Annotated in this window: 99 protein-coding genes and 1 pseudogene (1 of these 100 cut by a window edge); 47 read left to right on the plus strand and 53 right to left on the minus strand. The window is 71.8% G+C overall.

Translation table 11 applies throughout. The features are described 5' to 3' along the window. Positions 1 to 175: 175 nt before the first annotated feature. Complete coding sequence (locus ACGFY5_RS10905; RefSeq protein WP_392719397.1) at positions 176 to 667, minus strand: winged helix-turn-helix domain-containing protein; 492 nt, start codon at positions 665 to 667, stop codon at positions 176 to 178. An 87-nt stretch (positions 668 to 754) separates the two neighbouring features. On the opposite strand from ACGFY5_RS10905, the gene ACGFY5_RS10910 reads away from it, so the two are divergent. From ACGFY5_RS10910 to ACGFY5_RS10920, 3 genes are all read left to right on the plus strand, one after another. Further along, the gene (locus ACGFY5_RS10910; protein ID WP_392719398.1) at positions 755 to 1,315 is read left to right on the plus strand and encodes a carboxymuconolactone decarboxylase family protein; all 561 of its coding nucleotides are present in this window, start codon (positions 755 to 757) and stop codon (positions 1,313 to 1,315) included. Between the two features lie 75 nt (positions 1,316 to 1,390). Continuing rightward, positions 1,391 to 3,337: a glycoside hydrolase family 3 protein gene (locus tag ACGFY5_RS10915; RefSeq protein ID WP_392719399.1), complete on the plus strand. Its 1,947-nt coding sequence runs from the start codon at positions 1,391 to 1,393 to the stop codon at positions 3,335 to 3,337. 157 nt (positions 3,338 to 3,494) lie between these two features. Further along, positions 3,495 to 4,511, plus strand: coding sequence for a hypothetical protein (locus tag ACGFY5_RS10920; protein ID WP_392719400.1), 1,017 nt, complete (start codon positions 3,495 to 3,497; stop codon positions 4,509 to 4,511). Positions 4,512 to 4,670: 159 nt separating this feature from the next. On the opposite strand, the gene ACGFY5_RS10925 is transcribed toward ACGFY5_RS10920, so the two are convergent. The 7 genes from ACGFY5_RS10925 to ACGFY5_RS10955 form a co-directional block, all read right to left on the minus strand. Continuing rightward, complete coding sequence (locus tag ACGFY5_RS10925) at positions 4,671 to 5,807, minus strand: ROK family protein (protein WP_392719401.1); 1,137 nt, start codon at positions 5,805 to 5,807, stop codon at positions 4,671 to 4,673. Continuing rightward, entirely contained in the window at positions 5,804 to 6,649 is an 846-nt protein-coding gene (locus ACGFY5_RS10930; protein WP_392719402.1) for a copper homeostasis protein CutC, read from the minus strand. Before ACGFY5_RS10930 ends, ACGFY5_RS10925 begins: the two co-directional genes overlap by 4 nt. Beyond that, positions 6,646 to 7,602: an asparaginase gene (locus tag ACGFY5_RS10935; RefSeq protein WP_392719403.1), complete on the minus strand. Its 957-nt coding sequence runs from the start codon at positions 7,600 to 7,602 to the stop codon at positions 6,646 to 6,648. The genes ACGFY5_RS10930 and ACGFY5_RS10935 overlap by 4 nt, the downstream gene beginning before the upstream one ends. After that, positions 7,599 to 8,426, minus strand: coding sequence for an amino acid ABC transporter permease (locus ACGFY5_RS10940; RefSeq protein WP_392719404.1), 828 nt, complete (start codon positions 8,424 to 8,426; stop codon positions 7,599 to 7,601). Before ACGFY5_RS10940 ends, ACGFY5_RS10935 begins: the two co-directional genes overlap by 4 nt. Before the next feature lie 60 nt (positions 8,427 to 8,486). Continuing rightward, complete coding sequence (locus ACGFY5_RS10945; RefSeq protein ID WP_392719405.1) at positions 8,487 to 9,131, minus strand: amino acid ABC transporter permease; 645 nt, start codon at positions 9,129 to 9,131, stop codon at positions 8,487 to 8,489. A 69-nt stretch (positions 9,132 to 9,200) separates the two neighbouring features. Further along, on the minus strand, positions 9,201 to 10,133 hold the full coding sequence (locus ACGFY5_RS10950; protein ID WP_392719406.1) for a glutamate ABC transporter substrate-binding protein: 933 nt from the start codon (positions 10,131 to 10,133) through the stop codon (positions 9,201 to 9,203). A 65-nt stretch (positions 10,134 to 10,198) separates the two neighbouring features. Beyond that, positions 10,199 to 10,927 carry an amino acid ABC transporter ATP-binding protein gene (locus ACGFY5_RS10955; RefSeq protein ID WP_392719407.1) on the minus strand — a complete coding sequence of 243 codons (729 nt, stop codon included), beginning with the start codon at positions 10,925 to 10,927 and terminating at the stop codon, positions 10,199 to 10,201. Positions 10,928 to 11,006: 79 nt separating this feature from the next. On the opposite strand from ACGFY5_RS10955, the gene ACGFY5_RS10960 reads away from it, so the two are divergent. Further along, positions 11,007 to 12,221: an ROK family protein gene (locus ACGFY5_RS10960; protein WP_392719408.1), complete on the plus strand. Its 1,215-nt coding sequence runs from the start codon at positions 11,007 to 11,009 to the stop codon at positions 12,219 to 12,221. On the opposite strand, the gene ACGFY5_RS10965 is transcribed toward ACGFY5_RS10960, so the two are convergent. Continuing rightward, entirely contained in the window at positions 12,218 to 12,868 is a 651-nt protein-coding gene (locus tag ACGFY5_RS10965; RefSeq protein ID WP_392719409.1) for a response regulator, read from the minus strand. The genes ACGFY5_RS10960 and ACGFY5_RS10965 overlap by 4 nt on opposite strands. Before the next feature lie 86 nt (positions 12,869 to 12,954). Between ACGFY5_RS10965 and ACGFY5_RS10970 the strand changes: the two genes are divergently transcribed. Together ACGFY5_RS10970 and ACGFY5_RS10975 are read left to right on the plus strand one after the other, a co-directional pair. Further along, the gene (locus ACGFY5_RS10970) at positions 12,955 to 13,497 is read left to right on the plus strand and encodes a GNAT family N-acetyltransferase (RefSeq protein ID WP_392719410.1); all 543 of its coding nucleotides are present in this window, start codon (positions 12,955 to 12,957) and stop codon (positions 13,495 to 13,497) included. A 40-nt stretch (positions 13,498 to 13,537) separates the two neighbouring features. Then, a complete protein-coding gene (locus ACGFY5_RS10975; protein ID WP_392719411.1) occupies positions 13,538 to 14,134 on the plus strand; it encodes a TetR/AcrR family transcriptional regulator in 597 nt (198 codons plus the stop codon). Here ACGFY5_RS10975 and ACGFY5_RS10980 read toward each other — a convergent pair. After that, a complete protein-coding gene (locus ACGFY5_RS10980; RefSeq protein WP_392719412.1) occupies positions 14,087 to 14,701 on the minus strand; it encodes a TetR family transcriptional regulator in 615 nt (204 codons plus the stop codon). The genes ACGFY5_RS10975 and ACGFY5_RS10980 overlap by 48 nt on opposite strands. A gap of 109 nt (positions 14,702 to 14,810) precedes the next feature. On the opposite strand from ACGFY5_RS10980, the gene ACGFY5_RS10985 reads away from it, so the two are divergent. After that, complete coding sequence (locus ACGFY5_RS10985; RefSeq protein WP_392719413.1) at positions 14,811 to 16,250, plus strand: aldehyde dehydrogenase family protein; 1,440 nt, start codon at positions 14,811 to 14,813, stop codon at positions 16,248 to 16,250. Positions 16,251 to 16,259: 9 nt separating this feature from the next. Beyond that, on the plus strand, positions 16,260 to 16,847 hold the full coding sequence (locus ACGFY5_RS10990; protein ID WP_392719414.1) for a TetR/AcrR family transcriptional regulator: 588 nt from the start codon (positions 16,260 to 16,262) through the stop codon (positions 16,845 to 16,847). Between the two features lie 3 nt (positions 16,848 to 16,850). On the opposite strand, the gene ACGFY5_RS10995 is transcribed toward ACGFY5_RS10990, so the two are convergent. Beyond that, positions 16,851 to 19,058 carry a WD40 repeat domain-containing serine/threonine protein kinase gene (locus ACGFY5_RS10995; protein ID WP_392719415.1) on the minus strand — a complete coding sequence of 736 codons (2,208 nt, stop codon included), beginning with the start codon at positions 19,056 to 19,058 and terminating at the stop codon, positions 16,851 to 16,853. 209 nt (positions 19,059 to 19,267) lie between these two features. Here ACGFY5_RS10995 and ACGFY5_RS11000 point away from each other — a divergent pair, with 209 nt between their 5' ends. Further along, entirely contained in the window at positions 19,268 to 19,819 is a 552-nt protein-coding gene (locus ACGFY5_RS11000) for a dihydrofolate reductase family protein (RefSeq protein ID WP_392719416.1), read from the plus strand. A 28-nt stretch (positions 19,820 to 19,847) separates the two neighbouring features. On the opposite strand, the gene ACGFY5_RS11005 is transcribed toward ACGFY5_RS11000, so the two are convergent. Further along, a complete protein-coding gene (locus ACGFY5_RS11005; protein ID WP_392719417.1) occupies positions 19,848 to 22,862 on the minus strand; it encodes a BTAD domain-containing putative transcriptional regulator in 3,015 nt (1,004 codons plus the stop codon). Between the two features lie 39 nt (positions 22,863 to 22,901). On the opposite strand from ACGFY5_RS11005, the gene ACGFY5_RS11010 reads away from it, so the two are divergent. Further along, positions 22,902 to 23,804 carry a hypothetical protein gene (locus tag ACGFY5_RS11010; protein ID WP_392719418.1) on the plus strand — a complete coding sequence of 301 codons (903 nt, stop codon included), beginning with the start codon at positions 22,902 to 22,904 and terminating at the stop codon, positions 23,802 to 23,804. On the opposite strand, the pseudogene ACGFY5_RS11015 reads toward ACGFY5_RS11010, so the two are convergent. Further along, positions 23,798 to 24,367, minus strand: a pseudogene (locus ACGFY5_RS11015) (DedA family protein); the annotation flags it as partial. The gene ACGFY5_RS11010 and the pseudogene ACGFY5_RS11015 sit on opposite strands and share 7 nt — an antisense overlap. Before the next feature lie 92 nt (positions 24,368 to 24,459). Continuing rightward, positions 24,460 to 25,395 (minus strand): SMI1/KNR4 family protein, encoded by a 936-nt coding sequence (locus ACGFY5_RS11020; protein ID WP_392719419.1) that lies wholly within the window; start codon positions 25,393 to 25,395, stop codon positions 24,460 to 24,462. Positions 25,396 to 25,446: 51 nt separating this feature from the next. Here ACGFY5_RS11020 and ACGFY5_RS11025 point away from each other — a divergent pair, with 51 nt between their 5' ends. The 3 genes from ACGFY5_RS11025 to ACGFY5_RS11035 all read left to right on the plus strand — a co-directional run bounded on the left by ACGFY5_RS11025 (position 25,447) and on the right by ACGFY5_RS11035 (position 28,838). Then, on the plus strand, positions 25,447 to 25,929 hold the full coding sequence (locus tag ACGFY5_RS11025) for an SUKH-3 domain-containing protein (RefSeq protein WP_392719420.1): 483 nt from the start codon (positions 25,447 to 25,449) through the stop codon (positions 25,927 to 25,929). A 45-nt stretch (positions 25,930 to 25,974) separates the two neighbouring features. Further along, positions 25,975 to 27,237 (plus strand): type VII secretion protein EccE, encoded by a 1,263-nt coding sequence (locus ACGFY5_RS11030; protein ID WP_392719421.1) that lies wholly within the window; start codon positions 25,975 to 25,977, stop codon positions 27,235 to 27,237. Between the two features lie 206 nt (positions 27,238 to 27,443). Further along, positions 27,444 to 28,838, plus strand: coding sequence for a hypothetical protein (locus ACGFY5_RS11035; RefSeq protein ID WP_392719422.1), 1,395 nt, complete (start codon positions 27,444 to 27,446; stop codon positions 28,836 to 28,838). Between the two features lie 112 nt (positions 28,839 to 28,950). Here the strand turns inward: ACGFY5_RS11035 and ACGFY5_RS11040 are convergent, their stop codons facing one another. Then, complete coding sequence (locus ACGFY5_RS11040) at positions 28,951 to 30,075, minus strand: FAD-dependent oxidoreductase (RefSeq protein ID WP_392719423.1); 1,125 nt, start codon at positions 30,073 to 30,075, stop codon at positions 28,951 to 28,953. 78 nt (positions 30,076 to 30,153) lie between these two features. Between ACGFY5_RS11040 and ACGFY5_RS11045 the strand changes: the two genes are divergently transcribed. Continuing rightward, positions 30,154 to 30,825: a TetR/AcrR family transcriptional regulator gene (locus tag ACGFY5_RS11045; RefSeq protein WP_392719424.1), complete on the plus strand. Its 672-nt coding sequence runs from the start codon at positions 30,154 to 30,156 to the stop codon at positions 30,823 to 30,825. 45 nt (positions 30,826 to 30,870) lie between these two features. Here ACGFY5_RS11045 and ACGFY5_RS11050 read toward each other — a convergent pair whose 3' ends face one another. The 3 genes from ACGFY5_RS11050 to eccCa all read right to left on the minus strand — a co-directional run bounded on the left by ACGFY5_RS11050 (position 30,871) and on the right by eccCa (position 38,228). Then, positions 30,871 to 33,231, minus strand: a complete 2,361-nt coding sequence (locus ACGFY5_RS11050; RefSeq protein WP_392719425.1) for a hypothetical protein — start codon at positions 33,229 to 33,231, stop codon at positions 30,871 to 30,873. Positions 33,232 to 33,234: 3 nt separating this feature from the next. Further along, on the minus strand, positions 33,235 to 34,206 hold the full coding sequence (locus tag ACGFY5_RS11055; protein ID WP_392719426.1) for a hypothetical protein: 972 nt from the start codon (positions 34,204 to 34,206) through the stop codon (positions 33,235 to 33,237). Between the two features lie 62 nt (positions 34,207 to 34,268). Continuing rightward, on the minus strand, positions 34,269 to 38,228 hold the full coding sequence (eccCa, locus tag ACGFY5_RS11060; RefSeq protein WP_392719427.1) for a type VII secretion protein EccCa: 3,960 nt from the start codon (positions 38,226 to 38,228) through the stop codon (positions 34,269 to 34,271). Positions 38,229 to 38,335: 107 nt separating this feature from the next. Here eccCa and eccD point away from each other — a divergent pair, with 107 nt between their 5' ends. The 4 genes from eccD (at position 38,336) to ACGFY5_RS11080 (ending at position 41,839) form a co-directional block, all read left to right on the plus strand. Continuing rightward, positions 38,336 to 39,730: a type VII secretion integral membrane protein EccD gene (gene eccD / locus ACGFY5_RS11065; RefSeq protein ID WP_392719428.1), complete on the plus strand. Its 1,395-nt coding sequence runs from the start codon at positions 38,336 to 38,338 to the stop codon at positions 39,728 to 39,730. 3 nt (positions 39,731 to 39,733) lie between these two features. Further along, complete coding sequence (gene eccB / locus ACGFY5_RS11070; protein ID WP_392719429.1) at positions 39,734 to 41,095, plus strand: type VII secretion protein EccB; 1,362 nt, start codon at positions 39,734 to 39,736, stop codon at positions 41,093 to 41,095. 70 nt (positions 41,096 to 41,165) lie between these two features. Beyond that, complete coding sequence (locus tag ACGFY5_RS11075) at positions 41,166 to 41,513, plus strand: WXG100 family type VII secretion target (protein ID WP_392719430.1); 348 nt, start codon at positions 41,166 to 41,168, stop codon at positions 41,511 to 41,513. Positions 41,514 to 41,524: 11 nt separating this feature from the next. Continuing rightward, entirely contained in the window at positions 41,525 to 41,839 is a 315-nt protein-coding gene (locus tag ACGFY5_RS11080) for a WXG100 family type VII secretion target (RefSeq protein ID WP_392719431.1), read from the plus strand. A gap of 185 nt (positions 41,840 to 42,024) precedes the next feature. On the opposite strand, the gene ACGFY5_RS11085 is transcribed toward ACGFY5_RS11080, so the two are convergent. Together ACGFY5_RS11085 and ACGFY5_RS11090 are read right to left on the minus strand one after the other, a co-directional pair. Then, positions 42,025 to 43,302 (minus strand): S8 family serine peptidase, encoded by a 1,278-nt coding sequence (locus ACGFY5_RS11085; protein ID WP_392719432.1) that lies wholly within the window; start codon positions 43,300 to 43,302, stop codon positions 42,025 to 42,027. Then, positions 43,303 to 44,940 (minus strand): right-handed parallel beta-helix repeat-containing protein, encoded by a 1,638-nt coding sequence (locus ACGFY5_RS11090; RefSeq protein WP_392719433.1) that lies wholly within the window; start codon positions 44,938 to 44,940, stop codon positions 43,303 to 43,305. It lies immediately after the preceding gene. Positions 44,941 to 44,960: 20 nt separating this feature from the next. On the opposite strand from ACGFY5_RS11090, the gene ACGFY5_RS11095 reads away from it, so the two are divergent. Together ACGFY5_RS11095 and ACGFY5_RS11100 are read left to right on the plus strand one after the other, a co-directional pair. After that, positions 44,961 to 45,797: an SseB family protein gene (locus ACGFY5_RS11095; protein WP_392719434.1), complete on the plus strand. Its 837-nt coding sequence runs from the start codon at positions 44,961 to 44,963 to the stop codon at positions 45,795 to 45,797. Positions 45,798 to 45,985: 188 nt separating this feature from the next. Continuing rightward, entirely contained in the window at positions 45,986 to 46,540 is a 555-nt protein-coding gene (locus tag ACGFY5_RS11100) for a hypothetical protein (protein ID WP_392719435.1), read from the plus strand. Between the two features lie 432 nt (positions 46,541 to 46,972). Here ACGFY5_RS11100 and ACGFY5_RS11105 read toward each other — a convergent pair whose 3' ends face one another. Then, positions 46,973 to 47,101 (minus strand): hypothetical protein, encoded by a 129-nt coding sequence (locus tag ACGFY5_RS11105; RefSeq protein ID WP_281174598.1) that lies wholly within the window; start codon positions 47,099 to 47,101, stop codon positions 46,973 to 46,975. Positions 47,102 to 47,548: 447 nt separating this feature from the next. On the opposite strand from ACGFY5_RS11105, the gene ACGFY5_RS11110 reads away from it, so the two are divergent. The 3 genes from ACGFY5_RS11110 to ACGFY5_RS11120 all read left to right on the plus strand — a co-directional run bounded on the left by ACGFY5_RS11110 (position 47,549) and on the right by ACGFY5_RS11120 (position 67,255). Continuing rightward, positions 47,549 to 47,989 (plus strand): YbaB/EbfC family nucleoid-associated protein, encoded by a 441-nt coding sequence (locus ACGFY5_RS11110; RefSeq protein ID WP_392719436.1) that lies wholly within the window; start codon positions 47,549 to 47,551, stop codon positions 47,987 to 47,989. Then, positions 47,976 to 48,317 carry a hypothetical protein gene (locus ACGFY5_RS11115; RefSeq protein WP_392719437.1) on the plus strand — a complete coding sequence of 114 codons (342 nt, stop codon included), beginning with the start codon at positions 47,976 to 47,978 and terminating at the stop codon, positions 48,315 to 48,317. Before ACGFY5_RS11110 ends, ACGFY5_RS11115 begins: the two co-directional genes overlap by 14 nt. Before the next feature lie 68 nt (positions 48,318 to 48,385). Continuing rightward, positions 48,386 to 67,255, plus strand: coding sequence for a toxin glutamine deamidase domain-containing protein (locus ACGFY5_RS11120; protein WP_392719438.1), 18,870 nt, complete (start codon positions 48,386 to 48,388; stop codon positions 67,253 to 67,255). Here the strand turns inward: ACGFY5_RS11120 and ACGFY5_RS11125 are convergent. Further along, positions 67,252 to 68,490 (minus strand): hypothetical protein, encoded by a 1,239-nt coding sequence (locus ACGFY5_RS11125; protein WP_392719439.1) that lies wholly within the window; start codon positions 68,488 to 68,490, stop codon positions 67,252 to 67,254. The two genes, ACGFY5_RS11120 and ACGFY5_RS11125, sit on opposite strands and share 4 nt — an antisense overlap. Beyond that, complete coding sequence (locus ACGFY5_RS11130; RefSeq protein WP_392719440.1) at positions 68,487 to 69,104, minus strand: hypothetical protein; 618 nt, start codon at positions 69,102 to 69,104, stop codon at positions 68,487 to 68,489. The genes ACGFY5_RS11125 and ACGFY5_RS11130 overlap by 4 nt, the downstream gene beginning before the upstream one ends. 47 nt (positions 69,105 to 69,151) lie before the next feature. On the opposite strand from ACGFY5_RS11130, the gene ACGFY5_RS11135 reads away from it, so the two are divergent. After that, the gene (locus ACGFY5_RS11135) at positions 69,152 to 69,823 is read left to right on the plus strand and encodes a YwqJ-related putative deaminase (RefSeq protein ID WP_392719441.1); all 672 of its coding nucleotides are present in this window, start codon (positions 69,152 to 69,154) and stop codon (positions 69,821 to 69,823) included. On the opposite strand, the gene ACGFY5_RS11140 is transcribed toward ACGFY5_RS11135, so the two are convergent. The 3 genes from ACGFY5_RS11140 to ACGFY5_RS11150 are packed head-to-tail and all read right to left on the minus strand — an operon-like array spanning position 69,820 to position 73,878. Then, positions 69,820 to 70,371, minus strand: a complete 552-nt coding sequence (locus ACGFY5_RS11140) for a hypothetical protein (protein ID WP_392719442.1) — start codon at positions 70,369 to 70,371, stop codon at positions 69,820 to 69,822. The genes ACGFY5_RS11135 and ACGFY5_RS11140 overlap by 4 nt on opposite strands. Before the next feature lie 10 nt (positions 70,372 to 70,381). After that, positions 70,382 to 70,804 (minus strand): hypothetical protein, encoded by a 423-nt coding sequence (locus ACGFY5_RS11145; protein WP_392719443.1) that lies wholly within the window; start codon positions 70,802 to 70,804, stop codon positions 70,382 to 70,384. Further along, a complete protein-coding gene (locus tag ACGFY5_RS11150) occupies positions 70,801 to 73,878 on the minus strand; it encodes a dynamin family protein (RefSeq protein ID WP_392719444.1) in 3,078 nt (1,025 codons plus the stop codon). Before ACGFY5_RS11150 ends, ACGFY5_RS11145 begins: the two co-directional genes overlap by 4 nt. A gap of 75 nt (positions 73,879 to 73,953) precedes the next feature. On the opposite strand from ACGFY5_RS11150, the gene ACGFY5_RS11155 reads away from it, so the two are divergent. Continuing rightward, entirely contained in the window at positions 73,954 to 74,697 is a 744-nt protein-coding gene (locus tag ACGFY5_RS11155) for a phosphatase PAP2 family protein (RefSeq protein ID WP_392719445.1), read from the plus strand. A gap of 112 nt (positions 74,698 to 74,809) precedes the next feature. On the opposite strand, the gene ACGFY5_RS11160 is transcribed toward ACGFY5_RS11155, so the two are convergent. Then, complete coding sequence (locus ACGFY5_RS11160; RefSeq protein WP_392719446.1) at positions 74,810 to 75,745, minus strand: aldo/keto reductase; 936 nt, start codon at positions 75,743 to 75,745, stop codon at positions 74,810 to 74,812. Positions 75,746 to 75,821: 76 nt separating this feature from the next. Between ACGFY5_RS11160 and ACGFY5_RS11165 the strand changes: the two genes are divergently transcribed. From ACGFY5_RS11165 to ACGFY5_RS11185, 5 genes are all read left to right on the plus strand, one after another. Next, positions 75,822 to 76,859, plus strand: coding sequence for a TetR/AcrR family transcriptional regulator (locus ACGFY5_RS11165; protein ID WP_392719447.1), 1,038 nt, complete (start codon positions 75,822 to 75,824; stop codon positions 76,857 to 76,859). After that, complete coding sequence (locus ACGFY5_RS11170) at positions 76,856 to 77,092, plus strand: hypothetical protein (RefSeq protein WP_392719448.1); 237 nt, start codon at positions 76,856 to 76,858, stop codon at positions 77,090 to 77,092. The genes ACGFY5_RS11165 and ACGFY5_RS11170 overlap by 4 nt, the downstream gene beginning before the upstream one ends. Further along, on the plus strand, positions 77,089 to 77,646 hold the full coding sequence (locus ACGFY5_RS11175; protein WP_392719449.1) for a transcriptional regulator: 558 nt from the start codon (positions 77,089 to 77,091) through the stop codon (positions 77,644 to 77,646). Before ACGFY5_RS11170 ends, ACGFY5_RS11175 begins: the two co-directional genes overlap by 4 nt. Next, positions 77,646 to 78,872 carry a PEP/pyruvate-binding domain-containing protein gene (locus ACGFY5_RS11180; protein ID WP_392719450.1) on the plus strand — a complete coding sequence of 409 codons (1,227 nt, stop codon included), beginning with the start codon at positions 77,646 to 77,648 and terminating at the stop codon, positions 78,870 to 78,872. The genes ACGFY5_RS11175 and ACGFY5_RS11180 overlap by 1 nt, the downstream gene beginning before the upstream one ends. Before the next feature lie 80 nt (positions 78,873 to 78,952). Then, positions 78,953 to 80,338 (plus strand): DUF1996 domain-containing protein, encoded by a 1,386-nt coding sequence (locus ACGFY5_RS11185; RefSeq protein ID WP_392719451.1) that lies wholly within the window; start codon positions 78,953 to 78,955, stop codon positions 80,336 to 80,338. Positions 80,339 to 80,404: 66 nt separating this feature from the next. Here ACGFY5_RS11185 and ACGFY5_RS11190 read toward each other — a convergent pair whose 3' ends face one another. The 4 genes from ACGFY5_RS11190 to ACGFY5_RS11205 are packed head-to-tail and all read right to left on the minus strand — an operon-like array spanning position 80,405 to position 83,078. Continuing rightward, on the minus strand, positions 80,405 to 80,797 hold the full coding sequence (locus tag ACGFY5_RS11190) for a hypothetical protein (protein WP_392719452.1): 393 nt from the start codon (positions 80,795 to 80,797) through the stop codon (positions 80,405 to 80,407). Between the two features lie 55 nt (positions 80,798 to 80,852). Then, a complete protein-coding gene (locus tag ACGFY5_RS11195; protein ID WP_392719453.1) occupies positions 80,853 to 81,392 on the minus strand; it encodes a GNAT family N-acetyltransferase in 540 nt (179 codons plus the stop codon). 45 nt (positions 81,393 to 81,437) lie between these two features. Further along, positions 81,438 to 82,640 carry a serine/threonine-protein kinase gene (locus tag ACGFY5_RS11200; RefSeq protein WP_392719454.1) on the minus strand — a complete coding sequence of 401 codons (1,203 nt, stop codon included), beginning with the start codon at positions 82,638 to 82,640 and terminating at the stop codon, positions 81,438 to 81,440. A 33-nt stretch (positions 82,641 to 82,673) separates the two neighbouring features. Further along, positions 82,674 to 83,078 (minus strand): winged helix-turn-helix transcriptional regulator, encoded by a 405-nt coding sequence (locus tag ACGFY5_RS11205; RefSeq protein WP_392719455.1) that lies wholly within the window; start codon positions 83,076 to 83,078, stop codon positions 82,674 to 82,676. Between the two features lie 75 nt (positions 83,079 to 83,153). Between ACGFY5_RS11205 and ACGFY5_RS11210 the strand changes: the two genes are divergently transcribed. Together ACGFY5_RS11210 and ACGFY5_RS11215 are read left to right on the plus strand one after the other, a co-directional pair. Then, the gene (locus tag ACGFY5_RS11210; RefSeq protein ID WP_392719456.1) at positions 83,154 to 84,065 is read left to right on the plus strand and encodes an NADP-dependent oxidoreductase; all 912 of its coding nucleotides are present in this window, start codon (positions 83,154 to 83,156) and stop codon (positions 84,063 to 84,065) included. 168 nt (positions 84,066 to 84,233) lie between these two features. After that, the gene (locus ACGFY5_RS11215; protein WP_392720470.1) at positions 84,234 to 84,980 is read left to right on the plus strand and encodes a GNAT family N-acetyltransferase; all 747 of its coding nucleotides are present in this window, start codon (positions 84,234 to 84,236) and stop codon (positions 84,978 to 84,980) included. Positions 84,981 to 84,999: 19 nt separating this feature from the next. Here the strand turns inward: ACGFY5_RS11215 and ACGFY5_RS11220 are convergent, their stop codons facing one another. The 6 genes from ACGFY5_RS11220 to ACGFY5_RS11245 form a co-directional block, all read right to left on the minus strand. After that, a complete protein-coding gene (locus ACGFY5_RS11220) occupies positions 85,000 to 86,088 on the minus strand; it encodes a VWA domain-containing protein (protein WP_392719457.1) in 1,089 nt (362 codons plus the stop codon). After that, complete coding sequence (locus ACGFY5_RS11225) at positions 86,088 to 87,053, minus strand: VWA domain-containing protein (RefSeq protein WP_392719458.1); 966 nt, start codon at positions 87,051 to 87,053, stop codon at positions 86,088 to 86,090. The genes ACGFY5_RS11220 and ACGFY5_RS11225 overlap by 1 nt, the downstream gene beginning before the upstream one ends. Beyond that, positions 87,050 to 87,934 carry a DUF58 domain-containing protein gene (locus ACGFY5_RS11230; protein ID WP_392719459.1) on the minus strand — a complete coding sequence of 295 codons (885 nt, stop codon included), beginning with the start codon at positions 87,932 to 87,934 and terminating at the stop codon, positions 87,050 to 87,052. The genes ACGFY5_RS11225 and ACGFY5_RS11230 overlap by 4 nt, the downstream gene beginning before the upstream one ends. Then, entirely contained in the window at positions 87,934 to 88,935 is a 1,002-nt protein-coding gene (locus ACGFY5_RS11235) for an AAA family ATPase (protein ID WP_392719460.1), read from the minus strand. Before ACGFY5_RS11235 ends, ACGFY5_RS11230 begins: the two co-directional genes overlap by 1 nt. Positions 88,936 to 88,946: 11 nt before the next feature. Then, positions 88,947 to 89,741: a S1C family serine protease gene (locus ACGFY5_RS11240; RefSeq protein ID WP_392719461.1), complete on the minus strand. Its 795-nt coding sequence runs from the start codon at positions 89,739 to 89,741 to the stop codon at positions 88,947 to 88,949. 95 nt (positions 89,742 to 89,836) lie between these two features. Next, the gene (locus ACGFY5_RS11245) at positions 89,837 to 90,181 is read right to left on the minus strand and encodes a winged helix-turn-helix transcriptional regulator (RefSeq protein WP_392719462.1); all 345 of its coding nucleotides are present in this window, start codon (positions 90,179 to 90,181) and stop codon (positions 89,837 to 89,839) included. A gap of 85 nt (positions 90,182 to 90,266) precedes the next feature. Between ACGFY5_RS11245 and ACGFY5_RS11250 the strand changes: the two genes are divergently transcribed. From ACGFY5_RS11250 to ACGFY5_RS11265, 4 genes are all read left to right on the plus strand, one after another. Continuing rightward, positions 90,267 to 90,710 (plus strand): NAD(P)-binding domain-containing protein, encoded by a 444-nt coding sequence (locus tag ACGFY5_RS11250; protein WP_392719463.1) that lies wholly within the window; start codon positions 90,267 to 90,269, stop codon positions 90,708 to 90,710. Next, the gene (locus ACGFY5_RS11255) at positions 90,707 to 91,549 is read left to right on the plus strand and encodes an NAD(P)-dependent oxidoreductase (RefSeq protein WP_392719464.1); all 843 of its coding nucleotides are present in this window, start codon (positions 90,707 to 90,709) and stop codon (positions 91,547 to 91,549) included. Before ACGFY5_RS11250 ends, ACGFY5_RS11255 begins: the two co-directional genes overlap by 4 nt. 61 nt (positions 91,550 to 91,610) lie before the next feature. After that, positions 91,611 to 92,117 (plus strand): SigE family RNA polymerase sigma factor, encoded by a 507-nt coding sequence (locus ACGFY5_RS11260; protein ID WP_392719465.1) that lies wholly within the window; start codon positions 91,611 to 91,613, stop codon positions 92,115 to 92,117. Continuing rightward, positions 92,114 to 92,812, plus strand: a complete 699-nt coding sequence (locus ACGFY5_RS11265) for a hypothetical protein (protein ID WP_392719466.1) — start codon at positions 92,114 to 92,116, stop codon at positions 92,810 to 92,812. Before ACGFY5_RS11260 ends, ACGFY5_RS11265 begins: the two co-directional genes overlap by 4 nt. Here ACGFY5_RS11265 and ACGFY5_RS11270 read toward each other — a convergent pair. From ACGFY5_RS11270 to ACGFY5_RS11285, 4 genes are all read right to left on the minus strand, one after another. Further along, the gene (locus ACGFY5_RS11270) at positions 92,801 to 94,021 is read right to left on the minus strand and encodes a hypothetical protein (RefSeq protein ID WP_392719467.1); all 1,221 of its coding nucleotides are present in this window, start codon (positions 94,019 to 94,021) and stop codon (positions 92,801 to 92,803) included. The genes ACGFY5_RS11265 and ACGFY5_RS11270 overlap by 12 nt on opposite strands. A gap of 100 nt (positions 94,022 to 94,121) precedes the next feature. Beyond that, positions 94,122 to 95,801: an FAD-binding protein gene (locus ACGFY5_RS11275; RefSeq protein ID WP_392719468.1), complete on the minus strand. Its 1,680-nt coding sequence runs from the start codon at positions 95,799 to 95,801 to the stop codon at positions 94,122 to 94,124. A 71-nt stretch (positions 95,802 to 95,872) separates the two neighbouring features. Next, complete coding sequence (locus ACGFY5_RS11280) at positions 95,873 to 96,238, minus strand: hypothetical protein (protein WP_392719469.1); 366 nt, start codon at positions 96,236 to 96,238, stop codon at positions 95,873 to 95,875. After that, positions 96,235 to 96,846, minus strand: a complete 612-nt coding sequence (locus ACGFY5_RS11285) for a PadR family transcriptional regulator (protein WP_392719470.1) — start codon at positions 96,844 to 96,846, stop codon at positions 96,235 to 96,237. The genes ACGFY5_RS11280 and ACGFY5_RS11285 overlap by 4 nt, the downstream gene beginning before the upstream one ends. Before the next feature lie 78 nt (positions 96,847 to 96,924). Here ACGFY5_RS11285 and ACGFY5_RS11290 point away from each other — a divergent pair, with 78 nt between their 5' ends. Beyond that, complete coding sequence (locus tag ACGFY5_RS11290; RefSeq protein WP_392719471.1) at positions 96,925 to 98,124, plus strand: AI-2E family transporter; 1,200 nt, start codon at positions 96,925 to 96,927, stop codon at positions 98,122 to 98,124. Between the two features lie 263 nt (positions 98,125 to 98,387). Further along, positions 98,388 to 98,651, plus strand: coding sequence for a hypothetical protein (locus tag ACGFY5_RS11295; RefSeq protein WP_392719472.1), 264 nt, complete (start codon positions 98,388 to 98,390; stop codon positions 98,649 to 98,651). Between the two features lie 114 nt (positions 98,652 to 98,765). Here the strand turns inward: ACGFY5_RS11295 and ACGFY5_RS11300 are convergent, their stop codons facing one another. From ACGFY5_RS11300 to ald, 8 genes are all read right to left on the minus strand, one after another. Beyond that, positions 98,766 to 99,404: an SRPBCC family protein gene (locus ACGFY5_RS11300; RefSeq protein ID WP_392719473.1), complete on the minus strand. Its 639-nt coding sequence runs from the start codon at positions 99,402 to 99,404 to the stop codon at positions 98,766 to 98,768. A gap of 6 nt (positions 99,405 to 99,410) precedes the next feature. Further along, positions 99,411 to 99,746, minus strand: a complete 336-nt coding sequence (locus tag ACGFY5_RS11305) for an ArsR/SmtB family transcription factor (RefSeq protein ID WP_392719474.1) — start codon at positions 99,744 to 99,746, stop codon at positions 99,411 to 99,413. A 23-nt stretch (positions 99,747 to 99,769) separates the two neighbouring features. Beyond that, positions 99,770 to 100,675 carry an ABC transporter substrate-binding protein gene (locus ACGFY5_RS11310; protein WP_392720471.1) on the minus strand — a complete coding sequence of 302 codons (906 nt, stop codon included), beginning with the start codon at positions 100,673 to 100,675 and terminating at the stop codon, positions 99,770 to 99,772. Between the two features lie 2 nt (positions 100,676 to 100,677). Then, entirely contained in the window at positions 100,678 to 101,265 is a 588-nt protein-coding gene (locus ACGFY5_RS11315; protein WP_392719475.1) for an ATP/GTP-binding protein, read from the minus strand. Beyond that, complete coding sequence (locus ACGFY5_RS11320; RefSeq protein ID WP_392719476.1) at positions 101,249 to 101,581, minus strand: DUF742 domain-containing protein; 333 nt, start codon at positions 101,579 to 101,581, stop codon at positions 101,249 to 101,251. Before ACGFY5_RS11320 ends, ACGFY5_RS11315 begins: the two co-directional genes overlap by 17 nt. Then, a complete protein-coding gene (locus tag ACGFY5_RS11325) occupies positions 101,578 to 102,003 on the minus strand; it encodes a roadblock/LC7 domain-containing protein (RefSeq protein ID WP_392719477.1) in 426 nt (141 codons plus the stop codon). The genes ACGFY5_RS11320 and ACGFY5_RS11325 overlap by 4 nt, the downstream gene beginning before the upstream one ends. Further along, positions 101,993 to 104,323, minus strand: a complete 2,331-nt coding sequence (locus ACGFY5_RS11330; RefSeq protein ID WP_392719478.1) for a nitrate- and nitrite sensing domain-containing protein — start codon at positions 104,321 to 104,323, stop codon at positions 101,993 to 101,995. The genes ACGFY5_RS11325 and ACGFY5_RS11330 overlap by 11 nt, the downstream gene beginning before the upstream one ends. 149 nt (positions 104,324 to 104,472) lie before the next feature. Beyond that, complete coding sequence (gene ald / locus ACGFY5_RS11335) at positions 104,473 to 105,588, minus strand: alanine dehydrogenase (RefSeq protein ID WP_392719479.1); 1,116 nt, start codon at positions 105,586 to 105,588, stop codon at positions 104,473 to 104,475. 138 nt (positions 105,589 to 105,726) lie between these two features. Between ald and ACGFY5_RS11340 the strand changes: the two genes are divergently transcribed. The 3 genes from ACGFY5_RS11340 to ACGFY5_RS11350 are packed head-to-tail and all read left to right on the plus strand — an operon-like array spanning position 105,727 to position 108,025. Beyond that, the gene (locus ACGFY5_RS11340; RefSeq protein ID WP_392720472.1) at positions 105,727 to 106,200 is read left to right on the plus strand and encodes an Lrp/AsnC family transcriptional regulator; all 474 of its coding nucleotides are present in this window, start codon (positions 105,727 to 105,729) and stop codon (positions 106,198 to 106,200) included. A gap of 37 nt (positions 106,201 to 106,237) precedes the next feature. Next, entirely contained in the window at positions 106,238 to 107,416 is a 1,179-nt protein-coding gene (locus ACGFY5_RS11345; protein ID WP_392719480.1) for a cytochrome P450, read from the plus strand. A gap of 18 nt (positions 107,417 to 107,434) precedes the next feature. Continuing rightward, positions 107,435 to 108,025, plus strand: a complete 591-nt coding sequence (locus tag ACGFY5_RS11350; protein WP_392719481.1) for a TetR/AcrR family transcriptional regulator — start codon at positions 107,435 to 107,437, stop codon at positions 108,023 to 108,025. A 41-nt stretch (positions 108,026 to 108,066) separates the two neighbouring features. Here ACGFY5_RS11350 and ACGFY5_RS11355 read toward each other — a convergent pair whose 3' ends face one another. After that, positions 108,067 to 108,408, minus strand: a complete 342-nt coding sequence (locus tag ACGFY5_RS11355; RefSeq protein ID WP_392719482.1) for a hypothetical protein — start codon at positions 108,406 to 108,408, stop codon at positions 108,067 to 108,069. A 265-nt stretch (positions 108,409 to 108,673) separates the two neighbouring features. Here ACGFY5_RS11355 and ACGFY5_RS11360 point away from each other — a divergent pair, with 265 nt between their 5' ends. The 4 genes from ACGFY5_RS11360 (at position 108,674) to ACGFY5_RS11375 (ending at position 111,797) form a co-directional block, all read left to right on the plus strand. Next, complete coding sequence (locus tag ACGFY5_RS11360) at positions 108,674 to 109,840, plus strand: CE1758 family FMN-dependent luciferase-like monooxygenase (RefSeq protein WP_392719483.1); 1,167 nt, start codon at positions 108,674 to 108,676, stop codon at positions 109,838 to 109,840. A gap of 76 nt (positions 109,841 to 109,916) precedes the next feature. After that, entirely contained in the window at positions 109,917 to 110,327 is a 411-nt protein-coding gene (locus ACGFY5_RS11365; RefSeq protein ID WP_392719484.1) for a MarR family winged helix-turn-helix transcriptional regulator, read from the plus strand. Then, the gene (locus ACGFY5_RS11370) at positions 110,324 to 110,989 is read left to right on the plus strand and encodes a CE1759 family FMN reductase (RefSeq protein WP_392719485.1); all 666 of its coding nucleotides are present in this window, start codon (positions 110,324 to 110,326) and stop codon (positions 110,987 to 110,989) included. Before ACGFY5_RS11365 ends, ACGFY5_RS11370 begins: the two co-directional genes overlap by 4 nt. A gap of 136 nt (positions 110,990 to 111,125) precedes the next feature. After that, the gene (locus tag ACGFY5_RS11375; RefSeq protein WP_392719486.1) at positions 111,126 to 111,797 is read left to right on the plus strand and encodes an NINE protein; all 672 of its coding nucleotides are present in this window, start codon (positions 111,126 to 111,128) and stop codon (positions 111,795 to 111,797) included. Here the strand turns inward: ACGFY5_RS11375 and ACGFY5_RS11380 are convergent. Next, positions 111,786 to 112,274, minus strand: coding sequence for a polyketide cyclase (locus tag ACGFY5_RS11380; RefSeq protein ID WP_392719487.1), 489 nt, complete (start codon positions 112,272 to 112,274; stop codon positions 111,786 to 111,788). The two genes, ACGFY5_RS11375 and ACGFY5_RS11380, sit on opposite strands and share 12 nt — an antisense overlap. A 63-nt stretch (positions 112,275 to 112,337) precedes the next feature. Here ACGFY5_RS11380 and ACGFY5_RS11385 point away from each other — a divergent pair, with 63 nt between their 5' ends. Next, positions 112,338 to 113,270, plus strand: a complete 933-nt coding sequence (locus ACGFY5_RS11385) for an aldo/keto reductase (protein ID WP_392719488.1) — start codon at positions 112,338 to 112,340, stop codon at positions 113,268 to 113,270. Here the strand turns inward: ACGFY5_RS11385 and ACGFY5_RS11390 are convergent. After that, positions 113,267 to 114,226 (minus strand): DUF1996 domain-containing protein, encoded by a 960-nt coding sequence (locus ACGFY5_RS11390; RefSeq protein ID WP_392719489.1) that lies wholly within the window; start codon positions 114,224 to 114,226, stop codon positions 113,267 to 113,269. The two genes, ACGFY5_RS11385 and ACGFY5_RS11390, sit on opposite strands and share 4 nt — an antisense overlap. Positions 114,227 to 114,417: 191 nt before the next feature. On the opposite strand from ACGFY5_RS11390, the gene ACGFY5_RS11395 reads away from it, so the two are divergent. Beyond that, complete coding sequence (locus ACGFY5_RS11395) at positions 114,418 to 115,179, plus strand: SDR family NAD(P)-dependent oxidoreductase (protein WP_392719490.1); 762 nt, start codon at positions 114,418 to 114,420, stop codon at positions 115,177 to 115,179. 104 nt (positions 115,180 to 115,283) lie between these two features. On the opposite strand, the gene ACGFY5_RS11400 is transcribed toward ACGFY5_RS11395, so the two are convergent. Continuing rightward, positions 115,284 to 115,343, minus strand: the 3' end of a protein-coding gene (locus ACGFY5_RS11400) for a DinB family protein (RefSeq protein ID WP_392719491.1). It continues 384 nt past the right edge of the window; the window shows 60 of its 444 coding nt (coding positions 385-444); the start codon falls outside the window, past its right edge; its stop codon occupies positions 115,284 to 115,286.

The following is a 115,343-nucleotide window of genomic DNA, read 5'->3' on the forward strand; positions in this document are numbered from 1 at the left end:
AGGCGCGGGAGCGCGGAGGCGCGGGAGCGCGGAGGCGCGGGAGCGCGGTCGGCGCGGAGGCGCGGCGGGCGCGGTCGGCGCGGAGGCGCGGGAGGCGCGGGAGGCGCGGGAGGCGCGGCGGGCGCGGGAGGCGCGGCGGGCGCGGTGGGCGCGGTGGGCGCGGTGAGCGCGGGTGTTAGGAGTTCGCGAGGGCGGCTCGTTCGGTGGTGGCGGCCTCGCGGAGGGCCTCGAGGCGGGCCGACTCGGCGGCGGCGAAGCCGTCGGCGAACTCGTCGAAGGCGCGCCCGCGCCACCAGGCGAGCACCCGGTCGTAGGCGGCGAGCGCCGCTTGCCCGGTCGCCGCCCGCGCGGCACGCAGCCCGTCCTCGAACTCCCACGCGTCGACGGCACTACCCGGCAACCGCAGCGCGTACCCGTGCGACTCGGTGATCAGCCCCTGCCCCAGCGCCCCACGCAGCCGCGACGCGAGCGTGTACAACGCGGGCCGCACGTCAGCCGGCCCCTCCTCGTCCCCCCAGACGCTCGACGCGAGCTCGTCGTACTCCACCACCCGCCCACGAGCGAGAATCAGACACACGAGCAGCGCACGCTGCCGTCGCGGCAACGCGCGCGGCGGGGACCCCGCCCGCACGACCTCGATCGGTCCCAGCACCCGGCAGCGCGACACGCCCCATCGTAAACACGGTGAGCAGCTATAACGGAGGGAACAGGTTCTGATTGTGGATAATCCACTGTGTCTGGTCACGGTGCACCGGTGACCCGCCTCCCCCGCTTCCGCCCCGCGGATCTCGACGACGACCAGCGCGCCGTCTACCGCGCGGTCACCGGAGGCCGCCGCGCCGAGGGGCCACAGGCGTTCGAACTCGTCGACGCCGAAGGCCGCCTGAACGGCCCGTTCAACGCGATGCTGCTCAGCCCACCCGTCGGCGCCGCCCTGCAGTCGGTCGGCGAGGCCGTACGGTACGAAACCGTCCTCAGCGACCGCGCCCGCGAACTAGCGATCCTCGCCGCGGCCGCCCACTGGAACAGCGCCTTCGAGCGCTCGTCGCACGAGGCCGTAGGCCGTCGCGCCGGCCTCACCGACGACGAACTCGCCGCGGTGCGCTCGAACGCGGAGCCCACGACCCTCGATTTCCACGAACTCACCGTGCTGCGAACCACCCGCGCCCTACTCACCGACCAACGCCTGACCGACACCCAGTACGCAGCCGCCGTCACGACCGTCGGCGAACGCGGTCTGTTCGAACTGACGACGCTCGTCGGCTACTACGGCAGCCTCGCGCTACAGCTGCGCATCTTCGCCGGAGAAGGCTGATGCGCTAGCGTGGCACCAGCCACGTGACAGCCGTCACAGTGGACGGACGCTCAGCCCTCAACGAGGAGGCGCGCCGTGTCCCGTTCTCGCCTGCTGTGCGGATTGGTCGCCGGAGCACTCCTCGGGCCACTCGCCGCCCCCGCCGCGGCACCGGCCAAGGGCCCCACCGGCCAGCCGGAACTGAGCACCCGCAGCGCCCCGATCCTGACGATCGACGGCCTACGCTTCCGCGACCTCGACCGCAACGGCGAGCTCACGCCCTACGAGGACTGGCGCTCCGACCCCGAACACCGCGCCGACGACCTGCTGCGCCGCATGACCCTCGTCCAGAAGGCGGGGCTTCTCGTCCATGGCACGTTGCCGTCCACAGAGACCGGTTACGACGCCGCACAGGTCGGGTCGCTGGTCGGCAAGCGCCACATCCGCACGTTCATCACACGGCTGTCGGTGGCACCCGACGCACTGGCCACCGCGAACAACACCGTGCAGGAAGCCGCCGAGAAGACGCCGCTGGGCGTCCCCGTACTGATCTCCACGGACCCGCGCAACAGCTTCACGGTCACCGAGGGCCAGACCGTCGCCGGAGTCGGCACCACCGCGATGCCCGACGCGATCGGCTGGGCCGCCACCGGCAACAACGAGATGACGCGGCGGCTGGCCGACATCGCCCGGCAGGAGTACCGCGCGGTCGGCATCGGCGAGGGCCTGTCCCCGCAGGCCGACCTCGCCACCGAGCCCCGCTGGACCCGCGTCAACGGCACCTTCGGCTCCGATCCGCAGACCGCCCGCCGATTCGTGCGGGCCTACGTCGCCGGAATGCAGAACGGCACCGCCGGCCTGGACGCGACGAGCGTCGCCACGGTGACCAAGCACTGGGTCGGTTACGGCGCACAGGACAACGGCTACGACAGCCACTACTACTACGGACGCTCTGCGACGTTTCCCGGTGGGCGATTCGCCGATCACGTCGTGCCGTTCCTGGGCGCGTTCGAGATGACCGGGTCGGGCATCATGCCGACGTACTCGATCCTGCGGAACCTGACGGTGCGCGGGCACAAGGTGGAGCAGGTCGGCGCCGGGTTCAACAGTTTCCTGCTCACTGACTTGCTGCGCGGCCGGTACGGGTTCCAGGGCGTCATCCTGTCGGACTGGGCCATCACCGGCGACTGCCCCCAGGCCTGCAAGAACAACAGGCCGCCGGCGTTCTTCGTCGGGCCGTGGGGCGTCGGCATGCCGTGGGGCGTCGAGAATTTGACCGTCGTGCAGCGGTTCGCGCGGGCGATCAACGCCGGGGTGGACCAGATCGGTGGCTCCGACGAGCCGGTCAACGTCACCCAGGCGGTGAACGCCGGGCTGGTGAGTACCGCGCGGGTCGATCAGGCCGCGCGGCGCGTGCTCGCGCAGACGTTCCGGCTCGGACTGTTCGAGAACCCGTTCGTGGATCCGTCCGCGGCGAAGCAGCTGTCCGGGAACGCCGAGTTCCAGGCGTTGGGCGATCGGGCGCAGGCGGCGTCGCTGACGTTGTTGACGAACCGTCGGAACGTGTTGCCGGCTCGTGCGGGGCAGACCGTGTACCTGTCCGGGGTCTCGGCGGACGTGGCCCGCGAGCTGGGGCTGAAGGTCACGACCGATCCGCGGAAGGCGTCCCTCGCGATCGTGCGGCTGGCGGATCCGCGGAGTGGGTCCGGGACGCTGGGGCTCGGGTTCACCGGTGCGGAGGCGGACTACCGGGCGTTCCGGACGGCGGTGGCGGCGGGGGTTCCGACAGTGGCCGTGCCGAAGCTGGACCGGCCGCTCGTGCTGACGAACGTCGCCGACCGGGCGGCGGCGGTGCTCGCGAACTACGGCGTGTCCGATCGGGTGCTGCTGGAGACGGTTCTCGGTACGCGGGTGCCGGGCGGAAGGTTGCCGTTCGAGCTGCCGTCGTCGCAGGCCGCAGCCGACAAGCAGCTCGAGGACGTGCCCGACGACTCAACGAAACCCCTGTTCGACCGAGGCGACGGTCTCTCGTACCGCCGGTGAGCGCCGTTCGCTGCGGTGTTCGGGTGATTGGCGGGCTCTGGCTCGTCCGAAAGGTGGCAAATTAGCGCGAATATGCAAAACGTCGGCACGTCGGGGTCGCGGTTTGGTCCTGAGCTGTTCGTATCCGGTTTGTCCTAAAAACAGATCGGAGACGAAAATGACGCGCAAGACCGCATGCGTCGGGCTGGCGCTCGTCAGCGCGGCGCTGGCCACCGGTACCAGCCTGTCGCTGGCCTCCCCCGCGCTGGCGGCCCCGCCGGCGACGGGCTCGCTCGCGATCAATGTCGGGTCGATGCTTCAGGCCGGCCCCGGCGACGACGATGACGACGACAATTCCCGCGGGAACGCGAACCGCCCGGCCCGAGGCTCAGGCGAAACCCAGCACGGCCAAACCCAGCGCGACGAGAGCCAGCGCGACGGCAACGGCGAGGGGCAGCGCGACGGCGGTGGCCAGCGCGACGGCGGTGGCCAGCGCGGTGGCAATGGCGACGGCGACGGACAGCGCGGCGGCGACCGCGATGGTCAGCGCGGCCAGGGCCAGCGCGGTGACGGTCAGAACCAGGGTGACCACGGTCGCGGTGACGACGACGGCGACCGTGGCAATGGCCGGCGCGGGGACGGCAATGGCCGGAACCAGGGGGACCAGAACGACCGCGGCCGCGGCGATGGCCAGCGCGGCGACGGGCACGGTGACCGTGATGGCCAGCGCGGGGATGGGCGGGACGGGGACCGGCGGGGCCGGGACGAGTCGCGTCGGGACCAGCACCGCGACAGTCGCGAGTGGCGTTACCGCGAGCACCGCCGTGGTGAGCGGATCAACACCGGGTGGTACGAGGGTCGCCGGTGGCGGGGTGGCGACTACCGCGTCTGGCGCGGTGGGTCGGACTGGCGCCATGGTGCCAGTTACCACCGCGGTGGCGGTTGGGACAGCTCGGGCGGCTGGGGCTGGGCACCGCGTGCCAGGTTCGGCGACCGGGTCGAGTCGTTCCACCGTGGCTACATCAGCTGCCAGCAGGCTGGGTACGAGGGTGTCCTCCGTGGCTACTGGGACGACTTCAGCTGCGACTACACCCGCTTCGGCTGGGCGGGCTGGGGCTACTTCGGCTTCGGCGCGAGCGACTGGCGCTACGGCGGCACCTGGGTTCTCCGAGTAGACGACTTCGACATCTACTGACCGAACGAACCGGTCCCGTTCGGACGCGCCGCAACGCGCCCGAACGGGACCGCTCCACCTCGGCACCGCCGCGAACCCACACCGCACCACACAACACGGCGGCGCACGGCACCGCACGACACGGCGGCGCACGGCGCCGTGCGGTACGGCGCCGCGGCGCTACGCGATTGCGGGGGTCGGGGAGGTCCAGGTCGCTACGCAGGCGGCGGAAGGAGTGAGGGCGAAGGCCTCGATTGCGGCGCCCCATTGCCCGGCCGCGGGGCCGAGCGTCGAAAGACGCAGCTCCGGGGCCTCGCGCCACACGAGCAACTCGGTCAGCGTGCGCCGCACCGGCACGAGCAGCGCATCGCCGGCCTGCGCCATGCCACCCCCCAGCACCACCAGCGCCGGATCGAGCAACATCGTCAACGTGCTGACGCCGAATCCCAGCGCCCGCACGGCCTCCCCCCACACCCGATCCGCCACCGGATCAACACCCAACAACCTCACCACATCCGCAGCCGTACCCACCCGCGCCGCCGCATCGGCCAACCCGCCCGCGCCGGGCGCGGTCGGGAAGGTGCCGGAACGCGCCGCACCCACCGGGCCGCCGGACCCATGAGCCCCGGCCGCCGCGCGGGCGGAGTGCACCGCTCCCCCTGGGACGGCGGCTGGATGGGCCTCGCGGGCGGTGAGCGGCGGGCTCGCCTGCCGGGAGGCGGCGGCGAGGGCCTCGTGGTAGCGGCGGGGGACTGCGGCGCCGGCCGCGTAGGCCTCCAGGCAGCCGCGTTTGCCGCAGGGGCAGGGCTCGCCGTCGGGGTAGACGGGCATGTGCCCGGCCTCCCCTGCGGCGCTGCCCGCGCCGCTCACGAGGGTTCCCTCGGTCACGACCGCGGCCGCGATCCCGGTGCCCAGTTGCAGGAGCACGAAGTCGTCGGCTCCCCGGGCCGCGCCCAGGTGACGCTCCGCGCGGCCGGCGGCGCGCACGTCGTGGCCGACCGAAACCGGCACCCCCAGGGGCCCGGCGAGGGCCGAGCGGAGGTCGAAATCGCGCCAGCCGAGGTTCGAGGCGTAGGCGACGGTGCCGGTGGCGGCGTCGACGAGACCCGGGGTCACTACCCCGACCGCGAGCACGTCGAGACCGTCGGCCACCGCGGCCTCGCGCAGCGACGTGATCAACGACAGCACGACAGCGACGGTGTCGTCACCACCGCGGCTCGGCCCCGTGCGGTGGTGCCGCCGGAACCCCAGTTCGTCGACCACGGAGGCCTTGACCGTCGTACCCCCGATGTCGACAGCAACCACCGCGCCCGTCACGCCGCACCACCATCAGCGACCCCGGCGGCCGCGTCCACTGCGGCCGCGTCCACTGCGGCCACGTCCACTCCGGCCGCGTCCACTCCGGCCACGTCCACTCCGGCCACGTCCACTCCGGCCACGTCCACTCCGGCCACGTCCACTCCGGCCACGTCCACTCCGGCCGCGTCCACTGCGGCGCGGACCGCGCGGACCTCGTCCGCGGAGGTGCGGTCACGGCCGCCGACCGGGCGCATGGCGCGGAGGTGCACCTCGGTGACGCCCGTGTGGGCGATCAGCGCAGCCACGTTCGGTGACCGCACCGACCCCCCGGCCAGCACCGTGATCCGATCCCCCGCATGGGCCACCAACGCCCGCAGCTGGTCACGACCGGCCTCGGCCGTCCCCGGTCCCCCACCCGTCAGCACCCGCGAAACCCCGAGCGACGCCAGCGTGTCCAACCCGGAGAACTGATCAGAGAGCGAGTCGAACGCCCGGCTGAACGTCACCGGCGCACCCCCGCACGCCTCCACCAGCGACGCCAGCAGAACCGCATCCACCGACCCCGAAGCGGTCAGACCACTCAGAACGAACCCCACCCGCGGCAACCCCGCGAACAACCGGATGTCGGTCAGCATCACCCGCACCTCGTCCGGCGAGTACACGAAGTCCCCGCCCCGCGGCCGGATCAAAATCTGCACGCCCACCCGCGACGTCGCCTCGAGCGCCCCCGCCACCATCCCGTACGACGGCGTGATCCCACCCTCGAGCAGGTCGGCACACAGCTCGATCCGGTCGGCCCCACACTCCTCCGCTATCCGCGCCCCCGCGACATCGTCCACACAAATTTCGACCAGCGTCACTGCAAACCCTGCACATCTGCCCCCAGCCGGATCCGCCCGACCGGCCGGCCACCCCCGAACACCGGCACCGACGCCAACTCCCCGGCCCCGGACATGTCCACGCCCAGAAATCCCAGCGCCGCGACGGCCAAGAGAGTGGTCGCCCGCGGCGACCCGTCGAACACCTTCATCGCGACCGCACGCCCATCCGGTGCCGCGGCCACCAGCACCCCCTCGGCTCCACCCTTGGCCAACACCCCGGGCACGCGCTGCATCAGCACCGTGTTCACCTGCCCGGTCCCGCCGACGTAGAACGGCTGCGCCCGCATGGCGTCCGCCACGGTCCGCTCCGGAGAGCCGACCGGAGACACGACGAGCCGCGACGCCGCCAGCGCCAGTCCGTGAACGGAGGTCCCGAACAGCGGCGCCCCGCACCCGTCCGTCGTCACGTGCGTCACCGGCGCACCGGTCGCGGCCTCCACAGTGGCACGTACCCGCTGCTGCAACGGGTGCTCCGGCGACAGGTACGACGCCGTGTCCCACCCGTTCACCACGCACGTCGCCAGCATCGCGGCGTGCTTGCCCGAGCAGTTCATCCGGATCGGCGTGGCCACCCCGCCGCCCGCGATCAAGCCGTGCAGCGTCGCCCGGTCCTCGGGCCAGTCCGGCGGGCATCCCAGCGCGTCTTCGGTCAGCCCCGCGGACACCAGGATTTCCCGCGCCAGCACGGCGTGCGCGTCCTCGCCGGTGTGCGAGCCCGCCGAGATCGCCGTGCCCGCGTCGTCCAACACGAGCCCTGACGCATGGCAGGTCACGGCCTGCCACGGCTTCACCGACGAGCGCGGCAGGATCGGTGCGGCCGGGTCGCCGGCCGCGAACGCGACCGACCCGTCGGCCGCCAGCGCGACCAGCGTCCCGAAGTGGTGGCTTTCGGCGAAGCCGTCCCGCTCGACGACTGCCAGTTCAGCGATCATGGTGTCTTCTCCACAACGGGCGCGGCGGTCCGACGCCGGGTGAACGTCTGCAGGCGGTGCGCCGCTCCGGAGAGCAGCAGGTTGCAGACCAAATAGACCAGCGTGACGACGATGTACGTCTGGACGAGCAGATGGTTGTACGCGGCGAGCACCTGAGCCCGGTACAGCAGCTCGGTGAACGCCACGATGTAGCCCAGCGAAGTGTCCTTCAACAGCGACACCAACTGCGATACCACCGACGGCGCCACCGCACGCAGCGCCTGCGGCAGCACGACCAGGCGCATCGACTGCACCCGCGTCATCCCGAGGCTCAGCGCCGCCTCGTTCTGCCCGCGCGGCATGCTCAGGATGCCGGCCCGGAAGATCTCCGCGAACGCCGCCGCGTTGGCCACTGTCAGCGGCAGCACGAGTTTCCACAGCAGCGGCAGGTTCAGCCCGTATGCCGGCAACGCGAACAGCGTCACGTAGATCAACAGGAGCACCGGCAGTGTGCGCGCGATCTCGATGTACGCGGTGGCCAGCCAGCGGATCGGCCGCACCGGCGACAGCCGGCCCAGCGCCAGCACCAGGCCGAACGCGCCACCGAGCACCGCGACCAGCGCCGCGGCCTGCAACGTCCCCCGCAGACCGACGAACAGGTACTTCCAGATCGGCCACTGCCCGAACGGCTGCCACTTGGCGGCGTCCAGCTGTCCGTGCGAGGCAAAAACGCGAAGAGCCAAAGCAACGACAACAACAAGGACGACGACGGTGACGATCGACGCGATGCGAATGCGGCGGCGACCCCGGGGCCCCGGCTCGTCGAACAGTACGGAAGCGCTCATCGGTGGCCTCCGCTCTTCGCGCGAGCGCTCATCTGTGGCCTCCGCTCTTCGCGCGAGCGCTCATCGGAAAATCGCCACCCTCCGCTCGACAAAACCGGTCGACAGGCCGATGACCAGCGCCAGCGCCATGTACGCGAGGCCGGCGCCGACGAAGATCGGGATCGGCTGGGCGTGCACCAGGTTGACCTTGTTCGCCGACGCGGTCAGCTCGACCACACCGACGGCCGCGGCCAGCGACGTGTTCATGACCAGCGCGATCATCACGTTGCCGACCGGCTGCACCACGGCCCGCAGCGCCTGCGGCAGGATCACCAGCCGCAGCGACTGGAAGAACGTCAGGCCGATCGCGCGGGCGGCTTCGGCCTGGCCCATCGCGACCGTGTTGATGCCGCTGCGCACCGCCTCGGCCACGTACGCGGCCTCGTAGATCACCAGCACGACGACGACGGTCGTCGTCAACGGCATCAGCAGTCCGACGTCAGGCAGCGCGAACACGAACAGGACGAGCAGTGCCAGCGCCGGGACGTTCAGGAAGAACTGCACGTACGAGAACGCGAGACTGCGCAGGATCGGCACCGGGCTGACCCGGGCGGCGGTGACCAGCACACCCAGGATCAGCGCGCCGATGCCGGCGACCACCGTCATCCAGACCGTGGTCCAGAGCCCCTCCAGCAGCGCTGGCAGGTTGTCGAGCAGGACGTTCACGTGCGGCGCCTCCGACTGAGTGACTTAAATGCAGAACGCCGGGGTGAACACACCCCGGCGCCAACGGACTCAGGACCCGGGAACCGAACCGATCGCGGGCGGCTCGGGAGCCTCCGACTTCACGACGGTGCCGAGCGACGCCTTCCAGATGTTCGCCCACACACCCTTGTCCTGGATCGTCTTCAGCCAGGTGTTGACGAATTCCTTCATCTGCGAGTCGCCGTGCTTGAGGCCGATGCCGTAGGGCTCCTCGGTGAACGGGTTGCCCACGACCGTGATCGCCGGGTTCGACTTCGCGTCGCTCGCCAGCAGGGTGATGTCCTGCACGTAGGCGTCGCCGCGGCCCTGGGTCAGCGCCTGGACGGCCTGCGGGTCGGTGCCGAACTGGACGACCTTGGCGGTCGGGACCCGCTTCGGGATCTCGGTGACGGCCGGGGTGTTCGCGCCGACGATGACCGTCTTGCCGGCCAGGTCCTCGACGCTCTTGATCTCGGTGTTGCCGGTCTTCACCGCGACCGCGAGGCCGGAGGAGAAGTACGGTCCGGCGAAGTCGACCTGCTTCGCCCGCTCCTCGGTGATCGTGTACGTGTTGAAGACGACGTCCACGGTGCCGTTGGCGAGCAGGGCCTCACGCGTCTCGGTGGCCGGGGGCACGATCTGCACCGACGGCTTGCCGATGATGTAGGTCGCGAGGGCCTTGGCGAGGTCCGCGTCGAAGCCGGTGACGTTGTCGGGGTTCGACGGGTCCTGCTGGGAGAGCAGCGGGGCGTCGAGCGCTTCGGCGACGACGAGCTTGCCGCGCTTCTTGATCTTCTCCATCGTCGACCCGGCGACGATCAGCGAGGCGTCCGCGACCGGCGCTCCGGACGCGGTGTCGGCTCCGGTGCTCGCGGCGGGCGGTACCGCGGACGAGTCGGAGTCCGAGCCGCCGCACGCGGCCAGCGTGAGCGTCACAGCGGCGAATGCCGCCGTGAGCAGCGTTCGAGTGGCGACCTTCGCCATGGGGTTTCCTTCCTGCCGTCGCCGTTCGGCGGCGGATGATCCGTGGGGCTCCGGCAACAGCCGGCTCAGTGGGAGAGAACCTTCGAGAGGAACGAGCGGGCCCGCTCGCTGCGGGCGCCCTCGAAGAACGTGTCCGGGTGGTCGGACTCGACGATCTGGCCCTCGTCCATGAACACGACACGGTTCGCCGCTCGCCGGGCGAACCCCATCTCATGGGTGACGACGACCATCGTCATGCCGTCCGCGGCGAGCCCGACCATGACGTCGAGGACCTCGCTGACCATTTCCGGGTCGAGAGCCGACGTGGGCTCGTCGAAGAGCATCACCGTGGGCCGCATCGCCAGTGACCGGGCGATCGCGGCGCGCTGCTGCTGACCGCCCGACAGCTGCGCCGGGTACTTGCCGGCCTGCTCGGCGATGCCGACCCGTTCGAGCAGCTCCAGAGCGTCGCTCCGGGCCTGCTTCTTGTCTTTCTTGCCGACGTGGATGGGACCCAGCGCGACGTTGTCGAGGATCGTCCGGTGGCCGAACAGGTTGAACGACTGGAACACCATGCCCACCTCGGCACGCAGGCGCGCCAGCTCCTTGCCCTCGCCGGGCAGCGGGCGGCCGTCGATGCGGATCTCGCCCGACGACACGGTCTCCAGGCGGTTCAGGCAGCGGCACAGCGTGGACTTGCCCGATCCGGACGGCCCGACGATGACGACCACCTCGCCGGCGGCGACCGTGAGGTCGATGTCGCGGAGGACGTGGTGATCACCGAAGTACTTGTTCACCCCAGTCACTTCGATCACGGAACCGAGACTAAGTCCAATTATCGAAACAAGTCAACGACCCATCGAAGATTTATCCCGAACCTGGTACAACGAAGGGGTGCTGCCTGAATCGATTGCCCCGGACTCGCCGGGAGCCGTCCTCCGCCTCGTGCGTTCGGGTCAGGCCGCGTCCCGCTCCGACATCGCGCGCCTGACCCATGTATCGGCGTCCACCGCGGCGATTCGCGTCGAAGCCCTGATCGAGCTCGGTTTCCTGCACGAGACCGGCGCCGGGCGGTCCCGGGGCGGACGGCGTCCGCGGGTGCTGGAGCTCCGCACGGACGCCGGTGTCGTGGCCGCCGCCGACCTGGGCGCCCACCACGCCACGCTGGCCCTCTTCGACCTCGGCGGCACGCTCCTGGCCGAGCAGGAACTCCCCATGGACATCGCCGACGGCCCCGAGCGCGTACTCGCGTGGGTGGTGGAGCAGGTCGGCTCCATGCGCGAGGCGCACGTCGCGCGGGAGCCGGGCGCCGCCGCGGAGCGGGTGGCCGGCACCCCGGCCGGACCGCAGCCGGCGCCGCTGCTGGGCCTCACCGTGGGCGTTCCCGGGCCGGTCGACTTCCGTGCGGGAAAAGTGGTCTCGCCCTCGCGGATGCCGGGCTGGAACGGCGCCGACGTCCCCGCGCTGGCGAAATCCCTCACCGACGTGCCGGTGCTCGTCGAGAACGACGCCAACCTGATGGCGCTCGGCGAGTTCGCGGCCTCCCCCAGCGAACACCTCGTGTTCCTCAAGGCCGGCTCCGGCATCGGCTGCGGCGTCATCGCGTCCGGCCAGTTGCACCGGGGCGCGCGAGGCGCGGCCGGCGACATCAGCCACGCGCCGGTCTCCGACCAGCAGGACGTCCCCTGCTCCTGCGGCCGCACCGGCTGCCTCGACGCGGTCGCCAGCGGCGCCGCCCTGGCCCGGCGCCTGGCCGAGGCGGGCTTCGACGTCCGCGGCACCACCGGCGTCGTCGACATCGCCCGCGACGCCGAACCGGTGTCCGCACGCATGTTCCGCGACGCCGGCCGCGCCACCGCCGACGTCCTCGCGACGATCGTCAACTTCTTCAACCCCGACACGCTGGTGCTCGGCGGCCAGCTCAGCCAGGCCGAGCCCTACGTCGCGAACATCCGGTCGACGCTCTACGAGCGGTGCCTGCCGATGGCCGTCGAGAAGCTCGTCATCGAGCCGAGCAGGGCCGGACGGCTCGCCGGTGTCATCGGCGGCGGCCACCTGATGCTCGAGCACCTCTTCGATCCGGCCCGGGTCAACGCGCTCGCCTCTTAAGTGACCAGCCCCGTGCGATAGGCGTGGACGACGGCCTGGACGCGGTCCCGGAGGCCGAGTTTCGCCAGGATGCGGGACACGAACGTCTTGACGGTCTCCGGGCTGACGTGCAGCGTCGCGGCGATCTCGCTGTTGGACAGCCCGGTGGCGATCAGCCGCAGCACCTCGAGTTCGCGCGGGGTCAGCGTGGTCTCCGCGCCGCCCTCGGGTGGGCGGATCCGCGCGGCGAAGCGCCCGACGAGCTGGCGGGTGACCTCGGGGTCGAGCAGGGCCGCGCCGCTGGCGACCGTGCGGATGCCGCTGATCAGGTGCGCCGGGGGTGCGTCCTTGAGCAGGAAACCGCTGGCGCCGGCGCGCAACGCCTCGTAGACGTACTCGTCGAGGTTGAACGTCGTCACGACGAGCACTTTCACGGGATCCTCGACGCCGACGCCCGCCAGCAGCCGGGTCGCCTCGATGCCGTCGAGGCCCGGCATCCGCACGTCCATCACGACGACGTCGGGCCGCAGGCGGCCGGCGAGCTCGACCGCCGCGCGGCCGTCGGAACACTCGCCGACGATCTCCAGGTCGGGCTGGGCGTCGATGATCGTGACGAACCCGACGCGGATCATCGCCTGGTCGTCGCAGACGAGCACTCGGATCACCACGGGGCAGAACGCTACCGAGCGGGGCGGAGGAAGTCGTCACCTGACCGTGGGCCACACGCGTAGCTCGCTCGGGGGACACTGGTGCGGTGCAACCCCTCCTGACGATCGCGCCCTTCACCCCCGAGGACGCCGCGGACGCCGTCGCGGTGGCCCAGCTCACCGAACTGATCAACGAGGTCTACGCCGACGGTGAGCAGGGCCTCTGGATCCCCGGCCAGACCCGCACCACGGTGGGTGAGCTGACGAACTTCGCCCGCGCGGGTGAGCTGTTCGTGGCGCGCCTCGACGACGAACTGGTCGGCTCGGTGCGGATCTGCCGCCTCGACGAGACGACGAGCGAGTTCGGCATGCTGGTCGCCTCGACGAAACACCGCGGGCTCGGCGTCGGCCGTGAGCTCGTGCGGTTCGCGGAGGCCAACGCCCGCAGCGCCGGCGACACGCGGATGCAACTGGAGGTGCTCACCCCGCAGGACTGGACGCACCCGGTGAAGCAGTTCCTGGTCGAGTGGTACACCCGCATCGGTTACGTCAACGTGCGCACCGACGATTTCGCGCCCGCGTACCCGCACCTCTCACCGCTGCTCGCGACCCCGTGCGACTTCCGGATCTTCCACAAGAACCTCGAGTGACGCTGCGCCTAGAATCCTCGTTCGGACGAAGGAGGTTCCGGTGACCAGCGTGGCCAGCGAGCGGACGATCCCGGCGCGCGGGCGGCAGCGGGTGATCGACGCGGCGCTCGCGCAGTTCGCCGAGTTCGGCGTCGAGGGCACGTCGCTGCAGATGATCGCCGACGCGATGGGCGTCACGAAGGCCGCGGTGTACTACCACTTCAAGACCAAGGACGAGATCGTCCTGGCCGTGGTGTCCCCGGCGCTCGGCCAGCTGCGCGAGATCCTCGACCACACCGAGGCGCAGCGTGCGCAGTCGGCCCGTACCCGGACGTTCCTCGCCGGGTTCGTGCGCCTGGTCGTCGGCCACCGCGAACTGCTGACACTGCTCTACGACGACGTCGCGGTGATCCGCACGCTGCGCCGGCACCTTCCCGACTTCGCCGACTACGAGCACCGCATCCCTCGCGCGATCGTCGGAGCGGACGCCGACGCCGGTCAGCGGGTGGCGGCCGCGGTGGCGCTCACCGGCATCGTCGCGGCGGCGGGCAGCCCGGAGTTCGGCACGCTGCGCGACGACGAACTCGAAGGCCACCTGCTCGACGCCGGTCTACGGCTGATCATCCCGCGCCGCGGGCACCGGCGCGGCCCACCGTAGGGGCGTCGCGAGCAGGTCGACGAAGCGGTCGACCACGCGGTACGCCTCGGCGATGTCACCTCCGCGGATGATCGCCTCGCGCAGCGCGGCGTCGACGACGGCCCAGAGCATCAGCGCGGTGTCCTCGGCCGCCGCCGGGCCCAGCGCGTCGAGGTCGTGCGCCAGGATCATTCGCGTATCGCGCTCGGTGGCCGCGATCAGCGCTGCCGCCTGGCGGTCGGCCGCCGTGCGCAGCGCGACGTGCACCCGGTAGTGCCACGGCCGCAGTTCGAACGCGGCGATGATCGTGTGTAGCCGGACGCGCAGCCGGTCCTCCGGCGGGAGCTCGTCGGGCACCTGCCGGGCTGCCGCCAGTTCCGGTGCCGTCACCGCCCACTCGCGCACCGCCGAGGCGTACAGGAACTCTTTCGACGGGAAGTACCGGTACACGGTGCCGAGGGCCACGTCGGCGGCCCGGGCGACCGATCGCATCTGGATGTGCTCGTACTCCGCGGAATCGAGCGCACTCAGAGCTGCGGCGAGGATCCGGGACCGCCGCGCGGTCTGCGTCGCGGTGAGTCTCGGCATGGCCCCTCCCCACGCGGAATGAACTGGATTCTAGACCTATCGCTCTTGACCCGATTCGCCGGTATTGAAATCCTGTTTCACACGCCGCGTTCTGCGTCAGGAGCCGACAATGTCCGTCGCACCCGACTATCCGCGAACCCTCACCATCGACGGTGCCGCGGTCGAGACCGCCGAGCGCTTCGAGGTGATCGACCCCTCCACCGGGAGGCCGTTCGCCTCGGCGCCGTCCGTCTCCCCCGTCCAGCTCGACAGCGCGGTCCGCGCCGCGGACGCCGCCTACCGCACCTGGCGCCGCGACGAACCAGCCCGGCAGAAAGCCCTGCTCGCCGCGGCGGACGCCGTCGACGCCGCAGCCGGCGACCTGGCCGCGATCCTCGTCACCGAGCAGGGAAAGCCGCTGCGTGACGCCCGCGCGGAGACGTACGCCGTCTCGCTCTGGCTGCGCTACTACGCCGGGCTCGAGCTGGCACCCGAGGTCGTGCGCGACGACGAGAAGGGCTATGCGGAGGTCCACCGCAAGCCGATCGGTGTCGTCGCGGCGATCACCCCGTGGAACTTCCCGCTGACGCTCGGCATGTGGAAGATCGCGCCGGCGCTGCGGGCGGGCAACACCGTGGTCATCAAGCCCTCGCCGTACACGCCGCTGGCCACGCTCGCTCTCGGCGAGGTGCTGCGCACGGTGCTGCCCCCGGGTGTGCTCAACGTCGTCACGGGTCCGGATCCGCTCGGTGCGTCGCTCACCACCCATCCGCTGGTCCGCAAGATCAGCTTCACCGGCTCCACCGCGACCGGGAAGAAGGTCGCCGCGGCCGCCGCCGACGACCTCAAGCGCGTCACGCTGGAACTCGGTGGGAACGATCCGGCCGTCGTGCTGCCCGGCGCGAACATCGCCGACATCGCCGCCCCGCTGTTCTGGAGCGGCTTCATCAACAACGGCCAGACGTGCCTGGCGATCAAGCGCGTCTACGTGCACGAGTCGCAGTACGACGAGCTCGTCGACGCGCTGGCGTCGATCGCGAACGGCGTGAAGGTCGACCAGGGCCTGGTCGAGGGTGTGCAGCTCGGACCGATCAATAACAAACCGCAGTACGAACGGGTCAGCGGCCTGGTCGAGGACGCGATCGCGGCCGGCGCCAACGTCGCGGCCGGTGGCTCGCGGTACGACCGCGACGGCTACTTCTTCCGGCCGACGATCCTGTCCGGCCTGTCCGACGGCGTCCGGATCGTCGACGAGGAGCAGTTCGGCCCGGTGCTGCCCGTGCTCACGTACCGGGACGTCGACGACGCCGTGGTCCGGGCCAACGACACCATGTACGGGCTCACCGCGTCGGTGTGGTCGGACGACCCGGAGCACGCGGCCGAGGTCGCCGGGGAGATCGACGCCGGCCAGGTGACGGTGAACGCGCACGGCAGCGCGATCACGCCCGACCTGCCGTTCGGCGGCCACAAACACAGCGGGATCGGCGTCGAGAACGGGCCCTGGGGTCTGCTCGGCTTCACCGAGATCCAGGTGATCGCGGGCCCGTCGCGGCGGCGTGCCCCCGACTAGAATGGGCCGGTGCCGACCGGGGTAGCTCTTCGCGATGTTCGGACGCAGTTGTTCGACGCCGCCGAGCGGGTCCTGCTGCGGTCGGGGCCCAGTGCGCTGACCAGCCGGGCGGTCACGGACGAGGCCGGCGTCGCGAAGGGTGTCCTGCACCGGCACTTCGCCGACTTCGACGCGTTCCTGGCCGACTTCGTGCTCGACCGCGTCGACCGGATGGACGAGCAGGCGGCTTCGCTGCGGGACGCCGCCGGCTCCGGAACCGTCGTCGGCAACCTCGCCGACGCGCTGACCGCGCTGTTCGGGTCGGTCGCGGTGGCGATCGTGCCGCTGGTGATCTTCCGGGACGAGCTGCGCGCCCGGCTGCGCGAGACGTGGCCGGCGGGTGTGCCGGTACTGACCGAGGGCGCGATCATGCTCGCGTCCTATCTCGCCGCGGAGCAGGAACTCGGGCGCCTGGCCGCGGACGTTCCGGTGGACGGGCTGGCGCCGATGCTGGTCGGTACCGGCCACCTGCTCTTCGCCGACCGCACCGGCACCCCGCCGGCGCCCGACGCCGTCCGGGCGATGGTCACGACCGTCGTCGGCGCGCACCTGCGGTAGCGGTCAGGTCAGCTTCCACAGGCGGACCGTGCCGTCGGTGCTCGCGGTCACGACGTGCGTGCCGTTCGCGGTGAACGCGGCCGCGCTCACCGGCGCGCTGGCCGACAGGCGCACCTCGGCGCCGGAGCGCTCGCCGGTGGTCGCGTCCCACCAGCGCACGACGTTGCCGGCGCAGGTGATCAGTCGGTCGGAGTCGCGGCTGAAGCCCAGCGCGATGCTCAGGTCGGTCGGGCCCGGATCGATCGCCGGGCCGACGGCGTCGCCGGACTGCGCGTCCCAGAGCTGGACGGCGTTCTTGAAGCCGCCGGAGACCAGGCGGCTGCCGTCCGGGCTGAACGCGACGCTCGTCGTCACCGCGTCGCCGCGGTTCGGCTGGAACTTCAGCTGCTGGTGGCTGCCGGCGTTCCACAGGCGGACGCCGTCGTCGGCGGCGGTGGCGATCCGGGTGCCGGTGGGGGCGAAGGCGATCGCCGCGACCGGGGACGTGTGGCCGCGTAGCGGCGGGTCGGCGGCTTCGACGGTGATCGAGTTCCAGATGCGGACGACGCCGTCCGCGCCACCGGCGGCCATCGTGGCGCCGTCCTGGTCGAACGCGACCGCGACGGTCTTCTCCTGGCCGACCGGGACGGTGGCGCCGGCTTCCCGGCCGCTGCCAGGATCCCACTGGTGCAGGACGCCGTCCTGGCCGCCGGTGAGCAGGACTCCACCGCTGGGTCCGGCGAGCGTCGGGTCGTCGTCGACGACGAAGGCCGCGGACCACACCGTGGTGTTCTGGCCGCCGAGTGGGCCGACCTGGCGGTTGGCGGCCGGTTCCCAGACGGTGACCTCGCCTCCCGTGGCGATCCAGGCCACGTGGGTGCCGTCGCCGTCGATGGCGACACGTTCGGCGATCGATTGACCTGCCGTGAACTGGGCGACGAGCGCGGCACGGTGCTCGACCGTGGCCGTCTTCTCGGCGGCCGCCGTGGTCGCGGTGTGGGAGGCATCCGCCGACCGGTCGGCATTGATCACCACCGTGGCCGCCGCAACCGCCGCCACCACCACAACCGCCGCCGCCCCGGCCACCAGCGTGCGCCGCTGCCCCGGCCGACCCGGCCCCAGCGCCCGCCCCTGCACCGGCGCGGCAGGCTCCTCGGGCCGCTCCCGGTCACCGGTCCGGACCCAACCCTCCGGGCCCGGCACCGCGGGAACCGCGGGCTTCGGGGGGAGGTCGGGCATGGGTTCGTTGCCGAGCATGACGGTTTGGGAGGAGGGCGGCACCGGGCGGGGACGCGGGCGAGGGGTGACGCGGGGATCTGCCGTATCGCCCTGTTCGCGCCACGGTCCGCGCTGGTAGAGCAGCGCGCCGTCGATGCGCAACGGAACACCGGACCGGCTGATCCAGTCCCCACCGAGATCGTGCTCGGCCGCGTTGACCAGATCGACAGCGAACGCCCGCGCCGACTCCGGCCGGTTCGCGGGATCCTTCTTGAGCAACCGCTCGACGAGCTCCGCCAGCGCCGGCGGCGCACCCTCCAGCGGCTCCGGCGGCACCGACAGGTGATGGTGCAACAACCCGGGTAACGACAATCCGGTCGGATACGGCGACTTCCCGGACAACAACTCGTAGAACAGCACCCCGAGCGCATACAGGTCGGTAGCCGGACCGATCCTTCCGCCAGAGATCTGCTCGGGCGCGATGTACCGCGGCGTCCCCACGATGTCCGCACTGGCCGACGCATCGGTCCCGGCGAAGAGCTTCGCGATGCCGAAATCGCCGACCTTCAGCAACCCCCCGGTCGTGAACAGCAGATTCGCTGGCTTGATGTCCCGATGCACCACCCCGTGCTGATGCGCGACAGACAGCGCCTCCGCCACCGCGAGCATCCACGCCGACGCCACGTCCGGTGCGACCGCCCGCCCCATCCGCTCGGTCAGCGTCCCTCCACCGAGGTGCTCGAGCACCAGCAGCAGAACCGAATCCCCCTCGGCGTACTCGTTCACGCGAACGATGTGCGGATGATCGAGCGCGGTCATCACCCGCGCCTCGTTGAGGAACCGCCGGGACGCGTCGTGGTCCCGCTCGGCGACGACGAGCGCCTTCACCGCGTGGGCCGAACCGAGACGCCGGTGCCGGGCGGAGAACACCAGCCCGTGCGCACCCCGTCCGAGGGGGTCGCCGATCTCGTACTGCGGGAGGGCGACGACCAGTTGGGCCCGATCGATGATCACGTCGACTGATCCCGCCTCACACCGTCTGCCGTCCTTGGCCGCGCCCGCCGCGGTGCAGGCGCGAATCGATTCTGCCCCGTAGGCACCACCGTGCGCACCCGCCCCCCTGAAGGGGGTCATCAGGGGCCGAAGGCGCATCGAAAGCGAATCGTAAGCTCGACGCGTCAAGGTCTGGTTGTCCACGAAACATGACCTCGGGAGCACATCCGATGCGCAAGCTCATCAACTCCACCTACATCACGCTCGACGGCGTCATCGAGAACCCGATGTGGACCATGCCGTACTTCGACGACGAGGCCGGCGCGCTCGCCGGATCGCAGACCCAGGCCGCGGACGCCGTGCTCATGGGCCGCGCGACCTACGACGGGATGTTCCCGGCCTGGTCGAGCCGGGACGAGAACGACCCGACGACCGGCGCCGCGTACTTCAACTCGGTGAAGAAGTACGTCGCGTCGACGACGCTGACCAACCCCGAATGGCGCAACGCCGAGGTGCTGCAGGGTGACCTCGTCGAGGCCGTCGCCGCGCTGAAGGCGCAGGAGGGTGGCGACATCATCCAGTACGGGCTCGGCTCGGTGTCCGCTCAGCTGATCACGGCCGGCCTCGTCGACGAGGTGCGCCTGTGGATCCACCCGGTCTTCGTCGGCGGCCCCTCGGTCACCGCTCCCCTGCCCGACTTCACCGCGACGTTCTCGCTCGTCGACACGCAGGTCTTCAAGAGCGGCGTCATCATCGCGTCGTACAAGCCCGTGAACGACTGAAGCTCGGGTGAAGGGTGAGGCTTTCGGCCTAGTGCTGGAGCAACGCTCGCGCTTCGGCGAGCGTCAGGCGCTCACCCTCGGTGCGGAATTCGGTCATCCGGGCGACGCCCAGCACGTCGGTCACGCATTCGGTCACCCGGTCGAGTTCGTCCTGTTCGGCCGGGGCGGGCGGGGCTTCCAGCGCGACCCGGGCAGCCGTCGCCGCGCCCAGCAGTCGCGCGGCGGGCTCGGCGTCACCGCGCGCCGCGGCCGCGGACGCCAGTCCCTCGATCGCCGGGACGCTGTTGCGCAACGACCCCATCGCGTCGGCGACGTCGAACGCCTCGCGGTGCAGCGCGATCGCGCCGTCCACGTCGCCGAGGTGCTCGGTCGCGTACCCGAGCTCGATCAGCACCATCGGCAGGAACAGCGCCGGTGCGGCTTCGGCCCGGCCCCGGTCGACCAGCTCGGTCAGGTGCTCGACGGCCAGGTCGAGCTTCCCGCCGCGCCGGGCACCGAACCCGAGGCCGATCTGCGCGAACGTGATCGCCGCCGCGGAGCCCTGCTCGATCGCCATCCGGTGGGCCCGCTCGCCGAGCTCCTGGGCGACGGTGTAGGCCCGCGTCTGGACGCCGAGCCAGGCGAGCCACGACAGCCGGCCGCCGACCTCGCTGGTCAGCGACAGTTCCTCGGCGCGGCGCAGACCTTCCCGGTGCAACGCGGCGGCGCCGTCGCGGTCGCCGCGGACCTCGGCCATCCCGGCGAGCCACTCCGACGCCCGCAGCCAGCCCCAGCCGTCGCCGATCTCCTCGAACAGCGCCGCACCCCGGGTGGCGACGCGCTCCAACTCCGTCCAGTCGTCGGTGGCGTGCGCGAGCATCGCGCGGGTGCTCAGCACCGCCGCCTCGGTCCAGGGGTCGTCGGACTCGGGCAGCAGCGACGCGGTCAGCGCGAGTTCGCTGCGCTCGATCAGCGCGTGCGCGACGAACCACGCGGCCCGCGGGACCTCGCACGCGGCGACGCGCGCCCGGACGTCGTCGGCGTCGATGGCAACACCCTGCAGGACGGCGAAACCGAACCGCCAGGGCTCTGCCCGCTGTTCGTCGGCGGGTGGGCCGGGCAGGGCGAGCGCCGTGCGCGCCTCGGTGAACCGGCCGCGCAGGTACCAGTACCAGGTCAGCGCGTTGGCCAGCCGGAGACCGCCACCGGCGTCGAGCGCCGCGCGGAGGTTCGCGTCCTCGGCGTCCAGGCGCTCCAGCCACTCCCGCTGGTGCGGCCCGCGCAGCAGCGGGTCCGCGTGCTCGGCCAACGCGGTGTAGTACGACGCGTGCCGGGCGCGGACGTCCGCGACGTCGTCGAGGCGCGCGAGCCCGAACTCCGCCACGGACTCCAGCAGCCGGTACCGGGCCCCGTCGAACGCGACCAGCGAGCGGTCGACCAGCCCGGCGAGCGTGTCGAGCGACGTCCCGCACACGGCTGCCGCGGCCTCGGCCGTGCAGCCGTCCCGGAACACCGCGAGTCGCGCGAGGGCGCGCTGATCGTCGGCGGACAGCAGGTCCCAGCTCCAGGCGATGACAGCGGTCAGCGTCCGCTGCCGCGCCGGAACGTCCCGGGTCGACGCGGTGAGCAGCGCGAACCGGTCGTCCAGCCGCGCGACGACACCGGCCAGCCCGAGCGCCCGCACGCGCGTGGCAGCCAGCTCGAGCGCGAGCGGCAGACCGTCGAGCCGGCGGCACAGGTGCGCGACCCCGGCAGCGGTGTGCTCGTCGAGCCGGAACGTGCGCTGCTGGGCGGCCGCCCGCGCGGTGAACAGCCGCGCGGCGGGTGAGCGGCGGACGGCGTCGACGTCGGTGTCGTCGTCCGGGAGCGGCAGCGGCGGGACCTCCCAGAGCACCTCGCCGGTCAGGCCGAGGGGTTCGCGGCTGGTGGCGAGCACTGTGACGCCGGGGGCCTCGCGCAGGACGCGGCCGACGAGCGTGGCGGCGGCGTCGATGACGTGTTCGCAGTTGTCGAGCACGATCAGGATGTCTCGGCCCGCCAGTGCGGTGATCAGGCGGGTCTCGGCCGGGACCGGTAATCCGGCGGCCTCGCTCAGGTCCAACGCGGTCAGGATGCGCTCCGCGACGCACCCGTCCCCCGCCGGCAAGGGCGCGAGCTCGACGAGGCACGCGACCCGGTGCTCCCGGGCCACCTCGGTGGCCAGCCGGGTCTTGCCGACGCCACCCGGCCCGATCAGCGTCACCAGCCGTCGGGTCGGCAGCAGGGCGCGCACGTCGGCCAGTGCCTCGTCGCGGCCCACGAGCTCGTCGAGGCGCGCGGGCACGCTGTTGCGCACGACCGCCGCCGGGCTGAGTTCCGCGCCCTGCGCCAGCAGCCGCCCGTGCAGCGCCACCAGTTCCGGGCCCGGATCCAGGCCCAGCTCCTCGGCGAGGCGTTCGCGCAGGCCGGTGTAGCTGTCGAGCGCGTCGGCCTGCCGTCCGGCCGCGTACAGCGCGCGGATCTGCAGGCCGCGCAGCCCTTCGCGCAGCGGGTGTTTCGTCACGAGTTCGGCGAGGTCGGCGACGACCAGGTCGTGCTCGCCGCGGTCGAGCCGGGTGGCGGCCAGGCGTTCCTGGGCGACCAGACGCTGCTCGGTGAGGCGCAGCACCTCGGCGCGGACGAACTCCTCGTCGGCGAACTCGGCGTACGCGTCGCCGCGCCACAGTGCCAGGGCGGTGGTCAGCCCGTCGACGCCGGAGCCGGTCAGCGCCACGAACCGGTCGGCGTCGACAGCGTCGGTCCGCAGCACGTACCCCGGCGCCACCGACGCCACCAGGTCACGGCCGCCCTGCTCGGCGTCGTCCAACGCTTTGCGTAGTTGGGAGACGCGCACCTGCAGCGCGCCGGACGCGTTCGCGGGTGGACTGTCGCCCCACAGGTCGTCGATCAACCGGTCAGCGGAGACGACGTGGTTGCGGTTGGTGAGCAGATCGGCCAGCAGCAGGCGCACTTTGGCGCCCGGAATGACCACCGGGTTACCGGCTTCCGTGGTGACCGTCAACGGTCCGAGTACTCCGAACTGCACCAACACACCGTACGGGGCAAGTCCTGTTAGCGTTCAGAGGTGCCTACGGTCACGCTGCCGAACGACCCGACTCTTGACGCGCTGAGTGACGAGGCCGCACGCCTGAGGGAGCACGTGTCCGAGTACTCGCTGGTGGACGCCCAGGCGGAAGTGGCGCGGGCACACGGTTTCGAGGATTGGGCCGCGGTGGGGCGGTACTTCGCTGTCGTCGACGCGCGCCGCTGGGAACCGGGTAGTCCTCCGCCCGCCGCCGAACCGGCCGCGCACCGGTTCCTGCGGCTGGCCTGCCTCACCTACACGGACGACGACGGTCCCCAGCGCTGGTCGGAAGCCGGTCGGCTGCTGGCGGGCCACTCCGTGACCGACGACATCTGGGCGGCGTCGGCAGCGGCGGACGCCCCCGCTGTCGCGCGCCTGCTGAGCGACGACCCGGGGCTCGCGACCCGCACCGGCGGCCCGTACGGCTGGATGCCGCTGTGTTACCTGGCGTATTCGCGGGTGCGGCCCGGCGCGGCCGATCCGGTGCTGTCCGCCCGCCTGCTGCTGGAGGCCGGCGCCGAGGTGAACGAGGGCTATCTCTGGCACGGCCTCCCGACGCCGTTCACCGTGCTCGCGGGGGTGTTCGGCGAGGGCGAGCAGGGGCCGGGCCGCGAGCCGCGGCACCCGCGCAGTCGTGAGCTGGCATCGTTGCTGCTCGCCGCCGGCGCCGACCCGAACGACGGGCAGGCACTCTACAACCGGATGTTCGGCACCGACGACGATCACCTGGAGCTCCTGCTGCCGGCCGGGCTCGGCACCGGCGATGGCGGCCCGTGGCGCCAACTGCTCGGCGCCGCCACCGACAGCCCGGCCGAACTCGTCGCGAAGCAGCTGGCCTGGGCGGCGGCGCACGGCCGGCACGCCCGGCTGGAGCTGTTCGCCCGCTACGGCTTCACGCGGTGACGACGGAGGCGCGACACCACGAACCAGCCCAGCGCGAGCACGCACACGACGATCACGACGTTCTGGAACGTGCCGACGACCGGCTCGACCTGGTGCCAGTTCTCGCCGAGGAAGTACCCGGCCAGCACGAACGTCGTGTTCCACAGCAGGCTGCCGAGTGTCGTGTAGAGCAGGAACACCCCGAGGCGCATCCGTTCGACGCCGGCCGGGACCGAGATCAGGCTCCGGAAGATCGGGATCATCCGTCCGAAGAAGACCGCTTTGGTGCCGTGGCGTGCGAACCACGCTTCCGTACGGTCCAGGTCCTTCACCTGCACCAACGGCATTTTGTCGACGATGATCCGCAGGCGGTTGCGGCCGAGCGCGGCGCCGACGCCGTACAGCGCGAGCGCGCCGACCACCGAGCCGAGCGTCGTCCAGACGATGGCCGACACCAGGCTCAGCTCACCCCGGCTGGCGGCGAACCCGGCGAGCGGAAGGATCACCTCGCTCGGGATCGGCGGGAACAGGTTCTCCAGCGCGACGGCGAGCCCGGCGCCGGGACCGCCGAACGTGTCGACGAGGTCCGTGATGTTCATGGTGGGAACGCTAGAAATCGGGCGTGTTCGTCACCATGAGGGCGGCCGTCGATCTGGGGTGCGGTAAACCGCACCCCTCATCGGGGAACTTGGCGGGCGGCGCCGGACGCGACCCGGGCCACCGCGACGTCCAGGAGCCAGCGCGGCACGGCGGTGAGCGACGCCCGGAACGCGGTCACGTCCTCGGCGACGGGGACCAGCAGTTCGTCGCAGTAGGCCTTGGCGTCGAGGCGGTCGTCGTCGCGCGGATCGTCGAAGTCGGCGAACCAGACCGATCCGTCGACGGCGAGCGCGAGCACACCGCCCTGTACGTAGCCGATCGGCAGGTACTCCTCGGTGAGCCGGTCGGTGAACCAGTGCCGGGCGTACAGGACGTCCTGGTGCCGGTCGGTGTGGCCGACGCCGAACAGCGGCTGATCGACGACGAAACCGTGACCGGCGACGACGCCGGGCGCCGTCGGTAGAGCCCCGGACGCGGCGGTCAGGAGTTCGCGGTACGGAGGGGGCAGTGGGTGCCCGATGCGTCGCTCGACGGCGTCCAGCACGCTCTCCCCCAGTGGTGACGGCACGTCGAACGACGCCGGCACCCGCTCGTCGACGCGCAGCCCGCGGGCGCCCACGGGCAGCGTGGCCACACCCCCCACCTGCCGGAACGAGCCGTAGGCCGCCGCCGGCACCAGCAACACCTCGCGCGCGCCGAACCGGTGCGCCCACATCCAGCCGGGCGGCGTCAGCGGCGCGTAGTCGTCGGCAGTGACCCACCACAGCGGATCCCCGCTGGTCAGCATGATCTCGTTGGCGGTGAGCACGTCGGCGACCCGGACCTCGTCGCGCGTCAGCCCGTCCTCCGGGTCGCCGAGTCGCACCACCGCACGGGCCAGCAGATCCCAGACCGGTAACCCCGCCAGGTCGTACGCGACCCCACCGCGGTAGCGCACCCGCAGCACCGGCGAGTCGAACGGCCGCACCCGCGCCGCCCACCCACTGCCCGGCAGCCGTCTCGGGATCTCCACGCGAGCAGCGTAGGTTGTCCTCGAGCATCAGCGTCAGAAGGGACTCCTCCCGTGCAGCGGTTTCCTGGTGAGGTCGAGGCCGTACTACGGGAGGCCGGCTGGTCCGAGGGCCGGTACGTCCCCGATGCGGCGTCCGCGGCGATCACCACCGTGTGCGCGTACACCGCTGCCGACGGCGCCCGCCACACGTCGTTCCGCGCCGCCGAGCAGGCCCTGGGCGAGTTCACCGGAATCTACGTGTCGCAAGACGGACCGGGCGTCACGCTCCGGCGCCGCCCGTTCGCGATCGACCCGACGCTCGCGACGCCCACCGCCGCCACGCTCGCCGCGTTCGGCCAGGCGCTGGGCATTCCGCTGTTTCCGCTGGGTGTGGAAGGCACTGACGACGCCGTGCTGGCGATCGACGAGCGCGGGCGCGTGTTCGCACTGGACGCCGGTGGTGAGTGGTTCCTCGGTGACCGGGTGGAGGCCGCGCTGACCACGCTGGTCACCGGCGCCCAGCCGCCCCGGGTGCGCGACGACGGTAGGTGGTAGCCGGTACCGTGGGGCCACTGCGTCGCTGAGAGGGAGTTGACCGGATTGTCCACGATCGACGCCCCGCGCGTCCGGGCCGTCGCTCGCGTCGGGCCGCAGTTACCCACGGAGCAGGAAGCTGCGACGTTGCGTCGCCGGCACCGCCCCGGGCAGCTGGGGCCGGTCAACGTCCTGCAGATCATCGGCCTCGAGGTGGCGCTGGTGCTCGCCGTGCTCGGCTGGCGCGCGTCCGGGTGGCCCCGGTGGGTGCTGTTCGGGTGTGCGGTGCTGCTGCCGCTGCTGGTGTTCGCCCGCGTCCGCGGGCGGTGGCTGGCCGAACGCGTCGTGCTCCGGTCCCGTTATCGGCGACGTCGGGCGTCGGCGCGGTTGATCTCTGACGACCGGCGGCTCACCGCGCTGCGTGACCTCGCGCCCGAGCTCACCGTCGAGACCGTGGACGCCGTCGGCGGCACGCGGTTGGGCGTGGGGCGCGACGGCGCGGGGTGGTTCGCCGCGATCGCGCTGCATCCCTCGCGCGGGTTGCGGGGAGAGGAGCAGGCGGTGCCGCCGCTCGACACGCTCGCCCGGTCCCTGGCCGATGCCGGGCAGCCCGGGTGCGTCGTGCAGGTCGTGGTGCACACGGTGCCGGGACGGGTCGGGAGCGGGGACAACCCGAGCGCGGAGTCGTACCGGGAGTTGCTGCGTCCGTTCGACGGGAGCACTGTCGCGGCCGCGCCGGTGAGCGTGGGTGACCAGGCGTGCTGGGTGGTCGTGCGGATCGAAGCGCGCGCGGTCGCGGAGGTCGCTGTCGACGAGCCCGAGGCCATCGGTGAGGTACCGGCGGTGCTGGGGGCGCTGGTGCGGCGGGTCGGGAACGTGCTCAAGCGCGGTGGGTTCGCTCATCGCGTGCTGGACGGGGACGGGTTGCTGGACGCGCTGGTGCAGTCGTTGGCCGCCGAAGTGACGCCGGCTGGGGTCGAGCGGGCGGCGGGGACCGAAGCGTGGGATTCGTGGCGCGCTGCCGGGCTCGAGCACCGGTGTTACTGGGTGCGGGCGTGGCCGGCGCCGGACGAATGCGGGGCGTTGCTGGCCGAGCTGTACCGGGCGCCGGCGGCGCTCACCAGCCTGAGCCTGGCGGTGACGCCGACACCCGGCGGGGGTGAGCTGCGGTGCCTCGCGCGGGTGGCGGATGCGCCGGGGGCGGTGGGGTCGGCGGTGGCCGGTCTCCGCACGGCGGCCCGGAGCCACGGCGCCCAGCTGTTCCCCCTCGACGGCGAACAGGCCCCCGCGACCTACGCAACCGCCCCAACGGGAGTCGGCGTCCGATGACCACCCCGGAAGATCCTGGCTCGCAGGGGGTTCCCCCCGATCAACGCCCCCCGGGCACGGCCCCCTCGGCCGGTGCAGGTGCGGGCTCGGCCCCCGGCCCGGCTGGGCACACCGGCGCAGGCGCGGGTCCCGCCGGGCGCGCGGGCGGTCGGCCGCCCGGTGGTGCGGGTCCGCACGGGCAGCCGCCGTACCGACCGGCGGGCCCGATGCCGCCGGGCGCTCCGGGTTACGCCGCGCAAGCCCCGGCGCTGGGGGTCGTGCGCCCCGGTCCGCCCCCACCCGGCGCGATGCCCCCGGCCGCCCAGCCGCGCCCCGCGATGCCCCAGCAGCGCCCCGCCCAGCCTTGGCAGGCCGGTGCTGCCCCGGCGCCCGCCCCGACCCGCCCCGCTCCGAGCATCGCGCCGCCGCGCACCGCACCTCCCCAGCCAGGCGCCCTCCCCCAGCCCGGCGCCGCCCATCCCGGCGCACTCCGTCACCCCGGCGCGCTCCACCAGCCGGGCGCGCTCCAGCAGCCGGGCGCTCGGCCCGCGGCTCCGCCCTCCGCCGCTCCCGGCGCCGGCGCGCCCGCCGTCACCGCGCCGGGGACTGGTGCGCCCGTCGCTGCCCCGGGCGTCGCAGCTCCTGGCGCCGGCGCGCCGGGCGGCGCAGCCCCGGGCGTCGGCGCGGCGGGCGGCGCGGCGGCTGGTGTCGGGCAGCCGGGGGTGCTGGCTGCGCCGGCTGCGACCTCGGCCGCGGCGGCTGCTGCAGGCGCGGCGGCGGCTGCAGGCGCGGCGGCAGCTGCGGCTGCGGCGGCGGCGCCGCCGCCCGTGCTGGCTGCCGCGGTGGCCGCGCCACCGACCGAACCGCCGGCCCCCACCGGCACGGTCTACAGCGCACCCCCGGTCGACCCGACCGGCAAGCGCCGACGCTCGCGCTGGCTAGGGTTACTGCCCAGGCTGAGCGTCGGCGCCCACGTAGCGTCGGGCCCGGCGCTCCGAAGGCTCACCCCACCGAGCACCGCAACCGGCCTGGTCGTCGGCTTCGACGCCGACAGCACCGTCGCCACCGTGCGCCTCTTCCAACCCGAACCCACCCGAATCGCCCTGGTCGGTGGCCTGTGGTCCGCGCGCGTGATCGTCTTCCGCGCCCTGGCGCTGGGTGCGGACGTCACCGTCCTCACCGGACGCCCTGAAGCGTGGCACGGCTTCGGCCGCTGGGCGACGGGCTCCGACGACCGCGTCGTCGTCCGCCCGCTCGACTCCGAGTTCCGCGCCGTCTCGTCCCCCCACGAGCCTGCCCTCGTCGTCCAGGACGGCAACGCCCTAACCGGCGGCATCCGCGGCACCCTCGGCCCGTGGCAAGCCCAACTCTCCGTCGTCGGGCAACTCACCGCCTACGCGTTCCCCGCGATCCGCGAGGCCGGCGTCGTCGCCGTGCAACGCCTCGAACCCGACGAAGCCACCGCCGGAGCCCAGCTCCTGGGCCTGGACCGCGAATCGTTCGCGCTGGTCCGCGCACTGCAGGACGACATGCTCGCGCTCTTCGACGACGGCAAGCCCCGTTACGTCTGGACCCAGCCCACCCGCATCGAACGTGCCCAGTTCGGCCCCCCACACCGCTGAGATAATGCAGGCGGTCAGACTCTTCTTCGACGCCCCCGCCCGGTCCGCGGGATCCGGGCCACTCCCGGCGCCCGCGGCGGGCAACCCGCCACCTGCCTGACGCACGACCGGCTCAGCCCGCGGCGGCGAACAGTTCCAGCATGCTCTGCGGGGTGTTGGCGCCGAAGATGATCTCGAAGTCGCGGGCGGCCTCCTCGTTCTCGGCGAGGGTGCGGGGGAAGAGTGCCTGCTCGTACTCGGTGAGCGCGGCCTCGACGTCGTCGGGGTGGGCGGCGAGGGCCTTGCCGAGTTCTGCGCCGTCGAACATCGCAAGGTTCGCGCCTTCGCCGTTCGGGGGCTGGAGGTGGGCGGCGTCGCCGATGAGCGTGACGCCCGGAACGCGCGCCCAGTGGTGCCCGAGGGGCAGGGTGTGGAGGGGGCGCAGGACGGGTGGCGTCTCGCCGTCGGTGATCAGGGCGGTGAGTTCCGGTGCCCAGCCGTCGAATTCCGCGACGACGCGTCGTGCGGCGGCTTCGGCGTCGGAGAAGTTGATGTCGGCGAACCAGTCCAGGGGTTTGGCGAGCATCACGTAGGTGTGCAGGACTCCACCGGCTTCCCGGTGCGCCTGGATCCCCCGGCCGGGCACGAGCGCGTACATCGCACCAGCCCCGACGGCTTTCGCGGTAGCGGCGTGCCGCTCGTCGACGTCGTACAGGTACGTCTCGTACACAGCAGTGCCCGTGTACTCCGGCACCGCCTCCGACACCAACGACCGCACCCGAGACCAGGCCCCGTCCGCCCCCACGAGCACCTCGGCCACGACGGTCTCACCGGGCGCGAAGGTGAGTTCGTGGCGGCCGTCGCTGAGGCGGCGGACTGCGGTGAGTTTGTGGCCCCATGTGATCGTGTCGGCGGGGAGGGAGTCGATCAGGAGTTGGCGGAGGTCGCCGCGGAGGATTTCGGGGCGGTGGCCCGTGCCGTCGTCGGGGTGGTCCAGGAGGACGCTGCCGTCGGTGTCGAGGATGCGTTGCGCCTCGGCGCCCTCGCGGATGTGGGCGCGGAACTCGTCGTACAGCCCCGCCGCGCGGAGGGCGAGTTGGCCGTTGTGCTCGTGGATGTCGAGCTGGCCCCCCTGGGCGCGGGCCCCCGAGGAAGCCTCCGCTTCGTAGATGGTGGCCGGGATGCCGTGGACGTGGAGCACGCGGGCGAGCGTGAGCCCGCCGAGCCCGGCGCCGATGATCACAATTGGGGTAGTCAAAGCGATTCCTCGTTTATCTCTGGATCAATGTTCCAGAGCCAGCGTGGATCGTTGATCCAGACATGTCAAGATGGGGGCATGCCGACTACAACGCGGATCACAGAACGACGTGACGACGCCCTCTCCCGGGAGCGGATCGTCGCCGCCGCGATCGCGATGCTCGATGCTTCCGGGGAGGGCGGGCTGACCGTCCGCGGGCTCGCGGCGACGCTGAACACCGGGCTCGGTGCGTTGTACTGGCACGTCAAGAACAAGAGTGACGTGCTGGTCGCGGCTACCGATGCGGTTCTCGCCGACGCGCTCGCGACCGATTCCGCGGACCTGACGCCGGAGGAGGCGATCCGGGCGGTCGCGCTGGGGGTGTTCGACGCGTTCGATGCGCACCCGTGGATCGGGGTGCAGCTGTCGCGACTCGAGTCGCAGGGCACGACAGTGCAGATGCTCGAGCGGCTCGGGCAGCAGTTGCGGGCGCTCGGGGTGCCCGGGAAGCTGCAGTTCGACGCAGCAGCGGCGTTGCGGAACTACATCCTGGGCGTGGCGGCCCAGAACGCGGCCTTGGCCACGTCCGTGGCGCCGGGGACGCGGCGAGACGACGTCCTCGGCGCCATGGCCGACACCTGGGCCGACCTCGACCCCACCGAGTACCCCTTCACCCACGGCGTCGCCGACCACCTACGCAACCACGACGACCGCGACCAGTTCCTGTCCGGCGTCAACTGGCTCCTCGCCGGCATCACGGCCCCCCACTGACCCGCTCCAGCTCGGCGACCCGGCGCGCGCGGCGGCCCACCGGGGTCAGCCGGAGCCTGGCAGCGCGATGCGCTCCTCCGCTTCGTAGTCCCTGGGGCGTTTGCCGTGGGCGAGGACTGGGCCTCCGGGGGTTTGGGGGACGAAGACGTCCTCGTCGCGGAGGGCGTGCGTGTCGGTGGGTTCGACGTGGCGCGCGGCCAGGTCGGCTTCGACGACGGGGCGGCTCGCGGAGGGGTCGGGGGACGCGGGAGTGAGCGGGGACGTACCCCGCAGCGTCCCCGGAACCCCGGCAGCCGCGCTGGTCACCGGCCTGGGGCCGACGGACGGGTTCAGCACCGGTCCGGCCGGCGCCGAGCGTGACGTCAGCCCGAACGGGTCGCTCAGCCCGCCCGGCAGCAGCCGCCGCAGGCTGAATCTCCGCCCCTGCCGCGGTGCGCCCGGGTCCTGCTCCGGCGGAGACTTCTCCGGACGGTTCAGCACCGGAGGGATCGCCCCCGGCGCCTGCGGTGCCCGGTCCTCCTGCCCGTCGGACCCACCCAGCATCCCGGAAAATCGCGACCCCGGTCCCCCGGGCACTCCCGGGCCCGGGCCCCCGGGCATCCCCGGCACGCGCGATCCCGGCTCGCGGGATCCCGGTCCGCCCGGCATCCCGGGCAGCCTCGGCTCCGGCGTTCCCGGCCGCCCGGCCAGGTACCCCGGCTCCCCCGGCCGAGCCGCGCGCCCACCGAGGACCGGCGGCGCCGCCGGTCGCGTCGAGTTGCCGAACGGCGAAGCCGGCAACGATCCCGGCCGTCCACCCTGGAGTCCACCGGGCATCCCCGGCACCCCCGGCTGCCGCGCTCCAGGCATCCCCGGTGCGCCCGGTGCTCCAGGCCGCCGCGCTCCCGGCATCCCCGGCGCGCCGGGCTGCCGCGAAGCGCCCGGCATCCCCGGCGCCCCAGGCCGCCGCGCCCCGGGCGCACCGGGCGCGCCCGGCTGGCGGGCACCGCCCGGCATCCCGGGCGGCGCCGACGGATTGGACCCGCCGAGCACCGGCCGCGCGAGCCTCGCCTGCTGCGCAGCGGGAAGTCGCGGCGACGCCGGCGACGGGGGCGTCCGCCCGCCGCCCGGATTCGGCGGCAGGTTGCCAGCACCCGGCTGACCCAACACTCCACCCTTGGCCAGAGCCTTCGGCAACGCAGGCTGCCCCGGCGCCCCCGTCGGCAAGGCCCCCGGCATTCCCGGCGCAACAGGCGCACCAGGCTTCCCCGGCGGCATCACCGCAGGCGCGATCGGCAACACCGGCAGAGCACGCGCCGCCACCGGCGTCCCCGGCGCGACCGGCGCCACGGGCGTCCCCGGCGCAATCGGAGCCGGCGGCGTCGCCCCCGGCACCACCGGCACCGGCCCAGCCCCGGGCCCACCCGGAGCAACCGGCGCCACCGGAGCTACGGGCGCCTTCCCCGGCGCGATCGGCGCAGCGGGCGGCGCGGGCGCCACAGCGTTCGGCGCGACCGGCGGCCCGGACGGCGCCAACCCCGGCGGCACCGCACCGGGCGCACCTGGCCCACCCCCGGGAAACCCCGGCAGGTTCAGCGCGTTCGCCGGTGGTGCCGCCACCGCGTTGGTCGGACCCTCGTAGATCCCCGGTGTCGACCCGACGACCCCGTTGTACCCGTCCCAGTACGCGTCCCCGAGCGACGACTCGATCACCTGCGCCCGGTACGTGTACTTCTGCTGGATTTCCGCCACGTACTGCGTGTACCGCTGCGAGAACCCGTACTTGTCGCCCTTGATGTCCCGGGCCGAATCGATGCCGGTGCCACCGATCTTGTCCTGATAGGCCCCGACCTCAGCCTTGTACTCGTTGTACAACGCGGTGATCAGCGCCCGGTTCTGGATCAGCGAACCGTGCACCACGGACAGAGCCACAGCCGTCTGGATCGCGGCCAGATACCAGTCGTTCACCGACTTCATCGCCGCACCGGGCCCGAGCGCCATGAACTGCGACGCTCCCGGCGACTGCCACTTCGACGACACCCCGTCGGTCTTGGCCTTGATGGTGTCCGAGACGGCGCTCAACGCCTCCGCGACACCACGCCAGTGGGTCATCAGCGCCTGCACCTTGTCCGGATCCTGCGCCATGATCCGGTGGTAGATCGCCTCGACACCGTCCCCCGACGCACCGGTCCGCCCGTAGGCGTCCTTCTTGCTCCAGTAGTCGTAGTTCGTCGACGACGGATCGTTCGGATCGCCGCCCGACGGCGGTTTGTACGTCTGCCGGTAGCCCTCGAAGTGCGACGACCCGACCGAGCTGTCTCCGTACTCGGTGAAGTTCTCGCCCATGTGACGCCCCTGGTAGCGGAGGTCGGCGAGCTTCGTGTTGTCGGCCGAGTCGTAGCCGTAGTAATCCCCGTTGTCACCCATGCGCTAGCCCGGCGCCTGAACGCCCTGATAGCCCTTTCGCCAATCGACCTTGCCGGCGTCGACACCCAGAACGTCCTGGGCTTCCTGCAGCGGACCGACGTCCTCGGCCGTCGGCGCGGTGGTGGTTTTCGGAATGTCGGTGACCTGGACCTCGGGGTCCTTGCCGCCGGACTGCGTCGTCGTCTTGAGCTTCGTGCCGTTCTCCACCTTCTCGGTGGTGACCGAGGAGTCCGGCAGCTTCTGCGTCTTGCCGTTCTCGCCCTGCACGCTGGCGCCGGGCGTCACGGACTGGCGGTAGTACTCCGAGGCGGCGCCGCTGCTCGCGTACGTCGTCTTGGTCGTGGTCGTGTTGAGCACGACACCGCCGGGACCGGTGATCGTCGTGACGGTCAGAACACCGCCGGGCACCGCCGGGTCGGCCTGGCTGTGCACCATCTTCGACGAGCCGTCGGAGTAGCTGGTGAGGTAGCCACCGCTGTAGATGTTCGCGGTGGTGCCGCCGGCCGGGTTCGTCATCGCCTCGGGCAGCGCGGCGGCGTTCTGGCCGGCCATCTCCTGATCGAGCATCGTCGTCACGTCCGTGGGCACACCGGCCGGGCGCTTGGCGTCGGGATCGGTGGCGAAGGCGTAGCCGAGCAGGTTCATCTTCTCGGCGGCTTCGATGTCGGTGTTGTTGTACGTGATCGCGCAGACGTTCGCGGCGTTGCCGATCGCCATCAGCCCGCGGGTGAGATCGGACAGGAACGCGTTGAACGCGTACGCCTGCTTCTCCATCGCCGCCTGCATGACCGGGCCTTCGGCGAACACGCCCGCCTCGAGACCACCGATGCCGCTGAACGCGCCGGAGCTGTCGACCTCGACGGTCGAAAGCTTCGTGCTGATCGGCATGCCCGCGTTAAAGGCGTAGGTCTGCATGTCGAAGCCGTACGTGCCCAAGGCACTCGGATCGACGTGCAGGTCCCCGTCTCCCGCCACCGGTCCTCCTCCTGGTTCCAGAGTTCCGTCCGTGAGCCTAGTTGCTGATGTCTACGTCAGGGCTACTCGGCCGGAAGATGTGCCAATTGGACCAGTTGGTTGCCGCCGCGCCGCGTCACCAACCAGCCCCGTCCCGGCGGCAGCGGCCGCGGTTTGAGGTTGCCGAACAACGGCCCCTCCTCGCGCGGGCCGGACATCAGGATGCCCGGCGACGCGAGTTCGCGGATCCGGCCGAGGAACGGGTCGTAGAGCGCCCGGGCCGCGCCACCCACCCGGCGGGTCACGACGACGTGCAGCCCGATGTCCCGCCCCTGCGCCAGGTACTCCAGCAGCGGGAGCAGCGGGTTCGTCACCCCCGCCGACACCAGGTCGTAGTCGTCGATCAGCAGGAACAGGTCGGGCCCGGTCCACCAGCTGCGGTTGCGCAACTGCTCCGGCGTGACGTCGGCGCCGGGCAGCCGGCCCTTCATCACGTGCACGACCTGCCCGACGAGGTCGTTGGTGACCGGTGCGGACGTCCCGTAGCCGATCAGGTGGTCGGGGTTGATCGAGCCGAGCAGGCTGCGCCGGTAGTCCAGCACGATGATGCGGGCCTGGTTCGGCGCGTACCGCTCGGTGATCGTCCGGCCGAGCACCCGCAGGAACGTGCTCTTTCCTGATTCGACGTCACCCAGCAGCAACGCGTGCGGCTCGGCGTCGAAATCGAGCCGTACCGGACGCAGGTCGGCCTCGGCGATACCGATCGGCAGACCGCGCTCGGCGTCCGCACCGGCGGGCGGCAGGGCGTGGAACGGCAACAGCGGTGGCAGCAGGCGTACCGCGGGAGCAGGGGCGCCCGCCCAGTCGTTGCGGATCCGCTGCACGAGCTTCGCGACCCCGTCGCTCAGATTGGTCGGATCGGGGTGCCCGTCGATCCGCGGCAACCCCGTCAGGAAGTGCATCGCGTCCGGCGTCAGCCCGCGTCCGGTCTGGTCTTTCGGGACGTTGAGCGCGGCTCGCCGGTTGATCCCGGAGTCCGACGGGTCACCGAGCCGCAACTCCAGGCGCGTGCCGAACATGTCCCGCACGGCCGGGCGCAACTCCATCCACCGGCTCACCGACGCCAGCAGGTGGATGCCATACCCGAGTCCGCGCTGCGCGAGGTCGGTGACCAGCGGCTCCAGGTCCTCGAACTCGGTGCGCAGCGTGCCGAGCCCGTCGACGACCAGGAACACGTCGCCCCACGGGTCGTCGGTGAACCGGCCCCCGGCCTTGAGCCGCCGGTACGTCGTCATCCCGTCGACGCCGTGCGCCGCGAACGTGTTCTCGCGCGCGGTGAGCAGCGTGTGCATCTCCGCGATCGTGCGGCGCACCTCGTCGATGTCCCGCCGGGTCGCGACGCCACCGAAGTGCGGCAGGTCGCGCAGGGCGGCGAAACCGCCGCCGCCGAAGTCCAGGCAGTAGAACTGCGCCTCGGCCGGGGTGTGGCTCAGCGCCAGCCCGGTGACCAGCGTCCGCAGCAGCGTCGTCTTGCCCGACTGCGGCGCGCCCGCCACGATCAGGTTTCCGGCTGCGCCGGACAGGTCCACCTCCAACACGTCCCGCCGTTGGTCGAACGGTCGGTCGATGAGTCCGACGACGCCCCGCAGCGCGCCGCGGGTCTCCTGGGTGGAGGTCGTCAACCCGCGGACGGGATCACTGACCAGCGGTGGGAGCAGCTGGTCCAGCGTCGGCGGTTCGGCCAGCGGCGGCAGCCAGACCTGGTGCGCGGGCACGCCCTGGCCGGCGAGCCGCTGCACCAGGACGCGCAGCAGCGTCTCGCCGTGCGGGGTGGTGTCCTCCTCCGCCGGCACGGGAACGGGCGCGGGCTCCGTGGAGATCGCGGCCTGGTACCGGCTCGTGTAGAGCTGCACCGGGTCGACGCTCGGCGCGATCGACCGCGGTTTGTCCGCGCCCCGCGAGTACCGCCCGGACACGTACGCGGCCTTGAACCGGATCAGCCCCTCGGTGCCCGCCTTCAGGTAGCCGTTGCCCGGCGAGCGCGGCAGCTCGTACGCGTCCGGCACGCCCAGGACCGTACGACTCTCCATCGACGAGAACGTCCGCAGGCCGATCCGGTACGACAGGTGCGAGTCCAGGCCACGCAGGCGGCCCTCCTCGAGGCGCTGCGAGGCCAGCAGCAGGTGGACGCCGAGCGACCGCCCGACGCGTCCGATCTGTACGAACATGTCAATGAAGTCGGGCTTGGCGGTGAGCAGCTCGCTGAACTCGTCGCAGATGATCAGCAGGCTGGGCAGCGGTACCAGCGGAACGCCCGCCGCCCGGGCGCGTTCGTAGTCGCGCTGCGAGTCGTACTTGCCGGCCGAGCGCAGCAGCTCCTGCCGCCGGATCAGCTCGCCCGAGATCGCGTCCTGCATGCGGTCGACCAGCGCGAGCTCGTCGGACAGGTTCGTGATCACCGCGCTGGTGTGCGGCAGGCGGTCCAGCGACGTGAACGTCGCGCCACCCTTGAAGTCGACGAGGACGAAGTTGAGCGTCTCGGACGAGTGCGTCGCGGCCAGCGCGAGCACGAGCGTGCGCAGCAGTTCGCTCTTGCCGGAACCGGTGGCCCCGACCAGCAGGCCGTGCGGCCCCATGCCGTCCTGCGCGGACTCTTTGAGGTCCAGCTCGATCGGCCGACCGTCGGGGTTGACGCCGATCGGCACCCGCAGCCGGTCGCGGTTGGGACGGGTGGCCCAGGCGTGCAGCACGTCGAACTCGTAGGGGTCGCCGAGTTCGAGGAGCTCCGCGAGGCCGAGTTCGCCGGTCAACGGCGTCTCGCCGACCGAGGCGGCCGACAACCGCATCGGCGCGAGCTTCCGCACCAGCGCACCGAGTTCGGTGGTACCGAGACGGTCGGCGGGGCCGATCGGCGAGCGGCCGTCCATCGTCGTGCTCGACAGCGTGCCGTCGGCGTCGACGTCCAGCACGATCGTCGACTGGTCGAGCACCCGCGGCGGCGGGTTGCCCAGGTCGACGATCGTGACGCCCTCGACGCCGCCCTCGGCCATCAGGTGGTCCGAGCCGATCGTCGCGCCCTCGTCGATGACGACGAGCAGGTGGACGCCCTCGCTCGGCGCCGCACCGGGGTTGAACCGCGGCCGGTGCGCCAGGACGTCGTCGAGCATGGCTTCCAGCGCGGTCACCGACGGGGCCACCAGCCGTACCGGCCCGACCGAGTCCGTGCGGGTCGGGTGCAGGGCGTGCGGGAGCCACTTGGCCCACTCCCACGCGTCCCGGTTGCGATCGGAGACGCAGAAGCCGATCAGCGCTTCTTCGGGCGCGTGGAACGTCGCCAACTGCGCGATCAGCGCCCGCACCATCGCGCGCGTGCGGTCAGCGTCACCCCGGACGTAGACGTGGGAGAAGCCGCGCAGTGCCATCGCCACCGGCAGGTCGGGAACCACCGAATAGGTGGTGACGAAGCGCCGCAAGGCGCTCGCGCAGAGTGGTTCCAGTTCGTCGACCGGGCGCGTCTCCGGCGGGACCAGGGGTGTCGCGATCTCCTGCGCGCCGCGTCCGATCCGGACGACGCCGAAGTCACCGTCGACCGGACGGCGCTCCCAGAGGCGGGCGGAGAGCGCCGTCGACCAGAGGGCGTCCGGGTCGGGGTGGCGGTAGAACATCGCTTCGCGCTGCTGGCGGATCGTGATCCGCACCGCGGCCCGTAACTGGCTCAGCCTGCGCAGATACTGACGCCGGGCCGCGACCATCTCACGTTTGCTCTGGCCGCCGCCCTGGTTGGCCAGCTGCGCGGCGATCATGCCGAGGATCGAGACGCCGTAGAGGCCACCGGCCACGTAGGCGAGCGCGCCACCGCGTCCGCCGCCGACCATCAGACCCATCGCCGCGGCTCCGGCGCCCATCGGCATGATCATCATCAGGCGGGTCCACGCCTGGTTGTTCGGCTGCGGGGCCTCCGGAGGCGGGTCGAGGACCACCTCACCGGCGGGGAGCTCCGGCGCGGGCTGCCGCGGCGGACGCTTCACGATCACCGACGCCACGCAGAATCCTCTTCCCACTCGGTTGGTGCCAGAGTGCACCATAACCATCAGGCGTTACCGCCCTGATACGTTGTCCGCGTTCAACACCTGCCCGGAGGTATCCCAGCGTGACGGTCCCCGTCGGAACCGGGCTCGCTCGCGTCACGGTCAGCACCCCGAAGCGCCGGATCGACGTCGCGTTACCGGAAGATCTCGCGGTCGCCGAGCTGCTGCCCAGCCTGCTCCTGCACGCCGGCGAGGGCGCCGCGGACGACGGCGAACGGCACGGCGGCTGGGTGCTGCGCACCTCCACCGGCACCTCGCTCGCCGGTGACCGCAACCTGACCGGCCAGGGCATCCGCGACGGTGACGTGCTGCACCTGGTGCCGCGCCGCGACGACTGGCCGGAACTCGAGTACGACGACGTGGTCGAGGCGATCGCGAGCGGCGCACGCCGGTACGGACGCTCCTGGGGCGGCCCCGCGACCCGGCGGGCCGCGCTCGTCGTCGGGGCGCTCGCGCTGTTACTCGGAGTGATCGGAATCCTCGCGGCGGGACCGTCGTGGGTGGTGCCGGGGTCACTGGCGCTCGGCGTCGCGCTGCTGCTGTGCGTGATCGGCACGGTGCTGGCCCGGGCCGCGGGCGACGCGGTCGCCGGGGTCGCGGTGGCCGGGCCCGGCCTGGTCTACGCGTTCGTCGGTGGCGCGGTCGTGGTGGCGCCCCGCGTCGAGCTCGACGGGTTGGACGCCTCACACCTGCTGCTGGGGTCGGTCGCGCTGTGCGTCGCGGGAATGGTCGGTTACCTGGGCGTCGGCGCGCACGGCCGGGTGTTCGTGGCCGGGGTCTTCGCCGGGCTGCTCGGCGTGATCGGCGCCCTGCTGGCCCTGTGGACCGGCATGTCCGGCGCCGGGGTCGCAGCGATCGTGCTGACCGTGGCGATCACGATGCTGCCCGCGTATCCGCTGCTCTCGATGCGGATCGGCAAGCTGCCGATGCCGGTGCTGCCCCAGCGCACCGAGGACATGCTGCGTGACGACCCCGTGCCGCAGCGCGCCGAGGTCTTCGCGGCGGTGGCCCGTGCCGACGAGGTGCTGACCGGCCTGCTGCTCGCGGTGTCGCTGGTCTCGTCGGTCTGTTTCTGGGTGCTGGGCCGCGACGGACGGACGTCGGCGGTGGCGCTGGTCGCGATCGCGTCCGCGGCGCTGCTGCTGCGCGGGCGCCTGTTCCCGACCCCGCGCCAGCGCATCCCGCTGATGATCGCCGGGGTGTTCGGCCTGGGTCTGCTGTTCACCGGCTTCGCGCTGGGGTCGTCGGTGCTGATGACGGTGCCGGTCGCGCTGGTCGTCGGCGGTGTGGTGCTGACCGCCGGGCTGCTCTACAGCAGCCGCCCGCCGTCGCCGTACGTCGGCCGGTTCGCCGACATCGTCGACGTGCTGCTGCTGGTGTCGCTGCTCCCGGTGGCGTGCGTGCTGACCGGCTTCTACGGCTACGTGCAGGGGCTGTTCGCCTCGCTGGGTGGCTGAGTCGTGGCCTCCCGCAAGGATCAGCTGCACTCCTACCAGTTCATGCTGCAGCGGGCGATCTCCGCGCTGATCATGCGCGAGACCGACCCCGCCCAGTCGCCGCTGCGCCGGGGCGTGGGCGCCGCGTTCGTCGGCGTGATGGTGACGGTGATCGTCGCCGCCGTGTTCGGCATCTACGGTCTGCTCACCAAGACCGGCAGCGCGAAGTGGAAGGTCGAGGCGGCGGTCGTCGTCGAGAAGGAGACCGGCGCCGCGTTCGTGTACCGCGAGGGCACGCTGGTGCCCGCGGCGAACTACACCAGCGCGCTCCTGGTGTCCGGGCAGTCACCGCCGGCGTCGTTCGTGGTGCCCCGCAATTCGCTGCGGGACGTGCCCCGTGCCGTCGCCCGCGGCATCGAGGGGGCACCAGCCTCGCTCCCGACGTCGAAATCGCTGTTGCGGGGACCGTGGGCGATGTGTGCGGTACCGGCGCGCACTGCGTCCGGACAGGACGTTTTGGTCTCTGTTCTGTCGGTGGGGAGCCCGGCGGCGGGTGCGCCGGTCGGGGACGGGGGCCTGTACGTGACGGCCTCCGGAGGCGACTACCTGGTCTGGCACGGGTACCGTTACCGGCTGTCGGGCGCGCGCGTGCCAAAGGCCCTGTTCCCGGGCGGTTCCCGCCCGATCGAGGTCGGTTCCGCCTGGTTGGACACGCTTCCCGAGGGCGACGCGATCCGTGAGATCACCATTCCGGACGACGGGGAGCGCTCGGACGCGGTCGCGGGGCACCGGAACGGGGAGGTCGTCACCGACCGCAACGTGAACTACCTGGTGCTGGACAACGGGTTGGCGCGTCTGACGGACCTGCAGCTCGACCTGCTGCGTGCGGCGCGGACCGTGAACCCGGTGTCGATGCAGCCGGACGAAATCGCGGATGCGCCGGAGAGCAAGTCGCTGGCGTCGGACTCCCCCGCCGCGCAGCAGGCGCCGGCGCGGACACCGCCGGCCGTCGACGTCGGCGCCGGGAGCGGGCCGTGCGTGACGTTCGCCGGTGATTCACCGGTGGTTTCCGTCGCCAGCGGCGGGGATCCGACAGCCGGGACGCCGACCGGATCGCGGACCGCCGACGGCGAGGTGCTCGCGGACCGGGTCGCGGTGCCCGGCGGTTCGGTGGCGGTGGTGCGTGAGCGCGAGTCCGGGGCGTACGCGCTGGTCACCGACGGTGGGGTGCGGTACGCGGTGGAGTCCGCGGAGACGCTGGGCGTGCTGGGGTTCGACGCGTCGGGTGCGGTGACGCTGCCCGCCGCGGTGCTGCACCGGGTGCCCGCCGGACCGGCGCTCACGCGGGCCGGAGCGGACCGTCCGGTGTCGACCGGGGGCCGATAAGGGTGACCGATGTTGCAATTGGTGTCTAAGTTAGCGCTGGGAAACAACGAAATCGAAGGGTGACCCGTCCATGGCAATGAACGTCACTCCGCAGATGCTGGTCGACGCCGCACAAAAGGCGGAGAACGTCGGCGAGGGTATCGCTGCGCAGCTGACCAACCTGCTCTTCACGATCCAATCGGAGGGTGGGGCGTCGTTCCAGGGCGGTGGCGGTACCGCGCTGCAGTCCGTCTCGACGCAACTCGGTGACCAGCTCAAGACCATCCTCACCGCGCTGAACACGATGTCCGGCAACGTGAACGCGGCCAGCGCCGACTACGGCACGTCCGACGCGGAGATCGCGCGGGAGATCACCACGGTCGGCAATGCGTTCAACCCGGGCAGCGGGAACGTCATCAGCGCGCTCAACGGAAACTGAGGGGATCGATCATGGCTGGTTATGACGCCGATGACCTGCTCTACAACTACGAGGGCATCTCGAGTGTGTCCGGTGCGATCGAGGCGTTCGTCGCGCAGATGAACGCGAACCTCGACGAGGTTGACGCGACGTTCCGGAACCTGCTCGCGAACGGCTGGGGTGGCAGCGAGGGCGCTGCGGCGTTCCAGGCGCAGAGCGCGAAGTGGCACACCGGTGCGAACGAGATGGCGGCGACGCTGCGGACGTTGTCCACGAAGGTGGGGGACGCGGGCATCAACATGAAGGCCCTGGACGGCCGCGTAGCCGCCCGCTTCGGCACGGCCTGACCTTTTCGCTCGCCGCGAAGCGGTCCCGTTTCGGCGCGCTCCGGCGTGCCGGAACGGGGCCGCTTCGGTGGGCGCCTCGAGCGGTCCCGATTGGGCGGGCTCTGGCATGCCGAAACGGGGCCGCTCATTGGGCGCCTCGAGCGGTCCCTTTTGGGCGGGCTCTGGCGTGCCGGAACGGGGCCGGTTCAGCGGGGGCCCGGGGTCCAGTCTTCGAAGAGGAGGCGGGGAGGCTCGGGTTCGTCGTCTTCGGGGTGTTCGATCGGCCTCGGGGCCAGGCCCGGGCGCCAGCGGCGTTTGCGGCCGCGGGGAACCGCCACCGCCAACGCGATGACGAGCAGGGCGGTCGCGGCGAGGGCGCCGGCGACGACGATCGGCGTGGTGTCGGTGTCCGCGGCCGGTCGGACGCGCTGCTCCCCCTCGATCCGGGGGCTCGGGGACTCGTTCGTCATCGTCGCGGTGAGGGCCTGGGCCGGGCCGACGAGCGCGACCCCGTCACCCATCGGCGTGGCGGTGGCCAGGAGCCGCTTGACGACGTCCGGCGCCTTCAGTTCGGGCCACCGGCTGCGGATGAGCGCAACCGTGCCGGCCACGTACCCCGAAGCGACAGCACTCCCGGCCACCGGCACCAGCCCCCCACCCACCTGCGTGGACACCAGCTGATCACCGGGACCGACGAGGTCGGTCACCTGCCGCGCCTCGGCGTCCCCGCCGCGCTCCCCGTCGGGTCCGATCGGCGCGACCCCGATCACGCCGTCGTACGCCGCGGGGTACGGGATCTTCGGCCCGTCGGTGGTGCGACCATCCCCCGTCGCCGCCACCACGACGACGTCGTCAGCGATCGCGTCGGCGACGGCGGTGCGGAGTTCCGGGTCGTCGACGTAGCTGACCACCGGGATCACGAGGACGTCCGGGCGCTCGTCCGCGGCGTCCGTGACGGCCTCGGCGAGGCTCTCGTCGGCGTCGAGCGTGGGGGTCGCCGACACCCGGTAGGGCACGATGGTGGCCTTGGGAGCGAGACCCGCGAACCCGATGCCGTCCACGGATGCCGCAGCGATGACCCCGGCGACCTGCGTGCCGAGTCCTTCGCAGTCCGCGTCCGGGGCGGTCGAGTCGTCGGTGAGGTAGTCCCGCCCGTCGAGCACCCGGCCCTTCAGCTGCGGATGGTCGGCGTCGACGCCGCTGGCGAGCACCGCGACGCGGGTCCCGGCCCCGTCCGCGACGGGCCACAGCGCCTGCGGCGGCTGCCGCACCTGCACCCAGGGCACCTGCGAAATCGCAGTCCCAGGTTCGGCACACGGCTCCGCCATTGCGGATTGGGCCGGAACCAGCAGCGCCGCGGCCGTGACCGCCACGAGCAGCAGCCGCGTGCGGCGCCCGCTCTTGGTGTCGCGCGTGGCCGTGCCCGGGCGCTGTGCGTGCGGTGGCAGCTTGATCGGCGTCGATATGGGCAGTTGGTAGTGCATTTAGGAGCCGGTCGCGGCGAGGAGATCGTCGAGCGTGAGGGTGGTGAGGTCCTCGCGGTCGGGCATGCGGCCGAGTTTGCGCAGTCGCCCGGACTGCGCCTTGCGCATACCCTCGAGCAGCTTGCGGGCCTCCCGCGCGTTGCCGAAGTTGGCGTCGCGGTCGAGTCCGGCGAACCACTCGTACATCGCGTCCTGCAGCCCTGGCCCCAGGACGTACTCGTCGCTGCGGGCGATCCGCTCGGCGATCAGCACCAACTCGGCCGGGGTGTAGTTCGCGAACTCCAACGTCTTCGCGAACCGGGACGCGAGCCCGGAGTTCGTGTCGAGGAAGTCGGCCATCTCCGCGGTGTAGCCCGCGACGATCACCGCGAGCGTGTCGCGGCGGTCCTCCATGAGCTTGACCAGCATGTCGACGGCTTCCTGCCCGAAGTCGGCGCCCCCACCGCTGGACCGCGAGAGCGTGTACGCCTCGTCGATGAACAGCACACCACCGGCGGCTTCCTCGACCACCGCCGCCGTCTTCTCCGCGGTGTGACCGATGTACTGGCCGACCAGGTCCCGCCGGGAAACCTCCTTGAACGACCCGTTCGGCAGCACCCCGAGGCCCTTGAGCAACTGGCCGTAGAGCCGCGCCACGGTGGTCTTACCGGTACCGGGCGCCCCGGTGAAGATCAGGTGGTGGCTCACCGCACCCACGGACAGCCCCGCCTGCCGACGCCAGGTGTTCACCTGCATCTCGTCGATCAAAGCGTGGACCTCGGCTTTGACGGCGGCGAGCCCGACCATGGCGTCCAACTGCGAAAGCAGTTTTTCGACGTCGGACTCTTCGGCTTTCTCGGTGACCGGAGCGGTCAGGGCCTCGGTGATCGTGGGGTTCGCGCCCGGCTCGACGAGGATCGCCGGCGTGGCCGTGTGCTCCAGGCGGCAGCCCTCGATAACTCCACCGCAACCGCTGCCGACCAGGATGCCGACGCCTCGGGTGTGCTCGATGCGGCACGAGCGCAGCGTGGGTTCGCTGTCGTAGGCGATGGCGATGCCGGCGTCGCCGGTGCGTGTGATCTCGCAGTTCTCGAGCGTGGGGCGCCCGGACTGGTAAACGTAGACGCCGCGGAAGCCGCTGTTGGTGATCGTGGTGTTGCGGATCGTGGGGTCGGCGCCGAGGCGGACGATGATGCCGTCGTCGGTGACGTCGGAGATCTGGCAGTTGTCGATCACGCCGGTGGCGTCGGAGCAGACGATGCCGTACTGACCGCCGGTGACGCGGGTGTCCGTGGCGCGTAACTCGGCGCCGTCGGTGACGGTGAGGGCGGCGCCGTAGCCGGCGGTGAGGGTGCAGTCGACGAGCTCGAGGCGGCCTGCTTCGGCGCGGACGGCTGGGTCGTCGCCGGTCTTGATCGTGAGGCCACGCAGGGTGAGCGTGGCGTTCGTCGTTGTTATTGCCGGCCCCAGACCCGTGGCGTCGAGGATGACGTCGCCCTGGGCTATGAGGGTGAGCGTCGACTGGGTGAGGGTGACGGTCTCCCGGTACTCGCCGGGGTCGAGCGAGATCGTCGCGCCGGGTTCGGCGACTTCGAGCGCGTCCGCGAGGGTGGGGAATGCGCCGGGTTGCCGGGTGGAGACGAGAAGTGTGCGCGCCATGACGGGGAGGAGGGTATCTGATGCGTACTAGCGTGGTCGGTGTGACGGTGACTTCGTGGCGGCCGGCCAATCGGGTCGAGGTGCTGCTGTATCACGCGCTGTTGCGGTCCGATGCCTCGCGGTTCTTTGCTCTGGTGGCGGAGTCGCCGCTGTACGTACCCGCGCTGAGTGGGCAGTTGGTGACGTGGACTCGCGGCGATCGGTCGTTCGTGCCGGCGTTCACCTCGGCGGAGGGGTTGGCGCACGTGGTGGGCGCCGAGGCGGACACGGTGCTGCAGATGTCGTACGAGGCGTTGGCGAAGGATTGGCCGGATCCTTCGTGGTGGTTGGCGTTGAATCCGACGACGCTGATCGACGCGACGGTGCCGGTGCCGTGGGGCGAGCTGCCTTCGTTGCCGGTGGTCTCTTCCGGTTTGGATCTCGAGGCCACTCCGGCAGAGGGGTCTTCTCCGGCGAACGAGCTGGAGGAGGCGATGCGGGAGGTGCTGGCGCAGGGCAGTGTGCCGTTGCTGCTGGACCTGCTGGTGTTCGCCGAGGTGCTGCTGCCGACCTTGCGGCCGACGACGTCGGTGGCGCTGGACGATCCGTACTTCCCGTGGGCCGCACTACCGACCGACGAGCCGGAGTTGGGCGTCTTCACGTCGCCGGCACGGCTCGCGGAAGCGTCGGGCGGCGCGGACGTGCCGTCGGTGCGGGTGCCGCTGATGTCGGTGGTGCAGGCGTGGCCGGGTGCGGAGTACGCGTTGGTGGTGAACCCGGGGTCGTCGCTGCGGGCGCGGCTCCCGGCGGGTCAGGTTCCGGCGCTGTCGGAGTGGGCGCGGGTGGCGGCGGCGTATCACGGGGTGGCGGAACCCTAGCGCCGAAGCCGCGGGCGGCGGCGGCGTATCACGGGGTGGCGGAACCCTCGCGCCGAAGCCGCGGGTGGCGGCGGCGTACCACGGGGCGGCGGAACCCTAGCGCCGAAGCCGCGGGCCTGCCTCGGGCCGGCGCGGTCCTGTGGTGCCCGTGGGGCGGAGTGGGAAGGTGGCGTGGATAGAGTCGGGCCATGCCGACCACGGCGCCGCTGGCGCGCACCGCCGCCGAGGCGCACCTATACATGGACCTGCACCCCTGCGACTGCGGCGAGCCGACCTTCACCGGCCCCACATCGATCATCGAACTGGGCGGCGACGACCTCGGCAGCCGCTACGAAGGCGACTGCCCAATCTGCGGTACGCCCCGCGAGTTCGTCTTCCGACTCCCGGCGACCCCGTCGCTACCGACCCCCGGCACCGTGGTCTACGGCGACGGCACCCCGTCCGAGCTGCTCGACCCGGGCGAGTGGCTCTGGGTCGCCGACCGTTACGCCGGCTCCGTCCCGGCGGATGCCTCCGCACTGGACGAGGCAGCGCGCACCCAGGTCCGCACGCGGATGTCCGCTGCCATCGCCGCGATGAGCGAAGTGCTCGCCTTCATCCCCGCCGACGCCGACGAGGTACCGGCGGAAGCGATCCGGAGCGAGGTGGGGCTAGCGATGTACGAGGAAGATCCAGGTCGCTTCGACCGCGACCGCCTGGAGGTCGTGCGCGACACGTACCAGCAGCTGATCGTCCCTGCCTAGGAGGTGACGCCGCTCGCCCGGTGGCCAGGGACGGCCGCTGCCTCCCCGAATCGCGAGGGCCCTACCGCCCGCCGCGACCAGCCACGAGTTCCGGGCCTGCGACGGGCCTGGCCCCACGACGGGTTCCCGGGCCCGCGGACGGGTTCCCGGGCCGCGACGCGCTCTCGGGCCAACGACGCACTCCCGGGCCAACGACGGGTGGTTCTCGGGCCAACGACGGGTTGCCGGGCCAACGACGCGCTCCCGGACCAACGACGGGTTGCCGGGCCAACGACGCGCTCTCGGGCCTACGACGGGTTCCCGGGCCTACGACCGGCGACGGTAGGCCCGGGAACCCGTCGTAGGCCCGACTCCTCGCAGGCGGTGCCGCAGCGGCGACGTGCCGTGGGCCGGGAAGCGTGTGCTTCCCGGCCCGCGATGCTGCTGGATGGTTCAGGAGCAGGGGTTGTAGTCCCAGCAGTCGTTGTAGCGCTTCTTGTGGTGGCGGCGACGCCGCGGCTTGCACTCGTTGTAGTCCCAGTCGTTGCACTGGTTGTAGTCGTAGTCGTAGCAGCCGCTCATGTCGCTTCCTCCAAGTTTTTGGTTCGGGGTGTGTTCCCCGTGTGCCAACAGCTTCGCGCCTCCCGGGGCCGGGTTCTTTCGGCGCGACGACGACCGAAACGTTCGGTTCCCAACACTGTGGTCAGCCGACGCGCACCTTCCACGGGCTGCGGCAGCGAGCGGCACCCGCGTGAGAACTGCCACCGTGGCAGGGACGACCACCCCGCGACCGCGGCCACCGCCAGAGCCGCGGCCAAGGCTCGATCACGGACGGGTCGAACGGGGGCAGGAACCGAGCGCGGGCAGGCGGCTGGAAGGATTGAGGTGAGCGGAATGGAACGGGGTGGCCACGGCCGGTGATGGTCGCGCTCCCCCGGACGGTGACTTGTCGTCTGCGATACGGTCTGACTGTTTACTGCGGCACCACGGCCACCAGGAGCCCCGGCCGCGTCCGACGTGGAGGGCTGGGTGACCGAGAACTCTCGCTCCGACCGCCCCGACTGGTCGGCCGTGTCGAGCATGGCGAAGGACTTACAGTCCGCGATCGGTGACGCTGAACGCGCACAGAACGAGGCGCTTCGCGTCACGGGCACCGCCTGGTCGAAGGACGGCATGGTCAAGGCCGTCGTCGGGGCCCGCGGTCACCTCCTGGAGCTCGACCTCGACCCCCGCGTCTACCGCACGCCGAACTCGAAGGCGCTGGCAGCGACGATCCTCTCGACCGTCCGCGCCGCCACCGACGACGTGCTCCAGCAGACCGGCGCGATCCTCGACCGTTCCGTGCCCGCCGATCTGCGTGCCCGAGCCTCCGGCAAGGGTCGCCTCGACATGTGGAAGATCGGCCGGATGCACGACGGCGACCTGCGCGACGAACTACGGCGGAAGGACGAGGCCGATGGGGTGGGTTGAACTCAGCGAGGGCCCGGACGCCCTCCGCGCGCGCGCCGCGCAACTGTCCGGCCAGGCCGAGGGGTTCGCGGCGCGTCTGAGCGGACTGCTCCAGGAGATCGCCGCCATCGAGGCCGCCCGACCGTGGGGCGGCGACCAGTACGGCACCCAGTTCGAAGCGTCATACCAGCAGGCCACCGAAGAGGGTCCATTCGCGCAGGCGGTGGACGGTCAGGTCCGCGATCTCGGCCCGGAGGCCAGCGAGATCGGCATCGCGCTGACCGCCGGCGCCACCGACTACCAAGCCGAAGACATCCGGGCCGCCGACGACATCACCCGGATCGTCTGACCACAGCACCGGCCGCGCGCCGGCCTGACCACACACACTGACGAGCGTCGAACGGGGAGGAACACCGGATGGCCGGTTCCTTCCACGAGGCACTCGACGACCTGCTCGAGTGCTTCCGCCAGTTCGAAGAATGGCTACCGGACTGCCTCGGCAACGTCATGGAGTTCCTCGTCCAGATTCCCGAGGCCGACGAACTCGAGCTCTACCGCCTCGCCGACCTGCGCCTGGAACTGACGCAGGCGCTCGCGGAGTACCAGGAGCTGGTCGGTCCGCTCGGCGCCGAGGTCATGACGACGTACCTCGGCAGCCAGGGCGGTGGCGCGGAGGCGTACCGGGCGAAGTACACGCGGCACATGAAGGTCGCGGCGAACGCGACGGAGTCGAGCGCGTCGCTCACCGAGATGGTGCGGGCGTCGGGCAACTCGTTCGAGTTCATGAAGTTGATGGCGCTGTGGGACCTGTTCGACCTCGCGATGGCCCTGTTCGCCGCGATCATGACGATGATCCAGACGTTCGGGCTTTCGACGATCGGCGTCGGCGCGGCGTATGCGGCCGCTCGTGCCGGTATCGCGAAGGCTGCGCGCGAACTGCTGGAGGAGCTGGCCGAGCAGGGAGCAAAGGCAGCCTTCAAGAAGACGCCCCGCCTCGCGCTGGACGTCGCAAAGGCTTCGTCGCCTTTTGTTCGTACGACGGCGCGGGCGCCGATCCGGGATCTGCCGTCGAAGGTGACCGACCTGCTGCGACGCACGGGGAGCCTGCCGCAGAACGTCTGGCGTGGGGTGCGCCATCCCGGGCAGGCGATGACTGGGCTCGGGACTCGGCTCGTCGGCAACCATGCGGCTCAGGAGGCGATGCGGACCGGTGGTGGGCGGCTCGCGCGGCTCACCGATCTGAACAACATCGCACGGGCCGCTCCGAATGCCGCTGCCGCGCGGTCGGCTGCGATCGCGTCGCGACAGGCTACCAACCAAGCGGGTGACGTCGCCCGGCGTGAGGCAGTTGCGCAGTTTGCGCAGTTGACGGGGAAGCAGAAGGCGGCTGCGGTTGCCCGGCACGGGGCGAAGTCGGTGTGGGAGGGCGCACTCGAGGGCGGGAAGGGTGCGCTGAAGGAAGTCGGCAGCTCGATGGCGTACATGGTGGCCACGGGTCATCAGGACCACATTGTCCTGACCGATGACGCGTACGGCCGGCCGGGTCTGCTGAACATGACGTTCGAGGAGGCGGTGACCGGCGGGACGTCCGCGATGGTCACTCGTGGTCACCACGGGACGGGTATCGACACGTTCGGTGAGGGTGTTGGTGCGTTGACCGCGTCGGGGGTCACGTATGCGATGGGCAACCCGGCGAGTCTTTCGGACTTCCTGACGGGGAATGGGCAGGGGCTGACGTCGGCGGCGCAGGAGGCCGCGTTCGAGTTGATCGGTGGGGCGCGGAGTCATCACGCCTCGTCGATTGCGGCTACCGAGGCGCAGGTTGTGGGGTCGGATGATTCGGGGCCGTCGCCGGGGTCCACTTCGCCTGGCCCTGCGCCGACGCCTGGTCCGGTGCCGGCCGGCGGGCAGCAGGCTCTGGCGCCCACGCCGGCCGGGTTCGATGGCGGACCGGCCGACGGCGCCTCGTCGAGTGGCGGGCCGCAGGCCGGCTCCTCGCACAGCGGCGAACCGCAGGGCAGTGCTCATCAGAGTGGCGGCGGCCATCACGGGGGTGAGTCGCAGGCAAGCAGTTCGCAGGGCGGGAACTCCCAGGGCGGCGGCTCGCAGGGCGGGGATTCGCACAGCGGGAGTTCGCACAGTGGCAGCTCGCAGGGCGGGGGCGGCACTTCGAGCAGCAGCTCGCACGCGGGCGGCTCTCAGGGGGGTGGGGGCGGTTCGCAGAGCGGCAGCTCGCACAGTGGCGGCGGGTCGCAGAGTGGCGGTGGCGGGACCGACGGTTCGTCGAGCAGCAGTCACACCGCAGCGGACAACCACACCGCGGCCGACCGGGCCGGCGCCGCGGACAATTCACCGGCGACCGACGGCAATCGCTCCCCCGATGACGGCGCCGCCGACAACGGCCACGATGCTGGGCACGACCAAGGCCATCACGCTGCGGACGACACACCCGGCGAGCACGATCGCGAGGGAGCCGATCACGGTCGCCACCAGGCGGACCACGGCGGCGAGTACGACAGTCAGGACCAGGGTCGCCATCACGACCAGCCGGGCGACGGCGACCCCACGCAGGACGGCCGCCATTCGCAGGATCACGGCTCCGACGACCGGGGCCACCACACGCCGGGGCACGACTCCGACGAGCGCGGCCACCACACGGCGGACCGCGACCCCGACGAGCGCGATCACCGCCCGGCGGATGACGACTCACGGACCGACGATCGGCATCAGCACTCGGACCACGATTCCCGCGATCACGGCCGGCCGACCGACGAGGGCTCGGAGCACCACGACTCGGACGACGATCGCTGGGACGACAGGGACTCGGACGACAACCGGCACGACGACCGAGACGACAGCCGGCCCGACAACCGCGACGACAGCCGGCCCGACAACCGAGACGACAGCCGGGGCGACGACGGGTCGCACGACAACCGCGACGACAGCGACTCGGGCGACAGGTCGCACGGCGACAGCCGAGAGGACAACGACTCCGAAGAGAGCTGGCACGACGACAGCGACGACAGCGACGACAGCTCGGCATCCGACGACTCGGACGACCACTCGGGCGCTGACGAGCCCGTAACCGCGGACACGCACTCGCAGTTCGACCCGTCCGACACAGCCGACGGACCCTCGACCGACCACGACGCGGCCTCCAGCGACGCCGACAAACCGTACGCGACGGACGCTCCCGACACCCCGTCGACCCACCACGACGCCGCAAAAGCCACCGCCTCCGCCGATTCACCCGGCGACTCCGACAAGCCGAGCACGGACCACGACACCGCAGCCGCCGACGACCGACGCGTCCGGGCCCCCGTCACCGGTCCGACCGTCTCCGACGTGCAGCTCCCGTCGTCGCCCGACCCCACTGCCGCTCCCGCCCAGCCGCCTGCCCTCACGCAGGACACGCTCAACGACGTCCTCGACGGACCGGCGCGCACCCCGGAGCAGGTCGCGCTCCGCGAGATCCTCCGGTCGATCGCGCCGGGCGATCAGGGCCCCGACCTGGCCACGGTCCGCGCCGCCCTGGACGAGCACCACGGCACGGCCGTCGCTATGCTCGTCGCCGCCGGCGCGGCCGGAGCAGCTGCCCTCGCGGCCCGCGCCACCCGCACCGCCCCCGCGACCACTGGCCGCACAGATTCGGTCCTCACCGGCACGGTTCACGGCTCACCCCCACCCGCGAGCCCAATCCTGGGCACCCCGAACGACCCTGTCGATCCCCACCCGAGCCACCCCACCGCCCTCACCGGCCCCCCACGCGATCCGGCCACCCCAGACAATCCGTCCGACTCGGACAACCGGTCGGACCCTCTGCACCGAGTCGACCCGAAAGACCCGGGCGCCCCTGTCGAGCCCGCTAACTCCAACGACCCAGCAGACCCAACCGGCCCGGCAGACCCGGCCGACACGGCAGACCCAACCGATCCGGCGGACACGGCAGGCCCAACCGACCCGGCGGACACGGCAGACCCAACCGATCCGGCAGACCCGGCAGATCCCGGCGATCCAAACGGTCCGGCGGACCTCCCCGACCCGGCCGGCCCCGCCGACCCCGCCGACCCCGCCAACCTCGCCCCCCTCGAACAAGAATCCCAGCGCTACTTCGCTGACCTCGAATCCCGCCGCACCCGCCTCCAAACCTGGTTCAACCAGATCTCCGCCCTAGAACGCCACATCACCGACATCACCACCGGCCTCCAACCCGCCGCCCGCCAGGCCAACGACCTGGACGCCCAGCTCCCCCTCCTCCACCAACAGGCTCGAACCACAGCCGACGAAGCCGCCCGCGCAGCGATCGCCGCCAGCCACGCCACCGTCGCCGCCCACCAAGCCGCCGCCCACGCGGCCGCCCGCACCGCGGAAGCCGACCGCGTCGACGCCGCAGCCGCCCAGGCCAAGAAGAACTTGCGCCTGCTCAGCGCCTACCGCCAGGCCAACCACGCCACGTCGATCCGCGACGACGCCACCTCCTGGCACGCCCGCGCCACCACCCTGGCGCGCGACGCCGACACCGCGATCCGCACCGCGCACGAAGCAGCCGACGCAGCCACCGCGGCCGCCGCCCGCCGCACCGAAGCCGAGCAGACCTACCAGCAGCTCACCGACTTCACCGCCGCGGAGTCCGACCGCGCCGACGCCCTCCGCGACGCGCTCCGCCCGCAGCTCGACCGCCTCAACCGCGCGATCGACGCCGACCTCCACACCGACCCCGACCTCACCGGCACCCCCACCAACTGGCTCGATCAGAACACCTCCTGGACCGACCCCGACAGCCCCACCGCCCGTCCGATGACCCGCGACGACCCGCTAGTCCAGGATGGACCCCGGCCCCCCGCCGACCACGTCCGCTCCGACCATCCCACTGACGGCTTCCTGGCGCCCCTCCTCACCCATCAGCGCCAGCTGGAAGCCACCCTGGTCGCGGAATTCGGCCATATTCCCGTGCGCCCCCGCGTCGACACCGGAACGTGGTTCCAGCGGATCAACGCGTTCGGCCACGACCGGGACCCGGCCCGGCGCATCAACTGCTCCGACGCCCGCCGCGCGTTCGTCGACACCTACTTCGGCCGTCCGCGCGTCGCCGCGCCGACCGTCCGCAGCGCCTACGACAACCGCAACACGACCGAGGTCCGCCACCCCGGCGGCCTGCGTGGCGTCGACGAGCAGTGGACCGGTGGACGTTTCCAGGAAGTCGTTCCGTTCCAGTTCGACAACGCCGCCGGCTCACCCGAGGCCGCGGCCGCCCTCCGCGAGGGCATCGCCCGCATCACGGATGCGCTTCGTGCCGCCGGCGACGGTTCGGTCGCGATGATCAGCACCGCCTGGCGCCAGGGCAGCGGCCACGCGTGGGGCGCCGTCAACCACGGCGGCACGATCCACTGGGTCGACCCCCAGAACGGCGACCACACCACCGACTTCCCGTTCGGCACCGACCGCGTCCTCTTCCTGGACATGATCGTGCTCCGCCCCGACGGTCAGCCCACCCCCGTCGACGGCCTGCCGATCTCCCACTTCAGCGAAACCCCGGTCACCCCCGCCTACGCCGCCGCCGCGGCCAACTCCCCGCACCCGCCGTCGGTCCCCCCAGGTCCGAACAGCGTCTCCCCCGCCGTCGGCGAGGATTCGATCGACGCCACGGGGCCGACCACCGCAGGATGGGTAGACAACGGCCCGGCGGACGCCAACCCGCCTGACCACACCCCGGCGGACCCGGCCGACCTCGCAGCCGCGCTCACCGACCAGCGCGTGCTCGACGCGCTCCGACACGAGTCCACGCAGTACTTCGCCCACCTGGCCGACCGCCAGCAACGCGTCCAAGCCTGGTTCGACCAACTGACCCCCACGGTCCAGGAAATCACCAGGCTCGAGCGAGCAGCCCGCCAGGCACACGACGCCGCGATCCAGCAGGCCAATCGTCTCCCGGCCCTCGCCGCCGCCAGCAGCGCGGCCGCGGACTACGCCACCCGCACGGCGAACCTCGCCCGCGGCTACCTGGACGCCACGACCCAGGCCCGCGCGAAGGGCAACGCCTTCGCCCGCGACGCCGACCGACTCGCCTCCGAAGCCCGCGCGGCACGCGACAGCCACCGGCTGATCAGCGCGTACCGCCTCGCCGGCCAGAGCCGCCAGGCCCACGACGAGGCGATCTCCTGGCACGCCCACGCCGGACAGCTCTCCCTCACCGCGGACCGCCTCGCGGCCGAGGCGCGCCAGGCGTCGTCAGCAGCGCAGGTAGCAGCAACCACGCTGAACGCGGCGATCGCGACGCGGCAGCAGACCACGCAGCGCGGGGCGCACCTGGCCGCGCAAGCGGACGCGCTCCGGCCGCCGGTCGACCGGCAGAACCGCGCGCTGTCCCCCACCACCTACACCGACCCGGACCTCGCCGGGCTCCCCACCAACTGGGGCGACCAGAACATCGACTGGTCCGACCCGAACAGCGACACGGCGCGTCCGATGACGGCCAGCGACCCGCTCGTGACGGATTCGCCGTCGGCCGGGGCGGCGCACCGTCCGGCTGCGGACGTGTTCCGGTCGACCGACCCGATCGACGGATTCCGGACGCCACTCCTAGCCCACCAGCGGCTCCTCGAAGCGGCGTTGCTCGCGGACTTCGGCCGGATCCCGATCCACCCCCGGGTCGACGTCGGGACGTGGCTGTCGCGGATCAACGCGTTCGGCTTCCACCACCACGAGCGGCGGATCAACTGCACGGACACGCGGCGGTCGTTCGTCGATACGTGGCTGGGACGGCCGCGGGTGGCGGCGCCGGTCACCCGGAGTGCGTACGAGAACCGGTCCGCGAGCACGCCCGACCACCCCGGTGGGCTCCGCGGTGTGGACGAGGACTGGACCGGCGGGCGATTCCAGCAGGTCATTCCGTTCCTGCACAACACGCCGGTCACCTCGGCGGCCGGGGTGCAGGCGCTGCAGGACGGGGTGAACCGGATCGCGGGCGCGTTGTGGGCGGCGGGTGACGGGTCGGTCGCGCTGATCAGTACGCCGTGGCGCGGCGGTGGCGGCCACGCGTGGAACGCGGTGAACCAGGGCGGGACGATCTTCTTCGTCGACGCGCAGTCGGGGACCGCGACGACCACGCTGCCGTACGGGGCCGACATCCTGTCGCTGGACATGATCGTGCTCGACCCGACCGGCGCGCCGATGCCGGTGGCCGGGATGCCGATTTCGCCGTGGAGTCAGCGGCCGCCGACGCCGGAGTACGTCGCCGCGACGGCCACCGCGCCCCAACCGTCCCAGCCACCGGCCCCGACCACGCCCACCAGCCACACCCCGGCGGACGGCGGCTCGGCGGACACCCCCCGATCCGCCCACACCCCGGCCGACGTCACCGACCCCGCCGCGATCGACGCCTGGCGCCGCGAGTCCTTCGACTACCACCTCGACCTCGACGAACGCATCGACCGGCTCCAGTCCTGGTTCCACCAGACCAATGCGCTGGAGACGCAGTTCGACGAGGCGCGCGAGACCGCCGCCCGGCTGGCCGACGCCGCCGCGGCGGCCGAGCGCATCGGCGAGGACGCGCACGCACTCCGCGCGCTGGCCGACGCCGAAGCCGCCCGGCTCGCCGAGATCACGGACGCCTACGACCAGCTGCGGATCGCCCAACTCCGCGCCACCGACCCGAGCTTCGACCCGAACGACCCCGCCCTGGCCGACGCCCCGACCAACTGGATCGACCAGAACACCGACGCCGGCCGGCTCGCGAGCCGCGCCGACCCGCTGGTGCAGCACCTCCCCGGCGGCCCGGACCGGCCGCCCGCCGATCACCTGCGCACGTACGGGCGCGAGGGGTACCGCGTGCCGCTGCTGGCGCACCAGCGGCTGCTGGAGTCCGCGCTGGTCACCACGTTCGGGCTCATTCCGGTGCACCCGTCGGTCGACGAGGGCGACTGGGTTCTCAGAATCAACGGGTTCGGGACACGATCGGACGCCACGCGGCTGCTCAACTGCGTCGACTCGGTGCGGTCGTTCGTCGACACCTGGTTCGGGCGGCCCCGGGTAGCGGCGCCGCTGGCGCGGAGCCGCTTCCGGTCCCGCAACGCGCTGAACGTCGTGCGGGCGGACCACACCGGCGACACCCCGGGTATGGACGAGGAGTGGACCGGCGGTCGGCTCCAGTCAGTGGTGCCGAGCGTGCACGAACTCGATCCGGACGCCGCGGATCAGGCGGTGAGCGACGGGTACGCGCGAGTCGCGGCGGCGCTGCTGGACGCCGGGCCGGGAGCCGTGGCGATGCTGTCGGCGAGTTGGCGTTCGGGGGCGTCGCACACGTTCGTGGCGGTGAACCAGGACGATGCGGTGCGGTGGGTGGATCCGCAGTCCGGCACGGTCCGTGCGGAGCCGGTGTTCGCGCCGGGCCAGGTCCGGGTGCTGGACATGATTCTGCTGGGGCCGGACGGGGCGGCCGTGCCGGTCGAGGGGTTGCCGCTCTCCTCGCAGAGCGAACTGCCCCCGACTCCGGCGTACGAGGCCGCGGCCCCCGCCGCTTCCGACCCCGACTCGCCGAGCCCCGATCCACGCACCGGCCCCGCGGACTGCGGCCCGAGCGCGCAGCCGGACCGGGCTTCGGAGCAGGCTCGGGTCGATCGGCGGATGGCTGAACAGCTGGCGGGTCTGGTGCAGCGGCGGGTGCAGCTGGACCAGCAGATCGACGCGCTCGCGGGCCAACCGGTCGCCGGTGAGTTCACGGTGGACGGTGCGGCACGAGGGCTCGCGTCCTCGCGACGGGTCGCGCGGGTCGCCCGCGAGGTGGTGGCCGGGATGACCGGTCCCGGCACCCCGTTCACGGCCGCGGACGTCCGGCCGGACGGGCAGATCCGACTCACCGGTGACGGGCCGTCGGTGCGCGCCCGGGTGGTGACGGTGTCGTCCCCCGAGCTGGTGCGAGTGTCGGTGGGGGCGCAGGGTCTAGTGACGCTCACGGTGTCCGACCGCGCTGACCGGACCGCGCTGGAGGCAGCACTACCGTTCGCTCTCGACCAGGCGACGTCGATGCTCGCCGGCGCACCGAGCGGCCCGGACGTCTTCGGACCCGGCCCGATCACCGGCCCGATCGACCCGTCGCGGGTGACCGCCCGCGATACCGCGCGCGTCAACAACCTCCGGCGGACGCTGGACGAGCTCGATCGTGCGGCTCGGCGCCCGCTCGTGCGGGCGAGGCTGCGGGCGCGCGCCGTGGCGGAGATCGCGGCGGCGGGGTTCGCGCCGAGCCTCGGCCCGGACGTCTCCTGGGCGCAACGGCGTGCCGTGCTCGACGCCGACCTCGCGGCGCGGATCGCGGCGCTCGACCCGCACCCCGCGTTCGGCCTCACCGCCACCACGGTCAGCTCCGCGACCGCCGCGACGACCGACTCCGCGCTCTCACCCGCCCAACTCCGCACCGAACGCGAAGCCGTCCGAGCCCGCGAACATTCCCTCCGAGCCGCCCTACGCCCCACCGGCCCCACCCCAACCCCGCCCGGCGATACGGCCCGACCCGGCGGAACCACGCCACCCAGCGGAACGACACCGCCCAGCGGGACGACACCGCCCAGCGGGACGACACCGCCCAGCGGGACGACACCGCCTGCGGGGATGACCCCGCCCGGCGGAATCACCCCACCCGGCGGAATCACCCCACCCGGCGGAATCACCCCACCCGGCGGAATGACCCCACCCGGCGGAATGACCCCGCCCGGGGCGACTCCTCCCGGTGGGGCGCCGCCGCCGGGAGGGCCGTCGGGCGGGCTGTCGGCGGCCGGGGATCCGGACGGGCCACTGTTCGGGACGGACGCGGTGCAGAACCTCCGAAACGCGGCGTGGATCGCCGAGGTCGCCGGGGTGCACCGGTTCGAGCCGGTCCCGGGGCGTCCGGGAGTGTTCGCCGTCTACCCCACGGCAACGGGCAACTCCTTCCCCCTCGCGATGGGCGTCGATTCGAACGCCCCTGCGGGCACGGTCCGCGTCGTGCCCGGAGCGCTCCCGGGAGCACTCGGCGTAGCCGTCCCCCCGCGCGGCCGCCGACTCGACATCCAGATCGAACTCGCCGCGCACCTCGCGGCCTTCGTCGCAGCACACACCGGCGCGGGATCCACCGACCTCCTCGGCGCGGGCCCCGCATCACCGCAGCTCCGAACCGGCCACTCCCGCACCCCGTTCTCCGCGACCGACCACGCCACCCTCGCCCGCATCCGCGGCCGCGCCCGAGCAGCCTCCGAGGCCGGCCCGTTCGCGCGTCCATCCGCCGAGGCACGCCTGCGTGACTCGCTCACCCACGCCGGCCTCATCCCGGGCACCGCGACCGCGGCCCCGGACGGCACCGGAGCAGCCGACGCCTCCCTGCGACTGGCCGCAGCGGTCCGCGCAGGCCTCCTCACCTCCTCCGATGCGGACATCGCCACAGCCCTGAGCACCGCAGCTCGCCCCACGGCGGCGAGTCGGCGCGTCGAGCAGGCGGTGGCGCGCGCTGTCGGTGGGCTCGGTGGCCGGGACACCGCGCTGGGCGGTGGGCTCATCGACCTCGTCCCCGCCGGAGCGCCGGCGATCACCGCCCGCGTGGTGGTCGGCCCAGCCGGCGGACCACCCGTCGCCGTCGCGTCCCACCCCGGGGTGCTGACGATCACCGTCGCCGCAGACGCCGATCCCACTGACGCCGCGATCGACGCGGCACGGTGGGTCGCCGGCGCACTCGCGACCGTCACCGGCGCTCCGACGACCGGCGCGGTCCTCACCACCGACCCGCTACCGCCGGGTGCAACGCTCACCGTCGACGACCAGCGCGCCCGCGCCGAACTGGACGAACTCGCCGCGGCAGCCCGGAACGCAACCCGCTTCACCCGACGCGCGGCCGTGGACCGGCTCGCCCGCCGCGCCGAGTCCCTGGGCCTGCGTGCCGGTGCCCGCGACGCCGCCGCCCGCCGCGCCCTGCTGTCCGGCACCACCAGCGCCCTGGCCCCCGCCGCACCCACTCCCGCCACGACGGTCCCAGACCTGGCAACCGAACTAGCCGACCTCATCGACGCCCGACGCCCCACCCCGGGCCCACTCCCCACCATCGACCCGGAAGCCCTGTCCGCCGCCCTGGGCAACACTCCCGTCCACATCGACCCGGCGAACCCCCACCTCCTCACCGTCACTCCCCCCGGATCCACCCCCCTCCGAATCACCGTCACCTCCGCCACTCTCCCCAGCGGCGCCCTAGCGATAGCCACCTCCGGCGCCACGCCCACAAGCAACACCCCCGCCGCTGGCACCCCCGCCACAAGCAGCACCACCGCCGCTGGCAGCCCCGCGGCGAGCGGGACCCCCGCCGGTGGCAGCCCCGCCACAAGCAGCACCACCGCCGCTGGCACCCCCGCCACAAGCAGCACCACCGCCGCTGGCACCCCCGCGGCGAGCGGGACCCCCGCCGCTGGCAGCCCCGCCGCTGGCACCCCCGCGGCGAGCGGGACCCCCGCCGCTGGCAGCCCCGCCGCTGGCGGCCCCGCCGCTGGCGGCCCCGCCGCGAGCGGCACCGCCGGAGGTGGCACCACCGCCGCGAGCGGCACCGCCGGAGGTGGCACCACCGCCGCGAGCGGCACCGCCGGAGGTGGCGGCACCGCCGCGAGCGGTGGGATGGGTGGCGCGGCGACGATCGCGGTGGATGGGCGGGCTCATCCTGTTGCTGCTGCGATTGCCGTCGCCGGAGCGGTTGCGGAGTTGGTGGCGAGTGCGGCGGGGCTGCCTCACGGGACGCCTTCGGTGCGGCCGGGGGCTCCGGTCAGTGCGCCGCTGACCGTGGCGGACGCTCGGTCTCTCGCTGAGGTGCGGGCGGCGGCCGGGCAGTCGCGGGTGCGAGGGCGAGGTGTGCCGGCAGCCGAGACGCTCGAAGCGCTCGGCCGGGAGCTCGGGCTGCTCGGGCGGTCCGATGGTGCCGTCGTCCGGCGCGGGCTCGTCGACCCGGCGACCGAACACGCACTGGCGGCGCTCGGCGACACCGAGCCCGAGGCGCTGACCCGGGCCCGGCAGCAGGTCGAGTCCGCCGCGGCGAGGTATCCGGGCGGCTCGGCGACGAGGCTCGACGCCGAGCGGATCCGGGTCGACGTCGGCGGGCACAGCGTGACGCTGACCGTCCGCGTCGGAGACGACACCCAGGCCGTCGGGCCGGTGCTCACCGTGTACGGCGGCGCCGATCCGCTCGCCGCGGAGCGTTTCATCGCCCGGGCGGTGGCGACCGAGATCGTGGCGGTGACCGGACTTCCGCCGGACGTCACCGTCGACGATGCCGCGCACGCCGCGGAGCTCGGCGTGCTCGGTGAGCACGCCCGTGACCGGTCGCTCGGGCGGACGAAGCGGCGGGCGGCCGCACGTGCGGTGGTCAGTCTGCGGGCGGCGGCCGGCATGGATCCGGGCCGGCCCGGTGGGGAGCGGCAATACGAGCGGCTGCGGGATGCCGGGCTGCTCGGCCCGGACGCTCACGCCGCGCTCGGGGCGCTGCTCGATCCTGCGGCGGTCGCGGTTCGACGCGCTACCCGGGATGCGATGGTGCAGGCCGCGGAGGAAGCCGGCGCTGCCGACGTCACGCCGGTCGGCGACGGGCTCGCGGAGGTCACGCTTCCGGACGGCAGCACGCTGACGGTCGAGGTCGTCGACGGTGTCCACGAGCCCGCCGTGAGCGTGGACGGGAACGTCGTCACGGTGGCTCGCCCGCCGGCGATCCGGCTCGACGAAACCATGCTCGCGGTCGCCGACCCAGTCCTCGTGCGCACCGACCACGGCCCAGCCGACCTGGTCACTCTCGCCGGGCGCGTCGCCGAGGAGATCGCCCTCCGCCGCGGCCTCCGCCCCGACACCCCCGTCCTCCGCCCAGGCACCCCCCAACGCCCCACCCCCAGCACCCCCACGCCCACCGGCCCGGCGCCCGCGGTGGGCGTGTTGGCGCAGGCGACTGGGGAGTTGGAGGCCGCTGATCATGGGGCGCTCGATGTGGCGGCGGTGGTCGGTTTGCGGCTGGCGATCGCCGGCGCGCCCGCGCACGCCCAGCGACTCATCGCCGAGTACGGGCTCGCGCACGACACCGTCGGTGCGGCCGAGCGGCGGGCGTCCCTTCCGGACGACGTGCGGCAGGGCGTCGAGCGGCTCGACGCGGCAACCGGCAGCGCACGCGCCGTACTCACCGGCCGCGCGGCAGCCGAGAGCGCGCTGCTCGCCGGCGGGAACGGCGCGGACGTCCACGTCGACGCCAACCGGCCGAACGTTCTGCGCGTCCGGTTCCCGGGGCCGCAGGACGTCGAGGTCGGCATCTACCGCGACCCCGACCCCGACGCGCCCCTGGTCCGCTTCGTCGACGACCCGCAGCGCGGACTGACCGTCATCGTCAACGAGTACGCGTCGGAAGTCCGGTTGCGGCACGCGATCACGGTCGCACTCACCCGCTGGACGCGCCTCCAGCTCACGCCCCGCGCACCGGCCGCCTGGGGCCCCGACCGGCTCACCCTCCCGCTCGACCCCGACCGGTGGACACCGTCGCACCACGCGCGCGTGGCGTCGCTGCGGTTCCTGCTGCAGCGGATGATGCGGGCCGAGACGCTCGGCAACCGGTTGATCCTGCGGGACTCCGTGCTGCGGTCCCGCGTCCGGCAACTGTCCGGGCAGCTCGGGCTCGACCGCGGCATCGGACGGGTCGTGTCGCGGCTCGACCTGCTCGTGCAGGAGGGTCTGCTCACCGGCGACGAGGCCGCGGCGATGCTGAACGTCGACCGGCCCAGTCTTGCCCACCCGGTCCGGTGGCTCGACGACCGGCACCGGCGGGACATGGTCGCCGACGCGCGGGCGGCGATCGAGGCGCTCGATCCGACGAATCGGGCGGTTTCCGCGCGGTTGGCCAGCGACGACGTCATCGCCGACGTCACGTGGCAGCCGGTCGACTGGGCGGCCGACACCGGCACGTACCTGGTCACGCTCACGAACGGTCGGAGCTTCCAGCTCGAGGTCGTGGCCGGTTCGCTGGTCAGCGACCAGGCCGCCGACGGTCCGATCGACCCGAGCGGCCGGCTCGCGAGCGTCGTCGTCAACCAGCGGCGGCCCCTGTTCGTGCGGAGTGCGGAGTGGCATCGCCACCTCGAACGGGAGGCCGTCGCACAGGCCGTCGGCCTCGCCGCCCGGCAACCAGCCGCCGGCGCACCCGCCACCCGCGACACCACCCCCGACCGCCTCCTCCGCCGCCGCGCATCCGCACTCCCAACCCCGGGCACGCCTAGCGCGCCGACAACACCCAGCGCGGCCGCCACGCCGCCCACACCCGGCCCACCGGGTACGAGCACCCCGAGCACCCCGAGCACCCCGGGCAAGAGGCACCCGGGCACGCCCGGCGCCCCACACACGCCCGGCGCCCCACACACGCCCGCGCCCGGCGCGCACGCGCCGCGGGCGGCGCTCTCGCCCGACGACCACGTCGCACTCGCCCGCTTCACGCAGTGGGTGCGCCAATACGCCGCACTCGACCCCACGCTCGACGACGCGCTCCTCGTCGGGCGCCAGATCGACGCGCAGCTCGTCTCCCTCGGCCTGGACGCCGGTGCCCCCGGCGTCGACGCGCTCCGCGCGTACCTGCCGGACGACGTCCGCGCCACCCTCGAGCAGCGCGAAGGCGGACGTCACCAGGCAGACGGCCGGGCCGTCGTGCGGCGCGCCCACGCAGCGGTGAGCGACGCCGCCCGCCTCGCCGGCGCAACCCTCACCGAACCCAACCCCGGTGAATTCGAGCTGGACAACCACATCCGCCTCACCTTCGCCGCGGCCACCACCCCCGGCTTCGGCCAGGGCGTCGTCATCACCGCGGGCAACCCGACCGTGCTCGCACTCTCCCCGCACCTCGACGACCGTCAGGTCGACCGCGTCGTCGCCCGGGCGGTGGGCGAACTGCTCGACCCCCTCGACCCGGCCACCAACGGACTCGTCCTCGAAGTCGCCGCGCTCGCCGACCGGATCGCCGACACCCGCAGCCCGTTCGACAAGGCCGCCACCCGCCGTCACCTGCGCGACCTCGTCGTCCGCAACGGCCTCGACCGCGACGCCCCCGGCGTCGACGCGCGCCGTGCGCTGTTCGCGGGCCGTCCGAACGTCCACACCGAACTGCACCGCGCCGACGCCGTGAGCAAACGAACCCCGACCGACTTCGCCGCCCTCCACCAGCAGCTGGCCGACGCCGCCCACCACGCGGGCGTCGCGGACATCAGCGCCGACGGCACCGACCCGCGCGTGGTCACGCTGACGCTCGCCGACGGCACCGTCCACAGCCTGCAGATCGTCCCGGACCAGACCGGCGACGGCAGCCTCGCTCAGGGCGGCGTCGAACACGGCCGGCCCGTGCTCCGCGTCGACACCCGCGCGACCGGCCTTCCGCGCCGGGCCGCGATCGTGCGTGAACTGGCGCGGATCGCAGCGTCGCTCGACCGGGCCAACCGCGGCCTCCCGATCGACGCCACCCCGGTGTTCCAGCCGGGGCACCGCACGTCCGCGATCATCCCCGCCGACCTGGCCCCCGCCGACTGGGCGCTCGCGGCCGAGGGCCGCTTCCTGGCGCGGGCCTACGCGGACGGCCGGTCGCAGCGGTGGATCTCGCGCCGGATCGACGTCCTGGCGCAGGCCGCGGGTGCGCTGCGCAACGAGCCCGGTGGGGCGCACCGGCGGGCCGCGCTGCCCGCCGAGTTCGGCACGCTGCTGACGCAGCTCGACGGCGCGGAGATCGGCACCCGCACGCGCGTGGCCGAGGACGCGCTCACGACGCTTGCCGACGATCTGGGTCTGCCGGTCAGCCGCATCGGACGTGATCCGCAGTCGCCCGACACGATGTCCGACGGTCAACCGCGCTACCTGGTGACGCTGCCGAACGGCGAACAGGTCCGCGTCCGGATCTTCGTCGACTCGCTGGGCGAGGGGGTACTGGCCCGGGCGATCGAGGACGCGCCCGACCTGATCACGCTGGACGTCGAGGAGTCCGCGAAGCCGGACCGGATCCGGGCCGCGGCCACCCGCGAACTCGCCGCTCGCCTCGCCGACCGCCTGGTCGCCCCCGGCTCCCCCTGGTCCGGCCACCGCCTCGGCGTGCCCGACGAGACCACGAACGACCTCCGCGGTGACCTCGCTGCCGGCCGCCTCGACGCCGCCCGCTACGCAGCCCTAGCCGAACTCCGCACCCTGGACCGGATCGCCCGCGGCGATGCGGCTGCGGCCGCCGGCACCCCCGGCACGAAGAGTGGAGCGGGTCACTTCGCCCGCCGCCGCACCACCCGCTCCGCCCGCGACCTCGTCACGCGCCTCGGCCTCGCGTACGGCGCCGACGACGCCCCCACGCTCCGCGCCGCGCTCCCCGGCGACCTCCGCGACGTCGCCGCCCGCTACGACGGCAGCCGCCCCGAGTCGAACCCCGACGCCAGCACCGCCGCCGCAGCCGCAACGATCAAGCAGGTCGCCGACTTCCGCCGCCGCGACGACGGCACCGGTCTTCACGTCCGGATCGACGACGGCGAAGTCGTCATCACCCCGTCCTCAGGCCCACCGCTGCACGTCACGGTGACCACCGAGGCCCAGGGCATCCCACCGCTCCGCGACGGCGAGGTCGCCACCGGCCACGTCCTCGGCCCCGACGACGCCCAGATCCTCGTCTCCCCGGACGCGACCGACGCCCTGATCGAGGACACCGTCGTGGCCATCGCCGCGCGGCTCCTCGCTCAGCTGCGTCCACCGGCGACGACCACCGTCGCCGATCCCGCCACCGTCGCGCGGCTCCGACTGCTCGCCGACCGCACGGACCGCCTCGGATCCCGTCGGCGCGCCGCCGCCGAGACCGCACTGCGCCGCTACCTCGCCGAGGTCGGCCTGGCCGCCGACCAGCCGGGCGCCGCCCAGGCCCGCGCCGGCCTCCCGGACGACATCACCAGGATGCTGACCCGGATCGACGGCGACCTCACCCCGGACGTCGTCCGCGTCCTGCAGACCATCCGCGCGGCCGCCACACCCCACCCGGAACCGGACGAGCGGCCCACGCTCGCCCAGGACGCCGACGTCCACAACGTCACGATCACTCCCGCCACCGACCAGTGGCGGCAGGTCACGGTGGAGATCAGCGAGGGCGGCCCGGTATTCCATTTCCAGATAGCCGCCGGCCACCTCCCGTCCGGCGTCGCGCTCGACACGGGCCCCCAGGGCGTCCTGCTGTCGAACACCGCGACCCCCCGCCGCCTGGAAGCCGCACTGGCCCGCGAAATCGCCCAGCGCGCCGCGGCACAACGGCGCGAGTCCGAGTTCGCGCCATCGACGCCCCCGCCGATGGCCGACCTGCTGACGGCCGACCCGCTCCCGGTCGACGCCGGCGAACTCTCCCCCGACGACCACGGGCAGATCGCCTACCTGCGCGCGGTCGCCCGCCTCGACGGCGCCCGCCGCACCCCCTCGCCCTGGTTCGCCGAGACGATCACCCGCCTGGGCATGCACCCCGACCAGTCCGACGCCGTCAGCCGCGCCACGCTCGTCGTCGCGGGCGAGCAGCACATCCTCAACCGCCGCCTGTCCCAGCTCGACAACCCTCGCACCCGCGCCGCCCGCAACCGCAACGCGCCCGGCTTCCCGACCGGCGTCCCGGGCCGCCGCACGTACATCGCGAAGGCGTACGCGTCCACCGGCACCGCGCTCGTCGTCGCGTCGCTGGTCTCGCTCCTGCGTGGGCAGCTGACCCAGGGGCTACTCTCGCTCGGACTCGCGTCCACGGTGCCGGGCACCGCCGGTTACGGCGAGTGGGTCACGCGCCACCGCAGCCGAGCCAAGTCCGACGCGTCGGACCGGGAAAAGCGCACCAAGGAAGCCGCGAAGCAAGCAGCCATCACACAGCAGGAGACCGACGCCCTCACCGCTCTCACCGCGGCGGCCGCGGCCCTGGGCATCCAACTGCCCCAGCCGCCCGATATCGACGTCGTCGTCCCGGCCGACCGGCTCGACGCGGCTGCGAACCCACTGCCGTACCGGCGTCCGCGCAGCGCCGTGCTGTCCGGCCGGAGCTACCTCCGCAAGACCGCACCGGCGCCGCTGCTCTACGGCGGGCTGATCGGCTACGTCGCGGCCTCGATCGGGGTGTTCACGCCCGCGTCGGCCGGGATCACCGGCGCGGCCGCCGGTGTGTTCGGCTCGATCGGCGAGTGGATCAAGTACCGCGGCCAGGAACGCGAGCAGGACCGCGACGCCGACCGGCAGCACGACCGGGACTTCGAGATCCGCACCCCCGAGGACGCCGCGGCCGACGCCCGCCTCGCGCAGCAGCGCGAACTCGCCGCGACGCTCCTCGAGCAGCTGACCCGGCTTGCCGCCCAGGAAGGCGTTCCGCTTCCCACCGGTCCCCACGCCGGCCCGGCCGGGCCGAACCGCACCGTCGACGATCAGCTCCTGCTCGACGGCGACCTGGCCCCCTGGTCGCTGCGCACCGAGCTGCCGTCGCTCACCGAGCACCTCGTGAAGTCCGGGACGTCCAACGTCGGGCTGGGGACCGCCGCGCAGGTCGGCGCGCTGATGGGCGTGACGGCCGTGACCGGGGCGTCGCTGCCGCTCGTCGTGCTCTGGGCCGGGCTGGCCGGTGGCGCGATCGGCACGGTCGTCGGCGGCACGTCGGAGTCGCGCATGCACTACCACTGGGACCGGCTGCGCCGGGAACGCGAACGCGACGAGAACGAGCTGGCCGCCCACGCGTCCGCCGACCGGTCCGCGCAGTACGCGGCGGTCGTCGACGATCTGCTGGCCTCGTACGCGATCCTCGACGCGTTCGGCATCGCCCTGAACGTTCCGCAGCTGAGTGCGCAGGCACCCGACCCGACGGAACCGAAGCAGGCCGACGCCGCCAAGCGCACCGGGGGCCGTGCGGACTGGGGAAAACTGTTCGACCGCTCCTACTTCCCGCGCACCCTGCCGGCGGCGGTCGTCCACGTCGCCGTCGGCGTGCCGGCCGCGTTGGTGCTCGGCGCGGTGTCCTCGCTGCTGCCCGGCCTCACGGGCCGCGTGGCGGCGGTGATCGGGTCGCTCGGCGACAAGTGGGCCGACGGCGCGGAGAAGGACCGGGCGTCCGACCGGCAGGCACCGCACAAGGACCGCATGGCCCAGGTCGCCAACCGTCAGGCCGCCCAACGCAGGGACACCGAACAGCTGGCGGAACGCCTGACGGTGCTGCTGACCGACCTGAAGAGCGAGCTCGACACCCGGCGCACCACCGCGCGCGCCCTGCCGCCGCCGAACCCCGGCGACCCCGGTAACCCTTAGACAGCGCCGTCCAGATACACGACACCCGCTGCCAGCAGTTCGCGGACGATCGCAAATCCCCAGTGCGTGAGGTACTCCTCCGGCGTGTCCTCCCGGAACCGGTCCTGCCCCACCTCGGCGTACGAGGCGGACACCGCGGTCACGGCGTCCCACAGCGACGGCCACTGGCCGGCTGTTCGCCACAGCAGCGCGGTGCGATCGGTGGAGACGGCGACGCGCGGCCGGCCGGGCAGGCCGTACTCGAACAGGTCCGTCCGCTCGGCCAGGCCGTGCAGCAGCGGCTGCAGGCGGTACGCCCGGGCGAACGCGAGTGCCCGCTCGGTGCCCGGGTGCACCTCCACGACCAGCCCGCGCTCGATCAGCGCGTCCAGCCGGCGACCGGCGTCCGGGACTCCCTCGCCGACCGCGGCGGCCGCGACCGACGCCCGGTTCCAGAGCCGGTCCCGGGTCGCGGCGCGGGTGATCTCCCAGATCCGGGCCTCGCCCTCGTCGAGGGAGTGGTCCTCCGCACCGACCCGGACGAGATGCGCCACGTACGCACTGTCGAGGAACCGGTGGAACGGCCCGCCGCTGTGGCCGGCAGCGAACAGCCATCCGGCGCGGTCTGTTTCCGGCGGCGGTGGGAAGGACGGTGCGCCGACCAGCGGCGTCGGTGACGCGGGCTGCAGCGCCGCCGTCCACCCGGTGATCAGCGGCCCGAGCAGTGACACCGCGTGTTCCCGCAGCGCCCCTTCCTCCACCCCGGCCAAGCCCTCTCGCAACGGCGAATCCCCGGAAACCACCGCCGCCACTGTCGACGCCAGCGACCCGTACACCGCCGACCGGCGCCACACCTCGAACCCGGCCGGGTTGAGCTCGGCCCAGGCCCCCGACAGCTCCGCGAGCCGACCCATCCGCTCCCCGGGGAGCCCGATGCCGAAGGACGCGGACCGCCGGGCATTTCCCAGCCCGTGCACCAGCGGCACCAGCCGGTACTCGTTCGCGAACGCCGCCGGGTCCTCGGGCACCTCGACGAGCAGGCCCCGGTCCCAGAGCCGGTCCAGCGGCGCCACATCGTCGACCAGCGTGCTTAGCACCTCGGCCGGCAACAGCCGCGGGCCCAGGTCGTCTAGACCGTGCGCGAGCAGCCAGGTCGCGTACTCGAGTTCGTCGAGCTCCACGGTGGCCGTGCCCAGCCTCACCCGGACGCTCGAGGAGATCCGCCCCTGCAGGTGCCCGACGGGTGCGATCGTCACGACAGCCCCTGCCGCGGCCGGTGGTCGAGGTACGCGGCACCGTGCGCGACCAGCGTCTGCACCGCGTCGAGCACGAACGTCAACACGGCAGCCGGGTCGGTCTCCCCGTGCCCGCTGTCCCGGGCGGCCTCGGCAAGGCCTTCGCAGGCCGACCAGAGATCGGGCCACAGGTGCGCCCACTCCCACACCTCGAGCACGCTCGGCGTCGCGCGCAACGCCACGACCAGCCCGGGGACGCCGATCGCGTCCAGTTCGTCGTCGCGGGTGTGCCCGAGCCCGAGCAGCAGCGGCTGGAGGCGGTGCTGCTCGGCGAACTCGCGCGCCTGCTCGGTGCCGGGCACCACTTCGACGACCAGGCCTTTGTCGAGCAGGCCGTCGAGGACGGCGTCGGCCTCGGGGTGCTCGGCCGCGGCCGCCAGCAACGATTCCCGGGTGAAGGGCTCGGCATCCGGCAAACCGTGCGCGAAGCCCCAGACGTCCAGCTCGGTTTCGTCGGCCAGCCGGAAGGGTTCCCACCCGGCGCGCACCACGTGGTAGCTCGGGGGTTGCCCGGGACCGGGGTGGAACGCTCCCAGGTAGTGGCCGACCGGCAGCAGCATCGGGGTCGCGTTCATCGACCTCGATCGTAGGGTGGCTGGTCACTCTGGTTACAGTGGCCTCCATGGCGGCACTGAACCGGACGGACGCTGAGGAGCTCGCCAGGCGCTGGGTCGCCGAGGCCGCTCCGGGCGCCGAGGCGGTTCTGCACGAGTTCGAGCTCGGCTGGGTAATCTCGGCCCGGTACCCGCTCACCGCGGACGACCCGCTCGGGATCCCGAGCATGGTGCTCAACCGCGAGTCCGGCGAACTGGTCGTCGGCGGCACGCTCCCGCCGCAGAACATCGCCGAGTGGTACGTCCGTGGATTCGAACCGCAGACCACCGAAAGACCGCGCACCCGCTTCTACCCCGCCACGATGAGCCGCCTCACGATCGCCGACCGCAGCTGGATCGCGCGCAGCCTCCGCTCCGACGCCGACCGGCCGCTCCACCCCGTCGTCTCGACGTTCTTCGACGCGATGCCGGCCGACTACCGGGAGCGCGGCTGCGAGCGCTCCAGCGAAGCCGTCGTCTTCTCCGATCTCTTTTACGCCGAGGAGAACGCGCGCATCGAGGCAGGCCGTCCGCGGCTGGTGCTGGACGACGCCAAGGAACTGGTCCGCGGCGCCCGCATCGAGACGTTCCGCATCCGCGAGGACGGCGACCCGTCCGGCGGCACCGCGGTCCGCTCCGGTCTGCCGGCGCTGCTCTTCCTCGACTACCTGGGGCTCTCCCCCGACGCCGCGCGGGCCTAGGCAGCGTCCAGGTAGGCCGCGTTCGGCCCGAGCAGCGCGGGCAGCGCCTCCAGTACGGCGTCCAGCAGCGGACCGGGCTCGACGTCGGCGATCACCGACGTGGCCCGGCAGGCCGCCCACAGGTCCGACTCCAGGTGACCCCACTGGTAGAGCCGGAACAGCACGGCGCCGATCTGCGCCACCGGCTGGCCCGGAAGCCCCACCTCGTAGGTCTCGGGGTCGTCCGCGCGGTTGCCCAGCCCGAGCATCAGCGGCTTGAGCTGGTAGGACTCCGCGAACGACAGCGCCGTCGGTGTCCCCGGCGTCACTTCGGCCACCAGTCCGTCGTCCACCAAAGCTTTCAGAACGCTGTCGACGTCCGGCAGGTCGGCAGCGGCGCTGAGCACGGCGTCACGATCGGGAACGCCGTGCACGAGCGCCCAGACGGCGAACTGCGGCTCGCTGAGCCGGACGACGTCGGGCCCGACCCGCACCCGGTGCGCCGGAGCGCCGGTCTCCGGGTCGGTGGTCGCGCCGAGCGAGTGCCCGACCGGGAGCAGCAGATCCATGAATCAGACCTTAGCGACCGGTCGTGAGCAGCAGCACGGCGAGCGCGGCCACGCAGATCAGCAACGCGAACGACAGCCCGACGCCGAACCGGCGCAGCCGCTCGATCGTGGCGGCGTTGGCGGTCGCCTGCTCGCGCAGCCGGTCGATCGTCCCGGTGGCCTCGTCGACCCGGTGCCGGATCGCGTCGGTGCCGGCTTCGGTGGTGCGTACCAGCTCACCCACCTGCCGGGTCAGCCGCTGGCGGTCGATCCGGTCGTCGCCGAGCAGTTCGTCGAGCGTGCGCAGCCGGACGTCGAGCGCGGTGATCGTCTCGCGGAGTTCCGCGCCGAACGGAGCGAGCGTCGGCTCGACCGCACGCTTGGTGATGTCGGTGACCGCGTCGGCCAGCAGCGTCACCGTTTCCTGGTGAACGTCCCTCGTAGTGGTCGTCACTGATTTCCCTCCGATCGAAAATTCGGGTTGCGGCTGAGCGCATCGATGCGCCGCAGCCAGTTCGACGCCCGGTCGCGTCCCTCGGTGGCGGCCACCCGGTCCTCCGGGGCCGGTTCCCGCTCGGCGGCCTCGACCTCGGCGGCCGTGCCCTCGGCGAGCCGGGCCAGCTCGGCGTGCAGGTGCCCGACGACGTGCTCCACAGCGCCGTTCACCGCCCGCACACCGTCGTCCCGGCTGCGCGCCCACGCGTCGGCGACGACCTGCCGGTTGGCGTCCGCATCGGACTTCCGCCGACGCGGATCGAGCAGCACGATCAGCCGCTGCCAGCCGCCCCGCCACTCGACTGTCGCGGCCGCGTGGTCGACCTCGGCGACGCCGAACGGTTCGACGTCCCAGGCCAGCTCGGGCGGCGTCACGGTTCGGTCCGGGAGCCGGGCCGCCAGTTCGAACGACAGAACTGCGCAGTCCGACGCCAGAAGCTCGCGGACGGTGCGGTTGAGCACGTCGATCTCGGCGCCGAGCCGGTCCCGGGCCGCGGCGAACGCCCGCTTGCCGGTCAGGCCGTGCACGATCTGTTCGATCCGGGCAGTGCCGCGGTCGAGGGCCTCGGCGACGCGGGCCCGCAGCCACGGTTCGCCCCACTCCGCAGTTCTGAAGCCGTCGCGAACACAGCTCAGCTCGTCGACGTCGTCATAGAAGGCTTGAAGGCGAGCCCGACGCGTTTCCTCGCCGTCGGCGACGCGGTCGATCCGGCGGACGTGCCGGCCGTGGACGTCGGTCACGACCTGGTGGGCGCGCTCGACCCAGGAGCGCAGCAGTGCACGCCGGGAGTCGAGGACGTAGCGGCCGAGGTCGTCGGAGAGCGCCCGGAAGTCGTCGTTGAGCTCGCTCACGACCTCGGTGAAGTACGTGCGCGGCGGGGTCGTGCCGAGCACGTTCTCGACGGTTTCGCGCACCCGGTCCTGGTCGTGTTCGATGACACCGCGACGGGTGATCACGAAGAAGAACCGCGACGGGTCGAGCCGCTCCCGCAGGAACGTCAGGTTGGTCCGGTCCTCGGCGCTCGCGGGCCGGGCGCCGTCGAAGCAGTAGACGACAGCGCTGTGCCGCTGGTCGCGGACCGCGCGGTGGGCCGTGACCCGGTGGTGCGGGACCGGGGCGTCGGTGCCGGGGGTGTCGACGATCGTGACGTGCTCGAGCAGCGGGTGCGGCACGCCCACCCGGAGCGTGTCGACGCGCAGGGCCAGCGCCGGGTCGCGGGTGAGGTCGGCGAACGCGCGTTCGCGGTCCAGCGCGCCGGGCCACTGGTCGGGCACCGACACGAACCGCCGGACGAGGACCTCCGCGGGCACCGACAGGTCGGTGATGCGCGGCCGGTCGGGGCTGGGCGCGAGGTAGGCGTAGAGCTGCGGGTCGCCGGTGAGGTCGAGCATCTTCCAGAGGCGCCAGAACGCCGCTTCACCGTCGCTCTCGGTCTGGCCGGCGAGCGGACGGAACTCGCAGTCGCGGGCCGCGACCGACCGGTCGCGCAGCCACCGGCCCAGCGCCCGGATGTTCTCCAGGTGGACGCGCAGCTGATGCGGTTCGGCGCCCGGCGAGAGCAGCCGCAGCTCGACCTCGGGCAGCCATTCCACGGTCAGCGAGTCGCGCGGCGCGTACTCGACCCGGTTCACCGTCGACGTCGTGGGGCGCGGCGCGGCGGGCAGCAGCGCCGCGCCGGTGCGGACGCCGAGCAGCGCGTTGATCAGCGACGACTTGCCCGACGAGGACTGGCCGAGCACGGCCACCTCGAGCCGGTCGTCGCGCACCTCGTCACGGACGGTCTCCAGCGCGGCGCGGTCGGCGTCGGTCGCGCCGAGGGCGGAGTCGGCGAGCACGCTCTCGAGCAGCGCGATCACGTCGTCGCGGAGTTGGGCGTAGGCCTGGCCGAACGCGGTCGGCGTGTCCTCGTCGCGCGGCAGGCGGACGCCCCGCACCGCCTCGCCGTTGTACCGATCGACGGTCGTGCGGACGTCGTGGTCGAGCAGCGTCCGGAGCGTTTCGACGGGACGCGCCGCCGACGCGAGCCGGGTGATCGCCGCGAGCCGGTCGTCGAGTTCGATGACGTCCGGGCCGTCACGCTCGATGCCGACCAGGTCGGCGAGCAGGTGCAGCGAGCCGAGCCAGTCGGGGTGGCGTGCCATCAGCGCCATCGTGCGGCGGCGGGCGAAGTCGCCGCAGAGCGACTCGCGGCTCCGGATCGCGGCCGCGGCCAGCCCGGACGTCCACCGGTCGGGGGCGGTGCGGGTCCGCAGCAGCGCGACGCAGCGCAGGAACGTCGCGCGCTCGGGGCCGGGGCGCGCCAGGCGGCGGACCGCGAGCGGCACGGCCGGGCCGATGTCGAGGCCCGGCACCGCGAGTTCGTCGAACGTGGACGCCGCGCCGGCGATCTCGGCTTCCCGCCGGTTCTCGATCAGCAGCAACGGTGTGTTCCGCAGCGCTTCGAGGGCTTGGGAGTCCAGCTCGGTGATCCCTCGGCGGGGCACCACGTAGAGCACGCCGACGTCGGGTTTCCGGACCTCGTCGACGGCGGGGCCGGTGAGGTCGTCGGTCGTGTCGAGGCCCGGGCAGTCGACGACGCGCAGGCTCCAGTCGAGCAGGAGGCGGGCTGGCGCGATCGCGCGGACGCGGCGCAGTTCGGGGAACCTCGTGAGGTCCGGGGTGTCGAGGGGGGCGCGAACCCACTCGGTCGGCTCGGTGGCCGTTCCGCCGACGCCGAGCCAGAGTTCGGGGCTACTGCCGTACACGTACTCGACGGGGACGGGCGTGGCTTTGCCGGGGCGCTCGGCGAGCCCTGGAAAATTTCGCACGCCGTCGGTGAGCAGGGCGGAGATCAGGGCGGTCTTTCCGGCGTCGACCGGACCCCACACGACCAGCGTGAACTCCGGCACGGCGCCGAGGCGGATGCGGTGACCGGTGCGGTCGGCGGCGTCGTAGGCCGCGCGGACGGCGGCCGGGAGAACGGCGATCGCAGTGGCGTCGGAGTCGGCGCTGGTGTCGGAGGGCGAGGGGTCGAGGGTGGAGGGACGGCTCACACTGACCGAGTCTAGGGACTTTCGTCCTATATATGTCGAATTTAGTCAGGGGCCGTGTTGTGTCAGGTGACTAGTGTGGCGACCGTGGTGGTGGAGGCGCCGGCGCGCGTTGCTGTTGCACCGGTACGCACCGATCGGCCCGTGTGGTGGCGCGAGATCCTGATCGTCGTCGCGTTTCTCGTGCCGTACGACCTGATCCGGGCGGCGGCGAGTGACCACCGGGGTCCGGCGCTCGTGCACGCGCAGCAGGTGCTTTCGTGGGAGCGGCACCTCGGCCTGGACGTCGAGGCGGGGTTGAACGCGGCGGTTGCCGGGGAGCGGTGGGCGGAGGTCGCGACCGCGTTCTGGTACGCGGGGCTGCACTACCTCGTCACGCCGTTGGTGTTGCTGGCATTGTTCCGGTGGCGGCCGGAGCTGTACCGGCGGGCGCGGCTGGCGTTGATGGCCGCGACCGCGGCGGCGCTGGTCGGGTACGTGACGTTCCCGACCGCGCCGCCGCGCATGGTGCCCGGGTACGTCGACACGCTCATCGCTACCGCGGACGTGGGGTGGTGGCCCCAGCACGACTCGGCCGGGCTGAATCAGCTGGCGGCGATGCCGTCGATGCACGTGGGGTGGGCGCTGTGGTGCGGGCTGGCGCTCGCGGCGTTGTCACGCCACTGGTGGCAGCGGGCTCTTGCATTCACCTACCCCGTGATCACGACAGCGGTGGTGGTAGCCACCGCCAACCACTGGCTCCTCGACGCGGTCGCCGGCGCCGCCTTGGTCGCCGCCGCGTGGGCAGCCCTGACGCGCTCGCCGCGGCGCGCTCGGCCCTGACCCGCTCGCCGCCGCGTGCGCGGCCTGACGGGCAGTCGCCGCCTGGGCGGCGCGGCGCGCTCGGCGCGGCGCCGGCTGTCGCCGGTCGCGCCGCGGCGCGCCATCGTGCGGTCTACCGCGCGGAGACCGCGTCCAAGTCGGCTCGTTCGGACCCGTCCAGGTCGAAGGTGGCGGAGGCCAGCAAGGACGGGAGCTGCTCGAGCGTGCGGGCGCTCGCGATCGGGGCGACCACGTTCGGGCGGCCGCGGAGCCACGCCAGCGCCACCGTTGCCATCTCCACGCCCCGCGCGCTCGCGATCTTGTCCAGCGCGTCGACGACCGCCAGCCCGGCGTCGTTGAAATAGCTCTTCGCCATGTGCCCGCGGATCGCACCGGCCTCCAGGTCGGCCTGCGTCCGGTACTTACCGGTCAAGAATCCAGCCCCCAACCCGAAGTACGGAACCACCGCGAGGTTCTCGTCCGCGACGACCGGCGCGACCTGCCGCTCGTAATCCACCCGATGCACCAGGTTGTAGTGCGGCTGGACCGCCACCGGCATCGCGAACCCCTCACGCCGCGCGATCGCGAACCACTCCCGGATCCGCTCCGCGCGGTAATTCGACACCGCGATCGCCCGAACCTTCCCAGCCCGCACCAGCGCGTCGAACGCCCCCGCGGTCTCCTCGAGCGGCGTCGACTCGTCGTCGAAGTGGGCGTAGTACAGGTCGATGTAGTCGGTCCGCAGCCGACGCAGCGACGCCTCCGCGGCGGCAGCGATGTTCGAGGCCGCGAGCCCGCGGAAGTCCGGGTGCTGCGACACCTTCGTCCCGATGACAACATTCCCGCGGTTGTTCCGCGAAGCAAGCCACGAGCCGATAATCGTCTCGGACTCACCCCCGGAGTTCCCCGGCGCGAACGCCGAATAGCTGTCGGACGTGTCGACGAAGTTGCCCCCGGCCGCTGCATAGGCGTCGAGGACGTCGAACGAGGTCGCCTCGTCGCTGGTCCAGCCGAACGTGTTGCCGCCGAGCGCGAGCGGATAGACGTCGAAGGGGATCGCTGTAGTCATACGGGTGGGCTGACCCCTTTGTCGTGAGCCCAACCATCGATTTCGGATGTTGTTATCATCTGGATGTGATCGTCATATGAGGCTCACTCGGGCTCAGCAGCAGGAACGCACGCGCGCTGCCGTGCTTGCTGCGGCGCACGCGGAGTTCGCCGAGCGCGGCTACCAGGCCGTAACGGTCGACCGGATCGCGGACCGCGCCGAGATGACCCGCGGCGCGGTCTATTCGAATTTCCCCGGCAAGAGTGCGCTGTACCTGGCGGTGCTGCTCGACGTCGTGGAGCGGGAGCCGTCCGAGGCCGTGACGCGCGAGACGCACCTCGAAGACGCACTCGAAGCGTTCGCCAGGGCCTGGCTCGACCGGCTCCCGATGCACGGCGACACCCCCGCCGGCGCTCACCTGCGACTGCGCTCGCTCGACGGCGTGCTGGACACCGTGGCCGGTCGTACCGCGCTCGGCGGGGTGACCCAGTTGGAGACGCTGCTGCTCGGGCGAGCACTGGAGGCCTGCGTGCCGACCGCTCCCCGGCGGGTGCGGCTCGCCGGGGTGGTCCGCACGGTCCTCGACGGTGCCGGTCACCTCGCAGCCGTAGCGCCCGGCGTCGGGGATCCGTTCGACGTCGTCCGGGCCTGTGAACATTTGGCGGATCTGCCGCTGACCGACGTGTGGGAACCGACGCACCTGCCGTTCGTGAAGGCGGCGGAGACGGTCGACGAGCCGTGGGAGGCGCCGGCGGCCGCGCCGGACCTGATCAACGGCGAGCCGGTGTCGCTCGGCGACGGGGTGATCGTGCTGCTCGGTGCGGAGCGCCTCGGCGCGGCGGAGGAGGCTGTACGCGCGGCCGGCGAGCGCGTCACGGTCGTGGTCGCCGGCAGTCCGGAGACCGATCCGCTGGTACGCCTGCGGGTCCGCGACCTGGTCGGGTGCCTCCGACGTGCGGTCGATCCCGCCCTCTGGCCCGGCTTCGCCCTCCTTCTCGACGACGGCCACGTCGCGTCCGCCCTGGGAGTGACGCCCGAGCCCGCCACCGAGTGCGCGGTGCGCATCACCGACGGACGCGTCGTAGCCCGCGCTGACCACCGAGGCGCAGGCCACGCAGTGGCGGTAGTCCAATGACCGCCCGACCGAACCCGGTCGCGCCGCACCGAACCCAGGCGTCCGCGACGCACGCGCCGCACATCGCTCACACAGCGCACGTCGCGGACGCACCGCAGGTCGCGGACGCAGCGCAGGTCGCGGACGCAGCGCAGGTCGCGGACGTGGCTATCGGGCGCGGCGCCATGCACGTCGGGGTGGGCCGCGGCGGGGCGGCGGGTCGTGGCGTGGCGGATGTGGGGGTGGGGCGATGAGTGGGGTCTTGCATGTGTTGCGGTGTGTTGGGGGGTCGGGGCTGGCTGGGGTTGCGGATGCGGCTGGGGTCGCGGAGGACGAGGCCGAGTCGGCGTTGATCGATCTGGCGGTGGCAGGGCTGGTCACGTTCGAGCGGGGAGAGTTCGGAGGCTGGCGGATCACCGCCGAGGGCAAAGCGGCCGACGACAAAGCCGTGGCGGACGAGCTCGATGCGCTGGGCGCGCGGGCGGCCGTGCAGGTCGCGTACCAGGCGTTCCTGGAGCTGAACCCCGAACTGCTCGACCTCTGCACGGCGTGGCAACTCCGCACCGCCGAGGTGGGGCGCGTCGTCGAGCGTCTCGGTGACCTGCACGCACGGTGCTCCGTCGTGCTCGAACCGCTGGTTCCGCTGCTCCCCCGCTTCGAGCGGCACCGCGCCGGCCTGCGGGACGCGCTGTCCCACGCCGAGAAGGGCCAGCTCGAGTACCTCACCGACCGGCTCGACTCCTACCACACCCGGTGGTTCCGGCTGCACGAAGATCTGCTGGTCACGCTCGGAACGCCGCGCCACTGATGAGCTGGATCGTGCCGCTGTCAGCGGCCGACGACCCGTCCCTGGTGGGCGCCAAGGCCCACGGCCTCTACGTGCTGCACCACTTAGGCCTCCCGGTCCCCCCGGGCTTCGCCGTAGCCATCACCCTCCACCGAGCCGGCCGCTTCCCGCCCTCCTTCGACGCCGAACTGACGACCGCACTCCAAGCCTTGGAGACCACCACCGGTCCCGGGCCGTTACGCGTCTCGGTGCGGTCGGGGGCGCCCGTGTCGATGCCGGGGATGATGGCGACGGTGCTCGACGTCGGAGCAAGCGAGGTGCGGGACGCGATCGAGCAGGTGCTGGCGTCGTGGGACTCCCCACGGGCCACCACGTATCGGAGACTTCACGACATCGACGACGACCTCGGCACCGCGGTCGTCGTCCAGGCGATGGTCTACGGCGACCGCGACGAGCACAGCGCGAGTGGTGTCGCCTTCAGCCGCGACCCGATGACCGGCGACCCGGCCCCGTACGGCGAGGTGGTGTTCCGCGCCCACGGCGTCGACGTCGTCGACGGCACACACCCCACCCGCCCCCTGACCGACCTGGCAACCAGAATCCCCGACGCCTGGCACGCCCTCCGGACCGCCCTGACCACGACCGAGCGCCACTACCGCGACGTCTGCCACCTCGAATTCACGATCGAATCGGGCAACCTCTGGCTACTCCAGGTCCGCCCCGGCGGTATCGCACCGAGCGCGGCCGCACGGATCGCCGTCGATCTCGTGCACGACGGGATCCTCACCCGCGAGGAAGCCGTCGCCCGCGTGGATCTCGCGCACCACACCCCCCAACTCCCCGCCGGAGTTCCGGTTCTGACCAGGGGTACGCCGGCCTCCCCCGGCCTGGCCTCCGGCCGAACCGCCCTCACCGCGGACGACGCCGTCCGCCTCGCCGCCCACGGCCCGGTCATCCTCGTCCGCCCGACGACCTCACCGGCCGACCTCCACGGACTGGCCGCGGCCGCGGGCGTGATCACGTTCCGCGGCGGCCCCACGAGCCACGCGGCAGTCGTCGCCCGCTCGATGAACAAGCCCGCCGTGGTCGGCGCAGAGGAAGTCACGCTCAGTGACGGCACAGAAGTCACGATCGACGGCACAACCGGCATAGTCACCCCGGGAATCCACTCAGGAGTGACCTCGAGCGACGATCCCGCCATGAAACTCCTGAGGCAGTGGAGCACCTATGGGTTAGCTGAGAATTAAATGAGTCAAACGTCGAACCGTGTGGTCCTTTGCGGCGTCTGGGTGATCGGGGCCTGTATGCGCAGGTAGACCGGCGGAGGATGACTCAGTTGCGTAAGAGATTGACCATCGGCGCCATTGTGGGCGTCGCAGCGGCAGCGATCACCGGCACGGCGCTCGTAGGCGTCTCGGATGCTGCCGACAAGACGGCGAGCAGCTCGCCGGGCACGATCGTCTGCCCAGACGTCACAAGCCAACTGCCGGCCGTGCCGGCCCGAGCGCAGGCCGAGGTCGATCGCAACCTCGCGCTCCTGCAGACGCAGATCGACGAGGCCAACAAGCGCCTCGTCAGCTCGCAGGGCGAAGGCGGCAAGAACTTCGTCCAGAACGCGATCCTCGGCCCGCTGGCCGACAAGCGGAGCTCCACCGTCGACCGGATCGTCATCGCGATCGGACGCGCGGGCGAACGCCCGACGCTCGACGTGAAGACGCTCGCCACCTGCACGGTGGAGGGCGCCGGCAGCGCCCCGACAAGTGCAGCCGCCACGACCGCGCCGCCCGCCACCGCGGCGCCGAACCCGGCCGCCACCCACGGGCACGCCCAGCGCGGCCCCGTCAAGGCGGACTTCGTCGACATCCGCAGGGTGAAGCCGACCCGCAGCACGCAGGCGCGCACCAGCCGCCGGGGATCCGGCGGCACGTTCACCGCACGCTGCGGCAACAACGAGCGCGGGCACTTCAACTCCGACAACGTGATCGTCGCGCCGGGTGTCGGCAACGGCGCCCACCACCTGCACGACTACGTCGGCAACACCACGACGTCGTTCCAGTCCACGGACGACAGCCTCGCCCGCGGCGGGACGACGTGCCAAGACCGCGGCGACAAGTCGAGCTACTACTGGCCGGTGGTGCGTGACATCACGAAGACCAGGGGTCAGAAGCGGGTTCAGGGTGAACTCGAGGAGGACCTGAACGTCGGGAAGACGCTCCGGCCACGGGTCTCGATCCAGTACTCGGGCAACCCGTTCCAGAAGGTCGTGCCGATGCCGCGGTTCCTCCGCGTGCTGACCGGTGACGCGAAGGCGTTCACGAACGGTGGCGCGAACCAGCACGCCAAGTTCTCGTGCCAGGGCTTCACGAACCGGATCTCGACCGACAAGTACACGCTCTGCCCGAACGGTCGCGGTTTCCAGCGGATCGCGGAGTTCCCGAGCTGCTGGGACGGCAAGAGCACCGACAGCGCCAACCACCGCGCGCACATCACGTTCCCGGACGCCAGCGGTCGCTGCGCCCAGGGCACGGTCGCGGTGCCGAAGCTGACGATCACGCTCACGTACAACGTGCCGAGGGGCCCGTCGTTCGCGATCGACGGGTTCCCCGAGCAGCTGCACAAGCCGATCAACGAGCACAACGACTTCATCAACGTCATGTCGACGTCGTCGATGAAGAAGGTCGTGAACTGCATCAACAGCAACCGCCGCTGCTGATCCGAAGCGCGGCGCGGCCTCGGCCGCGCCGCGCGATCGACCGCACGACCCGCGCCGGGTCTCTCGCTAGCCGTCGGCAGCGGACTCCGCGTCGAGTTCTTTCAGCATGCGGCGCAGTTCTGCGCCTGGCTCGCCGAGGCCGGTGCTCGCCTGACGGGTACTCAGAACCTGCCGGTCGGCGACGTGGTCGAGGGAGCACGCGAACCGGATCGTGTGTCGCAGGATCCGCTCGTGGTACCCGAGCAGCTCGGCCACCCGGCGGCGGTCCGGGGTGTCGGGCGTGAGTTCCTGCAGCATCTCCCAGTACCGCCCGGCGACCCGGGACGCGGCCCGCGCCCAGATCCCGACCCGTTCCGGCGCGGCCGACAACGCGGCCAGGGCGTCGTCGGCGACCGGCTGCAGCGCGACCGCGTCACGCACGATGCGGAGAAGAAGCTCGTCGGAGCGGACGCGCGGCACGGGCGCCACCTCCCAGCGGAGTACGTTCCACTCTCCGCCGGTGCGCGTCGCCCGGTCAAGACGGCGGTAGATATCCGTAGATCGCGAGGTCGTGGCGGGTGTCGCCGACCGGTAACACCGAACGCAACGTGCCTTCGTGAACGAATCCCAGCCGCTCGGCGACGGCACGGCTGCGCCGGTTCTGCACCGCCGCCCGGATCTCGATCCGCGCGACCCCGTACGCCGACACGACGTGGTCGCGCAGCACCGCGGCGCTCGCGGTCATCAGGCCGCGGCCCTCCGCGCCGGCGTCGATCCAGTAGCCCAGTTCCGCGGTGCGCTGGTAATTGTCGATGCGGGCGCTGACGGTTCCGACGATCTCACCGCGGTACCGGATCACGGTCGGCACGGCCCGCCCGTCCACCCAGTCCAGCATCTGGAGCCGGTCGTACGCGATGAGCGCGGCGAGCGTCTGCTCGCCCTGGGCCCACGGCTCCCAGGCGCGGAGCCGCTCGATGTTCGCGACCGCGAGACGGAGCATCGCGTCCGCGGTCCAGCGTTCCCGGAGCACCAGATCGACGTCGTCCCCGACCGGTAACACGAATCGACTCGTCACGAATCGGACACTAGTCGTACGACGTGCGTGCCCGGCTCGTCGGGGTCAGCCGCCGCGCTGCAACTGCCCGATGAGGACACCCGCGCCGACACTCACCGCGGCGAGCACCGCGATCACGATCGCGAGGATGATCCAGGTGCGTCGGCTGAACCCCTCGTCAGGGCGTTCCCACGCCGCGATCCGGCGCTGCACCTCGTCCGGGGTCAGCTCCTCCGAAGGGCCTGACGGAAACGGCGGCGGCGCATCCGGCGCCGAATGCCGCCCCGATGCACTCGGCGCACCGGCGCTCGGGGCATACGGCGATTCCGACTCGCCCGGGCGGCGACGAGGGGCTGCCGCGGTGGGGCGGCGGATCGCGCCGGCGCGGTCGGACATCGCCCGCAGCACGTCCTCCTCCACGCGCAGCGGCGTCTCCGCCCGCGTCAGCCAGTCCGGTCCGAGTTCGGCCGCCGCGGCGCCCGCCAGCAACAACGCAAAATCCTTTGCCGACGCCGTGCGCTCCGCCGGATCACGCGTCAACGCCTGACCCAGGACCGCCGCGAACCGGTCGGGCAGCCCACCGGGGAGGTCGGGGCTCCCGTAGATCTGCTCGTGCAGCAGTTCCCGCACCGGCAGATCGGCCGGGAACGGCGGCCGCCCCGTGAGCATGTGGTAGACCACGCCACCGAGCGCGTACACGTCGGTCGCCGGCCGCACCGGCTGCCCCAGGATCTGCTCGGGCGCGGCGTACCCCGGCGTACCGACCAGCGACCCACTGGTCACCACGCTGCCCTCGAAGATCTTCGCGAGCCCGAAGTCCGTGACCTTCGCGGCCCCGTCGGCGGCGAACAGCACGTTGTCGGGCTTCACGTCCCGGTGCACGATCCCCCGCAGGTGCGCCGCGTGCAGCGCGTCGGCGACCGACAGCGCGATCGCACACGCCGTCTCCGGCGTCATCCCGGAACGCAGCCGGGACGTCAGCGTGCCGCCGGGGCAGTGCTCCATCACGAGCACGCACAACCCGTCGTCGTCGGCGTAGTCGTGCACGTGGACGACGTGTGGGTGGTCGAACGCGGCCATGACCTGCGCCTCGGACAGGAACCGCCGCTCGAGCCCCGGGTCGGGCATCGCGAGCACCTTGATCGCGACCGGCCGCCCGAGCGACCGGTGTCTGCCCTCGAGGACGGTGCCGAACCCGCCGCTGCCGACTTCCCGTCCCACCTCGTAGGACGGTAACGCGGCGGCGATCGTGGAGCGGTCGAACAGCACCCGCTAGACCTAGCACATCACGCTGCGCGCCGCTCACCGGGACGGGCGCGCGTCGTACCCGTCCCGGGCCTCGCGCACCTCGTCGATGTGGGTCTCGGCCCAGTCCTTGATCGCCCGCTGGATCGGCAGCAGGCTCTCCCCCAGCGGCGTCAGGGCGTAAACGACCTTGACGGGCGTCTCCGGCACCACCGTGCGCGTGACCAGGCCGTCACGTTCGAGCGTGCGCAGCGTCTGCGTGAGCATTTTCTGAGTGGCCCCGGCAACGGTGGCGGCGAGCTCGCCGTGCCGCCGCGGCCCCTCGGCGAGCGCGGCGACGACGAGCGTGAGCCACTTGTCGCTGAGTCTGCCGAGCAGGTCGTGGCCGGGACACTCGGCGAGGTTCGCGTTGTAGGCACGGGCACGCTCGGCCCGACGTTCCGCCGCGCTGACCGTCGTCATGGGCACTCCTGTGAACCCAGGGCACTCTCGAGTGCCTTCTTACCGTCGTCCACCGACATTTCTAGCGTGACCGGCATGAGAGCTGCAGCCGTCACCCAGTTCGGCGGACCCGACATCCTCGAGATCGTCGACGTGCCGCGCCCGGCACCCGGTCCCGGGCAGGCCCTGGTTCGCGTCGCCGCCGGAGCGGTCAACCGCATCGACCTGTCCACCCGCAGCGGCGCTCTCGCCCAGGCCGGCCTGCTGGCACCGGCGGACCGCTACTGGCTCGGCTGGGACGTGGCGGGAACCGTCGAGGAGGTCGGCCCTGGCGTGACCCGGTTCGCGCCGGGCGACCCGATCATCGGCCTGCGTGACGTCCTGTCCGCTCCCGGCACGCACGCCGAGTACGTCGTCCTCGACGAGACGGCGCTGGCCCCGGCGCCGACGAGCGTGCCGCTCACGACGGCGTCCACGCTCCCGCTGATCGGCTTGACGGCCGACCGGTCGCTGACGTTGACCGGCCTGCGCGCCGGTCAGACGCTGCTGGTCACCGGCGCCGCCGGTGGCGTCGGCGGGCTGCTGCTGGAACTGGCCAGGTTGCGCGGCATCCGGACCGTCGCGGTGGCCGACGCCGAGGTGCCCGCGGATCACGTCGTCCGGCGCACGGAACCCCTGCCCGCCGCCGTCCGGGCCGTGGTCCCCGGCGGTGTCGACGCCGTCGTCGACGCGGCCGTGATCGGCGTCCCCGCGCACGAGGCGCTGCGTGGCGGTGGCACGTTCGTCGCTCTCGTCGCGCCGTTCGCCCCGCCGCCGCTGCGCGCGACCCGCGTCGTCGTCCAGGAGGTCTTCGCCGACGGCACCCGGCTGACCGAGCTGTCCGCGCTGGTCGACGCCGGTCAGCTCACGCTGCGCGTGGCCGGCACGTTCCCGCTGGACACGATCGCCGACGCCCACGAGCGCCTCGCCGCGGGCGGCCTCCGCGGCCGTCTCGTGCTCACCCCGTGACGCCTGGTAAATTCGGTCCCCTCACTTCTCGTGAAGGAACGAAGCCTATGTTCTCGGCGCCCCGCAGCGGTCGCCGCCGGTTCTGATACCGGATCAGGCGGCCCGATGGTCGCGGCTTCTGTGTGCCGCGTGAACCCATCCGCCTTCGCCAGTGAGGTCAGTTCACCAGTGGGCATCAACGTCCAGAGTTTTGCGGTCACCAACCTCCGTCGTCGTCCTGTGGCCCTCGAGGCCGCCGGGTTCGTCGTCGGGCTGGAACCGACCGATCCCAGCCCTTTCCTCAACTACGCCACGCCACTACCCGACGCTCAGCCGACGCCGAACGACGTCACGATGCTGATCGCCGCGTTCCGCGAACGCGGCCTACAACCCCGGCTCGAATTCGCCCCCGACGCGGCCCCGGACGTCGAACCGGCACTGCGCACCGCCGGTTTCACGACCGAGGCCGAGCACCAGTACCTGGCGTGCACACCGCCGAACCTGAAAGTCCCAACCGGGAACCACGTCGAAACACCACACACCGACGAGGAGTACACCCAGATCGACGCCACCCTCTCCGAAGCGTTCGGCGGCGAGTTCACCGCCTCCCCGCAGGGAGCGGCCCGCCTGAAACGCCAGCAGGAGAACGGCGGGTTCGTGCGGTTCGTCCGCGCACCCGACGGCACCTGCGCCGGCGCCGCAGGCTGCTCCGCCCCGGCCGAAGGCACCGCGGAACTGGCCGGCGTCGGCACACGCCCGCGGTACCGGGGTCGCGGCATCGCCGCATCGGTCACCGCGGCGCTCACCGAGGCCGCGTTCGGTGCCGGCGCGGAGTCCGTCTGGCTCGAATACGGCGGTGACGGCTCCCGACGCGTCTACGAACGCGTCGGCTACCGCGTAGCCGGCAGGCGGCTGTATCTGTCGCTGCCCAGCTAGGGAGTCGGTACCCGGCCACTCACAGTGGCCGGGTACTGACGATCCGCGGCCGCGACCACCACAGCGACAGCCCCACCCCGGTGAACACCAGAACCACGGCCACCAGCACGAACCACACAGTGATCTCGACGTCCTCGCGCTGCAGCCCGATCTGGCTGGGCAGGTCGTTGAGAACATCGGCGAGCTGATCGGCGTCCGCGGCCTTGAAGTACCGGCCGCCGGTCAGGTCGGCGACCTGAGTCAGCGCCGCCTCGTCGATCTGCTGGATCCGACGCCCGCCACCGCGCGGCCCGCCACCCCAGTTGCCGCCGGTGAGATCGCCGGACACCTGCTCGGGTGTGCACACCATCGGCGCGGGCTCGGTGGACCCGAATCCGATCGTGAACACCCGCACGCGCCGGGCGGCGGCCTGCTCGGCCGCGGTCACCGGATCGACGCCCTGGGTGTTCGAACCGTCGGTGAGCACGACGATCGAGTCGGGCTCGTAGTCGCCCATCGGCGCCGGCGTGGCCCCACCCGGCGGCACCGCGCTGTCGCCCAGGTTCACCCCGCTGGCCGCCACGTCGGGGTTGATCTCCGCGATCGCGTCGATCGACGTCAGAATGGCCTGTCCGATCGCGGTACCCCGCGCGGTCGTGAGCCCGTCGATGGCCTTGATCAGCGCATCCTGGTCCGTGGTGGGCGCCACCAGCAGACCGGCGATGCCGGAGAACGCGACCAGCCCGATCCGGGTGCCGTTGTCCTGCGACCGGATGAACTGACGGGCGGCGTCACTCGCGACCGCCAGCCGGTTGGGCGCCACATCGGTCGTGCACATCGACCCGGACACGTCGATCGCGAGCAGGATCGTGCTCTGGTCGGTCGGCACGTTCACCGACGCCTGGGGACGCGTCAGCCCCGTACCGAGCACGAGCAGGCCGGCGAGGAACAGGATCAGCGGGATCCGGCGCCGCCACGCCGACCGCCCCGGTAACGCCGCCTTGATCAGCGCGACGCTGGACACCTGGATCGCGGTGCGCTTCCGCCGCCGGTTGAACCACCATCGGGCGAGCAGCAGCAGCGGCACCGCCAGCAGCGCGAGCAGCGCCCACGGCCAGTGCAGCGACATCAGACGATCCTTCCGTGCCAGCGGGTCATCAGTAGCGCGCCGAGCAGCAGGAACACCAGCGCGGCGCCCGCCACCGGAGCCGTCAGCTCGAGCGGCTCCTCCTTGCTCGTCAGGCGCAGATCGATTTCACCAGCGGCATCCGACAGTTCTGACCTGTCGGAAGCCTGGTGGTACGACCCGCCCGTGGTCTTCGCGATCGAGGTCAGCTGGGCCTCGTCCAGCTTCGTGGCGAGTTGGTACCCGTCGACAGCGACCGTCGCGCCCTGCGTCGTGCCGACCCCGACGGTCTGGATCCGCACGCCTGCGGTGGCCGCGAGGTCGGCGGCGGCCTGCACGTCCGCGCCACCAGTCTCCTCACCGTCGCTGAACAGCACGATCGTCGCCGACGGCCAGTAGCCGAGGTCCTGCGCCGGCGCCCCCTCGGCCGGGAGCGACACCTGCTTGTCGGTGATCGTCGACAGCGACGACAGGATCGCCTGCCCCAGCGACGTCCCTCCGGTACCGCCGACCCGCTTGATCGCGGCGAGCGCGACGTTGTGGTCGTCGGTCGGCTCCTGCGTGGTGAGGGCCTGGTCGCCGAACACGACCACACCGATGTCCACCGAGCTCGGCTGCGCCTCCACGAACGACGTCGCCGCCTCCCGCGCGGCCGCGAGCCGGTTCGGTTTCAGGTCGTCGGCCTTCATGCTGTTCGACGCGTCGAACACCAGCATCACCGTGCCGGCGACCCGGGGCACGACCACCGTCGCCTCCGGACGCGCCAGCCCGACCAGCAACAACGGCAAAGCCAACAGCAAGAACACATACGGCAGATGTCGACGTAATGCCGCGCGCCGAGACGAGCCGGCCAGCCCTGCGGCGGTCAGGGCAGCGGTGCGCCGACGCTGCAACAGGACGTACCCGGCGATCGCCGCCGCGGTGATCACCACCGCGACGATCAGGGCAAGCGGGTAGTGGAGGCTCATCGGCGCACCTGCCGGGAGCGGTGCACGAGCCCGACCAGCGCGGGCACGAACTCCTCGTCCGTACTGATCCGGTGCGCGGCGACGCCACCGCGCTCCAGCCCCTCGGTGACCGCGTCCTCGCGCGCCTGCGCTTCCGCGCCGAGCCGGCGCTGCAGCAGCGGATCGCTGGTGTCGACGAGCAACTGCTCGCCGGTCTCCGCGTCCTGCACCAGGATCAATCCGACGTCGGGCAGCGCGGACTCGACGGGATCGGCGACGCGCACCGCGACGACCTCGTGCCGATGGACCAGCCTCGCGAGCGAACGCTCCCAGCCGGGCTCGCCGATGAAGTCCGACAGCACGAACACCAGGCCGCGCCGCTGGGACGTCGTCGAGGCGGCGAGCCGCAGCATGGCGTCCAGATCGGTGGTTGTCGTACTGCTGGTCTCGGCCCGCGAGAGCTCCCGGGCGAGCCGCAGCACCTGGTTGCGACCCGACCGCGGCGGGACGATCTGATGCGCACCGTTGTCGTAGAGGATCGCGCCGACCCGGTTGCCGCCCTTGACCATCAACTGGGCCAGGCTCAGCGCCAAGTTCGTGGTCAGCGACTCCTTGCCCGTCTCTGCGTTGCCGACCCGCATCGACCCCGACGTGTCGACGACCAGCCACGCGGTGAGCTCACGGTCCTCGGTGTACTGCCGCACGAACGGCTCGTCGAGACGTGCTGTGACGTTCCAGTCGATGTGCCGGACGTCGTCCTCGGGCGTGTAGGCACGAAGGTCGCTGAAATCGATGCCGGTGCCGCGCCACACGGTGCGGTAGGCACCCTGCAGGCGGCCGTCGAGGCGACGGCCGACCTTCCATTCCAAGCGGCGGACCAAGCGCTCCGGCGCGGTAGCCATCAGCCGCCCCGACCGGCCGGCTCCGGCACCTTCAACGCACCGAGGATGCCGCTGAGCACGGAGTCGGCGGTGACGTCGTCGGACAGGGCTTCGTAGGAGAGCACGAGACGGTGGCGCAGCACGTCGAGGGCGAGGTCGGTGACGTCCTCGGGCACGACGTAGTCGCGTCCGCGCAGGTAGGCGAGCGCCCGGGCGCCGAGCACCAGGCTGATCGAGGCGCGCGGGCTGGCGCCGTAGGTGATGTAGCGGCCGAGGTCACCCTTGCCGACCCGTGCGGGGTCACGTGTCGCGGCCGAGAGCCGCACCGAGTACTCGATCAGCGCCGGGTCGACGTAGACCTGATCGGCTTCGCGCTGCATCGCGACGAGGCGCTCCGGGTCGATGATCGCCTGGATCGCGGCGCCGGCGGCGAGGGCCCGCTCGACGATCACGAACTCCTCGGTCTCGCTCGGGTAGCCGACGAGAACCTTCATCATGAACCGGTCGACCTGAGCCTCGGGCAGTGGATACGTGCCCTCGGACTCGATCGGGTTCTGCGTCGCCATGACCAGGAACGGCTCCGGGACGCTGAACGTCTCCCGACCGATCGTGACCTGCTGCTCCTGCATGACCTCGAGCAGCGCGCTCTGCACCTTGGCGGGGGCGCGGTTGATCTCGTCGGCGAGCAGGAGGTTGGTGAAGACCGGCCCGAGCGACACCTGGAACTCGCCGGTGGGCTGGTGGTAAACACGGGTGCCGAGGATGTCGGCCGGCACGAGGTCGGGCGTGAACTGCACGCGGTGGAACTGCCCGCCGATCGCTTCGGCGAGCGACTTCACCGCGAGCGTCTTCGCCAGGCCGGGGACGCCCTCGACGAGGATGTGGCCTCGCGCGAGCAACGCGACGAGCAACCGTTCGAGCAGGATGTCCTGGCCGACGATCGTCTTCTTGACCTCGTAGAGGACCTGCTCGTTCGGGCTTCCCGTGGAGGAGCTGGTGCCGCCACCGTTCCAGTTCAACATTGTTCTCTTCTCTAGAGTGGTGGCTGCCGACCGTCGCCCTCGCCGGCGCCCAGCGCGGCACCGATCGGGACGGCGAACCCGACGCCGATGAACGTGCCGGCGTCGGTGGGGTTGGCCAGCGCGACGACGATGCCGATCACCTGGCCCTGGGCGTTGAGGAGGGGGCCGCCGGAGCTGCCCGGGTTGACCGCGGCGTCGAACTGGATCAGTTTTTCCAGCGGAGCGGCCCCGGCGCGCGCGATCGTGCGGTTCAGGCCCGACACGACGCCGGTCGTCGTGGTGTCGACCAGCCCGAGCGGGTTGCCGATCGCGACGACGTCGTCCCCGATCGCGGGGCCGCCGCCGAGCGTGGCCGGCACGACGACGTCCGGCAGTGTCTCCGGGACGAGTACCGCGATGTCGATCGAGGGGTCGGAGTCGGCGACGGTGGCCGGTGACTTCGTGCCGTCGGCGAACGTCACGGTGACGGCACGGGCGCCCTCGACGACGTGGAACGCGGTGAGGATCGTGCCGTTGGCGTTCGCGATGACGCCGGTGCCGAGCGAGGAGCTCAAGGCTTTCGTGCGGCCGCCGCCGGTGCTCTGGATGAGTACCACGGAGGGCGCGAGGGTCTGGAACACCTCGGACGTGGTGAGCGATTCGCTCGGCGACGGTGAGGGCGAGGGCGCGGCGGCGACCGGTGCGGGGTCACTGCCACCGCGGACGACGACGAACGCGGTGAGCACGATCGCCCATAACGCGGCGAGAACAATCAGTAACCGGCGGCCGCGCTTCCTCGGCGCGGGCGTCTCACTTTCGTCACCCACGTTGAGCACTCAACAATCCTAGGCAAGGCGCCGACATGTCTGACCCTCTCTCAAAGTAAGAATCAGCTGTGCGGACGGTTAACTCACACCATATTTCAGGTCGAGGCGGCGATCCGGGCGGATCGCTGCGTTCCCCATGCGCCGAGTGGTCGCAGCGCCTCGTTCAGTGACCGACCGTCATCGGTCAGCGAGTACTCGACGCGGGGCGGCACCTCGCGGTAGACCTCCCGGTGGACGAGGCCGTCCTCTTCCATCTCGCGCAGGTGCTGGATCAGCATCTTCTCGCTGACGCCAGGCAAGCCCCGTTTGAGCTCGCCGAACCGTCGCGTGCCGTAGTTGTCGAGCTCCCAGAGGATCAACGACTTCCACTTTCCCGAGACGACGTCCATCGCCGCGTCGATGCCGCAGATGTAGGGGCCGCGCCGGGGCTTCGAAGCCATGACCTCGATCCTTACTGTCCGGTGAGTAGTGAACTAAATAGTAGGTACTTGTCGTCCGGTGCGTGCCGAGCCAAGGATTTGTCCCATGGGGACAACATTCCTGGGACAGGGAGCGATGGGCAGCGCACTCGCTGCCACCACATCGGCCGCGGGCGAGCCGGTCACGGTCTGGAACCGCACCGCGGGGCGGACCCGCCGCATGGCCGGGGCCAGCGCGGCCGAGACCGTGGCCGAGGCGATCGCCGGCTCGATCATCGGCGGCTTCCTGCAGGGCGCGGCGATGCTCAGAACGTCGGCCACCGAGTTCGCCGCTCGCCAGGCACCGTTCCTCGCCGCGATGACCGACCAGCTCGCCGGCTACGCGGCGACCGTCGACGCCCGCGACTACGAGGGCCCCGACCAGCAGTCGCTCCGGTTCACCGCGACCGCGCTCGCGCCCGTACGCGAACTCGTCCGACGCCAGATCGACGCCGGTTACGGCGACCATGGCACGGCCCGCGCTTACGAATCGCTCAGGAGTCTTCGATGAACGTCACCGTGATCGGACTGGGCCCGATGGGCCGAGCGATGGCATCGTCCCTGGATCGCGCCGGACACACGGTGACCGTGTGGAATCGCACGCCGTCCCGGGCCGACGGGCTCGCAGCGCGCCTCGTCGCCACTCCGGCCGAGGCGGTCGCGGCGAGCGAGCTGGTCATCCTGAGCCTCACCGACTATCCGGCGATGTACTCGATCCTCGACGGGGTCACCGACTTCGCCGGAAAGACGCTGGTCAACCTCAGCTCCGACACCCCGGACGCCTCCCGCGACGCCGCCGCCCGCTACCCGCGGTTCCTCACCGGCGGCGTCATGGTGCCCGCACCGGTCGTCGGTACGCCGGGCGCTTCGGTGCTCTACAGCGGCTCGCAGGCGTTGTTCGGCCGCTACGAGCCGGTGCTGCGCGTGATCGGCGCGCCGACCTGGCTCGGCGAGGATCCCGGCCTCGCGCAGCTCTTCTACCAGGCGTACCTGGACGTCTTCCTCACGTCGCTGTCGAGCCTGCTGCACGCGACCGCCCTCGTCACCGCGTCCGGGGTGCCGGCGGACCGATTCCTGCCGAGTGCGCTGGAATTCGTCACGCAGATCCCGGTCATGATCGGCGACGGGGCCGAGATCGCCCGGCGGCTCGAGGCCGGTGAGCACCCCGGGGCGCTGAGCACGGCCCGGATGATGGGCGCGACCGCCGACCACATCGTGCGCACCGCGAAGGCGTCCGGCGTCGACCCGGGTCTCGCCGAGGCGGTGAAGTCGCAGTACGACCGCGCGATCGACGCCGGCCACGGGAGCGACGACTGGACGGCACTGTACGAGGTGATCCGCGCAAAATAGTTTGAGGAACAGACAACCCCCGAGACGGCGCCCTTCGTCCATCCGGGCGAAGGAGGTGCCGATGCAACGACGAACGCTGGACGCAGAGTTCGCCGGCTTCGTGGAAAAACACCGCGTCGACCTGGTGCGAACCGCCCGGCTGCTCAGCAGCGGGGACCCGCACCGGGCCGAAGACCTGGTGCAGACCGCGCTGGTCCGGGCCTACACGGCCTGGAACCGGGTCCGGAACAGCGACTACCCGGTCGCCTACGTCCGGAGAAGCATCGTCAACGCGCACATCGACGAGAGTCGTCGACCGTGGTGGCGCCGGGAACGCTCGATGGCCCTGCCACCGGATGTTCCGGTCCATTTCGCCGACGACGATCTCGGGGAGGCGGTGCGAAGCGCGCTCGCATCGTTACCCCCGAAGATGCGCGCGGTCGTCGTGCTCCGGCACTGGCTCGACCTGAGCGTCGAGCAGACCGCCGACTGGCTCGGCTGCACCGAGGGCACCGTCAAATCGCAGAACGCGAAGGCGGTCGCCAAGCTGCGGCACCTCCTCACCCCAGAAGGGCAGACCACCCGATGAACGACATCAAGCGCCTGCTCGCCGCAGCTGTGAACGAGGAGTCCACACCCATGACGTTTGACCCGAGCGACGACGTCGCCCGTGGCCGCCGGCACGTCGCGCGCCGCCGTACCGCACTGGTGAGCGGAGTGGCCGCAGCCGCTCTGCTCGTTGGCGGCGGTGCCGTCCTGATCACGTCGAGCCTCCCCGGCGGCGACGAGAACACCCGCACCAACCCGGCGGTGATGCGGCAGACCGGAGGCCCCGCCGCCGAGGAGACCAGCGGAGTCGGGCCGCCCGTCGAGGTCAAGGAGGTCACGCTCGTGGCCTACACCGGCAAGCAGCCCAAGGGCTACAAAGTGACGCAGGTGCCCGACGGCTGGGAGATCCAGGGCGGCACGGAGTCGTCGCTGGTGATCGCACCGAAGGGCGCCGCGGACCAGGACCCCAACTCGTTCGTCGACAAGATCGCCGTGCTCTCGACGTCGTCCGACGCGCCGCCGGAGTCACTGACCGAGGGCAAGAAGGTGCCCGTCGGCGACGGCGTCGGGTATTACCGGCTGGCCCCCAGCCAGATCCTGACGTACCAGGACACCACCTCCGGCCGGTGGGTGGACATCCAGGTCCCGGAGCAGCTGCACTGGGACGCCGCCCGCATCGGCGAGTTCGCGGCCGGCGTCACAGTGGTCGGCGGTGCCGGCGACTCACACGGCTGAGCGCAGGTACTCCACCGACCAGCGCCGGTCGAAGAGCGTCGGGTCCCCGGCGTCGTCGGCGCGCAGTTTCCCGATGAGCCGCACGTAACCGTCGAGGTCCAGGTCGCGCACCAGCGTCAGCAGCTCGGCCGCCTCGCCGGTGACCGGCTCGACCGGTTCCACGAACCGGTCGTAGAGCTCGACGACCTGCTTCACCATCGCGAGGTGCCGGGCGCCCGGGTCGACCGACGGGAAGTTCGTCGCGGCGAAGTCCTCGGTGAACACGATCGGTTCCACCGCGAGTGTCCCGGCACCGTAGCGCTGCGCCAGGTGAATGAGCAGTTCGACGTCGAACGTCTCGTTGAACGACGTCATCTCTGCCAGCACCGGGCGCAGCGCCGCAGCGTCGAACACCTTGAAGCCGGCCTGGGTGTCGAGCACGTGGGCCAGCGACGGGATCAGCAGCGCCCGGACGTAGTGCCGGAACAGGACGATGAGCTTGTCGGGCTTGTCACCGGTGCTCTGCGGCTCGACCGACGGGCCGTCGGGCTTGACCAGCACGGCTCCCTCGACGCCGTACCGCTGGCCGAGCGTGGCGACGGATCCGTCCACTATGGGGGCGATGAGCGAGCCGAGCTGGGCGAGGTTCGCCGAGAGGTCGGCGTCGGTGTAGGCGACGACGTGCGTGTGCTCGGGACCGGCGTCCACGGCGGTCGCCAGCGCCGCGAGGATCGACCCGCCCTTGCGGGACTGGTCGGTCGACGTCAGCTTCGCGAACTCGGGGCTGATCGGGGTGCCGAGCAGATCCGCGAGCTTGATGACCCGCACGCTGCGGTGCCCGGTCGACGGGTAGCCCTCGGCCTCGATGATGCCGGCCATCACGTCGGCACTGGACGGCTCGTCCGGACACCCGTCGTCACAGGCCAGGATGCTCCAGGTGACGTCCGGCAGGCCTTCGGTGAGCCAGTCGAGCTGGCGCACCTTGGCACGCACGAAGTCCTCGCCGTGCGGGTGCTCCGAGCGCGGCACGATCCGCCCGGTCTCGCCGTACATCGCCCACACGACAGTGAGGTGCACGGGGCCGGTGACGGCGCGCAACCGTTCCCGCGACCGGGCCACCGCGGCGGCCTCCGCGGCCACGGCCGGACCGTAGTTACCAGTGCCCGTCAGAACGGCTTCGTTCTGGTCGGAATCGGTCAGATCGCGCGCCAGCGCCGAAGTCTGCTCCACGCCGAGTGATCGTAGGGCCACCCGATCGGCGCCGGGGGGCCGCCCCGCCCGTGGCCGTACCGCGCAGCTGCAGCGCGGCGCGGCCACGACTGGAGGCTGGCTACTTCCCCGCGGCGTGCAACGCGGCGATGTAGCCGAACGTCATCGTGTTGGAGATGCTGGCGCCGGCGCCGGGGTAGGTGCGGCCCATGACGGTCGCGGCCATGTTGCCGGTCACGTACAGGCCCGGGATCGGCGCATCCGCCTCGTCCAGCGCCCGGCCGAACTCGTCGGTGATGACGCCACCGATCGTGCCGACGTCACCCGGGTAGATCTGCGTCGCGTAGAACGGCGGGGTGTCGACCGGACCGAGGGCCTGGTTGGGCTTGTTGCCCGGGTCGCCGAGCACCCGGTTGTACTGCGACTCCCCCCGCCCGAAGTCCGGGTCCTCCCCCTGCGCCGCGTGGACGTTGAACCGACCCACTGTCGCGACCAACGCCTCGGGGTCCACCTCGATCTGAGCCGCCAGCTCCTGCAGCGTCGCCGCGCGCTTCAGCATGCCGCTGGTCACCAACTCCTCGGGCATCCGCCCGGGTAAGACGGACGCGAACTTGCGCAGCGTCGGCAGGCCACGCGCCCACGGGTACCGCTTGCGGAACGCGTCGTCGAAGATCAGCCAGGCCGGTACCGCGTCGTTCGCGTACATCGCCTTGCCGACCTCCAGATAGGAGTTCGACTCGTTCACGAACCGCTTGCCGTGCTGGTTGACGAACATCGCGTGCGGATACTGCCGGCCGAGTGCCACGGCCGTGCCGGCGAGTTCCATCCGCGGGTTCGGCAGCCACACCGCGTCGTCCATGTAGTCGGTTTTGGCGCCCACCGCGATCGCGGCCGCGAGCACCTCACCGGTGTTGCCCGGGTTGGCCATCGTCCACTGGCCGTCGTTGGGCTGGGTGTCGGCGCTGTACTTCTTGCGCATCTCGGGGTTGCGCTCGAAGCCGCCGGCCGCCAGCAGCACACCCTTCGTGCCCCGGACCAGCACCTGCTCGCCGTTGCGTACCGCCCGGACGCCGACGACGCGTCCACCCTCGACGACCAGGTCCTCGACGCCGGTGTTGAGCCAGATCGGCACTCCGGCCCCCACCAGGATCTTCGTGATCTGGCCGACCAGCGACATGCCGTTGGTGAACAGGTCGCGCTTGCGCAGGCGCCCCAGGTAGGTACGGGTGCCGACGCGCACTGTGCTGCGCAGCGAGTGGAACGAACGCGTCCACGTCGGCAGGTCGCGGACCTCGTTGGTCTTGACGGCCATGCCCATGCCCTTGCCCATGCCAGGGATGACCTTGTGCTGCCACTCGCCGAGCTGCCGCCCGTCCCACGGGATGCCCTCGACGGAGCGTCCGCGTTCGCTGCCGCCCTTGCGGCTCGAGTAGTAGTCCGAGTAGCCCTCACAGCGCACGAGTTTGACGCCCTTGCGCTGCAGCAGCGTGATCATCTCGGGGCCGCTGGTGAGGAACGCCTTGCGCCGCTCGAGGGACGAGCCCTGGTCGGGCGGGCCGATGACCGACTCGAAGTAGGTGAGGCCCTGCTCGAACGAGTCCGGGACGCGCTCGGCACGCATCAGCGGATTGTTCGGCATCCACATGATGCCGCCCGACATGCCGGTGGAACCGCCGACGTGCGCTTGCTTCTCGATGACAACCGGCTTCAAACCGGCCTCATGGGCGGCGAGCGCGGCGACCAGCCCACCCCCACCACTTCCGACGATCACGAAATCGAACGACTCATCCCGCGTAGCCATGCCTCATCCCCATCGATGGTCGGAAGCAGCAGAATGGTTCGAAGTTTAGACATCGATCTATATGCAAGTCACTAGGCGGCTGCTTTCAGGTGTCGTTCGACTGCGGCGGCCAGTCCGTCGACGCCTTCCTGCACCGTGCGGCGATATCCGACGAAGAAGTGGTTCGCTGCCGGAACCGCCCAGGCTCCGCGCTGCGCGATGTTGAAGACGCGATAGATCATGCGCGTAGGGCCGGCGTCGTCGGATGCGCTGATCTCACCGCGGTACCACCAGTGCCCCTGAAACCCGACGACGCCCGGCGCGTGGTCGACGTCCACGTAGGAGCGCGCGTCCGGAGAGGCGAAGAACGCATCGAGGACCCACTCGTCGTCGATCAGCGCCCTGACCCGCGCGAGCGACGCTCGCACCGGGGCCGACGCCTCGAACAGCAGCTTCATTTCCCGTCCTCCTCGATCAGTCGGTCGATGTCCGCCGGGTCCGGCGGCTCGGGCGACCAGGTGAGCCGACCGCGCTCCAGGTCGTCGATCAGATTGCTCACAAACGTTTGTTCCGCTCGCAGGCGGCTCACCTCGTACTCGGCTTCGAGCCCCAGCACCCGAGGCAGCTCCGCCGGAAACGCTTCGGCAGACGCCGAGCGACGCGCCAGCGCATCGCGGCGGCGCTGCAGCGCGGCGGCCACCGTGGCCGGCGGCAGGCATCCCGCGAAGCTGAGCGCCGGGACGAACAGCGTCGAGTTGGCCTCGGGCTCGGCGAGGAGCCGCTCGACCCACTCGTGCAGCCGACTCTCCCCCGCCGCCGTGAGCCGGTAGACGGTGCGCTCCGGCCGCGGCCCGTCGCGAACCGTGTCGACGATCTCCACGTATCCGCCGGTCAGGAGCCTCTCGACCGCGTGGTAGACGCTGCGCGGCAACCCCGTGACGTAGTCCTTGTGGGTGCGTTCGATCAGGCGGTGCATCTCGTAGGTGTGCCGCGGCCCAGTCAGCAGCAGGCCCAGCACGGTCAGCGCCGTGACGTCGCGATCGGCTTTTGTTAGTGCAGTTGGCACTAGTGCAGTTTGCACTAAGACGAAGAATTCGGCCAGGCGTTCACGGGAGTGGCAGTGGTGATCCCTAAGGTGAGGCGCATGCTGAGCTCGTCGAAGACCCGGGCCGCGCTCTCCAACTCGGCGCGGATCTCGATGCAGGTGCTCCTACTTCTCCTCATGACCACTGTCGCGCTCTGGATCCTGGGCAAGGCCTGGTCGATCCTCTGGCCGCTCGTAGTGGCGCTGCTGATCACCACGCTGACCTGGCCGCCGACCCGGTTCCTGCGCAAACACCACTGGCATCCGGCGTTGGCCGCGACGACCGTCACGCTCGGGTTCCTGCTGGTCGCCGTCGGGACGATCGTGGGGATCGTGCTTCCGGTGGCCGCCCAGTCGGGCGAGCTGGCCGACGGGATCGTCGACGGTGTCGGGCGACTGCGTGACTGGGCCTCCGGGCCGCCGCTGAACATCAGTGACGACCAGATCAGCAAGGCGCTCGACACGGTGACCTCGCGGGTGCAGGACAGCGCGGGCAGTATCGCCAGCGGTGCGCTCACCGGGGTCAGCGTGATCACCAACGGGCTGATCACCGTCGTCCTGGCTCTGTTCCTGATGTTCTTCTTCTTGAAGGACGGGCCGAAGTTCCTGCCGTGGATGCAGCGCCAGCTGCCGGGCCGGCTGGCTACCGACATCCCGACCGTGGCCGCGCGGTCCTGGTTGACGCTGGGCTCGTTCGTGCGGTCGCAGGCGGCGGTTGGCCTGCTCGATGCGATCTGTATCGGGATCGGACTGTGGATCGTGGGCGTGCCGCTGGTTCTGCCGCTCGCGGTGTTGACGTTCGTGGCGGCGTTCATCCCGATCGTCGGTGCGGTGTTCGCCGGGTTCGTCGCGGTGGTGATCGCGTTGGTCTTCAACGGACTGACCGATGCACTGATCGTGCTGGCGATCATCCTGCTGGTGCAGCAGTTGGAGGGGAACATCTTCCAGCCGATGCTGCAGAGTCGGGGCCTCGGGTTGCACGCCGCGATCGTGTTGCTGGCCGTGACGCTCGGGGGCTCGTTGTTCGGGATCGTCGGGAGCTTGCTGGCGGTGCCGGTCGCGGCGATCATCGCGGTGATCTGGAACTACATCCGCGAACAGCTCAGTGACCCCGATCCGGACGCCGAACCCAATGCGGAACCGGAATCGACCGATCCCCCGCCGGCGCCGGCGTCGGCCGACGAGGCCACCACGGCCGCCGGCGCGGGGCCGATCACCGGCCCGGCCGGCGGAGCCACGCCCGGAGCCGCTCCGGCGTAGCGCGCGGCCCCGCGGCAGTAGCCGGGCGACCCCCGCGGCAGTAGCCGGGCGACCCCCGCGGCAGTAGCCGGGCGACCCCCGCGGCGGTAGCCGGGGGGCGCCGCTCGGAGCCCGCGCGCCGCCACTGCAGCGATAGCTGGGCGGAGGCACCGCGTTAGAGCGGCATCGCACTGGGTAGCCAATTCACTGCGGAGCGCAACCGGGGCGTCCCGCTCGTTGATCGGTGACGCCCCCACTGGGGCGTCCCTGCGGAAGGAGCAGGTATGACCCAGTCACCGCCCGCCAAGGCCCCCGAGGTCATCGTGTCCGAGGACACCCAGACGCCAGAAGCCACGACCACCACCAAGAAGCGCGGCCTCGGCAAGGCCGCAGGCGTCGCCGGCGCTGCCGCACTCGCTGTCGCGACCGCGGTAGTGCGCCGGAAACGCCGCAAGCCGGCCACCCCATCCCCGTGGTACCGCCGGTCCACGACCGGCAGCACCACGACCGGCCGCCGGACCACAGCCCGAAGGACGCGCAGGTCCTAGCTCGACCGGCGGCAGAGCCGTTCTCGCCGGGCCCGGTCCGCCGACCGGACCAACGCCCGGCGCCCGGAGGACGGACCGGCCCGCAGAGGCAGCGCGCCGCGCATCCCCGCCGGGTCAGCCCTCGGCGGTGTAGGCCTCGTAGGTGCGTTCGGCGGCGGCCCGGGCTTCGTCCGGGTCGTCGCCGCTCGCGATCGCGGCCTCCGCCCACGCCTCGCTGCTGCGCTTCAGATACGCCTTTCCCTGCGAGGATGCCGCCCACGCCGCCGCGGCAGCCGGGTCCGCGGGCGTGGACGCCGGATCGGCCAGGTAGCTCACCAGGCCCCAGAGCCCCATCTCCCACCCGAGCCCGGTCGCTCCAGGCCCGAACTGCTCCCACAGGTTGTCGTCCACATGCGCGACGTGTTCCAACTCGAACTGCGTGCGCGAATCCCCGAGCGACGTCAGCCGCACGGTGATCCAGCTGACCATCCCGCCATACTCCCACGTCGCCGCGTACGACCGCGGCTTGTCGCACGCGGTGATCGTCCCGCTCGCGTTCCCTTCGAGTTGGTAGTGACCACCTTCCTTCAGCTCACCGCTCACCGGCAGGAACCACCGCGGAATCCGCTCGGCCGACGAAACAGCCTCCCACAGATCGTCGATCCCGGTGTCGTAGACCTGGCTGATCGTCGCGACCTTCGCGGTGCTGCCGTCGACCTCGCGATGGGCCAGGCCCCGGGTGACGGCGTCGATCTGCTCGTTCTCGTTCGGCATCCCAACTCACTCCGCTAGTCGTCGCTGTCGTTTGCCGCGCGCCACCTCGGTGGCCAGCGCGTCGAGGTGCGGTCGCCAGAATCGCCGGAACTGCCCCAGCCAGTCGTCGGCGGCCCGCAGCGCGGTCGCGTCGACGGCATAGAGCCGCCGCGCGCCGTCCGGCCGCACTCTCGCGAACCCGTTCTCACGCAACACCTTCAAGTGCTGGGAGACCGCCGGCTGGGAGATTCCGAACTCCTCCCGGATGACGTCGGTGATCGCGCCGGAGGGCTGCTCGCCATCGGCGAGCAGCTCCAGGATCCGGCGCCGCACCGGGTCACCGAGCACATCGAACGCATGCACCCGGCCACCGTATCAGCGACTGCTTATATAAGCCATCGCTTCCACACTGCGGGGTGCGTGTCGAGCCAGCGCTTCGCGGCCTGGTCCGGCGGCACCTTGCCGACCGTGATGTCCCGCGCGACCGCGTTCTGGTCCGCGTTCGTCCAGGTGAAGTTCTTGATCAGCGACGCCGCGGGGCTCCCCGAGTCGACGAACTTTTTCCGACCGATCTTGTCCAGGTCGTAGGGCTGGTAGTCACACGCGACGGCCTTCGGGTCGGCGTCGCAACCGGGCTTGTACCGCGGGAGCGGGACACGGACCAGGTCCACCTCGGACAGCAACCACTGCGGTTCGTAGAAGTAGCCGATCAGCGGCGTGCGGTTGGCCTCCGCGGCGCGGAACGCGCTGATCAGCTTGTCCTCACTGCCGGTGTACTTCACGGTGAGATCCAGCTTCAGGTTCTTCATCAGCGCGACGTCGTTCGTGACGAACGACGGGTCGCCGTCGAGGAACGTGCCCTGCAGCAGCCCGGCGTACTTGTTGAGGTTCCGCCAGTTCGTGATGTCGGGGTGCGCCGCTGCCAACCACGGCGGCACGTACCAGCCGATGATCCCCTTGTTACCGGTCAGCCCGAGTTCGACGGCGACTTTCCGGTCGTCGATGTACCGCTTCTTGAGGTCGTCGTGGCCCCAGTTCTCCAGGATGACGTCGACCGAACCGGCCGCGATCCCCTGCCAGGACTCGACCTCGGTGAGCTCCTTCTCGATCACCGTGCAGCCGAGTTCCCGTTCGAGCAGGTACCGCACCACGGCGACGTTGGCGCCGTACCCCACCCAGGGGTTGACGGCGATCGTGACCGTGCGGCATTCGGTTTTCGGCACCCCCGGCGGGGCGGACAGAGCGGTGGTCGAACCACACCCCGCCAGAAACAGCACGAGCACCAGAAGCAGCTTCACCACGCCGCACCCGCCAGACGCCGAGCCAACACTTCCTCGGTCAACGCCACCAACACACCCTTCACCGACTCCCGCCGCCGGGCGTCGCACTCGACCATCCGCACCCCCGCGTCGACGCCCAGCGCCTCACGCACCTCGTCCATCTCGAACTTCCGCATCGGCTCGAACACGTTGACGCCGACCACGAACGGCAGCGATCGGTCCTCGAAGAAGTCGATCGTCGCGAAGCAGTCCTCGATCCGGCGCGTGTCGACCAGCACGACTGCGCCGAGCGCTCCCTCGGCGAGGTCGTCCCAGAGGAACGAGAACCGGTCCTGGCCGGGCGTGCCGAACAGGTACAGCAGCAACGCTTCGTCGAGCGTGATGCGCCCGAAGTCCAGTGCGACGGTGGTCGTCGTCTTGCCGCTGACGCCCGTCGTGTCGTCGATGCCGAGGGACCGCTCGGTCATCTCCGCCTCGGTGATCAGCGGCTCGATCTCACTGATCGCGCTGACGAACGTCGTCTTGCCGACGCCGAACCCGCCGGCGACGACGATCTTGACGGCGATCGGTGGTGCGGGTGATCCGCTAGAGCGCCCGAACACGATCTCTGATCCTCCTCATCAAGGCGGGAGACACGTCGGTCAGCGGCTCGTCGATGAGCAGGTGCCCCTCGGTGACGAGGTCGTCGACGAGGATCCGCACGACGGCGAGCGGTGCGCGCAGCGCCGCGGACAGGTCGGCCAGCGACTGCGGGGCCTGGCACAGCTCGACGATCCGGCGCGACTCGAAGCGCAGGGGTGCGGAGAGGGCCTGCGGGGTCGCGTGCAGCTGGGTTTCGATCCGCAGACCGTCGTGACGCGGCTGCGTGCGCCCGCCGGTGAGCACGAACGGGCGCACGAAGCTCTCGTCCGCGCTCATCTCGGTAAGTTCTGGCGGGATTCCGCGATCAGCGCTGGGGTGAGCAGTCCGCCGAAGCGGTCGGCGAGCAGCGAGATCTCGTAACCGACGAGACCGAGGTCGCTGTTGCCGCCGGCGACGACGCCCAGGCAGCTGCCCCCGGCGATCACCGACACCAGCAGGAAGCCGCGTCGCATCTCGATCATGATCAGCTTGAGGCCGTCGAAGTCGTATCGCCGCGACGCGCTGCGCGAGATGCTGGCCAGGCTGGAGACGATCGCCGCCAGCTGGTCGGCTTCAGCGCGGGTGAGCCCGTCGGACGCGGCGATGAGCAGCCCGTCCGACGACACCGCGACCGCGTCGCGGACGCCGTCCGTCCGGTGGACGAAGTTGCCGAGCAGCCAATTGAACTGGTGCCGGTCGGCCGAGGTGTCAACGCTCACTGTCGCTCCTTGAAGTGCCACGCCCGACGCCGTCGCGGAAGGCGGACAGGCGGGCCCGCAGTGCGTCCGGCGATTCCTCGAGCAGCGCGGGCCGCTCGCCCACCGGTGCCGCCACCGCGACCGGCTTCCGTCCCCGCGAGGTCCGTTTCCGCAGCCCGTTGCGCGTCCGCTCCCCTTCGCCCGGGTGCAGCGTCAGCACCTCCGACCGCTGCTCCGGCACCACCGCCGCACTTCCTTCCGCCGCCGGGGCGCCCGCCACGGACCCAGCGCCGGCGTCGGACCGACCGCGGCCTCGTGCGCGGACCACCGCTTCCGCGGTCGCGGCCCGCGCCAGCCGCTCGGCCCGCGACGCCGGCGCCCCGACCAGGGGCGCGGCCTCCAGCGGAGGCGCAGCCGCGAGCGGGGCCGCCGCACCGGGCAGGGGCGGCGGATCGGCGGGGAGGGCGTGGCGGTGGAGCACCGGGGCCACGGCCGGGATGTCGGACAGGAGAGCATTCGGCAGCATCACCCGCGCCGTCACGCCGGTGACCGGGGAAGCCGCCAGCTGCACGCCGATCCCCATCTCCACCGCGAGCCGGCCCACCACGTAATGCCCGAGGAACCGCGCGGGCGCTGTGATGAAGTCCCCTTCACCCCGCAGCCGCTGGTTCGCCCGCTCCAGCTCGGCCCCGCTCAGCCCGACCCCCTGGTCGAACACCGCGATCAGGTACCCGTCGGGTAGCCGCCGCCCATGGATCTCCACCTCGACGTCGGGTGGCGAGAACGACAGACCGTTCTCGATCAGCTCCGCCAGCATGTGCGCGACGCCGCTCACGACCGCGCCGGACACCAGCACCTCGTCGACACGGCGCAACACCACCCGCCGGTACTCCTCCACCTCGCTCACCGCGGCCCGGATCACGTCGGTCACCGGCAACGGCTCCGACCACTGCCGCGGGCTCGCGGCCCCCACCAGCACCAGCAGACTCTCCGCGTTACGCCGCATCCGCGTCGCCAGGTGGTCGAGCTCGAACAGGTTCGCCAGGCCCTCCGGATCGGACTCCTCCCGCTCCAGCCGCGTGATGAACCCGAGCTGGCGACGCAAGAGGTTCTGGTTCCGGCGCCCGAGGTTCGCCAGCGACTCGGCGCTGCTGCGGCGCAACTGCGCCTGCTCGACAGCGAGCGAGTGGGCCGTGTCCTGCACCCGGGTCAGCGCGTTCGCGACCAGGCGCACCTCGTCGGTGGCGTTGTCAGCGATCCCGACGCGCGGCGGCGCCGACGACGATCCCGATGCCGCCTGCCGCACCGCCTCGGGGAGGTCGGTGCCGGCCAGCCGGTTCGCCTCGTCGGCCAGCGCGGCCAAGGGACGCGCGATCGACCTCGACGCGCGCACCGCCAGGTACACCGACCCGATCAGCGCCAGCAGCACCGCGCCGAGCAGCACCCCCATGCGCACTGTGGCCTCGTTGCGCAGCGTGTCGGCGCGGGCCTGGATCACCGAGCCGACGTGTTGCTGCAACTGACGCATGTCGTCGAGCACTGTCGTGAGAGCCGACCACCACGACTGCGGGTTCACCTGCAGGTATCGGCCGTCGCCCGCGTCGAGCGCCAGCTTCTGGAAGTAGACGGCCTCGCGGGCGGCCCCGGTGTCGAACAGGTAGGACAGCCCGCCGCGGGCGCTCGGGTCGGCGCGCTGCACGAACGCTGCTGCGGCGGCGTCCGCGGTGGAACGCATCGTCACGAACTGCAGGAACTCTCCGCTGCGGAAGCCGCCCGCAGAGAACACGCCGTTGAGGAACGCGCGGGCCTGCGCCGTCGATTCCTTGAGGTTTCCGAGCGCTTCCAGCGCTCCGACGGTCCGCCGCAGGGCGGCGTCGGACGAACGTTCCAAGCCCAAGTCGACGTTGATCAGCGCGGCGATCCGGGCGGTGTAGAACGCGAACGTGGGGCCGCGTGCCGCCGCACCGGAATCGGCGCCGGCGCGGACACCGTCGAGTCCGTCGAGTGCGCGCAGCGCGGCGGCGAGTCTGTCGTCGCCGCCGAGGCGGGAGACAGTCGCGCGGCGGGCGTCAACGCGTCTTCGGATCGGGGCCAGTTCGGCGCGGAAGCCCGCGTTGCCGCCGAGGAGGCCGGCGGTCACGCCGCGTTCGGCCTGTAATTCCTGGACGAGGTCTTGGACGGCCAGCTCCAGCGTGACCGCCTCGGACGTCGCGGTCGCCGAGCGGAAGTTGTCGACCTGGACCACCGCGATGACCGAGAGCAGGACGACGACCGCGGCGATCGGTAACGCGAGCGTGCGGACGATCCGCCGGCCGATGGAACCGCCGGAGCGCTCCGACACACGATCAGCTCCCTCATCGACTGTCGCCGTTTTATGGCGCACCCGATGGTGATCAGCGCGGCGGCGCGGATTCATACCCCTGCGAATTCGAAGACGACCGAACGCATAACAACGCCCGGCCCGCTGATGCGGGCCGGGCTAGGGGCCGATCAGGCGAGAGTCGTCTCGGGAGAGATGAACGGGAGGTCGTGGGCCTCGGCTACCGGGGCGGAGGTGAGGTGGTTGGCGTGGGTGGTCAGGCCTCGGGCCAGGGCGGCGTCGTCGCGGAGGGCCTGCTGCCAGCCCTTGTCGGCGAGCGCCAGCGCGTACGGCAGCGTCACGTTCGCGAGCGCGTGCGTGGAGGTCGCCGGTACCGCGCCGGGCATGTTCGCCACGCAGTAGAACACCGAGTTGTGCACCGCGTACGTCGGCTCGGCGTGCGTCGTCGGACGCGAGTCCTCGAAGCACCCACCCTGGTCGATCGCGATGTCCACGAACACCGACCCGGGCTTGGCCCGCGACACCAGCTCGTTCGAGATCAGCTTCGGCGCCTTCGCGCCGGCCACCAGCACGGCCCCGATCACCAGATCGGCGTCCAGCACGGCCCGCTCGATCTCGTACGAGTTCGACACCACGGTGGTCAGCCGGCCCGCGTAGAGCCGGTCAGCCGCACGCAGCTTCTCGATGTCCAGATCGAGCAGCGTCACCGACGCGCCCATCCCCACCGCGATCGCCGCGGCGTTCATCCCCGACACACCCGCGCCCAGGATCACGACCTTCGCCGGCGCGACACCGGGAACCCCACCCAGCAGCACACCGCGCCCGCCACCCGCACGCATCAGGTGGTACGCACCGGCCTGCGGCGCCAACCGCCCCGCGACCTCGCTCATCGGCGCCAGCAGCGGCAGCGCGCCGTTGTCCAGCTGCACGGTCTCGTACGCGATCGACGTCACGCCGCGCTCGAGCAGCGCATCGGTGCACGGGCGGGACGCGGCGAGGTGCAGGTAGGTGAAGAGCACCTGCCCGTCGCGCATCCGGGCGTACTCGGACTCGATCGGCTCCTTGACCTTGAGCACCAGGTCACCGGCGGCCCAGGCGTCGTCCGCGGTGTCGACGATCTTGGCTCCGGCGGCCAGGTAGTCCTCGTCGGGGAGCGCCGAGCCGAGACCCGCGCCGCGCTGGACGAACACCGTGTGGCCGCGGCGGACGAGCTCCTGCGCGCCGGCCGGGGTGAGTGCGACCCGGTACTCGTGGTTCTTGACTTCGCTCGGAACTGCGACCCGCATGAGAGGACTCCTGGTTCGCCGGGGAAGTTCCCTCGAGCGTGACGACTCCTTCGGCAGAGCAGGGATCCGACCGACGATTATTCGGTGAGATGCCGAATTCTGTCCGATGATTCGGTCACTGGACCACGAGAGGGAGCCCTGGTGAACAACCTTCGGCCGGAGTTCGACGACGTCGACCACCAGATCCTGCGCGCGCTGGCCGCCGACGCGCGCATCCCGAACAGCACGCTCGCCGCCCAGGTGGGGATCGCCGCGTCCACCTGCCTGATGCGGGTGCGCCGGCTCCAGGAGGCGGGCGCGATCCTCGGCTTCCACGCCGACCTGTCCCCCACCGCGCTGGGGCGCCCGCTCCAGGCGGTGATCTCGGTCCGTCTGCAAGCCCATGCTCGCACGCGCATCCGACAGTTCGGCGCGGGGATTGCCGCCTTGCCGGGCGTCCTCAACGTGTTCTTTCTGGCGGGCGCCAACGACTTTCAGGTGCACCTGGCCGCGGCCTCGGCCGACGAGCTGCGTGACTTCGTGGTGGAGAACCTGAGCGCGTCGCGCGACGTCGCGATGACGGAAACGAACCTGATCTTCGAACACCTCCGCGGCCGATCTCCGATCGTGTAACTTCTCCGACAGTTGTCGGAGAACTCAGGAGACGACGATGTCGACAGTGAGCTTCAGCCCGTACGACCCGGCCACCGTGGTGGATCCGTACCCCCTCTACCAGCGGTTACGGAACGAGGCGCCGCTGTACCGCAACGACGAGATCGGCTTCTGGGCCGTGAGCCGCTTCGCCGACGTCTCGGCCGTCCTGCAGGACCACGAGACGTACAGCAGCGCCAAAGGCGACATCCTGGAGATCATCCAGGCCGACATCGAGGTGCCGTCGGGCGTCCTGATCTTCGAGGACCCGCCGGTGCATCCGCTGCACCGCCGGTTGCTGTCCCGCATCTTCACACCGCGGCGGATCATGGAGCTCGAGCCGAAGATCCGCGACTTCTGTGTCCGCTCGCTGGACCCGCTCGTCGGCCGACCCGAGTTCGACATCATCGCCGAGCTCGGCGCGCAGGTCCCGATGCGGGCGATCGGCATGCTGCTGGGCATTCCGGAGGCGGAACAGGAGGCCGTCCGCGACGCGGTCGACGATTCATTGCGCACCGAGGCCGGCGCGCCGATGAGCGCCGACCAGACGCTGCTCGACGGCGAGGCGTTCGCGTCCTACGTCGACTGGCGTGCGGCGAATCTGTCCGACGACATCATCAGCCAGCTCCTGCAGGTGGAGTTCACCGACGAGTTCGGCACCGTGCGCCGGCTCACCCGGCAGGAGGTCGTGCTCTACGTGACAGTGCTGGCCGGCGCCGGCAACGAGACCACCGGGCGGCTGATCGGCTGGATGACCACGCTGCTGGCCGACCATCCCGACCAGCGGGCGGAGCTGGCCGCCGACCCGTCGCTCGTGCCCGCCGCCATCGAGGAGGTGCTGCGCATGGAGGCGCCGGGGCACTTCATGTGCCGCTACGTCACCCGCGACACCGAGATCCGCGGCACGACGATCCCGGCCGGCAGCATCATGATGGCGATCATGGCCGCGGCCAACCGCGACGAGGAGCGGTTCGAGAACCCCGACGCGTTCGACATCCACCGGCGTCCGGTCCCCCACCTGGCGTTCGGGGGCGGCATCCATTTCTGTCTGGGCAACGCGCTGGCCCGGCTGGAGGGCCGCGTGGCGCTGGAGGAGATGCTGAAGCGGTTCCCGACGTGGGAGGTCGATCTGGCGTCGGCGAGGCTATCGTCGACCTCGACCGTCCGCGGCTGGGAAATGCTACCGGTGCGGGTCTGACCAGTACGCTCTTGCCTCATGGCCGCGCCGGTGAAAGATCCGCGAGCGCGTCGTTCGCGGCGCGCACTCGAACAGGCGCTGCTGGAGCTCGCCGCCACCACTGACCTCACGCAGATCTCGATCTCGGACGTCACGAAGAACGCACGCGTCAGCCGGTCGACGTTTTACGAGCACTACGTCGACGTGCACGACCTCGCGGCGGCCGCGTGCACCGAACTGTTCGACGACCTGGTGGCGGGCCTGCCGCTGGCCGACCCAGGGCTGGTCGACGTCGCCAAGCCGGTCGACAACCCGCTCGTGCCGGTGTTCACGCACTTCGCCGCACACGCCGCGCTCTACCGGTCGCTGCTCGGCCCGGACGGCAGCGCGCGGGTGATGAGCCACCTGCTCACCCGCCTGCGCGACGCCACCAGGGCGAATCTGCGGTTCGCGGCGCTGGCGTCGGTGCGGGCTCCCGAACCCGCACCCGACGATCCGCTGCACGCGCTGATCGCGGGCGCGATCGTCGGCACGGCAGTGGACTGGCTGCGGGGGCACGGTCCGGACACTCCGGAAGAACTGGCCGCCCGCGTCTGGCCGTATCTGCTCGCCGCCGCACTGGCCGGCTGACCGATTTCCGTGGACGGCCGGCCGCGCTGCTCGGTGATCCGCTAGTTCGTGACCGTGCGGACGCCGCTCGCCGAACGCGCGTGGCGCGGCCGGTGGACGGTGTGACCGCGGTGGCGCAGCCAGAGCGCTCCGATGATCGACCAGGCGATCGTGACCGGGCCGATCAGCGCGAAGCCGGCGATGCCCAGGAGCTGGTAGGTCCAGCCCGCCGAACCGTTGAGCAGCAGCGTGAGCGCGTGCCCCTCGAGCAGCAACACCGCAGTGCCGACGGCCACGGCCGTCGTCCAATGCGGAACGGCCGCCTCGTCCCGCAGTGAACGCCCGAACTGGAACACCCCGTAGCCGAGCAGTGCCACCACCAGAACGATCAGATTCGCGCTCACGTCGTCTCCCCGCGTCGACTGCTTTGTCTTCAGGTATCCGCAAGCGGCGGCCGGTGAAACCACTGCTACGGTCCCGGCTTGGCAACGGCGGCTTGAAACACGGGGAGAGCAGCATGAACGCCGAATATTTGCGGGACGCGGCGAGGACCGCGGCCATCGTCGGGCTTTTCGCGATGGGCGGACTCCCCGGAATAGCCCCGGGGGTCCCCGGGTTATGGATCTATGCAAACGCATGAACCTCAACTGAAGTGAGAGTGAGACGGCCATGCAGTTCGGGGTGTTCTCGGTCAGCGACATCACTCGCGACCCGGTCTCGGGCGAGACGCCGAGCGAGGCCGAGCGGATCGACGCGGTCGTGCAGATCGCCAAGAAGACCGAAGAGGTGGGCCTCGACGTCTTCGCCATCGGCGAGCACCACAACCCGCCGTTCTTCTCCTCCGCGCCGACGACGTTGCTCGCGCACATCGCGGCGTTGACCGAGAAGCTGATCGTCACGACGTCGACCACGCTGATCACGACCAACGACCCGGTGCGCATCGCAGAGGAGTACGCGATGCTGCAGCACCTGTCCAAGGGCCGGATGGACCTGATGCTCGGCCGCGGCAACACCGCGCCGGTGTATCCCTGGTTCGGCCAGGACATCCGCCAGAGCCTGCCGCTCGGCCTGGAGAACTACAACCTGCTCCACCGCCTGTGGCGCGAGGACGTCGTCGACTGGGAAGGCAAGTTCCGCACGCCGCTGTCGGGCTTCACGTCCACGCCGCGCCCGCTCGACGACGTGCCGCCGTTCGTGTGGCACGGCTCGATCCGCAGCCCCGAGATCGCCGAGCAGGCGGCCTATTACGGGGACGGCTTCTTCGCCAACCACATCTTCTGGCCGAAGGAGCACTACATGCGGCTGATCAAGTTCTACCGCCAGCGCTACGCGCACTACGGCCACGGCACCGAGGCGCAGGCCATCGTCGGCCTCGGCGGTCAGGCCTACATCGCGAAGCGGTCGCAGCAGGCGGTCAAGGAGTTCCGCCCGTACTTCAACGAGGCCCCGGTCTACGGCAACGGGCCGACGATGGAGGACTTCGCGGACCAGACACCGCTGACCGTCGGTAGCCCGCAGGAGGTCATCGACAAGACGCTGACGTTCCGCGAGCACTTCGGCGACTACCAGCGCCAGCTGTTCCTGGTCGACCACGCCGGCCTGCCGTTGAAGACCGTGCTGAACCAGCTCGAGCTGCTGGGCGGGGAGGTCGTGCCGGTGCTCCGCAAGGAGCTGGCCGCCCGCCGCGCCCCGGAGGCCGCCGAGGCCCCGACGCACGCTTCGCTCGTCGAGGCGAAGTACGGCGATCAGCCGGCCCGTCAGCCGCGGCCGAACGCCAACCGCGGTGACAACGTGACCGGTGGCTCCCCGTACCAGGACACGGCTCTCGCCGGCTGACGGCTGAGCGCTTGCGCGACGCCCAGCAAGCAGAGTCGCCGGCGGTCGTGCCGGCTCCAACCGAAGGGAGGCCGGCATGACCGCCAACGATGCATGGGAGGCCCTGCTCGGCGCCCACGCCCGGCTGATGAAGCAGTTCGCAGCCGAGGACGTCTGGGAGGGCCTCGCCATGCGCGAGTACGACGTACTCTACACGCTCTCGAAGTGCCCGGAACCGCAGCGGATCGGCGAGCTGTCGCACCACGTGCTGCTCAGCCAGCCGGCGTTGTCCCGGATGGTCGACCGGCTGGTCGCGAAGGGTCTCGTCGAGCGGTGTCCGGACCCGGCCGACGGCCGCGGCGTGCGCCTCGCGCTCACCGCGGCCGGGCGGGAACTCCAGCGCACGATCGGCCTGCGGCACGCGCGGGGAGTCGCCCGCGCGCTGCGGGAGCGGCTCACCGAAGAAGAACTGCACCAACTCGAAGTGATCGGCAGGAAGCTCGCATGAACAAGTTCTCGCTCGTCGTCGTGACGGCCGGTACCAGCGACCCGTCGTCGACCCGGCTGCTCGCCGACCGCACCGCCGCGCGGGTCGAGTCGATCGCCACCGGCCGTGGTTCGGCAGTGGACGTGTCGGTCGTCGACCTGCGTTCGCTCGCGACCGAGATCACCACCGCGATGATCTCCGGACTCGTCGGCCCCCGCCTCCGAGCGGCGATCGACGCACTCGCCGGCGCCGACGGCGTCGTGGCCAGTACCCCGGTCTACAAGGCCGGTGCGAGCGGCCTGTTCACCTCGTTCTTCCAGGTCCTCGACAACGACCTGCTGATCGCGAAGCCGGTGGTGCTCGCGGCCACTGCCGGTACGGCCCGGCACGCACTGGTCGTCGACGACCAGCTGCGCTCGCTCTTCGCCTACCTGCGCACGGTACCGGTACCGACGTCGCTCTTCGCCTCGACCGAGGACTGGAACGACCCCGCGCTGAACAAGCGCGTCGACCGCGCCGCGCTCGAGCTGGTCGTGCTGATGGAGAGCGGCTTCGCCCGGGAGATCCGCAACGAGTCGTGGCAGAGCTACCAGCACGAGTTCGGCAGTGCGGGCGGCACCGAGCTCACGATCGACCTCGACTCGGACCTGATGAAGCTGGCCACCGGCGGCTCGGCCTCCTGAACCGCGACGCGGTCACGCCCGGCTTCCTTCGCCCGGTAGGGCGCGCGGTCGGCGTCCCGGCAGAGCCGTCCGGCTGTTTTCGAGTGACTGCTACGGGGAGTGACCCGGGATGCGACAGGGCGATACCGTGCCGGTTATGACTTTGCCGCTTCCGGGTCCCGCTGACCGGTCGAACCACGATCCGTGGTATCCGACCGACCCGGCGTCGGCTCCCCCGCCGTCGGGTCAGCACTATTCGGTGCCGCCCCCGCCGTCGGGGGTTCCGTACTCCGGCATGCCGTATTCGGGGGGCGCGCCGTACGCGGGTGCTCCCTACGCGGACCCGACGTCGTCGGCGCAGCCGTACTCGGCCCAGCCGTACTCGGCCCAGCCGTACTCGGCCCAGCCTTATTCGGCTCAGCCGGCGTACGGGATGCAGCCTTATGGTGGGCAACCGGCTTATCCGGTGCCGCAGCCGCCCACGTACGCGGGCGCGGCCGCCTACGGGATCGACCCGAAATCCGGGCGGCCGTTCTCCGAGAAGAGCAAGCTGGCCGCCGGCCTCCTGCAGCTGCTGCCGGGCTTCTTCCTCGGCCTCGGCGGCATCGGCCGCCTCTACGCCGGTCACTCCGTGATGGGCACCGCCCAACTCGTCACGAGCCTGCTCGGCTGGGGATCGTTCTGGCTCGCGATCTGCGGATCGTTCCTGATCGTCCCGCTGCTGTTCTTCTTCGTGTACGCGGCCGGGTGGCTCTGGTTCGTGATCGACGGCATCGTGCTGATGGCCGGCAACCCGACCGACGGCGAGGGTCGCCCCCTACGCTCCTGACCCTTCGGCCAGGCACCGCAGGGTCTCCAGCGACTTCTCCAGCGCACCGACCGGCACGACCGGCCAGGTCAGCGCCGCCAAGAGCTTGGGGTGGGCCCCGCTCCAGTCGCAGTACGACGTCACGTCGGTCGCCGTGGCGCCGACCGCCTCGAGCCGGTAGCCGTACGTGTGGCCGATCGGCGACCGGTCCACCGCACCGGGCTGCCACGCGACCTCCACGTCCGGCGTGAACGTCACGACCGTGTTCTTCACGGTGTACTTGCCCATCGGCAGGTCACCGAGGGGCTCGCGGTCCATGTTCATGACGAACGTGTCGCCGACAGCGGTGATCGGCTGGGCGTCCGCCGCTGCGAGCAGCATGCCCGACCCGTCGATGGCGATGTGCCCGTTCGGGTCGCGCAGCAGCGCGAAGATCCGCCCTGCCGGTGCCGCGACCCGACGGGTGACCTCGACGCGCTGCTCTCCGGTGTCCGTCATCCGGCCATCGTCGCCCCTCCTGCGGCGCTGCGGGCGGGATTCGGCGGATGAAACGCTAGGGGCATGCGGAGCATCGGCAAGGGACTGGGGATCGGGTTGGCCGCGGTCGGCCGTCCGGCGTACATCAACGGTGAGCGGTCGCGGGACCTCGGTCTCGACCGCTCGGTGGACGCCCTGCGCCGCCGTACCGCGGACGTGCTGGACGCCGCGTACGCGGGCGGGATCCGGTACGTCGACACCGCGCGGTCGTACGGTCGCGCCGAGGAGTTCCTCGCGGACTGGCTGGCGTCGCGGCCCGATGTCACCGACGTGCAGGTGGCGTCGAAGTGGGGTTACACGTACGTGGGTGAGTGGCGGCTCGAGCGGGACGTCCACGAGGTGAAGGACCATTCGCCGGCGGCGTACGTGCGGCAGTTCGCCGAGACGCGGTCAGTGCTCGGCGACCGGCTCGACGTGTATCAGATCCATTCGCTGGTGCCGTCGAGCCCGGCGCTGGACTCGCCGGAGCTGCTCGCGGCGCTCGGGGAACTGCGCGACTCGGGGGTGCTGGTCGGGTTCTCGACGTCCGGGCCGTCGCAGGCCGACGTCGTGCGGCGCGCGCTGGACGTCACCGTCGGCGGTGTTCCGCTGTTCGGCGTCGTCCAGTCGACGTGGAACCTGCTCGAGCCCTCGGTCGGCCCCGCGTTGGCCGAGGCCGCCGACGCCGGCGTGGACGTCGTCATCAAAGAGAGCCTGGCCAACGGACGCCTGACGCCGGCCGAGGCGAGCGGCCCCGTCTGCGCGGTGGCCGAGGAGCTCGGTGCACCGGTCGACGAGCTGGCGATGGCCGTGGCGCTCGCGCAACCGTGGGTGTCGCGGGTGCTGACCGGCGCGGTGACGCCCGCTCAGATCGCCCGGAACCTCCGGGCCGCCGGATTGTCGGTGGCGGCTGATATCAGTTTCCCCGAGGAGCCGGGGTCGTACTGGGCGACGCGTTCCCGGCGGCCCTGGGCCTAGCAGGCCCGGTTCGTGTTGAGGCAGGTCAGGAGGTGTCGCGTGGAGGCTTCCGTGCGGAGGTTGACGAAGTCGGCGTGGTCGGTGACCGGGGCGTGGCCCTGGTCGGGGAACGTGTCGATCGCGAACGACGGTCCGGTCGGGACGTCGTAGACGAGCGTCATCGTCAGCTTCGGCACCGGGACGGTGTTCGTGCGGCAGCGCCCGGCCGTGTCCGGGAACGCCATGTGGGCGCGGTGATTGGCGCTGTCGGTGTTGCGGCCGTCCCAGCAGCTCGGGAACTCCAGCACACGGGTGAGGCCTCGGCCGAGCGGGCAGAGCGGATACGCGACGGTCGTGACACGGTCTTCGAAACCCACGCACGTGTAGCTCGCGCGCGCGTTCGCCGAGCCGTTGGTGACGGCTTTGGCGTCGCCCGTGAGAATGCGGAGGAACGTCGGCGGCGCGACCACCGGGGCGTGCGGGTTGCCCTCGAAGCGGAGCGTCACGTCCGGCCGCAGCACCCGGCCGACGTTGTCGTCCTTCGGGTCCTCACCGGGGACGCGTCGCTGGCCGGCGACGTCGGTGCGGTCACGGAGCACGGGCCAGAAGTAGGCCGAGGTGTCGCCGCGGTCCTGGCAGGTGGTACCCGCGGCGGCGAGCGACTGGTCGGTGGAAGCCGCCGAGGAGTCGGTGTTGCCGACATAGTCGTGCAGGTGATGGGCGCCGTTGCGGATGCCCGGCGAGACGATGAAGTTGTCGGAGTTGTAATGCCCCTCGTCGTTGTTCCCGCAGCGTGCGGTGTAGCTCTTTCGCGGCTTCGGCGTCCGGCTCGGGGTCACGTCCTCGATGGGGACGTAATCCGGGGCTTGCGCGGCGTGGGGCGTGGGCGCCGGTTCGTGCGCTGTCCTGGCGAGGCGCAGGCCGACCGTGCCGCCGACGATCATGGCCAGGATCACGATCCCGACGACAAGACTCATCAGACGCCGCTCCGACACTCCTCCAGGATCGCTCGCGGGCTCGCCGCGCGGGACCGGTGCCGGAAACGTCCGGTGTGCCTCGTCGGTGCCGGGGTGGTCCGGTCGGTGCCCGAGCAAGGGTGGCGCTTGCCGATCGGCCAGGGGTGGCATACCGTCGCCCGGTCCACGACCCCGCCGGGACGGAGCCGCGCATGGCGTACGAATTGGACCTCGGCGGCCGACGGGCGCTGATCACCGGCGCAGGTCAGGGCGTCGGCAGAGGCATCGCGGAAGCCTTCGCCACCGCCGGCGCGGACGTCGTCGTCAACGATCTGCGCCCCGAACGCGCCGAACAGGTCGCCCACGAAATCGGCGCGACCCCGTCCGCCTTCGACGTCACCGAGTACGCCGACGTCACCGCCGCGATCACCAAGCTCGACGGCGTCGACATCCTCGTCAACAACGCGGGCAACGCGGGCTCCGAAGGCTTCGGCGGCCTGGGACGGTTCGTCGACACCTCCCCCGCCGACTGGGAACCGTTCCTGCGCGTGAACCTCTACGGCGTCCTGCACTGCGCCCACGCCGTACTTCCGGGCATGATCGACCGAGGCTGGGGCCGGATCGTCACGATCAGCTCCGACTCCGCCCGCACCGGCGAAGCGAACATGGCGGCCTATGCGGCCTCCAAAGCGGGAGCCGCCGGCCTCACCCGCGCTCTCGCCGCAGAGGGCGGCCGCTACGGCGTCACCGTGAACACGATTGCGCTGGGCACCATGCGCACCGAAGCCACCGAAGCGCTGTGGTCCGACCCGGACAACGCCCACGCCAAGTCGCTCATGAAGCGCTACACGATCCGCCGCCCGGGCCTCCCGTCCGACGCCGCCGCACTCTCGGTCTTCCTCGCCAGCGAGCAAGCCTCCTGGATCACCGGCCAGACCTATCCGGTCAACGGCGGCATCTCGTTCGCGCAGTAGCGTCCGGGTCGCGGGCCGCCCCACCTGTGTTCATGGCGATGCCGACGATGCTCCGGACGATCGGCGAGCACCCCGAGGGCCGGGGGGCGGGCCGAGTGGGTGGGCTAGCGGGGGCCCAGGCCGGTTCGGCCGTCGAGGAGTTCGCGGGCCGCGTCCAGGTGGCC

Source organism: Cryptosporangium sp. NPDC048952 (genome assembly GCF_043197895.1).
GTDB lineage: Bacteria > Actinomycetota > Actinomycetes > Mycobacteriales > Cryptosporangiaceae > Cryptosporangium.

Coding starts and splice junctions, on each gene's coding strand:
- ACGFY5_RS10920 (WP_392719400.1), top strand. CDS start 3,495: ATGACGCGCAAGACCGCATGCGTCGGGCTGGCGCTCGTCAGCGCGGCG.
- ACGFY5_RS10935 (WP_392719403.1), bottom strand. CDS start 7,602: ATGATCGCTGAACTGGCAGTCGTCGAGCGGGACGGCTTCGCCGAAAGC.
- ACGFY5_RS10940 (WP_392719404.1), bottom strand. CDS start 8,426: ATGAGCGCTTCCGTACTGTTCGACGAGCCGGGGCCCCGGGGTCGCCGC.
- ACGFY5_RS10950 (WP_392719406.1), bottom strand. CDS start 10,133: ATGGCGAAGGTCGCCACTCGAACGCTGCTCACGGCGGCATTCGCCGCT.
- ACGFY5_RS10980 (WP_392719412.1), bottom strand. CDS start 14,701: ATGCCGAGACTCACCGCGACGCAGACCGCGCGGCGGTCCCGGATCCTC.
- ACGFY5_RS10985 (WP_392719413.1), top strand. CDS start 14,811: ATGTCCGTCGCACCCGACTATCCGCGAACCCTCACCATCGACGGTGCC.
- ACGFY5_RS11000 (WP_392719416.1), top strand. CDS start 19,268: ATGCGCAAGCTCATCAACTCCACCTACATCACGCTCGACGGCGTCATC.
- ACGFY5_RS11035 (WP_392719422.1), top strand. CDS start 27,444: ATGCCGCCGGGCGCTCCGGGTTACGCCGCGCAAGCCCCGGCGCTGGGG.
- ACGFY5_RS11045 (WP_392719424.1), top strand. CDS start 30,154: ATGCCGACTACAACGCGGATCACAGAACGACGTGACGACGCCCTCTCC.
- ACGFY5_RS11050 (WP_392719425.1), bottom strand. CDS start 33,231: ATGGGTGACAACGGGGATTACTACGGCTACGACTCGGCCGACAACACG.
- ACGFY5_RS11075 (WP_392719430.1), top strand. CDS start 41,166: ATGGCAATGAACGTCACTCCGCAGATGCTGGTCGACGCCGCACAAAAG.
- ACGFY5_RS11080 (WP_392719431.1), top strand. CDS start 41,525: ATGGCTGGTTATGACGCCGATGACCTGCTCTACAACTACGAGGGCATC.
- ACGFY5_RS11085 (WP_392719432.1), bottom strand. CDS start 43,302: ATGCACTACCAACTGCCCATATCGACGCCGATCAAGCTGCCACCGCAC.
- ACGFY5_RS11090 (WP_392719433.1), bottom strand. CDS start 44,940: ATGGCGCGCACACTTCTCGTCTCCACCCGGCAACCCGGCGCATTCCCC.
- ACGFY5_RS11095 (WP_392719434.1), top strand. CDS start 44,961: ATGCGTACTAGCGTGGTCGGTGTGACGGTGACTTCGTGGCGGCCGGCC.
- ACGFY5_RS11100 (WP_392719435.1), top strand. CDS start 45,986: ATGCCGACCACGGCGCCGCTGGCGCGCACCGCCGCCGAGGCGCACCTA.
- ACGFY5_RS11105 (WP_281174598.1), bottom strand. CDS start 47,101: ATGAGCGGCTGCTACGACTACGACTACAACCAGTGCAACGACTGGGAC.
- ACGFY5_RS11115 (WP_392719437.1), top strand. CDS start 47,976: ATGGGGTGGGTTGAACTCAGCGAGGGCCCGGACGCCCTCCGCGCGCGC.
- ACGFY5_RS11120 (WP_392719438.1), top strand. CDS start 48,386: ATGGCCGGTTCCTTCCACGAGGCACTCGACGACCTGCTCGAGTGCTTC.
- ACGFY5_RS11130 (WP_392719440.1), bottom strand. CDS start 69,104: ATGAACGCGACCCCGATGCTGCTGCCGGTCGGCCACTACCTGGGAGCG.
- ACGFY5_RS11135 (WP_392719441.1), top strand. CDS start 69,152: ATGGCGGCACTGAACCGGACGGACGCTGAGGAGCTCGCCAGGCGCTGG.
- ACGFY5_RS11140 (WP_392719442.1), bottom strand. CDS start 70,371: ATGGATCTGCTGCTCCCGGTCGGGCACTCGCTCGGCGCGACCACCGAC.
- ACGFY5_RS11160 (WP_392719446.1), bottom strand. CDS start 75,745: ATGACTACAGCGATCCCCTTCGACGTCTATCCGCTCGCGCTCGGCGGC.
- ACGFY5_RS11165 (WP_392719447.1), top strand. CDS start 75,822: ATGAGGCTCACTCGGGCTCAGCAGCAGGAACGCACGCGCGCTGCCGTG.
- ACGFY5_RS11170 (WP_392719448.1), top strand. CDS start 76,856: ATGACCGCCCGACCGAACCCGGTCGCGCCGCACCGAACCCAGGCGTCC.
- ACGFY5_RS11175 (WP_392719449.1), top strand. CDS start 77,089: ATGAGTGGGGTCTTGCATGTGTTGCGGTGTGTTGGGGGGTCGGGGCTG.
- ACGFY5_RS11180 (WP_392719450.1), top strand. CDS start 77,646: ATGAGCTGGATCGTGCCGCTGTCAGCGGCCGACGACCCGTCCCTGGTG.
- ACGFY5_RS11185 (WP_392719451.1), top strand. CDS start 78,953: ATGACTCAGTTGCGTAAGAGATTGACCATCGGCGCCATTGTGGGCGTC.
- ACGFY5_RS11205 (WP_392719455.1), bottom strand. CDS start 83,078: ATGACGACGGTCAGCGCGGCGGAACGTCGGGCCGAGCGTGCCCGTGCC.
- ACGFY5_RS11210 (WP_392719456.1), top strand. CDS start 83,154: ATGAGAGCTGCAGCCGTCACCCAGTTCGGCGGACCCGACATCCTCGAG.
- ACGFY5_RS11220 (WP_392719457.1), bottom strand. CDS start 86,088: ATGTCGCTGCACTGGCCGTGGGCGCTGCTCGCGCTGCTGGCGGTGCCG.
- ACGFY5_RS11225 (WP_392719458.1), bottom strand. CDS start 87,053: ATGAGCCTCCACTACCCGCTTGCCCTGATCGTCGCGGTGGTGATCACC.
- ACGFY5_RS11230 (WP_392719459.1), bottom strand. CDS start 87,934: ATGGCTACCGCGCCGGAGCGCTTGGTCCGCCGCTTGGAATGGAAGGTC.
- ACGFY5_RS11235 (WP_392719460.1), bottom strand. CDS start 88,935: ATGTTGAACTGGAACGGTGGCGGCACCAGCTCCTCCACGGGAAGCCCG.
- ACGFY5_RS11245 (WP_392719462.1), bottom strand. CDS start 90,181: ATGGCTTCGAAGCCCCGGCGCGGCCCCTACATCTGCGGCATCGACGCG.
- ACGFY5_RS11250 (WP_392719463.1), top strand. CDS start 90,267: ATGGGGACAACATTCCTGGGACAGGGAGCGATGGGCAGCGCACTCGCT.
- ACGFY5_RS11255 (WP_392719464.1), top strand. CDS start 90,707: ATGAACGTCACCGTGATCGGACTGGGCCCGATGGGCCGAGCGATGGCA.
- ACGFY5_RS11260 (WP_392719465.1), top strand. CDS start 91,611: ATGCAACGACGAACGCTGGACGCAGAGTTCGCCGGCTTCGTGGAAAAA.
- ACGFY5_RS11265 (WP_392719466.1), top strand. CDS start 92,114: ATGAACGACATCAAGCGCCTGCTCGCCGCAGCTGTGAACGAGGAGTCC.
- ACGFY5_RS11275 (WP_392719468.1), bottom strand. CDS start 95,801: ATGGCTACGCGGGATGAGTCGTTCGATTTCGTGATCGTCGGAAGTGGT.
- ACGFY5_RS11280 (WP_392719469.1), bottom strand. CDS start 96,238: ATGAAGCTGCTGTTCGAGGCGTCGGCCCCGGTGCGAGCGTCGCTCGCG.
- ACGFY5_RS11290 (WP_392719471.1), top strand. CDS start 96,925: ATGCTGAGCTCGTCGAAGACCCGGGCCGCGCTCTCCAACTCGGCGCGG.
- ACGFY5_RS11295 (WP_392719472.1), top strand. CDS start 98,388: ATGACCCAGTCACCGCCCGCCAAGGCCCCCGAGGTCATCGTGTCCGAG.
- ACGFY5_RS11300 (WP_392719473.1), bottom strand. CDS start 99,404: ATGCCGAACGAGAACGAGCAGATCGACGCCGTCACCCGGGGCCTGGCC.
- ACGFY5_RS11320 (WP_392719476.1), bottom strand. CDS start 101,581: ATGAGCGCGGACGAGAGCTTCGTGCGCCCGTTCGTGCTCACCGGCGGG.
- ald (WP_392719479.1), bottom strand. CDS start 105,588: ATGCGGGTCGCAGTTCCGAGCGAAGTCAAGAACCACGAGTACCGGGTC.
- ACGFY5_RS11345 (WP_392719480.1), top strand. CDS start 106,238: ATGTCGACAGTGAGCTTCAGCCCGTACGACCCGGCCACCGTGGTGGAT.
- ACGFY5_RS11350 (WP_392719481.1), top strand. CDS start 107,435: ATGGCCGCGCCGGTGAAAGATCCGCGAGCGCGTCGTTCGCGGCGCGCA.
- ACGFY5_RS11360 (WP_392719483.1), top strand. CDS start 108,674: ATGCAGTTCGGGGTGTTCTCGGTCAGCGACATCACTCGCGACCCGGTC.
- ACGFY5_RS11365 (WP_392719484.1), top strand. CDS start 109,917: ATGACCGCCAACGATGCATGGGAGGCCCTGCTCGGCGCCCACGCCCGG.
- ACGFY5_RS11370 (WP_392719485.1), top strand. CDS start 110,324: ATGAACAAGTTCTCGCTCGTCGTCGTGACGGCCGGTACCAGCGACCCG.
- ACGFY5_RS11375 (WP_392719486.1), top strand. CDS start 111,126: ATGACTTTGCCGCTTCCGGGTCCCGCTGACCGGTCGAACCACGATCCG.
- ACGFY5_RS11380 (WP_392719487.1), bottom strand. CDS start 112,274: ATGACGGACACCGGAGAGCAGCGCGTCGAGGTCACCCGTCGGGTCGCG.
- ACGFY5_RS11385 (WP_392719488.1), top strand. CDS start 112,338: ATGCGGAGCATCGGCAAGGGACTGGGGATCGGGTTGGCCGCGGTCGGC.
- ACGFY5_RS11390 (WP_392719489.1), bottom strand. CDS start 114,226: ATGAGTCTTGTCGTCGGGATCGTGATCCTGGCCATGATCGTCGGCGGC.
- ACGFY5_RS11395 (WP_392719490.1), top strand. CDS start 114,418: ATGGCGTACGAATTGGACCTCGGCGGCCGACGGGCGCTGATCACCGGC.